Source organism: Methylobacterium tardum (genome assembly GCF_023546765.1).
GTDB classification, from domain to species: domain Bacteria; phylum Pseudomonadota; class Alphaproteobacteria; order Rhizobiales; family Beijerinckiaceae; genus Methylobacterium; species Methylobacterium tardum.
This window is the reverse complement of sequence record NZ_CP097484.1, coordinates 1,571,305-1,686,647: the sequence shown is the minus strand read 5'-3', so window position 1 is coordinate 1,686,647 and position 115,343 is coordinate 1,571,305. Positions and strand designations below refer to the sequence as shown.

Annotated in this window: 95 protein-coding genes, 1 tRNA gene and 7 pseudogenes (1 of these 103 running past the window's edge); 54 read left to right on the top strand and 49 right to left on the bottom strand. The window is 65.9% G+C overall.

Annotated elements, in window-relative coordinates:
• Positions 1 to 854: the 5' portion of a hypothetical protein gene (locus tag M6G65_RS07955; RefSeq protein ID WP_238196414.1), read on the bottom strand. It extends 256 nt beyond the left edge of the window; only the first 854 of its 1,110 coding nucleotides appear in the window; the start codon lies at positions 852 to 854; the stop codon falls past the left edge of the window.
• A gap of 10 nt (positions 855 to 864) precedes the next feature.
• Positions 865 to 1,329, bottom strand: a complete 465-nt coding sequence (locus M6G65_RS07950; protein WP_238196413.1) for a hypothetical protein — start codon at positions 1,327 to 1,329, stop codon at positions 865 to 867.
• A gap of 192 nt (positions 1,330 to 1,521) precedes the next feature.
• Here M6G65_RS07950 and M6G65_RS07945 point away from each other — a divergent pair, with 192 nt between their 5' ends.
• Complete coding sequence (locus M6G65_RS07945; protein ID WP_238196412.1) at positions 1,522 to 1,869, top strand: hypothetical protein; 348 nt, start codon at positions 1,522 to 1,524, stop codon at positions 1,867 to 1,869.
• Between the two features lie 133 nt (positions 1,870 to 2,002).
• On the opposite strand, the gene M6G65_RS07940 is transcribed toward M6G65_RS07945, so the two are convergent.
• On the bottom strand, positions 2,003 to 2,179 hold the full coding sequence (locus M6G65_RS07940; protein ID WP_238196411.1) for a hypothetical protein: 177 nt from the start codon (positions 2,177 to 2,179) through the stop codon (positions 2,003 to 2,005).
• 210 nt (positions 2,180 to 2,389) lie between these two features.
• Between M6G65_RS07940 and M6G65_RS07935 the strand changes: the two genes are divergently transcribed.
• Together M6G65_RS07935 and M6G65_RS07930 are read left to right on the top strand one after the other, a co-directional pair.
• On the top strand, positions 2,390 to 2,746 hold the full coding sequence (locus tag M6G65_RS07935) for a hypothetical protein (RefSeq protein WP_238196410.1): 357 nt from the start codon (positions 2,390 to 2,392) through the stop codon (positions 2,744 to 2,746).
• Between the two features lie 260 nt (positions 2,747 to 3,006).
• The gene (locus M6G65_RS07930; RefSeq protein WP_250103799.1) at positions 3,007 to 3,939 is read left to right on the top strand and encodes a metallophosphoesterase; all 933 of its coding nucleotides are present in this window, start codon (positions 3,007 to 3,009) and stop codon (positions 3,937 to 3,939) included.
• Between the two features lie 13 nt (positions 3,940 to 3,952).
• On the opposite strand, the gene M6G65_RS07925 is transcribed toward M6G65_RS07930, so the two are convergent.
• A complete protein-coding gene (locus M6G65_RS07925; protein WP_238196459.1) occupies positions 3,953 to 4,522 on the bottom strand; it encodes a Ros/MucR family transcriptional regulator in 570 nt (189 codons plus the stop codon).
• A 427-nt stretch (positions 4,523 to 4,949) separates the two neighbouring features.
• Here M6G65_RS07925 and M6G65_RS07920 point away from each other — a divergent pair, with 427 nt between their 5' ends.
• Both M6G65_RS07920 and M6G65_RS07915 read left to right on the top strand, forming a co-directional pair.
• Complete coding sequence (locus tag M6G65_RS07920; protein WP_238196408.1) at positions 4,950 to 5,222, top strand: hypothetical protein; 273 nt, start codon at positions 4,950 to 4,952, stop codon at positions 5,220 to 5,222.
• A gap of 551 nt (positions 5,223 to 5,773) precedes the next feature.
• Positions 5,774 to 6,466, top strand: a complete 693-nt coding sequence (locus M6G65_RS07915; protein ID WP_238196407.1) for a hypothetical protein — start codon at positions 5,774 to 5,776, stop codon at positions 6,464 to 6,466.
• 176 nt (positions 6,467 to 6,642) lie between these two features.
• Here the strand turns inward: M6G65_RS07915 and M6G65_RS07910 are convergent, their stop codons facing one another.
• Together M6G65_RS07910 and M6G65_RS07905 are read right to left on the bottom strand one after the other, a co-directional pair.
• The gene (locus M6G65_RS07910) at positions 6,643 to 8,097 is read right to left on the bottom strand and encodes a hypothetical protein (RefSeq protein ID WP_238196406.1); all 1,455 of its coding nucleotides are present in this window, start codon (positions 8,095 to 8,097) and stop codon (positions 6,643 to 6,645) included.
• Positions 8,098 to 8,212: 115 nt separating this feature from the next.
• Positions 8,213 to 8,665 carry a hypothetical protein gene (locus M6G65_RS07905; RefSeq protein WP_250103798.1) on the bottom strand — a complete coding sequence of 151 codons (453 nt, stop codon included), beginning with the start codon at positions 8,663 to 8,665 and terminating at the stop codon, positions 8,213 to 8,215.
• 182 nt (positions 8,666 to 8,847) lie between these two features.
• Here M6G65_RS07905 and M6G65_RS07900 point away from each other — a divergent pair, with 182 nt between their 5' ends.
• From M6G65_RS07900 to M6G65_RS07890, 4 genes are all read left to right on the top strand, one after another.
• A complete protein-coding gene (locus M6G65_RS07900; RefSeq protein WP_238196404.1) occupies positions 8,848 to 9,120 on the top strand; it encodes a hypothetical protein in 273 nt (90 codons plus the stop codon).
• Positions 9,121 to 9,427: 307 nt separating this feature from the next.
• A complete protein-coding gene (locus M6G65_RS33415) occupies positions 9,428 to 9,556 on the top strand; it encodes a hypothetical protein (protein WP_283214851.1) in 129 nt (42 codons plus the stop codon).
• A 188-nt stretch (positions 9,557 to 9,744) separates the two neighbouring features.
• Positions 9,745 to 9,957, top strand: a complete 213-nt coding sequence (locus tag M6G65_RS07895) for a hypothetical protein (protein ID WP_238196403.1) — start codon at positions 9,745 to 9,747, stop codon at positions 9,955 to 9,957.
• Between the two features lie 1,721 nt (positions 9,958 to 11,678).
• Positions 11,679 to 12,248, top strand: coding sequence for a hypothetical protein (locus M6G65_RS07890; protein WP_238196402.1), 570 nt, complete (start codon positions 11,679 to 11,681; stop codon positions 12,246 to 12,248).
• A 274-nt stretch (positions 12,249 to 12,522) separates the two neighbouring features.
• Here the strand turns inward: M6G65_RS07890 and M6G65_RS07885 are convergent, their stop codons facing one another.
• The gene (locus tag M6G65_RS07885; protein ID WP_238196401.1) at positions 12,523 to 14,064 is read right to left on the bottom strand and encodes a serine/threonine protein kinase; all 1,542 of its coding nucleotides are present in this window, start codon (positions 14,062 to 14,064) and stop codon (positions 12,523 to 12,525) included.
• Positions 14,065 to 14,346: 282 nt separating this feature from the next.
• Here M6G65_RS07885 and M6G65_RS07880 point away from each other — a divergent pair, with 282 nt between their 5' ends.
• Together M6G65_RS07880 and M6G65_RS07875 are read left to right on the top strand one after the other, a co-directional pair.
• Positions 14,347 to 14,724, top strand: coding sequence for a hypothetical protein (locus M6G65_RS07880; RefSeq protein ID WP_250103797.1), 378 nt, complete (start codon positions 14,347 to 14,349; stop codon positions 14,722 to 14,724).
• A gap of 130 nt (positions 14,725 to 14,854) precedes the next feature.
• Positions 14,855 to 15,337, top strand: a complete 483-nt coding sequence (locus M6G65_RS07875; RefSeq protein ID WP_238196399.1) for a hypothetical protein — start codon at positions 14,855 to 14,857, stop codon at positions 15,335 to 15,337.
• 298 nt (positions 15,338 to 15,635) lie between these two features.
• On the opposite strand, the gene M6G65_RS07870 is transcribed toward M6G65_RS07875, so the two are convergent.
• The 13 genes from M6G65_RS07870 to M6G65_RS07815 form a co-directional block, all read right to left on the bottom strand.
• Positions 15,636 to 16,028 (bottom strand): DUF6894 family protein, encoded by a 393-nt coding sequence (locus M6G65_RS07870; protein ID WP_238196398.1) that lies wholly within the window; start codon positions 16,026 to 16,028, stop codon positions 15,636 to 15,638.
• Positions 16,029 to 16,099: 71 nt separating this feature from the next.
• A complete protein-coding gene (locus M6G65_RS07865) occupies positions 16,100 to 16,303 on the bottom strand; it encodes a hypothetical protein (protein ID WP_238196397.1) in 204 nt (67 codons plus the stop codon).
• 63 nt (positions 16,304 to 16,366) lie between these two features.
• Complete coding sequence (locus M6G65_RS07860; RefSeq protein WP_250103796.1) at positions 16,367 to 16,651, bottom strand: hypothetical protein; 285 nt, start codon at positions 16,649 to 16,651, stop codon at positions 16,367 to 16,369.
• Between the two features lie 37 nt (positions 16,652 to 16,688).
• Complete coding sequence (locus tag M6G65_RS07855) at positions 16,689 to 16,868, bottom strand: hypothetical protein (RefSeq protein WP_250103795.1); 180 nt, start codon at positions 16,866 to 16,868, stop codon at positions 16,689 to 16,691.
• A 14-nt stretch (positions 16,869 to 16,882) separates the two neighbouring features.
• Positions 16,883 to 17,149, bottom strand: coding sequence for a hypothetical protein (locus M6G65_RS07850; protein WP_238196394.1), 267 nt, complete (start codon positions 17,147 to 17,149; stop codon positions 16,883 to 16,885).
• 24 nt (positions 17,150 to 17,173) lie between these two features.
• On the bottom strand, positions 17,174 to 17,341 hold the full coding sequence (locus tag M6G65_RS07845; RefSeq protein ID WP_250103794.1) for a hypothetical protein: 168 nt from the start codon (positions 17,339 to 17,341) through the stop codon (positions 17,174 to 17,176).
• A gap of 187 nt (positions 17,342 to 17,528) precedes the next feature.
• Complete coding sequence (locus M6G65_RS07840) at positions 17,529 to 17,894, bottom strand: helix-turn-helix domain-containing protein (protein WP_238196392.1); 366 nt, start codon at positions 17,892 to 17,894, stop codon at positions 17,529 to 17,531.
• A 239-nt stretch (positions 17,895 to 18,133) separates the two neighbouring features.
• Positions 18,134 to 18,643, bottom strand: coding sequence for a PAN domain-containing protein (locus M6G65_RS07835; RefSeq protein WP_238196458.1), 510 nt, complete (start codon positions 18,641 to 18,643; stop codon positions 18,134 to 18,136).
• A 618-nt stretch (positions 18,644 to 19,261) separates the two neighbouring features.
• Positions 19,262 to 19,693 (bottom strand): MerR family transcriptional regulator, encoded by a 432-nt coding sequence (locus tag M6G65_RS07830; RefSeq protein WP_238196391.1) that lies wholly within the window; start codon positions 19,691 to 19,693, stop codon positions 19,262 to 19,264.
• Positions 19,690 to 19,854, bottom strand: coding sequence for a hypothetical protein (locus M6G65_RS07825; RefSeq protein WP_238196390.1), 165 nt, complete (start codon positions 19,852 to 19,854; stop codon positions 19,690 to 19,692). Before M6G65_RS07825 ends, M6G65_RS07830 begins: the two co-directional genes overlap by 4 nt.
• Positions 19,855 to 20,022: 168 nt before the next feature.
• Positions 20,023 to 20,181: a hypothetical protein gene (locus tag M6G65_RS33950; RefSeq protein ID WP_430929555.1), complete on the bottom strand. Its 159-nt coding sequence runs from the start codon at positions 20,179 to 20,181 to the stop codon at positions 20,023 to 20,025.
• A gap of 71 nt (positions 20,182 to 20,252) precedes the next feature.
• Entirely contained in the window at positions 20,253 to 20,678 is a 426-nt protein-coding gene (locus M6G65_RS07820; protein WP_238196389.1) for a type II toxin-antitoxin system HicB family antitoxin, read from the bottom strand.
• Between the two features lie 78 nt (positions 20,679 to 20,756).
• A complete protein-coding gene (locus M6G65_RS07815; RefSeq protein WP_238196388.1) occupies positions 20,757 to 20,966 on the bottom strand; it encodes a type II toxin-antitoxin system HicA family toxin in 210 nt (69 codons plus the stop codon).
• 140 nt (positions 20,967 to 21,106) lie between these two features.
• Between M6G65_RS07815 and M6G65_RS33410 the strand changes: the two genes are divergently transcribed.
• Complete coding sequence (locus tag M6G65_RS33410) at positions 21,107 to 21,241, top strand: hypothetical protein (protein ID WP_283214850.1); 135 nt, start codon at positions 21,107 to 21,109, stop codon at positions 21,239 to 21,241.
• A gap of 263 nt (positions 21,242 to 21,504) precedes the next feature.
• On the opposite strand, the gene M6G65_RS07810 is transcribed toward M6G65_RS33410, so the two are convergent.
• The 3 genes from M6G65_RS07810 to M6G65_RS07800 form a co-directional block, all read right to left on the bottom strand.
• The gene (locus tag M6G65_RS07810; RefSeq protein WP_238196387.1) at positions 21,505 to 21,954 is read right to left on the bottom strand and encodes a hypothetical protein; all 450 of its coding nucleotides are present in this window, start codon (positions 21,952 to 21,954) and stop codon (positions 21,505 to 21,507) included.
• A gap of 474 nt (positions 21,955 to 22,428) precedes the next feature.
• Positions 22,429 to 23,472: a helix-turn-helix transcriptional regulator gene (locus M6G65_RS07805; RefSeq protein WP_238196386.1), complete on the bottom strand. Its 1,044-nt coding sequence runs from the start codon at positions 23,470 to 23,472 to the stop codon at positions 22,429 to 22,431.
• Between the two features lie 55 nt (positions 23,473 to 23,527).
• Positions 23,528 to 23,743, bottom strand: a complete 216-nt coding sequence (locus M6G65_RS07800; RefSeq protein ID WP_238196385.1) for a hypothetical protein — start codon at positions 23,741 to 23,743, stop codon at positions 23,528 to 23,530.
• 617 nt (positions 23,744 to 24,360) lie between these two features.
• Between M6G65_RS07800 and M6G65_RS07795 the strand changes: the two genes are divergently transcribed.
• Entirely contained in the window at positions 24,361 to 24,756 is a 396-nt protein-coding gene (locus M6G65_RS07795; protein ID WP_238196384.1) for a hypothetical protein, read from the top strand.
• Between the two features lie 68 nt (positions 24,757 to 24,824).
• Here M6G65_RS07795 and M6G65_RS07790 read toward each other — a convergent pair whose 3' ends face one another.
• From M6G65_RS07790 to M6G65_RS07775, 4 genes and pseudogenes are all read right to left on the bottom strand, one after another.
• The gene (locus M6G65_RS07790; protein WP_250103793.1) at positions 24,825 to 25,010 is read right to left on the bottom strand and encodes a hypothetical protein; all 186 of its coding nucleotides are present in this window, start codon (positions 25,008 to 25,010) and stop codon (positions 24,825 to 24,827) included.
• Positions 25,011 to 25,326: 316 nt separating this feature from the next.
• Positions 25,327 to 25,983, bottom strand: coding sequence for a hypothetical protein (locus M6G65_RS07785; RefSeq protein WP_250103792.1), 657 nt, complete (start codon positions 25,981 to 25,983; stop codon positions 25,327 to 25,329).
• A 23-nt stretch (positions 25,984 to 26,006) separates the two neighbouring features.
• Positions 26,007 to 27,275 carry a tyrosine-type recombinase/integrase gene (locus tag M6G65_RS07780; protein ID WP_250103791.1) on the bottom strand — a complete coding sequence of 423 codons (1,269 nt, stop codon included), beginning with the start codon at positions 27,273 to 27,275 and terminating at the stop codon, positions 26,007 to 26,009.
• A gap of 466 nt (positions 27,276 to 27,741) precedes the next feature.
• Positions 27,742 to 28,313: pseudogene (locus M6G65_RS07775) on the bottom strand (IS630 family transposase); the annotation flags it as partial.
• A gap of 2 nt (positions 28,314 to 28,315) precedes the next feature.
• On the opposite strand from M6G65_RS07775, the gene M6G65_RS07770 reads away from it, so the two are divergent.
• Genes M6G65_RS07770 through M6G65_RS07760 form a run of 3 tightly spaced genes read left to right on the top strand, consistent with a single transcriptional unit; the run spans position 28,316 to position 29,267 of the window.
• Entirely contained in the window at positions 28,316 to 28,801 is a 486-nt protein-coding gene (locus M6G65_RS07770) for a hypothetical protein (protein ID WP_238196380.1), read from the top strand.
• Between the two features lie 3 nt (positions 28,802 to 28,804).
• Entirely contained in the window at positions 28,805 to 29,011 is a 207-nt protein-coding gene (locus M6G65_RS07765) for a hypothetical protein (protein WP_238196379.1), read from the top strand.
• The gene (locus M6G65_RS07760; RefSeq protein ID WP_238196378.1) at positions 28,986 to 29,267 is read left to right on the top strand and encodes a zinc-binding dehydrogenase; all 282 of its coding nucleotides are present in this window, start codon (positions 28,986 to 28,988) and stop codon (positions 29,265 to 29,267) included. Before M6G65_RS07765 ends, M6G65_RS07760 begins: the two co-directional genes overlap by 26 nt.
• A 286-nt stretch (positions 29,268 to 29,553) precedes the next feature.
• Here the strand turns inward: M6G65_RS07760 and M6G65_RS07755 are convergent, their stop codons facing one another.
• Positions 29,554 to 30,150 (bottom strand): hypothetical protein, encoded by a 597-nt coding sequence (locus M6G65_RS07755; protein ID WP_238196377.1) that lies wholly within the window; start codon positions 30,148 to 30,150, stop codon positions 29,554 to 29,556.
• Positions 30,151 to 30,283: 133 nt separating this feature from the next.
• Between M6G65_RS07755 and M6G65_RS07750 the strand changes: the two genes are divergently transcribed.
• Together M6G65_RS07750 and M6G65_RS07745 are read left to right on the top strand one after the other, a co-directional pair.
• On the top strand, positions 30,284 to 30,754 hold the full coding sequence (locus M6G65_RS07750) for a (2Fe-2S)-binding protein (RefSeq protein WP_238196376.1): 471 nt from the start codon (positions 30,284 to 30,286) through the stop codon (positions 30,752 to 30,754).
• A gap of 67 nt (positions 30,755 to 30,821) precedes the next feature.
• Entirely contained in the window at positions 30,822 to 32,990 is a 2,169-nt protein-coding gene (locus M6G65_RS07745; RefSeq protein ID WP_250103790.1) for a xanthine dehydrogenase family protein molybdopterin-binding subunit, read from the top strand.
• 312 nt (positions 32,991 to 33,302) lie between these two features.
• Here M6G65_RS07745 and M6G65_RS07740 read toward each other — a convergent pair.
• A pseudogene (locus M6G65_RS07740) lies at positions 33,303 to 33,892 on the bottom strand (alpha/beta fold hydrolase); the annotation flags it as partial.
• Between M6G65_RS07740 and M6G65_RS07735 the strand changes: the two are divergent.
• Both M6G65_RS07735 and M6G65_RS07730 read left to right on the top strand, forming a co-directional pair.
• Positions 33,890 to 34,654 (top strand): annotated as a pseudogene (locus tag M6G65_RS07735) (aldehyde dehydrogenase family protein); the annotation flags it as partial. The pseudogenes M6G65_RS07740 and M6G65_RS07735 overlap by 3 nt on opposite strands.
• Positions 34,655 to 34,816: 162 nt before the next feature.
• Complete coding sequence (locus tag M6G65_RS07730; protein ID WP_250103789.1) at positions 34,817 to 35,857, top strand: alpha/beta hydrolase; 1,041 nt, start codon at positions 34,817 to 34,819, stop codon at positions 35,855 to 35,857.
• Between the two features lie 163 nt (positions 35,858 to 36,020).
• Here the strand turns inward: M6G65_RS07730 and M6G65_RS07725 are convergent, their stop codons facing one another.
• Positions 36,021 to 37,340 carry a dihydroorotase gene (locus tag M6G65_RS07725; RefSeq protein ID WP_238196373.1) on the bottom strand — a complete coding sequence of 440 codons (1,320 nt, stop codon included), beginning with the start codon at positions 37,338 to 37,340 and terminating at the stop codon, positions 36,021 to 36,023.
• 13 nt (positions 37,341 to 37,353) lie between these two features.
• The gene (locus M6G65_RS07720) at positions 37,354 to 38,034 is read right to left on the bottom strand and encodes an aspartate/glutamate racemase family protein (RefSeq protein ID WP_238196372.1); all 681 of its coding nucleotides are present in this window, start codon (positions 38,032 to 38,034) and stop codon (positions 37,354 to 37,356) included.
• Between the two features lie 142 nt (positions 38,035 to 38,176).
• Between M6G65_RS07720 and M6G65_RS07715 the strand changes: the two genes are divergently transcribed.
• Entirely contained in the window at positions 38,177 to 39,646 is a 1,470-nt protein-coding gene (locus tag M6G65_RS07715; RefSeq protein WP_250103788.1) for an amidohydrolase family protein, read from the top strand.
• A 13-nt stretch (positions 39,647 to 39,659) separates the two neighbouring features.
• Here the strand turns inward: M6G65_RS07715 and M6G65_RS07710 are convergent.
• Positions 39,660 to 41,251: pseudogene (locus M6G65_RS07710) on the bottom strand (ABC transporter substrate-binding protein).
• A gap of 612 nt (positions 41,252 to 41,863) precedes the next feature.
• On the opposite strand from M6G65_RS07710, the gene M6G65_RS07705 reads away from it, so the two are divergent.
• The 5 genes from M6G65_RS07705 to M6G65_RS07685 all read left to right on the top strand — a co-directional run bounded on the left by M6G65_RS07705 (position 41,864) and on the right by M6G65_RS07685 (position 56,548).
• A complete protein-coding gene (locus M6G65_RS07705) occupies positions 41,864 to 47,677 on the top strand; it encodes a HAMP domain-containing protein (RefSeq protein ID WP_250103787.1) in 5,814 nt (1,937 codons plus the stop codon).
• Entirely contained in the window at positions 47,674 to 49,761 is a 2,088-nt protein-coding gene (locus tag M6G65_RS07700; RefSeq protein ID WP_238196368.1) for a response regulator, read from the top strand. Before M6G65_RS07705 ends, M6G65_RS07700 begins: the two co-directional genes overlap by 4 nt.
• A gap of 426 nt (positions 49,762 to 50,187) precedes the next feature.
• Positions 50,188 to 54,072 carry a PAS domain S-box protein gene (locus M6G65_RS07695; RefSeq protein ID WP_250103786.1) on the top strand — a complete coding sequence of 1,295 codons (3,885 nt, stop codon included), beginning with the start codon at positions 50,188 to 50,190 and terminating at the stop codon, positions 54,070 to 54,072.
• Positions 54,073 to 54,908: 836 nt separating this feature from the next.
• Positions 54,909 to 55,223 (top strand): hypothetical protein, encoded by a 315-nt coding sequence (locus M6G65_RS07690; protein WP_238196366.1) that lies wholly within the window; start codon positions 54,909 to 54,911, stop codon positions 55,221 to 55,223.
• A gap of 413 nt (positions 55,224 to 55,636) precedes the next feature.
• Positions 55,637 to 56,548 carry a glycoside hydrolase family 16 protein gene (locus tag M6G65_RS07685; RefSeq protein WP_238196365.1) on the top strand — a complete coding sequence of 304 codons (912 nt, stop codon included), beginning with the start codon at positions 55,637 to 55,639 and terminating at the stop codon, positions 56,546 to 56,548.
• Here the strand turns inward: M6G65_RS07685 and M6G65_RS07680 are convergent.
• From M6G65_RS07680 to M6G65_RS07660, 5 genes and pseudogenes are all read right to left on the bottom strand, one after another.
• A complete protein-coding gene (locus M6G65_RS07680; protein WP_250103785.1) occupies positions 56,545 to 58,545 on the bottom strand; it encodes a glycosyltransferase family 2 protein in 2,001 nt (666 codons plus the stop codon). The two genes, M6G65_RS07685 and M6G65_RS07680, sit on opposite strands and share 4 nt — an antisense overlap.
• Positions 58,527 to 59,777: an HlyD family secretion protein gene (locus M6G65_RS07675; RefSeq protein ID WP_308445195.1), complete on the bottom strand. Its 1,251-nt coding sequence runs from the start codon at positions 59,775 to 59,777 to the stop codon at positions 58,527 to 58,529. The genes M6G65_RS07680 and M6G65_RS07675 overlap by 19 nt, the downstream gene beginning before the upstream one ends.
• Before the next feature lie 464 nt (positions 59,778 to 60,241).
• Positions 60,242 to 60,944: pseudogene (locus tag M6G65_RS07670) on the bottom strand (IS5 family transposase); the annotation flags it as partial.
• A 168-nt stretch (positions 60,945 to 61,112) separates the two neighbouring features.
• Positions 61,113 to 62,021, bottom strand: coding sequence for a cupin-like domain-containing protein (locus tag M6G65_RS07665; RefSeq protein WP_250103784.1), 909 nt, complete (start codon positions 62,019 to 62,021; stop codon positions 61,113 to 61,115).
• 474 nt (positions 62,022 to 62,495) lie between these two features.
• Positions 62,496 to 63,422 carry a methyltransferase, TIGR04325 family gene (locus M6G65_RS07660; protein ID WP_250103783.1) on the bottom strand — a complete coding sequence of 309 codons (927 nt, stop codon included), beginning with the start codon at positions 63,420 to 63,422 and terminating at the stop codon, positions 62,496 to 62,498.
• A gap of 691 nt (positions 63,423 to 64,113) precedes the next feature.
• Between M6G65_RS07660 and M6G65_RS07655 the strand changes: the two genes are divergently transcribed.
• The 3 genes from M6G65_RS07655 (at position 64,114) to M6G65_RS07645 (ending at position 74,631) form a co-directional block, all read left to right on the top strand.
• On the top strand, positions 64,114 to 66,732 hold the full coding sequence (locus M6G65_RS07655; protein ID WP_250103782.1) for a non-ribosomal peptide synthetase: 2,619 nt from the start codon (positions 64,114 to 64,116) through the stop codon (positions 66,730 to 66,732).
• Positions 66,632 to 73,849 carry a type I polyketide synthase gene (locus tag M6G65_RS07650; RefSeq protein ID WP_250104223.1) on the top strand — a complete coding sequence of 2,406 codons (7,218 nt, stop codon included), beginning with the start codon at positions 66,632 to 66,634 and terminating at the stop codon, positions 73,847 to 73,849. Before M6G65_RS07655 ends, M6G65_RS07650 begins: the two co-directional genes overlap by 101 nt.
• Before the next feature lie 125 nt (positions 73,850 to 73,974).
• Positions 73,975 to 74,631, top strand: coding sequence for a phosphopantetheine-binding protein (locus M6G65_RS07645; protein ID WP_250103781.1), 657 nt, complete (start codon positions 73,975 to 73,977; stop codon positions 74,629 to 74,631).
• On the opposite strand, the gene M6G65_RS07640 is transcribed toward M6G65_RS07645, so the two are convergent.
• Positions 74,604 to 75,356, bottom strand: coding sequence for a hypothetical protein (locus M6G65_RS07640; protein WP_250103780.1), 753 nt, complete (start codon positions 75,354 to 75,356; stop codon positions 74,604 to 74,606). The two genes, M6G65_RS07645 and M6G65_RS07640, sit on opposite strands and share 28 nt — an antisense overlap.
• A 128-nt stretch (positions 75,357 to 75,484) precedes the next feature.
• Here M6G65_RS07640 and M6G65_RS07635 point away from each other — a divergent pair, with 128 nt between their 5' ends.
• The 6 genes and pseudogenes from M6G65_RS07635 (at position 75,485) to M6G65_RS07610 (ending at position 83,648) form a co-directional block, all read left to right on the top strand.
• Positions 75,485 to 75,679, top strand: a complete 195-nt coding sequence (locus M6G65_RS07635) for a hypothetical protein (RefSeq protein WP_250103779.1) — start codon at positions 75,485 to 75,487, stop codon at positions 75,677 to 75,679.
• The gene (locus M6G65_RS07630) at positions 75,676 to 78,099 is read left to right on the top strand and encodes a condensation domain-containing protein (protein ID WP_250103778.1); all 2,424 of its coding nucleotides are present in this window, start codon (positions 75,676 to 75,678) and stop codon (positions 78,097 to 78,099) included. Before M6G65_RS07635 ends, M6G65_RS07630 begins: the two co-directional genes overlap by 4 nt.
• Positions 78,100 to 78,966: 867 nt before the next feature.
• A complete protein-coding gene (locus tag M6G65_RS07625) occupies positions 78,967 to 79,956 on the top strand; it encodes a phytanoyl-CoA dioxygenase family protein (protein ID WP_250103777.1) in 990 nt (329 codons plus the stop codon).
• Between the two features lie 1,131 nt (positions 79,957 to 81,087).
• Positions 81,088 to 81,330 carry a DUF6894 family protein gene (locus M6G65_RS33945; protein ID WP_373323751.1) on the top strand — a complete coding sequence of 81 codons (243 nt, stop codon included), beginning with the start codon at positions 81,088 to 81,090 and terminating at the stop codon, positions 81,328 to 81,330.
• Positions 81,308 to 81,542, top strand: a pseudogene (locus M6G65_RS07615) (IS3 family transposase); the annotation flags it as partial. The gene M6G65_RS33945 and the pseudogene M6G65_RS07615, both read left to right, overlap by 23 nt.
• A 468-nt stretch (positions 81,543 to 82,010) precedes the next feature.
• Complete coding sequence (locus M6G65_RS07610) at positions 82,011 to 83,648, top strand: acyl-CoA synthetase (protein ID WP_250103776.1); 1,638 nt, start codon at positions 82,011 to 82,013, stop codon at positions 83,646 to 83,648.
• Between the two features lie 66 nt (positions 83,649 to 83,714).
• Here M6G65_RS07610 and M6G65_RS07605 read toward each other — a convergent pair whose 3' ends face one another.
• Positions 83,715 to 83,900 carry a hypothetical protein gene (locus M6G65_RS07605; RefSeq protein WP_238196353.1) on the bottom strand — a complete coding sequence of 62 codons (186 nt, stop codon included), beginning with the start codon at positions 83,898 to 83,900 and terminating at the stop codon, positions 83,715 to 83,717.
• Between the two features lie 251 nt (positions 83,901 to 84,151).
• Here M6G65_RS07605 and M6G65_RS07600 point away from each other — a divergent pair, with 251 nt between their 5' ends.
• From M6G65_RS07600 to M6G65_RS07585, 4 genes are all read left to right on the top strand, one after another.
• The gene (locus tag M6G65_RS07600; RefSeq protein ID WP_250103775.1) at positions 84,152 to 85,423 is read left to right on the top strand and encodes an alpha/beta hydrolase; all 1,272 of its coding nucleotides are present in this window, start codon (positions 84,152 to 84,154) and stop codon (positions 85,421 to 85,423) included.
• A 316-nt stretch (positions 85,424 to 85,739) separates the two neighbouring features.
• A complete protein-coding gene (locus M6G65_RS07595; RefSeq protein ID WP_238196351.1) occupies positions 85,740 to 88,022 on the top strand; it encodes a TonB-dependent siderophore receptor in 2,283 nt (760 codons plus the stop codon).
• A gap of 355 nt (positions 88,023 to 88,377) precedes the next feature.
• Positions 88,378 to 91,242: a PAS domain S-box protein gene (locus tag M6G65_RS07590; protein ID WP_250103774.1), complete on the top strand. Its 2,865-nt coding sequence runs from the start codon at positions 88,378 to 88,380 to the stop codon at positions 91,240 to 91,242.
• A 6-nt stretch (positions 91,243 to 91,248) separates the two neighbouring features.
• Positions 91,249 to 92,952, top strand: a complete 1,704-nt coding sequence (locus tag M6G65_RS07585) for a sensor histidine kinase (protein WP_250103773.1) — start codon at positions 91,249 to 91,251, stop codon at positions 92,950 to 92,952.
• A gap of 79 nt (positions 92,953 to 93,031) precedes the next feature.
• Here M6G65_RS07585 and M6G65_RS07580 read toward each other — a convergent pair whose 3' ends face one another.
• The 3 genes from M6G65_RS07580 to M6G65_RS07570 form a co-directional block, all read right to left on the bottom strand.
• Positions 93,032 to 93,424, bottom strand: coding sequence for a phage holin family protein (locus tag M6G65_RS07580; protein ID WP_238196348.1), 393 nt, complete (start codon positions 93,422 to 93,424; stop codon positions 93,032 to 93,034).
• 78 nt (positions 93,425 to 93,502) lie between these two features.
• Positions 93,503 to 93,931, bottom strand: coding sequence for a hypothetical protein (locus tag M6G65_RS07575; RefSeq protein ID WP_250103772.1), 429 nt, complete (start codon positions 93,929 to 93,931; stop codon positions 93,503 to 93,505).
• 68 nt (positions 93,932 to 93,999) lie between these two features.
• A complete protein-coding gene (locus M6G65_RS07570; RefSeq protein WP_238196346.1) occupies positions 94,000 to 95,094 on the bottom strand; it encodes an acyltransferase family protein in 1,095 nt (364 codons plus the stop codon).
• Between the two features lie 174 nt (positions 95,095 to 95,268).
• On the opposite strand from M6G65_RS07570, the gene M6G65_RS07565 reads away from it, so the two are divergent.
• Both M6G65_RS07565 and M6G65_RS07560 read left to right on the top strand, forming a co-directional pair.
• A tRNA-Arg gene (locus tag M6G65_RS07565) sits at positions 95,269 to 95,345 on the top strand.
• An 830-nt stretch (positions 95,346 to 96,175) separates the two neighbouring features.
• Positions 96,176 to 96,589: a response regulator gene (locus M6G65_RS07560; RefSeq protein WP_238196345.1), complete on the top strand. Its 414-nt coding sequence runs from the start codon at positions 96,176 to 96,178 to the stop codon at positions 96,587 to 96,589.
• A 338-nt stretch (positions 96,590 to 96,927) separates the two neighbouring features.
• Here the strand turns inward: M6G65_RS07560 and M6G65_RS07555 are convergent, their stop codons facing one another.
• Both M6G65_RS07555 and M6G65_RS07550 read right to left on the bottom strand, forming a co-directional pair.
• A complete protein-coding gene (locus M6G65_RS07555; RefSeq protein ID WP_238196344.1) occupies positions 96,928 to 97,152 on the bottom strand; it encodes a tautomerase family protein in 225 nt (74 codons plus the stop codon).
• Between the two features lie 54 nt (positions 97,153 to 97,206).
• Complete coding sequence (locus tag M6G65_RS07550) at positions 97,207 to 97,917, bottom strand: SDR family NAD(P)-dependent oxidoreductase (RefSeq protein ID WP_238196343.1); 711 nt, start codon at positions 97,915 to 97,917, stop codon at positions 97,207 to 97,209.
• 48 nt (positions 97,918 to 97,965) lie between these two features.
• Between M6G65_RS07550 and M6G65_RS07545 the strand changes: the two genes are divergently transcribed.
• Entirely contained in the window at positions 97,966 to 98,895 is a 930-nt protein-coding gene (locus M6G65_RS07545; protein ID WP_238196342.1) for a LysR family transcriptional regulator, read from the top strand.
• Positions 98,896 to 99,186: 291 nt separating this feature from the next.
• Here M6G65_RS07545 and M6G65_RS07540 read toward each other — a convergent pair whose 3' ends face one another.
• The 3 genes from M6G65_RS07540 to M6G65_RS07530 all read right to left on the bottom strand — a co-directional run bounded on the left by M6G65_RS07540 (position 99,187) and on the right by M6G65_RS07530 (position 100,439).
• Entirely contained in the window at positions 99,187 to 99,396 is a 210-nt protein-coding gene (locus M6G65_RS07540) for a hypothetical protein (protein ID WP_238196341.1), read from the bottom strand.
• 587 nt (positions 99,397 to 99,983) lie between these two features.
• The gene (locus M6G65_RS07535) at positions 99,984 to 100,175 is read right to left on the bottom strand and encodes a hypothetical protein (RefSeq protein ID WP_192709368.1); all 192 of its coding nucleotides are present in this window, start codon (positions 100,173 to 100,175) and stop codon (positions 99,984 to 99,986) included.
• Positions 100,176 to 100,268: 93 nt separating this feature from the next.
• On the bottom strand, positions 100,269 to 100,439 hold the full coding sequence (locus M6G65_RS07530) for a hypothetical protein (protein ID WP_238196340.1): 171 nt from the start codon (positions 100,437 to 100,439) through the stop codon (positions 100,269 to 100,271).
• A gap of 254 nt (positions 100,440 to 100,693) precedes the next feature.
• Here M6G65_RS07530 and M6G65_RS33940 point away from each other — a divergent pair, with 254 nt between their 5' ends.
• The 6 genes and pseudogenes from M6G65_RS33940 to M6G65_RS07500 all read left to right on the top strand — a co-directional run bounded on the left by M6G65_RS33940 (position 100,694) and on the right by M6G65_RS07500 (position 107,228).
• Positions 100,694 to 100,945 (top strand): DUF6894 family protein, encoded by a 252-nt coding sequence (locus tag M6G65_RS33940; RefSeq protein ID WP_238196339.1) that lies wholly within the window; start codon positions 100,694 to 100,696, stop codon positions 100,943 to 100,945.
• A 111-nt stretch (positions 100,946 to 101,056) separates the two neighbouring features.
• Positions 101,057 to 101,431, top strand: coding sequence for a hypothetical protein (locus M6G65_RS07520; protein WP_238196338.1), 375 nt, complete (start codon positions 101,057 to 101,059; stop codon positions 101,429 to 101,431).
• 588 nt (positions 101,432 to 102,019) lie between these two features.
• Complete coding sequence (locus tag M6G65_RS07515) at positions 102,020 to 102,355, top strand: response regulator (protein WP_347710482.1); 336 nt, start codon at positions 102,020 to 102,022, stop codon at positions 102,353 to 102,355.
• Positions 102,356 to 102,472: 117 nt separating this feature from the next.
• Positions 102,473 to 102,769 (top strand): annotated as a pseudogene (locus M6G65_RS07510) (DUF4113 domain-containing protein); the annotation flags it as partial.
• 672 nt (positions 102,770 to 103,441) lie between these two features.
• Positions 103,442 to 104,782 carry a proton-conducting transporter transmembrane domain-containing protein gene (locus M6G65_RS07505; protein ID WP_430929554.1) on the top strand — a complete coding sequence of 447 codons (1,341 nt, stop codon included), beginning with the start codon at positions 103,442 to 103,444 and terminating at the stop codon, positions 104,780 to 104,782.
• Positions 104,783 to 104,801: 19 nt separating this feature from the next.
• Complete coding sequence (locus tag M6G65_RS07500) at positions 104,802 to 107,228, top strand: YbcC family protein (protein WP_250104222.1); 2,427 nt, start codon at positions 104,802 to 104,804, stop codon at positions 107,226 to 107,228.
• 45 nt (positions 107,229 to 107,273) lie between these two features.
• On the opposite strand, the gene M6G65_RS07495 is transcribed toward M6G65_RS07500, so the two are convergent.
• Positions 107,274 to 108,179: a LysR family transcriptional regulator gene (locus tag M6G65_RS07495; RefSeq protein WP_250103771.1), complete on the bottom strand. Its 906-nt coding sequence runs from the start codon at positions 108,177 to 108,179 to the stop codon at positions 107,274 to 107,276.
• A gap of 148 nt (positions 108,180 to 108,327) precedes the next feature.
• Here M6G65_RS07495 and M6G65_RS07490 point away from each other — a divergent pair, with 148 nt between their 5' ends.
• The 3 genes from M6G65_RS07490 (at position 108,328) to M6G65_RS07480 (ending at position 110,554) form a co-directional block, all read left to right on the top strand.
• Positions 108,328 to 108,585: a hypothetical protein gene (locus tag M6G65_RS07490; RefSeq protein ID WP_238196334.1), complete on the top strand. Its 258-nt coding sequence runs from the start codon at positions 108,328 to 108,330 to the stop codon at positions 108,583 to 108,585.
• A 96-nt stretch (positions 108,586 to 108,681) separates the two neighbouring features.
• Positions 108,682 to 110,214, top strand: a complete 1,533-nt coding sequence (locus tag M6G65_RS07485) for an acyl-CoA carboxylase subunit beta (protein WP_250103770.1) — start codon at positions 108,682 to 108,684, stop codon at positions 110,212 to 110,214.
• A 49-nt stretch (positions 110,215 to 110,263) separates the two neighbouring features.
• Positions 110,264 to 110,554, top strand: coding sequence for a hypothetical protein (locus tag M6G65_RS07480; protein ID WP_238199704.1), 291 nt, complete (start codon positions 110,264 to 110,266; stop codon positions 110,552 to 110,554).
• Positions 110,555 to 110,563: 9 nt separating this feature from the next.
• Here the strand turns inward: M6G65_RS07480 and M6G65_RS07475 are convergent, their stop codons facing one another.
• The gene (locus tag M6G65_RS07475; protein ID WP_250103769.1) at positions 110,564 to 111,436 is read right to left on the bottom strand and encodes a LysR substrate-binding domain-containing protein; all 873 of its coding nucleotides are present in this window, start codon (positions 111,434 to 111,436) and stop codon (positions 110,564 to 110,566) included.
• 352 nt (positions 111,437 to 111,788) lie between these two features.
• Here M6G65_RS07475 and M6G65_RS07470 point away from each other — a divergent pair, with 352 nt between their 5' ends.
• The 3 genes from M6G65_RS07470 (at position 111,789) to M6G65_RS07460 (ending at position 115,102) form a co-directional block, all read left to right on the top strand.
• Entirely contained in the window at positions 111,789 to 112,067 is a 279-nt protein-coding gene (locus tag M6G65_RS07470; protein ID WP_238199702.1) for a hypothetical protein, read from the top strand.
• A 327-nt stretch (positions 112,068 to 112,394) separates the two neighbouring features.
• A complete protein-coding gene (locus M6G65_RS07465) occupies positions 112,395 to 114,095 on the top strand; it encodes an ABC transporter transmembrane domain-containing protein (protein ID WP_250103768.1) in 1,701 nt (566 codons plus the stop codon).
• A gap of 413 nt (positions 114,096 to 114,508) precedes the next feature.
• Positions 114,509 to 115,102 carry an efflux RND transporter periplasmic adaptor subunit gene (locus M6G65_RS07460; RefSeq protein ID WP_250103767.1) on the top strand — a complete coding sequence of 198 codons (594 nt, stop codon included), beginning with the start codon at positions 114,509 to 114,511 and terminating at the stop codon, positions 115,100 to 115,102.
• Positions 115,103 to 115,343: the final 241 nt, after the last annotated feature.

The window sequence follows — 115,343 nt, the reverse complement described above, 5'->3', positions numbered from 1 at the left end:
GAAACAGCCTGCCATTGATCCCTGACTGATGTGTAGGCATCCCAGAGATTGCTCAGCGCCTGGATGTCGAGCTTGCCGAGATCGACCGCGTAGGCCTGCGTCATCGCCCAGGCATTCTCGCCGTCGGCTTCAGGTGCATGGGCGCTGCCTTGCCGCTCAGCGAACCGGTCAGCGGTATCCAACAGGATGGTGAGCGCTTCGCCCTGAAACGTGTTGCCGATCTGGATGTCGCTATGCCGGAGGAACTCTCGCAGGTGCGCGGCCAGGGCGCATAGACCGGCTGCGGTCGTTGGCGTGGTCGCGGCGAGCGCCTTGTAGAGTTGGTCCGCGGTCATGCAAGCCAACTCGGAGAGCTCGTCCGTCGGCTGCGAATTAGCGGCGATGAAGGCTGTGCGATGCGCCGCGATCGCCGGCAGGATCGGATCTGATGGTTCCGACGCTTCGGAAGCCGCGAGCACATCAATCCCATCGCAGATCGCTCGCACAGCGGCATACGGCAGCCCGCTATCGAGCGAATTGACCTCGAGGCTCGTGCGCAGCACCTCGACCTTACAAGCGAGATCACCGATCGAATGCACTGGTGCGTCGATGACGGCCTGCTCCGCGGCCGATGCGATGACACCGAGACGCTCGGCAGCTTCCTCTGTGAGGCCGCTCTGGTTCGCCAAGACGAGCGCCTCGCACCAGCGGTCGCGCAGTTCGGCTACGGTCCTCGAGGCAACTGATCCGGTAGCTGCCTGAGCCGCACGCCCGCGCTTCAGGACGCGAGCCGCCGATGCTTCGACGTCGGCAGCTCGGTCGCGCAGTGACGTACGCTGCGGGATCGGCGTCTTCCTCTGGGCTGACTTCGCCATGACCACCTCCTCAGGCGAACGGCATGAAGCCGTAGGCGAACACGCCTCCGGCGATGATGGCTATGGCGGTCAACATCTCGCCGGCAGCGTCCAGGAAACGGAGCGCGCGGCTATGCGGCGTGTCAGGTCGGACCGGGACGACGGCCTCCCAGGGTTCGATCGCTCCGGGCAACGACTCGTCGGGTAGGCTCCGATAGCGACGCTCGCCTGGCAGCTCCCGAACCGTACCGATGAGAACCGGCCGGCGGATTGGGACAGGCTGGCTGAAGTCGGGAATGGCCGCGTAGAGCCGCGAGGGCGAGCAAGAGCGTTCACCGGCGCTCGCCGGTGCTGTAGAAGGATGGATAGCCATGATCGTCTCCGAGCGACGGGCGTGGTCAGGGCCGAGCAAGAGCACCACCTCTTGTTCGGCCCGAAGGTTTCTGACATTATCAACCTGCGAGAGGTTGTCAATGTCAGAAACCGGCAAAAACAAGGGCGGCCGCCCTCGCGTTGATGCCACTCCGATCACGGTCCGAGTGCCGCCTGTACAGCTCGACACTCTTGATGCCTGGATCGCTGATCAACCGGAGCCCAAGCCATCGCGCCCAGAGGCAATCCGTGAGGCGCTTACCGAGCACCTGAAAGCGAAGGGCTATCCGAAGTGAGGCTGTCAGCGTTGGCTTTGGTGCTGACGCTCGCAGCGCCTGCCGCCCATGCTGATCCGGCGAACACGCTAAACGATCTCTGGCAGGCTCTCAGTGTCTGCGCGCGCCGCGCCCAGGTTGCACCGGAAGCGGCAGGATCTGAGGTCACCGTCCTCTTCACACTCAGACGCGACGGCAGCCTGCAGGGCAAGCCTCGGATCACGCACTCGCGGCTGATCGGTGACAACGTCGACCAGCAAGCATTTGTGGCCGCCTCACTCTCGGCAATGGCCAGTTGTTTTCCGATTCCGATCACAGACGGGCTCGGCGGATCCATAGCCGGCCGTCCAATCCGGTTTCGCCTCGTCAGCGGGGTGCACGGTGCATGAGTAACTCGATACATCTTCTGCATCGTGGAAGAGGCGCTGAACGTTGAACGAGCGAAGCAGGGTCTTGGATAGAACTCCCGCTCAAGCCGTTCCGCTCACCACCATCCGGGCAGCACGACGAAACCGCCAACGATCACGTCCCTTTCGAACACAGCAGGAAGCCCGTTGCTGCCAAGAGCAGCCAGCCTGACACCAGGGCGAGGCGTGCCGACGGGCAAGGCTCCTTCCGCAGGTCATGCGCGGCCTCGGCCAGGATCGCCGAGCACATCGCGGCCTCAAGGCTCAGGACGGCAGCCAACCACGGCGACATGAGCGCGTCTCACGGATGCTGCCCCCAGCAAGCTAAAGAAGATCCCGCCCGAGGGCAGAAGTGTGGCTCGGCCGTTCACGATCAGGCGTTCAGCCGCTGCGGCATGATGCAGGGCAGCCCCCTTGGAGCTGGCCTATCGAATCAGTTGCTTGTGCCGCTTGCAGTCGGCCGATGTCGCGCTGTACGGGTGCTGGTCGCTAGAGAACTGCCGTGCGCTATCGAGCCGTCGTTGCCGTCGCCCTCGCCGCCAGCGTGCCTGCTGCTGCGGTCCGCGCACAGACACAGGAGGAGCAGGCTCTAGCCCTGCTCAGAGCATCCAGCGCGCAATCGGCTATCATCACGTTCTGCGGCAAGCACTACGCGATCGATGGCACAACCGCGCTGCGGATCTCCCAGACCGCAAGAGACGTGGCCACCAAGGTGCTCGGTCGGGAGCGAGCCAACGCCGCCTTCAAGGACGAGCTGGCGCGGTGCTATGCCGAGGTGAAGGAGGCCGGTGAGCAGCAATGGTGCACCGACCAGCGCGATGAGCTTTCAGGGAGCGAGCTTCAGATCTTCAAGGACTGAAGCTCGCCGATCGCCGAGTTCCGGCCGGGAACATGCCCCCCGCCACCGTTTCGGACCTCGGCCTAACCCGCAAGCAGGTGCACGAGGCCCGGCAGATCCGGAACGCCGAGGCGGCCGACCCCGGGTGATCCGGCATATCCTGGATGAGCGCGCCGTTACCGCAGCTCCTGTTGAAAGATGCCACGTGATCGTGACGGGTTCGAAACCCGCCCGATGCTATTTCCCGACTCCCTTGGCCGAGTTCAGGCGCTTCACCTCCGATGCTCACACGGCGCGCGCTGCTCTCCCGCCCTGCTCTGACCGGTGCCCTGGTCACGGCAGGAAGCTTGATGAGCGCTGGGTACGCGACGGCGCTTGAGCCTTATCGCGTGCAGGTCACCAGCTATCGCCTGTCGCCCCAGGGCTGGCCGCACGGCTTGCGCCTGCGCGTAGCCGTCCTGACCGACTTCCATGCTCACCCACGATGTATGGGTGAGGCTGAGATCGTGGCGGTGGTCGCCCGAACCAACGCTCTCGCCCCAGACGTCACCGTGCTCCTGGGCGATTACGGCTCGCAGAGCCCAGGGCCAGTGCCGTTCGAGAGGGTCGCTGCCATCCTGCGCGGGCTGGTGGCGCCGAAAGGCGTCTACGCGATCCAGGGCAATCACGATTGGGGCGACGACCGGGAAGCGCGCCGCCGCGGCTACGGTCCTACACGTGCCGAACGAGCTTTGCGGGGGGCCGGCATACCGTTCATCGAGAACGCGGCAGTGCGGCTCGACCTTGCGGCACCGCTATGGCTCGCCGGTCTGGGGAGCGAGGAGGCACCGGGGCGGCCGCGGTTGCAGCAGCAGTTCGAGCAGTTCCGTCTCGACACCCTCGACCAAACGCTTCGGGATGTGCCGGCGGGAGAGCCCGTGATCCTGCTGGCGCATGAGCCGGACATTTTTGCCCAGGATCTCGATCCTCGGGTGGTTCTGACGTTGTCCGGGCATACACATGGTGGCCAGATCCGCATTCTGGGCTGGTCGCCCTGGATCCCCTCCCGCTACGGTCAGCGCTACGCCTACGGCCACATCGTCGAGCACGGACGCGATCTGGTGGTGTCGGCTGGCCTGGGATCCCACTTTGTAGCCGGACGCCCGGTACGCTTGGGTGCGCCGCCCGAGATCGTCATCATCGATCTCGGGCAGTCTGACGCCGCTACGTCATAGGACCCGAGCGGCCTCACTCGGCAGCAGCGGCCTTCTTTGGCTTGCGGCCCCGGGTTGGCTTCTCGGCCGGCGCAGCAGTCGGCTCGGCAGCCTTCTTCCGGCCGCGGGCCTTCGGCGCCGCGGCGATGGTCTCGGCGACCTCAGCCACCTTCGGCGCCGCGCTTCGGCGCTGGTTGCCGAGACCAAGGGCCAGGGCGAGCTTAGAGCGCTGCTCCGAGTAGCTGGCGGCTACGGAAGGGTAATCACGCGGCAATCCGTAGCGCTCGCGGTACTCATCCATCGTCATGCCGTTGCCGGTGACGTGCCGCTTCAGCGTCTTGTACGGCTTGCCGTCGATGAAGCTGATTAGCGCATCCGGCGTGATCGACTTTCGGATCTGCGCGGGTGTCAGCTTCTCCACCTTCGGCTCGGCGGAAGCAGGTGCGCTGTTGAGCCCGGCGATCGCAGCGTGAACGTCGGCCAGGAGTGCTGGCAGATCAGCCGGACGTACCGAGTTATTCGACACGTACGCCGCGACAATGTCGGCGGTGAGGTCGATGAAATTGACTTGGTTCTGTTCTGACACCGCGACGTCCTCGTCCACCTGCGCCTCCTTGTTATGGGCGTACAACGAACGCGACGAGCTCGATGGATAGTCAAGAGCATGGATGGAAAAGGTTCGATAATCAGGCCGGATATCGACCGAATTCATGCTTCAGATCTGGCGAACATCAGCAGAAGTCGCACGAGAGCGAGATGAGTCCCGGACCGCTCAGGCGGCCGGGGCCCTTCGTTCGGTCCGCCGTGCGGGAGAGGCCGGCGGTCCGGAGATCCTCGTCCATCAGTCGGATCGCGGCGGTGCCTGGGCGTCCTCGTAGGCGGCCAGACGCTAATTGAAGGCAGCAAAAGGCCGACGCTTCCGGGCGCAAGCCGGGGCGGGTTTTCTGCTTTTCGGACCCGGATCGTTAAGGCCTCCGCCGTAGCTCTGAGGCTCCTCAGCTAGGGCGCGTGTCATGCCGATACTGGGCCACGTGATCGTCGACGGGATGGCTTTCGTCCTGGTCGGGGTCGGGCTGACCGCCACCGCCATCGGCTACGAGCGCAACCTTCCAGCGCTGGTTGAGCAGCAGGGCGCCAAAGTCGGATCGGATTGGGGGGACCCGGTCACCACCGGCTCGATCACGCCGAAGGTCAAGGAAGTTGCGGCCGGAAAGGCCGCGTCGCAATCTGAGGCGAAGGTCGAGGTGGCAAAACAGCCCGCGGCTCAAGGCACAAGGGTCTGGAGCGATCCACCGCGCCGGTGATCGGGATCGTGTAGGCCGAAAGCAACCCAGTGCCCGGCAAGGCGGCGGGGTTTTTGCGTTTCCGGATGCGCGCCGGCTACCGCCTTCTGCCGCGTTCATGGTCGCCTATGGGTAGAGCCCTGCCGCCACGCTCACTGGCAACGGCAACTCAACCGGGCACCCTGAGAGGAAACGGCGTGACTAGTGGCACCAGCATATCCGAGAAGCACCCGGAATTCCTCGCGATGACGGCCGCGATTTTCTCACCGTCTGGAGAAGCCGCCGCGGTGGCCGCTGCCTCGGAGGGGCGACCCGCCTTGTTCGGGGTGGATCACATGCTAGCGGATACCTTCGTCCGCTACCGGGACAAGAACCCAAGCAGCTTGCAGAACGCTGGCTTCATCGTCGCCCGGCTCATGCGCGACAAGCTCGGCTACACACAGGGGAAGGTAGTGACGTTTCCCAGGGCTACACGGTTCAGAGCGGCACCATGTTCCATCCACCTGGAAAATGATTCAGGGCGGAGCAGGTAGAGGCACCGCAGTTCTTTCAGTCCTGATGAGAGTGGATCGATGAACCTAGGCGACTTTTGCATCGGTGCCGATTTTGATCACAGCGGTAAACATTATCGCTGCATTGATATCGGCGTTTACCGAGTGATTGGCTGTCTAGTTGATGACATCAAAAAATTCGGCAACTCGGCTCAGCAGCATATTTTTGACGAAGAAACAATGAAGGCGTGTTGCGTTCTGATAACGAACAATTCTTCCGAGCGCGTCTACAAGAACGTACCTGCGATGAAGCTGTCGCCACATTGGGATCTGAGTCAAGAGAGGGTCTTCATCGAAAATCTACTCAACCAAAGATTCAACTTTATGATGGTTTTCTTTTCGCTGGTTATTGCCGGAGCTATCAACGCGAGAAGCATACCATTTGCCTCATCTGGCATTGCAGCGCTAGGTTATTGGATCTGCCGTCTGCTTGCCAAGGCCGTCGCGCGAGCTCAGGAAAAGCTCGACGCAATCCTATTTGAATTGAGCAAGGACTATATGCATCCGGTAGCTTTCACTGATCGAGAGGCGAAGTCGACAGTGAGTCAACGCAAGTTAATAGGCTACAGGATCCCTAAAATAGCTTATAATAACCTACTAGCCGTATCTGCGGTTTTCGCTACGGTTTCTTTTTACCAATTGTGGAACGACAATGATCTCAAGGTGACGATAGAAGGGATAATCAGTTTCATTACCCGTAATTACGTCAAATAGTACCCCGGCACACCTCAACCTTCCTAGCGATATACCATCGTTGGTCGACGGTTAGAGCCGACCGCTCATAACGGTCTGGTTGCAGGTCCGCGTCCTTCCGAGTTTCCCGACTGCTTTATGGATCAGGTAGAGGTTGTCGAAGGGGGCTGAGCGTCCGCGCCGGACGCCGACCTTCGTTAATCTGATTCATCTCGTTTACTTGCCGACGCTTTTTTCAAAGCATCAACTATGACGATCTCAGGAGATGATTGACCCGCGTTCTTTCGCACCTTCTGCCACTGTGTAATGACCTTCAGTTTTTCACCTAGTTTTCCAACATTTATGATTATAAATATAGCTTCATCTGTTCGTGCTGCCCGCTTGTAAATTTCTGTCTGCGTCTTGTAGCCGTGAACGACAGTACCCATCGAACGCTTGATTTCTACAACGATCCGATTTGTGTATCCACTTGAAAATTTAAAATCTACAGGACCGCCTCCAGAATGTGTCTCAGGAGATATGTCAATATTATTCGCTCTGCAAAAGACATCGGCGAGCGCAAAAAAGAGCAACTGCGATGCCCGTTCCCTCTTTGGGACTTCGCCGTGCCAGAGAAGCTCCCACATATTGTTGTTTTCAATTTGGTATTTAAAATTTGCTATAATCTCCCTTACAATTCTCGCCAATTCGTCCTTTGATTTAGTAGCCGCAGGCGTAACCGAGCCCGCAAATTGCGAAAGATTAGAGTTTAAAATTTTTCTGAAGTTATAAAAATTTAATACATCGGCGTTCGGGTCGTAATTATCACTCGACTCCAGCACAACTGAAAATGCATCCTGAAAGTTCTTTAGATTTTCGAGGGTAGCAGCCCTTAGCGCACGTTTTCTATCTCGAACTGTTACCTCTAGCATAGGACCGAGAAACTTGTTGAAGGAGTCACGAATCTCCTCAATTTCCAGAATAACACGAGAAACATCAGACCAATCCACAGCAAGAGGTAATTCGCGCAATATATCTTTTGGTACTAATATTACTGGTGTCCCAGGACGAAGAGGGTTTTCGGGTAAGTTCGCATCATATTTTGGAAAATTTTCTATCGGTACATTCTGCGACCGGCAGAAATCTTCTGTCAAACTGCACAGAACAGGCAATATGGAATTCGTTGTAAGGTCGCTTATGGTATCCGGGCCGATTCCATCCTCAAACATCCCCATCAAGGATATAATTTGGGGATCCGTTTCGCCAAGTTGAGTGATTTCCTTCGCTGTTGCCAGGACTTTCTGTCTGATGTCATCTGGCCTTGAGGCACCACTTGTGCTCGCGCCGCCATATCCAAGTCCGGTTTCAGGTCTTTCATTGAGATCCAGAAGACGCGCCGCGTTTCGCCAAGCAACATCTCCTCTGCGCTGACTTGCAATAACAAGTCGAACTATCTTGTTGAACCTATCCTTCAACGCATCGAAGCCATTTCTGCGCATTGTGTCATTGTTACTTGATGAAAGTAACAAAGGATCTATGAATAGCTTAGTATCGGCGTTTAGGATTGGATCTAGCAGACCTGCAGCGTCGAGGGCGCTCGGGGATATGTTGAACCGTTGCGAAAAGAGGATTGGAGCTACAAGCGAAGCCATCGAAAGCCTGAAGTTGAACACCCCACGCTATGCTGACAACCTAAAATCCATGATGTCACCCATGAAATCAGCCGTTATTGGTTTATCCCCTGAAAATCGCAGGATAAATGACAATAAACACGTGGCCTCTATGTTGTTATGTCGCCGCCTTCGCCAGCCGCCACCCAGCCTTCCGCCGGCAAACCCACAGTCCGATCGCGGCCAGCTTGGGCCGGAAGGCGTCCAGGGCGGCCCTCAGAGCCGCCTCGTCCTGCCAGGGCCCTACGGCCAGCAGGGACGGCACAGGATGCCGTCCCTTGCCCACCAGGACCTCCAGGGTACGCAGGAGAGCACCGCCGCATCCGACGGCTCCCTGAGGCCCAAGGATCAGCATGCCGGCTGCGTCGATGGCCGCGAGCCGCCCGGTAGGGGACTTCACGCTGACGCGGATCTCGGAGCGGATCCGGTCGACCTCTACCGCCATCCGAGCGGCGTCGGCTTCCTTGGCCAGCGCGCGCTCATGAGCGCGCTTGGCCCTGATTACCGCGGCATGGGCGCGATCGCGGGCGGCGTACCCGACGCGGCGGGCGTCGCGCTCCTCGTCCGACATTTTGTAGTGCGGCGGGCCGCCTCGGCGGTAGATGTCATAGCGCTGGCAGTTGGCCGGCGCAGCGTCAGCGCAGGAGCAGCAGTCGAACCCGGTTCAGGCATCAGCAAGCTTCCATCGAACGGAGCACCCTCCGCTGCGTTGCCCTGGCGAGCCCGAACACGGGCCGAACCGAGGAAACGCTCATGACCATCAAGACATTCGGCCTCGCGGCCGCTCTCGCCATTGCCCTGACCGGCACGGCCTATGCCCAGCAGCCAGCCGGTGGCGGCAGCGCGACCGGCAACATGAACAACCCGGGCTCGGTGAAGAGCGAAGGGCAGAAGGCGACTGAAGAGGCGACCGGCACGAGCACCCGTGCACCAGCGGGTGCAGCCGGCGCCGCGACGGTGCCCGGGACGGGTACGGCTCGCCCAGGCGTCGGCGTGGGCGGCGGCACCTCGGCACCAGCTCGATAGCTGCATGACCGGAACCGGGGCGCGACGTCCCGGTTTCTGGCCCATGCGTTGGCTCTTCCCCATCGGTCTCGTCTTAATCCTATTCGGCGTCACGCTCTCCCATTGGGAAAACCGGTCCCATGCATCGGTGGAGGTGACCGGCTCAACGCGATCGCAGGTGAGGGAGGCTGGTCAGAATCCCGTCGGCGATGCTGCAGGTCCTGCCACGCCTCTTCCGCAGACCGGCAAGCGCGGGCAGTGAGGCGCTGTCGAGAGCGAAGGTCCGACTGTTTAGCGTGGCAGACGTGCTTCTTGTGTCGCTCCCGTCATGTCAGCTCGCCACCTGATGCTCTGGACCCATCCTGGCGAGACCATGATGTGGGCCGGGATCGGTCTCATCGTCGGGCTCTTCGTCGGCGGCTGGGTCGCGGATCGACAGCGGCCGCCGCCCGGCTGACCGGAACTTCCGCGCTGCTCCGCGCGTCTACCAGCCTCTGATCCTCAGCAAGACCCACCTCAAACCGCCCGGCTCCGGCCGAGGCGGTTTTTTCATGCGCGCATACCAACGTGTTATTGTAGACCGTGGCTCACCACCATAAGTTATTGCGGTGCAACCCAGCCTTGCTGGCGAGGGGAGTGACCGTGATGAGCGATGAAGCCCTCGCCATTTTGTCGACCCGCTGCTTTTCCCGATCCGAGAGCATCGACGGTGGCGACACGATCGTCCTGCACTTCCGAGCTGCGGATGGGAAAGACGCCGCGGTTATGATCCCGCGGAAAGCGGCTCAGGCGGCCCAACAGGCTTTGGAGGCTGAGTTGGGCAAGCCTTCGCGGAAAGCTGCTGCCCACGCGAATTAGGAGTCGCGGGGCGGTCCATTCGCTGGCTTCGTGACCGCTCGGGTCGCCCGGCTCCGGGTGAGGGAGAATTTCGACGCGGCGCTTGTTGGGCCGCCCTTTGCGATACTCAACCACTCCTCTGCGAATACCTTCAGCCCCGCCGGCACCGCCGCGCGGGGGTTTTCTGTAAACTGATCCGTCCGTGGCAACCGGCTCATGGACATGATGATGCGCCGAGAGCGGGTAATCGGTCCGGCGCTGCGGATATTATGCTTTCATCACGGGTTGTCTGGGCACAAGTGACTTGGAGACCTGCCGTGAAGAAGCTCCTACTCGGTGTATGCGCCTTAGCCCTATCATCCTTCGTGATGACACAGACGACCACGCCCGCTGACGCGCGCTCACGTCATATGAAGTCGGCCAAGCGGACCGGAGCACCTATAACGAACAACACCGGTGGGCACGGTCCGACGAGCTCTGCTGCGGGCGGCAATGCAGGTCAGCCGTCGCGTGGTTCGCGATCGACCGGCAGCGGCGGCGGAAGCAGCAGCGGTGGCGGCGGCTGACCCTCCCTGAAACTCAGCCGTTGGCCCAAGAGAACGCGACGAGCTTCGTCCCATTGTTCTTTGCCCGCCCGGGTCCCGTCTGGGCGGGCTTTTTCGTGCCGCCTAACAGAACGAGACTACGCGTCCGGACACTCCGTAAATGACGAACCATAGTCCCATGGCCAGGATCACGGACGCTATGACAAGGGCCGGATGGGGCTTCTTGCGGGCGGAGACGATACGAGCGGGAGTGATCTGATCCATAAGCGTGGCGGCCGGCGAGAACGCGGTCTCACGACCAAAATCCGCCGCCGCTGTCGGCATCAAATGATGAGTAACGTCTCGCCTTGTCTAGCGGGCGGCGATCAGTCTGAGCCGGCGATGAGTCCAGCCGCCCCCGTTCCGTGGGCAGAGGGCGATGGGGTCAGCATCACCCGTCCTTATGCGCGCGTAACGACCCGTAGCGCTCTTCCAGCTCAGCGAGGCCTGCGTCGGTGATTCTGTACTCTGCGGTCCTGTCCTCAGGGTTCGTTCGCCCTGTGGGGCAGATCATACCGAGCACCTCCAAGCGCCGCGTGAAGGCGTTCACTTGGTAGAAGCGCGGGCCGGCCGCCGCGAGGGATCGGAGGCGATAGATGCTGGTCGGTGGAAGCTTGTGCATCGGCCGACAGCGTACCGGCTGACACCTTGGCTGTCAGTGCTGCCCTTCCGCTAACCCACGGCGGCGGCTCAACCCTCAAGCCGCGTCGCGTATCGGCTCGGCCCATGCTGGTGAGATCGGACGCTCCCCCGCCCCATGAGCAGATCGGGGCGGGGCCAAAACCTTGAATGTCACAGCCAGTTCAGCGCCGGTGCCTTGGACGGCCTCAGTGCCGCCCTGGTGCAGCTATCGCGATCCGCAGCGCCGCCGTCGGCCTCGCATGCCGCCCCAATCGGAAGACTTCGGCTGCCTACCGACGATCTGCGTCACAACCTCGCCTATTCGGCTGCGACCGACGACCGAGGTGCGGCTCTTCCCGTTGAAGGGCGTGGGTCCCATTCACGGATTAGGCGAGCCGCACGCTCCACCGACGCAATGACCTGAGGCTCGCCCGACCACCTCGCACAAGCCTTCTAACAAGGGCCCTATGTGAGGGCCAGTGCAAGCAGTTGGCTTCTCCGGGACTGTCACGCATATTAGGGGCTGAGGAGAGAGCCGTGAGTGCGCTTCGGAAGGTGCTTGAGGACGTGGAGGCAGCTTTGGTGGAAGAGCCGCCTCAGTCTCCCGCAGCTGTCATCGATATCGTCGATCGCCTCGGGGATCGTGCGGCGCTGATGCGCCAGCTCGAGCAGACCTGGCTTGCCGATCAAGAGCAGATCAAGCTTGAGAACGCGCCTCACTGGCAGAGGCTGCGCCGGCTTGAGGCCGTAATTCAGGGCGCCGAACCCACTTCGACGCTTCTAGGCACTCTCAGACGGCTGACCGCAGAGGCCGATCGGAAGGCAAAAGTCATCCGCGCGTCCCACGATGCCGTTGGGGGTATCATCGAAGGCTTGGTTCAGGAGGTTTCTAACTCCGAACGCCCCGAAGATTGGGTGCGGCTTGCTTTATCTTATCTCTTGAAGCCCTACGCCTTGCGTCACGAAGAGGCGGTCGAACAATTTTACCTGTTGCTCGACATACAATCTCAGATCGACCCAGACATGCAGCCGTCAGGAGATGTGCTCTCGCCCGATCAGAGCTTGAAGGATCTATTCAAGGCGCGCGTCGGTGGCAATAACTCTTGAGTTCACAAAGCGTTTCTGGCGCTCTGTAGGCCGCCATTCAGAAATTGATCAGCATTTCATAGAGACGGCTTTAGATCTTTTCAGGCGCGATCCTTCGCATGCTGCGCTCCACTTCAAGAAGCGAAAAAACTCCCGCTTCTACTCCATTCGCGCAAACTTCCGAGTTCGTATTGCTATGATCCAAATCGCACACGAGCATTTCAGCGTTGTGCTGGCCGGCAATCACGACGACATCGATTCCTTGGACCATCAAGGACGATAAACATCTTCGCGCTTATCCGTTATCTGCGAAGCTTTGCTCAATAAATACTGCTATGACCGAGTCTACGTGTTTTATGACATCGGTCTGCTTCTCTGGCCAGTCGGATAATTTGAACTCTAGCATAGCAACATTGATTGGCTGGTTCTGGGAAACGGGTTGTCTCTGCCATCCATAGAGACTTTGTGTATCAACAATAAGATTGTGATTTTGAACAACCATTGGTATCTTTGGATGCTCGAAACCAAAAGCCGCGTATGACTTCTGCGGAGCTCCCTTGTAAGTAACGAGCGATATCGGGATTAGCACCAATTCTTCATCGGCTGGCTCGCTATCGAAAGCGGATCGCCCGGCGCCTTGATTTATCACTACCCGCATCACCCTCTTAGAGCACAACCAAAATTGAAGTTGGCTAATCTTGTGCGGGCGTCTCGCATGCGCAGTAGTGATATTGCAAGATTGAAATGGGTTCATCGTCAACCGGCCGAAAGCGATGTTGAACGCTGCCGACCCAGTCTCCTCAACTGTCGCCGTCAGTTCGCCGCCTTCAGAAATCAAAGAGGCCGCAGCAACCATCGGACTTTTTACAGTGTCTTTTATGCTATCAATTACACGTCTACGCATCCCGTCGTAAAGCTCTCGCCGACGTTGAGCGTCGTCGTGATTTTTATTGGCCTCCTGAACTCTACGCCTAGCGGCAAGGATCGCACCTTGTAGGCCGGCCGATACACCGGAAGTTCTAGCTTCCTCATTCCAAGAGATGACACGCTCTAAACGAGATACGACATCTCCCATATTATCGATGCGATGACCTCTAAGCGCTACCATATTGGATAAAAGCGATCGAAGCAGCTCGCTCTGCTCACCGGCCGGGAATGATGCGTCGTAATTGGTAGAATTGACTTCCTCTCGATGGAAAGTACGTCCGCCGCTTAGCAGATAGAACAATGTCTGTCCTAGGGAGTAAACATCCACGTCGGGAGGCACTTCATCCGCCCTACCGGCCTCAATCTCAGGCGCAGCAAAGCGCCGCGGTCCCATCACATCCCCGAAAGGGGTATCGTTGATTTCTTTCTCAAGGTGACAAATGCCGAAATCACTTAGCCATGCATTAAGCGATTGATCAGGGAATAGTATATTGGCAGGCTTGACGTCGCGGTGGATAACTTTCTGCCCATGAGCGGCGTGCAAAGCCTTCGCGATCTGCAGTCCCACTTTTGCAGTATTTTCAATACTGCCAGTAAATATTGGCAAGCGCCTTTCTGCATCGCGCTCAGCTGCTATTGGCATTACAAGGAAATGTCTCTGGTCATCGCCCTCCGACTGCAAATCGGACGAATGGATCAACTTAATGATATGATCATGATCGAGCCGCTTAAGCGCCTCAACCTCGTTCCTGAAACGGTCCAACCTTCTCAGATCTCTCAAGCGCTTTAATGCATATTCTCCAGCAAACTCGCCAGTCGTATCTGTGACGCGGTAGACATCACCTTGGCCGCCGCCGCCCAAATTATCGAGCACTTTCCAACGATCGCCGTAGAGACCTGATTTGGCCATATTGCACTCGCGTGTCGGCGATTTTGTAAGCGGAACTGACTAGTTTGCGCCTTCAGGATCATCCTGGTTCCGCACGTAGCTCTGACCGGCGAGCCAGTCTGCCGTTCTCACTTCAGATAGCCCTAAGCCTTCGGATGCTCAATCAAAGGTTACTCGAAAAGCGTTGCCACAGAGCGACTTTCCTCAGCCTCACCCCCGATCCCTCGCAGTGTGTCTGGATGAAGATGACGCCGGCGGTCCGCGGTGACACCCCATTAAGGCAGCAGGCCTACGCCGCCAGCCATGCCCGACCTCCCGCCCGCCGTCGCCTCCTGGCGCGACCAGATCGAGCGCTTGTCCGAGCACGCCTCGCCGTGCCGGTATCTCCTGCCGGCGAAGTGGAAGGCGATGCGCGAGAACGCGCTGGCGTTCCTCGGCGAGCACGGCTCCGAGGCACACCGGCTCGGCTGGACCGCCCCGCAGCTGTTCGGTGTCCATCCGGAGCACGGCTTCCTGCGCGTGGAATATGCCGGCGCGCTGATGGTCAACGATAGCCCCGCAACCGCCGTCGAGCCCGACCGGATCGTGTTCGAACGGTTCAGCGGCTACCGGACGAAGCCGGGTCAGACCTGGGGGGTGCCTGTCTGGGAGTTCGCGGCGCGGGTCAGTCGAAGCGCCTGACGCATCTGATCTTTCCGAACATCATCCACACCGCTCCACCGTGATCTCGGCGAGCCCCGCCGATGCAGGTTGAAGCGTCTCGCCGGGTCGGGTCTGTTCCGTGTTCGTTCGCGGGCGGAGGGGCACCAGAATGGGGCGTCTGGGCGATGTGCAGTCTGGCCGGGTCTACGTCGATTGCAGCTCCTGCAAGCGCTCGGGGCGCTACACCGTCGCCAGCCTGATCGGCCGCTATGGGGCGGATATCTCGACGGTCGACGTGCTGCGGCACCTGACGGCCTCGTGCCCCTATCAGCGGCCGCCCGGGGCGCCGCCCACGCGGAAGTACGAGCACCTCTGCCTCGCCGCGATCACGCTGCCGCCACCGGCGAAACAGATCCCGCCGGTGCCGCCCGGCGTGCCCTACACGATCGAGGTTTGGCGCGAGACAGGCGGCAATATCGAGCTGCACCTCGCGACGATCTATCCGCTGGCGGTGGCCAAGGCCGCCTTTGATGCCGCGTGCAGGGAATGGCCGACGCACGAGGTGACTCTACGGGACCGGGCGCGGATCATTGAGCGGCGGGAGCGGCCGCTGCAGAGCGCCAGCGCGTCCGATTCCGGCGGGTCTGGCTGAGCGCAAGGCCGTCAGCCTCCAGGCGCACCAGTGCGCGGGTGGCGTGCATGGTCCGCTCTCGGCCCGGCAGCCCCGCGCGCTCGGCGATCTCGGTGGCGGTGGACGGTTCGGGAGTGAGCGCCGCTAGGACCCGCGGGCGGACGTCCAGACGCGGGCGGGCACCGCAGGGCGATGGGGCCTTCGGAATGGCGCCGGGCTACCGCGCCGGCCGTTCCCGACCAACCCGCGGCTCACGGCGAGGACCCACAGGATCAATGAACGCCCTATGCCGTTTGTGAGGCCTTGGTGGCCTTGCGCCTTAACAGCGGCGTGCCCTGCCGGTTCGCAAATTTGCGAGAAGCATCTGCGTCTCGGCGAGTTTGTCCAGAACGGCTGCATGCTCCTTGCGGATCGCTTTGATGAGGTCGGATGTGCGTCCTCTCTCGTGTGATGGCGATCTCGGCGCAACTGGCTTGCACCCTCGGTTCAGAACTTCCGTGAACGGCACCTCCATCAGGAGCCTGCCAGCCGGGTCCGTGATCTCGAAGACGTACCGGGCAGGGTCCATCCTCTGCGCGGCCAAGTCAGCGCCCAGCCCCGGGACAGTGCGGTACGCTTCCAGGTAGGCAGCCTCGATGCTGGCGAACTCCAGTCCCGTATAGTCACGTTCCAGCCCATTCGGGCCGCGCAAATGGAAGTAGAACCGCGGCATCTGATGCTCTGGTCGAAAGGTCCCCCACCTATCGGACAACCCAACAGGGCGGCTTTGGGTCTGTGCGCCCACTATGCGGCCGCCACGATCATCCGGGCCCGCGCCTCCATCAGCCGCTCGTCGTCCGTGCGCATCGGCATGTCGGCGAGCACCCCCTCGACAATATGGCGCGTGGCTGCCTCGTCCAAGCCGAGCCCGCGCGCGAACCCATCCAGCCGCCGCATCATGTGTTGGATTGCAGCGCGCTCGTGTGCGGCTTCCGGATCGTCGCTCATGGCATCGTCGTTCGGCGCCGCGGTCGTGGCGGATGTCGGGGAAGATGCAGTGCCACGCGAAAGTCACTCGCCAGCCAAGGCCGGTCTGGGCTGAGCAGGCCGACCCGGCCAGCGCACTTTCACGCCGTTGATTTCAGCCTGCTCCCGCCGCCCAGACAATTCCGGAGCAAGACCGGTCTGCCGCGAGATAATGACCTCGATCGGCAGATCGCGCGTGATGATGGCCGCCAGCCGAGAGCCTGCGGCCGACTCATCGAACTCGATGGCGAAAGGCGCATCGATCCCTGCCCGCGCGAGTGCGCGTTTGAGAGTAGCGATTGCGTCGGCGATCCTCTGCGCTTCTCTCACCGAGCTACCTCCATCACCGGCTGCACCACCCGGGTTGCTACGCTAGCGCAATCAGCATCCAGGCGCGCGCCTTCGCCTCGATGTCATACTCGGGCGCCGACGGATCCTCAGCGACGGCGCGGCTCACGATCTGCCGCGCGTCCTGGGCACTCATGGCGATGCTCTGGATGAAGCCGCTCAGGCGCTCCATCACGCGGTTGACGACGATCTCGTGCACGGCAGCATCGTCGCTCATCCCTGGAGCGGGAAGCCCAGGATCACGGCGGTCATCACCATCGTGCGGCGCAGGCCGGGCGTGGTGGCCTTGTCCGCGAGGAGCTTCTTGGCCTGCGGGTGCATCTCGATCGCCTTGGCCACGTCGATGGTGTGGCCTGAGTTGAAGGCGAACGGCTTGGCCGATTCGTCTGCCAGATAGGCCGCGATCGCCGCCTCTATCTCGTCGTCCGTCACCTCGGACTTCCGGCGCAGGTCGCCGACGCTGGGGATCTCTTTGGCCATGACGGAGAGCTATCGCAGGCGGTCTCAGCCGTCCATGAGGCCCATTCGCGTTGCCTCGTCGAGCAACTCAGCGCCGGTCATCACCTCGCCGTTCACGCGCCACAGGCAAGGATCTTCGGCGAACGGCTCGACCATGTAGCCAGCCGCGATCAGGGATGCCACGGCTTCGGGGATAGGATCGTCTTCGCTCATGATATTACCGATTGCAGCTGGGCCTGGATCCGGACGGCTCGCCCTTCGACGCTTTTAAAGGGTCCAAAGCCGATTTTTTTCGACGCGCTTCTCGGAAAAGGCTTCCCATTCGGTTGCTGCTCCCTCGATCCGGTTCCTTAATCGAGGCCCCCTATCCCTTCTGGCATTCGGGTCATCGGCGATGGCTTCACGCGGCATGGGCGTGGCCTCCTGTCGTGGATGACGTCACCGGGATGCTGATGCGCTGGACAAGTTCATCGAGATCGGCACGCACCTCAGGATGACGACGAGCGATGGCGGCGAGACCGGTCGTCACCTCGCGCCACCGGGCATCATCCAGGTCGGCCGCTTCCGCGAAGAGGGCGTTGCGATGCTCGGCCGGCAGGCTGTGCCAATACCGGTAGAGCGCCATGCGGGGCAGGCCGAACCGGTGAGCGACCTTCCGTAGGCTGATGCCGGCAGCGCAGGCGGCCTCGATCGCGTCGCGCTGTGGGTGTGCAGCGACGATGCTCTTGCGGCCGGGCTTCCGTCTAATCGGGTTCTCGGGCGACATGCGAGCGGGCCTCCGGGGATCCGGTGAAGCGCCCGCGGCCAACCCTGTCTCAGGCGGCCCTATGGCATGTCGCGGCTACGGCTTATGCCGAAGGCGACACGAGAACGTATCGTGAAACTGTGTCTCGGATCAAGTAGCGGTAATCGTGCCAAGCACGCGGTGCACAGCCCCATCGCCGTCATGGGACGCACAGAAATGGCGCCCATGCTGTGCTACTGATTTGCATATACCGGCGGGGCTCAGTGCAGCCGAGGCGCTGGAATACCCGAGGTGCAGCAGTTGTTGTTGTTTGCGTCTGGTATCTTGTTTTTCAACCAGCATCTTGCAGAAGCGGCTTGGATGCCCGGCTTGACATAGGTCCATGCCGCGCAAGCGGAATCCCTTTGACAAGCATCTGCACACCCGCTCGCGGCAGCTTGGATATCAAACGATTTATAGTCCGATCCAGGTCTATCGACGTCAGTCAGGGAGTAGGCTGATGACACGCCTGACGTGCAGCATCCATTTCTGACGGCCGATGGGATCACAGTTTTCAGCCAGCACCTAGGCCGCGGACCTTGAACCCCCGCATTGACGTACGTCCAAGCCTTGCAGGTCTGGTCTCGGTTACAATTCAGCTCACAAATATCCGGCCCATCAGAGCCTAATGTCCCTGGCTGCGGCGGCGGGATGTCGAAATTTTTGTAATCATTTCCTGGACGATCAATTCCAGGTTCAGAAAACTGATTTGCGAGACCGATACTATTCATAAAGGAGATTGCAACCGTAAGCACACAAAGTCGCACAAGCAACTTAATCATGCTCTTCTCCTATGATTTATTCGCTGGAACTATTCAAGACACCAAATCATGATGTGATGGGCAATGGTGATATATTGACGATTTGGGAATGTCAAATAGTTTTGCCGCTCTATCGACCTCGTTGAAGGCTCCAATGAAGTTATATATTTAGATCAATACTGATATCACTGTGGCACCGTGGGTAGCGCTGTGCCGAGATGGACGGCAGACTAGATTTGAAAAATTCGATTTTGGCGTACAATTTGTGGGAGGCACATCATGTGGCTCTGCGGCCTTCCGAGCTGCGGCTCAGGTGCCAGCGCCTATTTTAGGCAAAACTAGCCTTGGCCGCACATGTGAGGACGTCAGCCATCGAGCTGGCTGGCGAGGCGCTGCGCTTCGCGAAGGGCATCGATCAACTCGCCTATCCGCCCGAGTGGGATGCGCAAGCCTTTCTGGGTCTCGCGTATTGATCCTTGGCCGGCGGTGCTAGCGATGCGGAGATCGGCGCCAAGTTGTCCGCCCTTCTCACGCAAGATCACACGGACGGACTCCCGCGCGGACTTCCGGATCTCGGCAACGATGCGATCAGGCCGACCGGGCATGGGCCGCCTCTGCGCGATGGGTCTGCCCAAGACACTGGTCGGCCAATGCTCGGCATGTGGCTGGATCGGCGAGCGCCTCAATCAGAGCGTGCTGGCGGTCCGGAGGGAGCTGAGCGAGAGCAAGACCCATGGCTACCATGTCGAGCGGATCACTCGCGATCTCGCCGCGGCCAACCGCGCGGACGAAAGTCGGCCCCCGCTCCTGGAACACACGGCGCAGTCCGTCCAGCGTCAACCCTCGGTCATGCAGCAGCGTGCGGACGCCCTGCAGGATCTCGACGTCTTCGGCGCGATAGTACCGCCGGCGATTTCGTCGCATGGGCCGTAGATGGCCAAACTCCTTCTCCCAGAAGCGGAGGACGTGCTGCGGCAGGTCGAGCTGCTCAGCGATGGCGGCAATGCCCTGAAGCCTCATGCTGCCACCGGCATGCGACGGAGCAGGGCGGCAGCTGCGGCGTCCATATCGCCGAATGCGCCGATGGCGTCACCGTGCGGGCCATAGGCGTACACGTGATGAGGTCCGCCCCGCTCCACCGAGCCGATCAGGACCCCGCTGCTGAATAGGTCGAGCCGCATCGCCGCCACCCCATTGATGCACGTTCTCTATCATAATCCTCGAATTGATAGATAGAGCGCATCAATTGCGACGCGATGGTTCGGGTCGGCGTACGCATTGAGGTGCGGTGCCGCTCCGCCAACCTGTGATGGGATCAGGCGACGGAGCGGCACTGCCATTCGTGCTTATTAGAAGCTGACGCCGATCGCGCGACGCGCGCCACTCACCAAGACATCAGGATGGTACTCGCGCTCTGTCTGCACGAAGCCTTTCCCTTTTGTCTCTTGCCAAACGCAAAACACCGATGGCCTACCATCGGCATTCTTCCCGATCCGGCTGACTGTCATGCGAGCTCCCCCTGAGGCGAGCATCACGACCTCTCCGACCCTCCACTCTTTCGTCATGTGCTGATCAAGCTCTACTCAGCTGGAGGGGTAGTGCCGGAATGGGTGCTTAGACGTGCCTTTGCGGCCTGAGCTAAGAAGCCGGAACGGCTCTCACCACTTGCCTCAGCCGCGCGGTCGACACGCTTCAATAGGCTCTCCTCCATGGAGATGTTGACGCGTACAGACCTGCCGGGAAGATCGACGCGAACGAGGCCGATCAACGCCCCTTCGCTGTCTTCCTGAAAGGCGGGATCAGCTCGCAACTGATCCAGCGTACGAGGAGAGGCGATGTCATCGCCATCCTCGGCCATACCGCCGACGTGGAAGACGAGCATTTCTGCCGCCTTGCGATAGAGTGTGTCGAGGTCGCCAGCGACCGTCGTTGCACCCGGGAAGTCCGGGAAGGACGCACCGTAGCTGCCGTTCTCCTCGTGTATGAACATTACAACATTTGTCATGATCTCATCCTCTGCCGGCGCATGGCGCGGTCGTCGAGGGAAAGAGGCGCGGGTCTCCCATGAGACCCGCTACCTTGATCACCACTCCCATCCAGCTGCGCGATAAATCGAACGTAGCGTACCGGTTGGTATTTCCGGCTCACCGTTGTCTATCGAGATCCGACCAGGTTTGATTGGGTGCTTAAACTGTATGTGATCTCCGGGCCCATTTCGGATGACATTCCAGCCATCCTTATGAAGCGCCGCGATTACATCACGGGTCTTGCGACTGTGTGATTTCGCAGACATTGCCAACCCTTCTGCATACGGTGTGCCGCCATTTCCGCCTCTCTCGTTTCGACTTGTGTATAGGTACACAAGAAACTTGCGGCGTCAAGATGGTTGTGTAACGATGCGCAACGCTCGAATGATCGAGCGCGATGGAGGCCATGATGGCGACCAAGGGACCGACGAAGACGGTGAGCCGCAGCTCTGTGAGCGGGCGGTTCGTCACCGGTGGGTACGCGAAGACCCACAAGTCCACGACCGAGACCCAGCGCATCCACACCAGCAAGAAGAAGTGACGTCGGACTATGCCCCGGGCACTTCGGTGTCCGGGGTTGAGAAACCCGAGACGGATCCAACTGCCCGGAAATCCGGGGGAGTTGGCCGCTGTCGAACCCTTTCTGAGATGGAATGAATTGCCTGACCAGACTGAGGATACGGCCCGCGTTCGAAATCCGGGCCGCTGGCGGGCGTTAGGCTCAGCCCGCCACCTCACACCGCCCAGACACCCGTCGCCGCTCAACGGCCTCCGGTTCGCACGGAGGGGGCCTTCGGCTGTATATCACGCTGGTGATGCCCCGCGCGCTTCGGCCCATTCGCGATCCCGCTTGGCCTGCTCCTCACGGAGCAAGGCGTTGGCCGCATCCTGTGCCGCGTAGACCTTCCGCAGGCGCTTCTCCTCCCGCGCTGCGCGCCGTTTCAGGCGTTCATCGCGCTGGGCCTTTTCGGCGATCGCATCCTCGACCGTCTTCGGTGCAGGCTTCAGCTTCGCCTTGGTTCGAGGAGGCGAGGCCGGCCGCGTCGGCATGGGTGGGGACGATGCAGGTGCTGAAACACCATCACCACGCCGCAGGGCCTCCTTCAGGGTGAGGCCGGCCGCCGCTGCTATTCGTTCCGCCGCGGCCTCGCCTGCAGCGCGCTCGCCTGGAGTTGCGCCACGCCGCATCAACTCGCGGCATTTCCGAAGCCGGTCCAGATCGAGGGGCTGGCTATTTATCGCTGAAGCCCTCACGACCTGGCCATCCTATTCAGGACCACCCACGCCTTCTCGACGACGCGCGGGCTCCAGCGGTCTGAATGCTCGGGGCGGATCCCATTCGAGACCTGCGCCCGCAATAAGCTGATCTCCTGCGCGATCGGGAACGGCTCGGGGCGGCCGCCAGCTCATCCCGAATTCAGGCCGAGCATCGGCTTGCGATACGGCCGGACCTTGTGCGTTGAGTTGAGACAGCTCCTCAATAAGCGCCAGCATTCCGAGGCCCACCGCAACTGAGGCCAGAAGGGTTGTGGCTCGGTCGGCGTGTCGGTCTGCCCGCGCAATCGCGAAGGCACCGAGCGTGAACGCGATCGCAACGCTGAATGCCACGATATGAGGGCCAAGCATCGGCGAAGCTCCCATGGTGCATTCCGACCGATGCCGCTCAGTGCGATACGGGACGCACAGGCTGGCATTCTTTTCAGTTGGCTGTCCAGCACCGGCGCGAGCTCATCGGCCGTTCTGAGCGTTCCGGATCGAACCTACGGTGGTGGGCGATACGCCGGCACGTCTGGCGATCTCCCGATCCGTGAGCCCCTGTCCGAGCAGTGCCAGCACATCACGGCGCTTGTCAGCGTTGGTTCTATAGGGGCGTCCAGAACGGACATCGGCAGCTGGATGCTGTGAGGCATGATCCTCGTGTCCACTTTGGACAGCAGCTGAGGTCATTTCCTGCCGGCTGACACGCTCGACCATACCAGCGAGCGCGGTGACGACGCCGGCCATACTCGCCACATCGGCAGCCAAGCGATCGATCAGAGCATTGTCCTCGTGCACGTCTCGGGACCATCCGAGATTGTTCACGTGGCGCATCCATTCCACGCGCCTCTGAAGATCCTCAATTCCCCTGGAGGGTAGCGTATCGCACAGCTCCTCAACGACCTGGATTCGAGCCCGAATCCAATGCCAGGGCTCGTAATCACGCTCGAAGGCGCAGCGGTGGTCGAGCAACTGCTCCCAGAACTGCGTCTCGTCCCAGGCCTCAGTGACTGTCCGAGGCAACCGGTAAGCGCTTGAGACGGCTATCCGGACTTTCGCTGGTATCCTACTGCCGACCCCATCCCAGCCGTCCAACGTCGTGTAGCCATGCACGGCGTGCCTTCCGAGCAAAGGCTGACAGGACTCACGGAGACGGCGCTCCCAAGGGTTCTCGTCGAACAGGGCTTCCTGTGTCCCGTGCTCCCTCAGCGCCTCCTGTCGCTGCTTCTCGCGCTCGGCCGCACGCTTCTCCTCAAACGCGCGCTGCTCTGGCGTATTCATCAAATCAGCCCACGCCTTGGCGAATGAGCTTCCTACAAATGCGTCGTGAACAGGCTTGGGTGCAGCAGCGTCCAATTTGGACGCCACCTGCTCGACGGTCATTCCCGCCGTCTCAGCAATGACCTTCATCCGCGTGGCCGCGGCCGCCTTCTCGCCGGCGTTGGTGGTGCTGTCGTGCAGCCGACGGATCTTCGCGAACCGGTCGAGATCGAGCGTCCCAGTTTCCACAAGCATCCCCCTGTCGCAATTGATTGGATCTGCCCGCACCGAAACAGCACGGGCAGGCAATTCAGGATCCGCGAATGACGCAGATCGCCTGGATGAGCCGGCGTTCGGCGCGCTCCAAATGGGCGACCGCCGCATCGCTGTCGCCACGCGCCTCCGCATGGCCGGCCGCGCGCCGATCCCAGCGTGCGAGCGCCTCTAGCCACCAAGGCCATAGACGACGCTGGATCCACAGCACGGGCAGCGCGATGGTCAGCAGGAATGAGAGCCGCCACATCATGGGCCTCCGTTCAGTGAGGGGGTCTGAACTGGTGCCATCAGGAATCGCGGTACGTGCTCGCGGATTACGCCCGAACTGGAAGGCGCAATCGGCCGCCTGGGCGATGCACTCCCGCCTTTCCCATCACCACCCGAAAGCGGCAGCGGATCGGTTTTCACAGCCCTGGTGCTGCTCGTCTTGCCCCCGTGCGAATGCACGTCAGCGCCAACTCCTCGATTGGCTCCGCCGAGTCTCGCTGGACCCTGTTCGGATTGGGTTTTTTGAGGAGCCACACCCTGTCGCAAGTGTGTCCCATCACCCTGTGAGAATAGAACATGGGTGGACACACTTGCGTCACGGGCCCGACGCCGTTCCCAGGTACGTCGGCTGATGCCCTCTTCCGCCCAAGGTTTCTGCTTCGACAGCGAGCGGTTCTCGTAGATTGGCCGAGCCAGTCGTCCACGTTGGACACGCTTTCGCTCGCGGTCGCGCTTACGCCGGGCCTCCTTCTGCCGTGCGATCCGATCTGACCGAGGTTCGTCAACAGCCTCGATTTGCGTGAGCTTGAACTCCGCTCGTTCGGCCGATGTCACCGCGAGGAGTTGCCCCGTTGCGGTCGCGCTCATGAGCTTCTGCCCGTGAGCCGCGCTGTACCGAATGACGCTCTGGATGATCGTCTCGAGCTCGGCATCGCTGAAGTTCCCAAGCCACGCGCGTTCGATCGTTATCCGCAAGGCTTCGAGATCCAAGCCGAACCACCGCAAAAAGCGCTGGCGGCCCGGGATTCCGTATGGGCCAGCCGGCACAGATCCGAGGGTCGAAGCCAGCGCGAAGGCAAAGTTGCCTGGGTCGACCGACAGACCACGATGCCGGCGATCTCTGGCCAGCTTGATGATATCCGCCAGCCTGAACGCCGCCCGAGCTCGCCGAGTTTTCCAATCAAGCGGGAAAGCTTCGACGTTGCTTATTGGCGAAGGCGTGTCGGGGCTGTATGTAGAGGGGGCTTTCCCAAGCAATCCCAATCCGGATTTTGAGGGGCGGTCGTTCCCAGCGACCGCCTTTCTCCGTTCAGGATGCCTTTCGCCCCGGAGCGGGGCGCAATTCATGTCGTGGGCACTCCCCCTGCTTCACCGCCGATCGAGAGCGCGCTGATCGCGTTCATAGCGGCTTTGCGGGACGGGTAGCTGCCGAGCACGGTGCCATCGGCGCGGAAGGCGGTCACGCCACCAGCGGAGCTGCGCGTGTGACCGATGAGGCGTTGTCCGGCGTAAACCGCCTGATCGCCCACGAGGGTCCCAGGCCGCCTCATGCCGCCCTCCCCCAGCCGGCAGGCTGCGCAAGAAGGCGAGCCCGTCCTCGCGCAGGATCAGCGTGCGGCGACCTGATTTTCTGGTGGCCAGATTGCCGGCGCGGATGTGTTCGTAGACGAGAGTACGCCCCTGCCCCGAGACGTTTCCGAACTCCTCCGGTGACCATGCGAGCCGATCCGCCAGAGGAACGACAGTGCTTTGATCTCCTTGCATTTTTACCTCCGACACCCGCCGATATGCGGCTTGGTGCGGAGACGGTCGCAGAGATGTGCCGATCTGTATCCGGGGGTGAAATCAGCCCAACGCTGGATTACTCTCCCTCAATGCCGCCAGGACGCGGTTTCCGATCGTGCTGCGAACGGAGAGGCGCATTTTTTCCGGCAGAATTTCTTGAGCACATTCAATTACGTCGACGAAGGACCCTTCAGCTCCGTTGGAAGTTTTGTAGTATCCGACAGCGTTAGCGGATGTTCGAAATACTTCATAAAAATCTCGGACAAAAGCGTAGTATGCGATCAGAGGCGGCTGTCCCTTTTTGTGGACCAATCCAACGCGGAGAGCCTCTTCTGCTCTCATCGCGATCGTCAACACGTTGGCCGCCATTTCGTCAGCATCTGACGTATATTGAAGCATATTGAGGCACGTGTTTATCTTCGAATTCGCATCGGAATCCTCATCGGTGTCGCCGATTTTGCTGTGATGACGCGCTTCGCTTAAGGCCGTGTATAAATTCATTGCTGCATTTGAAACGGCTTTTGTTAGCCTATGTGCTTCGGTATCTTGGAATAAGAATTCGTCAGAGATCCACCAACCCCAACGGGATAGCCAACCCACCGCCTCCTCGTGAGGGTTGATATCAGCTTTTGAAAAAGCTGATATAATAGTTTTCTTGATGTCTGACCGCCGATTCATGAAGTTAATCATGTCTGCGCGTTGCATCAATTGCTTCACATCGATCTTTGAGCAAGCCTTATTCATCGAATAGATACCGCCGAAACTGGATCTGTGGTTGAGCGCTCTTCGTCCAGCGATGGAAATTGGGCTCTGATTGCCTGCGCCTTCGCATCAGGGGCGACATGACCGTAATGCCGGGTGGTCATCCTGAGATCGGCATGGCCGAGCTGATCCGCCACGAACGCCATCGGTACGCCGCGCGAGACCAGCATCGTGGCATGCGAGTGCCGCAGGATATGAAAACCGACGGGTGGTTGGATGCTAGCGCCTCTGCAGGCTTCGCGCATGGGCCGGAGCTGCTCTGATGCGCGCCACTCCCGCCCTCCCCTCTGAAACACGAGGGCATCGCGCGCCCGGCCGGCAACCATCTGCCGGAGGAAGGTGACAGCCTCGGCCGTCAAAACCACGTGCCTGGGCTTGCCCGATTTCGCGACCTTGATGGCAAGCGTACCGTTTTCCAGGTCGAGATCGGCGACCTGCATGCGGGCAAGCTCTCCATAGCGGGCCCCCGTGTAGATCGCCCCTCTTACCAGGGCGCGAAAATCCGGATCGGCGCCAGCGGCATTGATGAGGCGTTTCACCTCTGCTTCGACCAAGTAGCGCTCCAAAGGCTTGTCCACGCCCTTGAAAGGCCGGACACGTCGCCACGCGCGATCGTCCGAAGCCGCCTCTTCCTTGAACGCGTGATTCAGTGCGGCTTTCAGGATTGTGAGGTGCCGGTTCGCCGTTGCCCTACGCGATCTGAGAGCATCTTCGTCGACCGCACTGTCACGCGATGATCGGCGACGCCTTGATCGCGTGACCAGTGCAGCGTGCCAGTCCTTGAGCCGCTTCGTCGTCAGATCAGCCACCTGCAGCGTGCCGAGTTCTGTTCGGATGCTGCTGGCTGCTGCTGAGCGGATCTTGCCCAGGCTCTTCGCGCCGCGCTGCTCGCATTCTGAGAAATAGTCGCCGAGCGCATCGTTCACCGTCAGGGGGCTGGTTCGGCAGTCCCCCAGCTTTTCGCGCCGTATGGCCTCCTGCCACCATGAGCGAGCAGCCTCTATCGCCTGACGATAGGAACGCACAGCCAATCCATCAGGATCTGCCTTGTCGTCTGAGGCACCGAGCACGGTCTCGACGTAGCGGCCGCCGGTGTGACGCCGCGCAAGCCATGCGCCTCCGCGAGGGCCTCGTCGGTAGCCGATGTGCAGGCCGCCTTCGATCAGGCGCCAGTGCTTGCGCTCAGGTGGCAGCCGCAGCCGCGCCGAGCGAGTATCGAGACTGGCATCGCGAACGGTTCGTGCCATCGCTCTTGTCCCAACTTCTGTCGAGAATACGAGCCCGAACGTTGGCGTATGCTCGCGAACAGCAACACACTAAACCGTTGTAAAGGCTCGGTCTATCGATGTTCGCAGGCGTTCGCGAAAGTTTCAAGAGGCAGGCTTTCACGGCGAAAACACGGGTTCGATTCCCGTAGGGCGCGCCAGGGTTCTCAGGCACTTAGCCGAGTTCGTTGTCTTTCGTGTCCAGTTTGTGTCCTGCCGATGAGGGTGGATCGCAGGGACAGGAGCGGACGAAGATGGCCAACAAGCTTCGCGCCCGCGAAGCGCGCTTGAAGGCTGGAAAATCCCGAATCAGTTCCATGGCGGCTGCACGGTGTATGCCGACGAGCGGCGCGTCGAGACAAGTGATGTGACAGTCGCCCCACAGCGTCTTCCCGTGTCAGCATCCATGGCATCGGGCCTTTTTTGGGCGAGCTAGAGCTGTTCCCGGTCAGGTAGCGACGGCCAAGTCGCTCTCGTAGCCGGCTGCGGCGAGGTAGTTGCGGCACTCCTGCGGAGTGAAGCGCGTGAAGGCCTGACGGATCGCCGCCCAGAGATCCGGGACCGTGCGGGCTGCCGCGCTGCGTAGCAGAGCCTTCAGCTTCGCGAAGACCTGCTCAATCGGGTTGAAATCAGGGCTGTAGGACGGAAGGTAGAGCAGCCGCGCTCCTGCAGCCTCGATCGCGTCCTGCACGCCCGCAACCTTGTGGGCTGGCAGGTTATCCGTGACGACGATATCGCCCGGCTGCAGCACCGGGATCAGGGTCTCGGTGACGTAGCTGCAAAAGCGGCTGCCGTTCATGGGATCGTCCAATAGCGCGGTGGCGCACAGCCCACCGGTGCGCAGGGGGCGGTGATGGTGGTGGTTTTGTAGTGTCCCTGCGGGGCTGCGAGCCGGCAGCGCTCACCGCGCGGAGCCCAACCATGGCGGCGCGCCATGTTGGTGGCCGCCGTCTCGTCCAGGAACACCAGCCGATCCGGATCGAGCTCGGGCTGCGCCTCGAACCAAGCCTCGCGGGCCGCTCATGATCGATCCGACGGCGCCGTCCGCGGCCCGCGTCGTATACCGGCATTTCGGCGCCGCAGCCTTCCCGCGGATCAGCGCCGAACTGATGACCGCCGTGGATAAGGCCGACTCGGCGCAGTTCACCCGCGCGGAGATCCTCGATCCGCAGGGTTGGGTGCTGCTGAACTTCCTCATGGATTCGCGCACCGGGCTCGGACGCTTTCGCGATTTCCGGATCTCGAACTACGACCTCATGATGCAGCTCATCGAGCATTGCCGCGACCACAGCATCGCGGAAGTCCTGGCGCTCCCGGACGTCAAGGAGCGCGTCGACCTCTACAACGCGCATCGCGAGTCGTTCGTGGACCAGCTCCGCCGCTGCACCTCTGTCCACGGCAAGCTGGCGCTCATCGACCTGCGCGACGAGGAGGTCATCTACGCGGGCAACCGCTTCACCGTGTACGCTCTCTTTCCCGACTGCGACGTCTCGGCCCACGTGATGTGAGGCTTGAAGAAACAGAACACCGTCTTCGCGATCGGAAAATCGACCCTGGATCGCGGCTCACAGGTCGATGTCGGTGCGCTATGCCTTGACTATGGTGGCGGCGGCCACCGAGCTGCCGGGACCTGCCAGATCGCCAACGCACGCGCCGAAGCCGTCAAGGCCGAGCTCATCGCCGCGCTCTCGGGTGACTCTCGCAAGGCTGCATACTGAGACGACCTGGAGCCGCAGCGAGTTCGACCGACACGCCACGAAGCGCATCAGCTACATCGGCGCTATCAGCCGAACTCGATCAATCGAGGTTCAGAGCGCGATCACCGCGTGCGTCCCAGCCGACCTGTGGCCGGCGATCGTAGCCGGGAGCTTCCATCTGCCGATCGACAGCCGCTACGCGCTGGCTGAGGCGCCGGCCGCGCTCGCCCGCTTGAGGAAGCACGAGCATTTCGGAAAGATCGTTCTGGGCGTTTGACGCCCAGTCCCGAGCGGCGGCCACAAACAAGCCGGCCCGGCGCGGGCCGGCCGCTTCTCGACCGGATCGCGGCGTTTCGCCGGGAGATCCCAAGTGCCCCGATGCCTCGACGTCAGGATGCGGCGGCCGCCGCGCGCTGATTGGAACAGGGCGCGGCGGCCTTCACGGGCGTATTGTGCGAACGGGATCGAGCGTCGAACAGCGCGCCGCGTGAGGATCCACAATCCCGGCCGGCGGGCGCGCGTGGATCAACGCGTTGCCAAAACAGAGGGCCGCATCTTCCGGGTTATCGCGTTCGGCTGGGCGGCAGGATCATCGCGGTGTCCGGGTCGGACACGTCGCCCTCCTGCTGCTGGTCGAGGGTGAGCTTGGCCGCCAGATCCGGCACCTGTCCGTTCGCCAGCTGCTGCGCGGCCGCGACCTCCTTGTCCCGCGCCTGCTCGGCCGTGAGTTCGCCGCGCACCACCGCGCGGGCCAGGTTCAGGCTCAGGACGTTCTCGGCCTCGCTGGCCCCGTAGGCGGTGAGCGTGCCGCGCGTCCGGTCCGGGATGACGCTGCCGTTAAAAGTCGCGACCGCGCTGAAGAGGTTCAGCGGGACCTTGTAGGGCAGGCTCTGCTCCAGCACGTCGCTGTGCTTGGCCGGGAAGTCGTGCTCGGCCCCGACCTTGTGCACCACCGTCCGGATCCACGGCCCGTTGCGGTGCCAGATCAGCAGCGTCGCCGTCTGCTCCTGCGGTGCGCCGTACTTGTCAGCCACGGCCTCAGCGGCCTTGCGGGACGCCTCGGGCCAGTCCTGCGCGAGGCGCTCGGCGGCTCCTGCGGGGCCGGCGGACAGCGCGAGAACGAGGGCGAGGGTGCATCGGCTGCGGTTCTGCGAAGGCATGCGCTTCCCTGACGGCGCCGGGGCCGGCGCGGCCCCGTGCAGCGAATGGGGATCGCTGTCACGGCGCCGCGTTGCTCCGGATCTACGTCGGGTATAGGCCGAGCACCCCAGAATGGTTCCAGGGAGACGCCCGATGGCGCAGCCGATGTCGCTGGACGTGAACGGGCGCGCGGCGCCCGTGAGCGTGGACGACCCCGATACGCCGCTCCTCTACGTGCTGCGCGATGATCTGGGCCTGCACGGGCCGCGCTTCGGCTGCGGGCTGGGCCAGTGCGGCGCCTGCACGGTGCATGTCGATGGGCAGGCGGTGCGCTCCTGCATCACTCCGGTCTCGAGTCTGAAGGCGGGGGCCAAGATCGTGACGCTCGAAGGGCTCGGCAGCCTGGACAAGCCGCACCCGGTGCAGGCGGCCTTCATCGCCGAGCAGGCGGCGCAATGCGGCTACTGCATCAACGGCATGATCATGCAGTCGGCCGCCCTGCTCAGCGAGACACCGAAGCCGGACGAGACTGCGATCCGGCAGGCGCTCGCCCAGAATCTCTGCCGGTGCGGCACCCATCAGCGGATCGTGCGCGCTGTCCAGCGCGCGGCCGGCACGCTCTGACGGAGGCTGTTGCCATGAACGCCCCCTCCTCTCCCGCCGCAGCCTGCTCCTCCAGGGCGGCGCCCTCGTGGTCGGCTTCTCGCTGTCCGGCCGCGGCGCCGCCGCCCAGACCTTCGCGCCGGTCGCCACCAACGGCTTCGCGAAGCCGGTCGCCCCGGACCAAGTCGACAGCTTCCTGGCGCTCGGCGCCGACGGCCGCGCCACGATCTTCTCCGGCAAGGTCGATCTCGGCACCGGGGTGGAGACCGCCCTGACGCAGATCGCGGCCGAGGAGCTCGACCTGCCGCTCGACCGCGTGACCGTCGTCCAGGGCGACACGGCGCTGACGCCGGATCAGGGGCCGACCTACGGCAGCCTCTCGATCCAGAAGGGCGGCGTCGAGATCCGGCAGGCGGCGGCGACCGCCCGCGCCCGCCTCGTGCAGCTCGCGAGCGCGCGCCTCGGCGTACCGGCCGACGCGCTGGTGAGCGAGAACGGCACCGTCCGCCCGAAGGCTGGTGGCCAGGGCCTCACCTACGCCGACCTCGTGAAGGACGGGCGACTCGACCTCAAGGTCGATCCGGCGGTCAAGACCAAGGACCCGGCGCAGTTCGCCCTCGTCGGCAAGCCGGTGGCGCGGATCGACATCCCCGAGAAGATGACCGGCCGCTTCACCTACATGCAGGATTACCGCGTGCCCGGCATGGTGCATGCCCGCGTGGTCCGCCCCCCGACCATCGGGGCGGATCTGCAGGGCGTGGACGAGGCCTCGGTTGCCGACATCCCGGGACTGATCAAGGTCGTGCGCCAGGGGAACTTCCTGGCCGTCGTCACCGAGAAGGAATGGGCGGCTATCAAGGCGGCGCGCCAGCTCAAGGCGACGTGGTCCAAATGGGAGGGCCTGCCCGAGCAGGACAAGCTCTGGCAGCACGTGCGCGCCACGAAGGTGACGAAGGACGACGTCACGAGCAGCACGGGGGATGCCGAGGCGGCCCTCGGCCAGGCGGCGCGGAAGCTCGAAGCCACCTACGACTTCGCCATCCACACCCACGGCTCGATCGGGCCCTCCTGCGCGATCGCGGAGCTCAAGGACGGGCTCCTGACCTGCTGGACGGCCTCGCAGATGACGCACGCCCTGCGCAAGCAGCTCGCCGCGATGACCGGCCTCGCGCCGGAGGCGGTGCGCTGCATCTACGTCGAGGGCTCCGGCTGCTACGGCCGCAACGGCCACGAGGACGCGGCGGGCGATGCGGCCCTCCTCGCCCGTGCAACCGGCCGGCCGGTGCGGGTCCAGTGGTCGCGCGCGGACGAGCATGGCTGGGATCCGAAAGGACCGCCGACCCTGATCGATTTGAAGGCCGGCCTTGATCCGCAGGGCAACGTCATCGCCTGGTCCTCCCAGTTCCATATTCCGGAAGGGGCGGCCGGCAACGTGCCGCTGGTGGCAGCCTCACTGGCCGACCTGCCGCACGAGACCACGATGGCGCCCGGCAACATCATCGGTAACTCGGCCCTGCCCTACGCCTTCCCGAACGTGCACACGGTCTGTCATCGTCTGGCCTCGACGCCGTTCCGGCCCTCCTGGATCCGCACCCCCGGGCGGATGCAGAACACCTACGCCAACGAGGCCTTCCTCGATGAGTGCGCGGCGGCAGCCGGCGCCGACCCGCTGGAGTACCGCCTGCGCGCGCTGAAGGATCCGCGCGGCATCGAGGTGCTGAAGCGGGTTGCCGATCTCGCCAAGTGGCAGGCGCGCCCCTCGCCGGTGAAGGACGTCGCGGGCGACGTGCTGCGCGGCCGTGGGATCTCCTACGTGAAGTACGAGCTCAACCGCACCTACGTGGCCGGCGTGGCCGAGGTCGAGGTCAATCGCAACACAGGGCAGGTGCGGGTGCCGCGCTTCTTCGTGGTCCAGGATTGCGGGCAGATCATCAACCCGGACGGCGTGCGCAACCAGCTCGACGGCAACGTCATCCAGACCGTCAGCCGGGTGCTGCTGGAGGAGGTCACCTTCGATCGCGGCGCCGTGACGAGCCTCGACTGGTCGAGCTACCCGATCCTCACCTTCCCAGACGTGCCCGAGGTCGTGATCGACCTGATTGATCGCCCGAGCGAGAAGCCATGGGGGGCCGGTGAGCCCTCCGCCGCCATCGTGCCGGCGGCGGTCTCGAACGCGATCTTCGACGCAACCGGCGTGCGCGTGCGGTCCGTGCCGTTCACCCCGGCCAAGGTGAAGGCAGCCCTGCAGGGGGCCTGAAGCGCGAACTGGCAGGATCGTCGCTCCGGTCGCGCGGCGCGGGCTCGGATCGTTGGCCCGCGGGGCCGCGCCGCGGACATTACGCGGTGCGTCGGCCGCCGGGATCGAGGCAGCTTGATCGAGGCGGCCGGCATGGGCGGATCCGTGCAAAGGTTCGGTCCGGCATTTTCCGACCGCACCGCGGCGGCGCTCGAGCCGCTGCTGCTCCGCGCTCGTCCCGTGAGCAAGGCATATATCCGATGCTCTCGGATTTCGACGCGCTCACGTTCGACGGGTGCCCAGGCCGGACAGGCCCAACGCGCGCTGGTCAGGTCACCGCTGAAGGAAATCCAAGGTCTCGCGGGCGAACATCTCCGGGGCTTGAAGCTGCGGGACGTGCGCGCAGTCCGGCAGCATCACGAACCGGGCATCCGCCAGCCCGGCCGCGAGCTCACGCGCCATGGCCGGCGACGTCGCCTCGTCGTGCTCGCCGAGGAGCACCAGGGCGGACGCGCGCACCTCGGCCAGCCGGGGGCGCAGATCGAGGCCCGCGAGGGCCGCGCAGGCATTCTGAAACACGCCGATGTCGGTTTGCAGGAAGGCGGCCCGCCGCTCGGCCATCAAGGCCGGATGGGCGGCCTAGAACGCGGGTGAGAACAGCCGGCGCATCGCCGTCTCGGCCAGGGCCGAAAGCCCCTTCTCGGCCGCCACGCGCGCCATGCCGCGAAAGGCCTCGCGGCCCGGCTCGGAGAAGCAGGCGCCGCAATCCGCGAAGACGAGGCGGTCGAACAATTCCGGGTGGCGCAGGGCGCAGAGCAGCAGCACGAAGCCGCCGTAGCCGTTGCCAAGCCCGGCCGCCCGCCTGTCGCCGCGCGCACCGCCTCGCCGACCCGGTCAGCGACCGCCTCGAGGCCGCCCGGGACGTGCGCAATCCCACGACCGGCGCGGTGATCACTCGGATTCCCAATTCAGGTCCCGCCGATGTCGACAGGGCGATGCGCGCGGCCCGGGCCGCCTTCGAGGGCAGGGAATGGGGCGGGATGGATCTCCGGGCGCGCGCCCGGCTGGTCAATCGCCTGGCCGATGCGTTCGAGGCCAACCTCGACACGCTGTACCGGCTGGAGACCACCAACAACGGCCGGCCGGTCAACGAGACCCGGGCCCAGCTCTCCCGGCTGCCGGACTTCCTCCGCTACTTCGCGGGCGTGGCGCTGGCGCGCCGCGACGGCGTGATCCCGGTGTAGGGCAACTACCTCAACTACACCCGCAGGACGGCGATCGGGGTGGTGGCCAACTGCACACCGTTCAACCACCCGCTGATGATCCTGTGCAAGTCGCTGGCGGTCGTGCTCGCCACCGGCTGCACCACGGTGGTCAAGCCGTCCGAGTACACCCCGCTCACGACGCTCAAGCTCGCGCAGATCTTCACCGAGGCCGGCCTGCCGCCGGGGGTGTTCAACATCGTGCTGGGCCTCGGCGCCTCCACCGGCAAGGCGCTCGCCGAGCACCGCGACATCAACAAGCTCGTGCTCACCGGCGGCACCGAGGCCGGCCGGATCGCCGGATCCGCCGCCGCCAAGGTCTTCGCCCACCAGACCATGGAGCTCGGCGGCAAGACGCCCGTGACGGTGTTCGAGGATTTCGACGTCGAGCGGGCAGTGAACTACGCGGCCTTCGGCGTCTTCAGGCGAGCGTCATCGCGGTTCCGTCCGTGCAGGGCCACACGACGGCCACGGCAACCAAGGCCGCGGACGTGGATTTCATGAACCGAACCGTCCGGGATTTCCTGGACGCGGCCGCGCCGCGCGGCCGCTGAGACAGCGAGAGGTCAGGCGATGATCGGGAAGATGTCGATCGCGATCGGCGCGGCTCTGGCGGCGCTCGCCGCCGGCTTCGCCGCGGCGCAGCAGCAGGGCGCCCCGCTGCAGGTGCCGGCCAAGTCCGTGCCGGTGCCCGCCGACGTCAGCCCGCAGATGGGCAAGATCATCGGCCTGCCGCTGCGGGCGAACTGGGACATCCACCCGAAGGACGGCGCGGCCTGGAAGCCCGTCGCCGAGGCGGGCGCGGAGGCGCTCAGGAAGCTCGTGCCCGGCATGATCGAGCGCCTGCACGTGAAGGTCGAGCGCACGACCATCGACGGCGTGCGGGCCTTCATCGTGACCCCGGACGTCGTTACGCCGGAGAACCGCGACCGGGTCCTCGTCCACGTTCACGGCGGCTGCTACGTGCTCAACCCCGGCGAGGCCGGCCTACCGGAGGCGCTGTTCATGGCCGGGTTCGGCCACTTCAAGGTGATCTCGGTCGACTACCGCATGCCGCCGGAAGCCGTCTATCCGGCGGCCCACGACGACGCCATGACGGTCTGGAAGGCCGTGACGCGAACAACAGATCCGCGCAAGACCGCGATCTTCGGCACCTCGGCCGGCGGCGCGCTGACCCTCGCCATGGTGCTGCGGGCGAAGCAGGAGGGGCTGCCCTTGCCGGCCGCCATCGCGCCCGGCACGCCGATGTCGGATACCACCAAGGTCGGCGACAGCTTCGTGACCAACGCCATGCTCGACAACGTGCTGGTCTCGCCGGACGGCTTCTGCGACGACGGTGCAAAGGTCTACGCGGACGGTCACGACCTCAAGGATCCGATGCTCTCGCCCGTCTACGGTGACTTCACGGGTTTCCCGCCCACCATCCTCACCACCGGCACGCGAGACCTGCTGCTCTCGAACACGGTGCGTGTGCATCGCAAGCTGCGCGAGGCCGGCGTGGAAGCCTTCCTCCAAGTCGGTGAAGGCCAGTCTCACGCCCAATACATCAGGGACGACACCGCGCCGGAAACCCGGGCGGTGTTCGAGGAGATCGCGCATTTCTTCGACACGCATCTAACTCATTAGGGCCAAGCCAGGAGCAGCTGGCAGCGTCCGCTTACGAGACGGTTCAACAAGCGGCTCAAAGGCCGGGATGGGCGCGAAGCAGTAGGTCTGCTTCAAGCAACGATGCAGACCTGTAGCAAAGAATTTCTCCGCTTAGCTGGTGGCGGCTGATGGCGGATGCCCGTCAGCTGGCGAAGCGCGCGAGGTTGCCGATGGGCGCACCAAGGATTGTGTCGTCGTGCATGACCAAGTGGCCGCGCACGATGGTGGCGATCGGCCAACCGACGACGTCGGTGCCGGCGAACGGCGTCCAGCCGCAGGGCGAGACAATCCAGGACTCCTCGATCCTGCGGCGGGTCTTCAGGTCCACGAGGGTGAAGTCGGCGTCGTACCCGGCGGCGATCCGACCTTTGCCGGCGAGGCCGTAGACGCGGGCCGGCCCGGTCGCCATCAGGTCGACCAAGCGCGCCAGCGACAGCCGCCCGGCCGCCACGTGGTCGAGCATGATCGGCACCAGGGTCTGGACCCCGGTGAGGCCTGCCGGACAGTCCGGCCAGGGCCGCTCTTTCGCCGCCCGCGCGTGGGGCGCGTGATCGCTGCCGATCGTGTCGACGGTCCCGTCACGCACGGCCGCCCAGGCTGCCGCCCGGTGCCGCTCGTCGCGGATCGGCGGGTTCATCACGCCGAAGCCGCCCAGCGTGTCGTAGCAGTCCGGGGCCACCTGCGTGAGGTGATTGACCAGCACCTCCACGGTGGCGACGTCGCGGAAGTCGCACAGGTAGGCGAGTTCCTCCGCGGTGGAGACGTGGAGGATATGAGTCGCCCGGGAAGTCTTCCGGGCCAGCCCCATGAGGCGCCGCGTGCCTAGGAAGGCACATTCCTCGTCACGCCATTCCATGTGGGTCCGATAGGGCTGGCCCCGGCTGAACAGCGACTTGCGGGCCTGGAGCCGATCCTCGTCCTCGCTGTGGAAGGCCATACGCCGGTGGCCAGCGCGCATGGCGAGCTCGAGATGCGCGTCGTCCTCGATCATCAGCGCCGCCGTGGAGCTGCCCGCGAAGACCTTGACGGCACAGACGCCCGGCTCGCGCTCCAGGGCCGCAAGTGCGTCGATATTGGCCTTCGTGCCGGCCACGTAGAGGCCGATGTCGCACCAGCTCCGGCCTGCCACGTAGTCGCGCTTCCAGGCGAGGCGCTCGATATCGGCGATCGGCGGGACGGTGTTGGGCATGTCGAACAGGGTGGCGATTCCGCCCAGCACCGCGGCCCGCGTACCGGTCTCGACCGTCTCCACCGCTGGGTCGCCAGGATCGCGCAGGTGGACGTGGCTGTCGATCAGGCCGGGCAGGACGTGCAGGCCCGCCGCGTCGATCACCGTCTCTGCGGTGGCGTGGGCCGGCGTCGCGAGGTCGGCGATGCGCCCGTCGCGGATGCCGAGATCGATCGCCTCGGTGCCCCAGGGCGTCACGCAGGTGCCGCCGCGGATCAGCAGGTCGTAATGCATCGCCGGGTCCTTCCTAAGTGGCCGTGCGGAGCAGAACCGCACCGAGAGCGGCCGCCACCGCCTGCTGGCAGGGCTCGACGACCGGGCACCTGATCGCCTGCTCGATCGCGGCCCTGTGTGGCGCCATGCCGGCGCAGCCGAGTACGATGGCGTCGGCGCCGTCTCGCTCGACCAAGATCCGCGCCGCTGTGATCAGACGATCGCGGATGGCCGCGCCCGCGGTCTCGTCCGCCCGCGCCTCCACGGGCCGGCTGCCAGCGTAGCGTTCGCCGACGCCTATCTGGCGGACCATCCGGCGCTGGCGCCTCACGCTGCCTTCCGACAGAGCGACGATGCCGAAACGCTCGCCGAGGGTGAGCGATCGGAGGATGCCCCACTCGGCGATGCCCATCACGGGCCGGCCCCCGGCGACCTCGCGGGCGGTGTGCAGACCCGGGTCGCTGAAGCAGGCGATGACGAAGGCGTCCGCCGCATCGGACGCGATGCGGCGGGCGAGCGGTATCACTACAGAATCGGCGTCCTGCTGGGACGCGATGCTTGCCGGCCCCTCGGGCAGGTCCGTCACCACGATGGCGGGGCCGCCGGCCAGACGCAGCGGATCCAGCGCCGTGTCGATGGCGGCGGTCACGCTTGGAGAGGAGTTCGGGTTGATGACCAGGATGCGCGCGGACCTGACGGCGCCGGGATCTTGCATGCCGCCTCCTGCGGAGCCAACGCGATAGCCTGCCGCTCACGACAGAGGATTCCGCGAAGCGAAACCCGGGCCGCGCAACCGTCGGTGCAACTCAGGAGGCACCGATCTTGCCCACCCACTCGACCCAAGGAAGAGGTGATCGATGCACGGCGAAGCTGCGGACGGGACGACGAGCGTCACGCGGGTGACGGGGGCCCGGTGGGTCGTCGCCTGGGACCCCGAGAACGGCGGACACGTCTACCAGACCGGCGCGGAGGTGGTGTTCGCTGACGGCGTTCTCACCCATGTCGGTCCGGGCTACGCGGGGCCGCCGCCCGCCCGGACCATCGACGCCGCCGGCTGCCTGATCATGCCGGGGCTCGCCGACATCCACACCCATCTGTTCTCGGAACCGATGAACAAGGGCATGTGGGACGAGGTCGGCAGCCCGCGCCTCTACAACACCTCGCTCTACGAGTATCTGCCGATCCTGCGGCCCGACGCGGAGGGCACTCGCGCCGCATACGGGGTGGCGCTCGCCGAGCTGGCGCTCTCGGGCGTCACCACCGTCTGCGATCTCGCGTTGCCGAGCGAAGGCTGGCTTGACCTCCTCGGCGCCTCGGGCCTGCGGGTCTGCATCGCCCCGATGTTCCGTTCCGGGCGCTGGCTGACCCGGAACGGCCACAGCGTCGAGTACGAGTGGGACGTGGCGGCGGGCCAGCGCGGCCTGGAGCAGGCGCTCGCCGAGATCGAGGCGGCGCAGCGCCATCCGAGCGGGCGCCTGTTCGGCATGCTGTGCCCGGCGCAGGTCGACACCTGCACGGCGGAGCTGCTGCAGGACGCTCACGCCGAGGCGGTCGCGCGCGACCTGCGCTTCCACACCCATGCGGCGTTGCAGTCCCTGTCAGAATTCCACGAGATCACCCGCCGCACCGGAATGACGCCGATCGAGTGGCTCGACGATCTCGGCGTGCTGACCGAGCGCACAATCGTGGGCCACGGGATCTTCCTCGACGACCATCCCTGGACCCACTGGCACAGCCCAGGCTCGGACATGCGCCGCCTAGCCGAGCGCGGCGCGACGGTCGCCCATTGCCCGACGGTCTTCGCCCGCCGCGGCATCGCGCTCAACCATTTCGGCCGCTACGTCCAGGCGGGGGTCAACATGGGCATCGGCACCGATGTCTACCCGCACAACATGCTCGACGAGATGCGCCTCGTCTCATACCTCGCCCGGGTCGTGGCCGAGAATCCCCGCGACACCCGCGCGGCGGACGTGTTCCAAGCTGCCACGGTGGGCGGTGCCAAGGCGCTCGGGCGCACCGACATCGGCCGGCTCGCTCCGGGCTGCAAGGCCGACTTCGTCCTCGTGGACTGTGCGCATCCGGCCATGCGCCCCTGTCGCGATCCCGTGCAGTCGCTGATCTACTCGGCGGGCGACCGCGCAGTCCGGCAGGTCTTCGTCGGCGGCCGCGAGATCGTGCGCGACGGCCGGGCCCTGACGATCGACTATGCCGCCGCCGCGGCGGCGCTGGAGGAGGCGCAGGGCCGCGCGCTCGCGCAGATCCGGCAGCTCGACTGGGCCGGGCGCGGCCCCGAGGCCATCGCGCCGCCGACCTTCCCGGGTCTGTGACGCCCCCGGGCGCTCAGGCGGGCCGCACGTTCCAGAAGGTCGGAAACCCATCGAGAATCCCGGTGAGGCCGGAGCGGTAGGCGGTCGGCTGCAGGTACTGCCCGAGGGGATAGTAGGGCACGTCCTGCATCGCCTGAAGCTGGATGTCCCGGCAGAGGGAGGCGCGGGCCGCCTCGTCGGGGGCCGTGAACCACGCGTCGCGCAGGGCCTCGATCCGCGGGGTCGTGGCCCAGCCGGCATAGCCGCTCTCGCCGGTGCCGCGCAGGGCGATGTAGCCGGCGGGGTTGAGCCAATCCATGCCGGACCAGTTGGTGACGAAGGCGCTCCAGCCGCCCTCGGAGACCGGCCCCTTGCGGTTGCGCCGCTGCAGCATCGCGTTGAACTCGACCGCGTAGACCTCGACGTTCATGCCGACGCGCTGGAGCAGGTCGGCCGCGACCTGGCCGAGCGCCAAGAGGGGGGTGAGTTCGACGGTACCATCAGCAACACGGTCTCGCCGGCATAGCCGGCCGCCTTCAGGTCGGCCCGCACCTTGGCCGGATCGCGCGGACCGTCGAGCGGCCCGAGCCCGTCCGTTGAGGCCATCGGCGTGTCCGGACAGAAGAAGCCAAGGGGCACGTGGAACAGGCTGGGATCGTCGGCGCCCACCACGCCCTGCATGCAGGACGTCTGGTCGATTGCGCCCCAGAGCGCCCGCCGGATCGCCGGGTTGTTGAAGGGCGGCTGCAGGTGATTGACCCGCAGCATCGTCACGAAGCCGGTCGCGTCGAGCACGCGGGTGGTCACGCCCTTGGCGGCCTTCAGCAGACCCAGCTGGTCGTGCGAGGCGTATTCCTGCCAGTCCGCCTCGCCGGCGACCAGCGCCGAGGTGGCCGTCGAGGTGTCGCTGATGACGCGCCACTCGACCCGGTCGTAGTGGACGACCTTCGGCCCCGAGGTCCAGGTGGGTGTGCCGTCCTTGCGGGGCACGTAGCCTTCGAAGCGTGTGTAGACCGTGCGGTCGCCGGGCACGCGCTCGTCCGCCTTGAAGCGGAACGGCCCCGAACCGATGAGTTCCGGCACCTGCTGGAACGGGTCCGTAACGGCGAGGCGCTCCGGCATCATGGCGCAGACTGGCACCGAGGCCTTGCCCAGCGCGATCGGCAGGAGCGGGAACGGGCGCTTAAGGCGGAACCGGATCGTCCGATCGTCGGGCGCCGACAACTCGTCCGTTGCCTCCATCAAGGAGCCGCCGAACGGGTCGCGCTTGGCCCAGCGGCGCAGGGAGGCGACGCAGTCGCGGGCGAGGACGGGAGCGCCATCGTGGAAGCGCAGGCCTTCGCGCAGGGTCAGGTCCCAGCGGCGCCCGTCCTCCTCGATCCGGTGGCCCTCGACCATCTGCGGCGTGGCGCGGAAGGCGCCGTCCATGCCGTAGAGGGTGTCGAAGACCATGTAGCCATGGTTGCGGGTGATGTACGCGAAGGTCGTCACCGGATCGAGCGTGACGAGATCCTGCTGCGGGATGAAGCGCAAGGTTGCGGCAGCCTCCGCGCGGACCAGGGATGGTGCCGCGACAGCGCTGGCCATAAAGGCCCCGGCTCCCTGCAACAGTGTACGCCGCTTCATCAGACAACTCCCGCTCTGCTCGGGCGGCTACCGTACATGCGCTCGCAGTAATCCGGTCCGATCACCAAACCCGGCGATCCGCAGGCTTGCAGGAACGAGGCCGCGACCCAGCCCGAGAGAGATCGCCCTCGCATTCCGGTTGGTCCGGATGCATCGAAGGCTAGGGACCCAGTGCGGACTGACCAAACATCTAGCACGGCCGTTCAGACGTTGCCGCCGTGATCGTCTCCAGCATGCTCATCGTCTGGGTCAGTCCGACGCCGCCGCTGAGGAGTACCATCAATGCCGCAATCACGAGCCGTGATGATCTCACTCCCGCGAGCGGTCGGGAGGCGCTCCGAACCAAAGCTGAACGCTGCTAACATGCATTAAGTCCAATGCGCGCAGTGAAAGCTAAACAGCAATATCCGGTGACCTGCGCTCCATTTTCGGTCCAATCGCTGCCCGTCAAGAAGTGCAACGTGCTGGCCCACTCCGCGGCTCGAACGATTGGGCAACCATCCCCGTTGGGCCCTATTGCTGTTCTTCGTCGTCGGTGCTTTTTCGCTGCCACCTGCGTTCCAGACGACCGCCTCGCCTGGCCGTAAGCAGCTACCCTGGGGTTGTATCCGAATGACGCCGACCACGTCGCAGTTGGAGCCGAAGCTCCTCCTGAAGAGCCTCCGCGCGTTTCGGAAGGGCGACTTCTCGGCCCGCCTGCCGCTGGACCTGACAGGCATCGATGGCGAGATCGCGGAAGCGTTCAACGACATCGCCGAGTTCAACCAGGGGCTCGCGCGGGAACTCGACAGGGTCGCGCGCGCGGTCGGCAAGGACGGGCGCATCAATGAGCGCGGCAAGCTGCCGGCGGCGACCGGCGGCTGGAACGACTGCGTGGACTCGGTCAACACGATGATCGGCGACCTCGTTCAACCGACCACCGAGGTCGCGCGGGTCATCGGGGCGGTGGCCAAGGGCGATCTCGGTCAGACCATGCAGCTCGAGATCGAGGGCCGCCCGCTGAGGGGCGAGTTCCTGCGCATCGGCAAAGTGGTCAATACGATGGTCGACCAGCTGAACTCCTTCGCGTCCGAGGTGACGCGCGTGGCGCGCGAGGTCGGCTCGGAAGGCAAGCTCGGCGGTCAAGCCCAGGTCAAGGGCGTCGGCGGGACCTGGAAGGATCTCACGGATAACGTGAACCTGATGGCGGCCAATCTGACGGGTCAGGTGCGCAACATCGCCGAGGTCACGACAGCCGTGGCTAACGGCGATCTGTCCAAGAAGATCACCGTCGACGTCAAAGGCGAGATCCTCGATCTGAAATCGACCATCAACACGATGGTGGATCAGCTGAACTCCTTCGCCTCCGAGGTGACCCGCGTCGCCAAGGAAGTGGGATCCGAGGGCAAGCTCGGCGGGCAGGCTCAGGTGAAGGGCGTCGGCGGCGTCTGGAAGGACCTGACCGACAACGTGAACATGATGGCCGAGAACCTGACAGGCCAGGTCCGCAACATCGCCGAGGTCACCACCGCGGTGGCGCGAGGCGATCTGTCCAAGAAGATCACCGTCGACGTCAAAGGCGAGATCCTGGCCCTGAAGCTGACCATCAACACGATGGTGGATCAGCTGAACTCTTTCGCCTCCGAGGTGACCCGCGTCGCGCGCGAGGTCGGCACGGAGGGTAAGCTCGGTGGTCAAGCCCAGGTCGAAGGTGTCGGCGGAACCTGGAAGGACCTCACCGACAACGTCAACATGATGGCGGCCAACCTCACCGGTCAGGTGCGCAACATCGCCGACGTGACCACCGCGGTGGCCAACGGCGACCTGTCCAAGAAGATCACCGTCGACGTGCGCGGCGAGATCCTAGAGCTCAAGAACACCATCAACACGATGGTGGATCAGCTGAACTCCTTCGCCTCCGAGGTGACACGCGTCGCCCGCGAGGTCGGCTCCGAGGGCAAGCTCGGCGGACAGGCCCAGGTGCGCGGCGTCGCCGGCACCTGGGCCGACCTGACCGACAACGTCAACCTCATGGCGGCCAACCTGACCGGTCAGGTCCGCAACATCGCCGACGTGACCACCGCGGTGGCCAACGGCGACCTGTCGAAAAAAATCACCGTCGACGTGAAGGGCGAGATCCTGGAGCTCAAGAACACCATCAACACGATGGTGGACCAGCTCAATTCCTTCGCCTCCGAGGTGACCCGCGTCGCCCGCGAGGTCGGCTCGGAGGGCAAGCTCGGTGGACAGGCGCGCGTCGAAGGCGTGGCGGGCACCTGGGCCGACCTGACCGACAACGTCAACCTGATGGCGGCCAATCTGACGGGTCAGGTGCGCAACATCGCCGACGTGACTACCGCGGTGGCCAACGGCGACCTGTCCAAGAAGATCACCGTCGACGTGAAGGGCGAGATCCTGGAGCTCAAGTCGACCATCAACACGATGGTGGATCAGCTGAACTCCTTCGCCTCCGAGGTGACCCGCGTCGCCCGCGAGGTCGGCACCGAGGGCAAGCTCGGCGGTCAGGCGCAGGTCAAGGGCGTCGGCGGCGTGTGGAAGGGCCTGACCGACAACGTCAATATGATGGCGGCCAATCTGACGGGTCAGGTGCGCAACATCGCCGAGGTCACCACCGCGGTGGCCAACGGCGACCTGTCCAAGAAGATCACCGTCGCCGTCGAGGGCGAGATCTTGGAACTCAAGTCGACCATCAACACGATGGTGGACCAGCTGAACTCCTTCGCCTCCGAGGTGGTCCGCGTTGCCCGCGAAGTCGGCATCGAAGGCAAGCTCGGCGGACAGGCCCAGGTGCGCGGCGTCGGCGGAACCTGGAAGGACCTCACCGACAACGTCAACATGATGGCGGCTAACCTCACCGGGCAGGTGCGTAACATCGCCGACGTGACCACCGCGGTGGCCAACGGCGATCTGTCCAAAAAGATCACCGTCGATGTGAAAGGCGAGATCCTGGAGCTCAAGTCGACCATCAACACGATGGTGGACCAGCTGAACTCCTTCGCCTCGGAGGTGACCCGCGTCGCCCGCGAGGTCGGCTCGGAAGGTAAGCTCGGCGGACAGGCTCAGGTGCGCGGCGTCGGCGGAACCTGGAAGGACCTCACCGACAACGTCAACATGATGGCCGCCAACCTCACCGGGCAGGTCCGCGGCATCGCCGACGTCGTCACCGCGGTGGCGCAGGGCGACCTCAAGCGGAAACTCTCGGTCGACGCCAAGGGCGAGATCGCCGCCCTGGCCGACACCGTCAACGAGATGATCGAGACGCTCGCCACCTTCGCCGATCAGGTCACCAACGTGGCCCGCGAGGTGGGTGTCGAGGGCAAGCTCGGCGGTCAGGCCCGGGTGCCGGGTGCCGCGGGCCTGTGGCGCGATCTGACGGACAACGTGAACCAGCTCGCGGCAAACCTGACGACCCAGGTGCGCGCCATCGCCGAAGTGGCCACCGCGGTGACGAAGGGCGACCTCGCGCGCTCGATCTCGGTCGAGGCCTCCGGCGAGGTCGCCTCGCTGAAGGACAACATCAACGAGATGATCCGCAACTTGCGGGACACGACCCTCAAGAACGCCGAGCAGGATTGGCTGAAGACGAACCTCGCCAAGTTCACGCGCATGCTGCAAGGGGAGCGCGACCTCGCCACCGTCTCGAACCTGATCCTGTCCGAGATCGCGTCGCTCGTGAACGCCCAGCGCGGCGTGTTCTACATGGTGGAGGATGAGGGCGGAGAACCGGTCCTTGACCTGATGGCGAGTTACGCCTTCACGGAGCGCAAGAACCTCTCGAACCGGTACCGCCTCCGTCAGGGTCTCGTGGGTCAATGCGCCTTCGAGAAGAAGCGCATCCTCCTCACCCACGTGCCCGGCGACTACATCACCATCGGCTCGGCTCTCGGCGAGGCGCCGCCCCTCAACATCATCGTGCTGCCGGTCCTATTCGAGCAGGAGGTCCGGGCGGTGATCGAGCTGGCCTCGTTCAACCGGTTCAGCGAGACGCATCAATCCTTCCTCGACCAGCTGACCGAGTCGATCGGCATCGTGCTCAACACGATCGCCGCCAACATGCGAACCGAGGGGCTCCTCAAGCAGTCGCAGCTCCTGACCGGCGAATTGCAGAGTCGGCAAGAGGAGCTCAAGAAGACGAACGATCGCCTGGAGCTGCAGGCTGCCTCGCTGCAGCAATCCGAGGACCTGCTCAAGAACCAGCGCGAGCGGCTGCAGCAGACCAACGAAGAGCTGGAGGAAAAGGCCCGGCTCCTCGAGATCCAGAAGCGCGAGGTCGAAGGCAAGAACCGCGAGGTCTCCATCGCCAAGACGGCCCTGGAGGAGAAGGCCGAGCAGCTGAGCCTGACCTCGCGCTACAAGTCACAGTTCCTGGCCAATATGAGCCACGAGTTGCGCACGCCGCTCAACAGCCTGCTGATCCTCTCGAAGCTTCTCTCCGAGAACCGGGACGGGAATCTGACCGACAAGCAGCGGGAATTCGCCAAGACCATCAACGCGGCCGGGACCGACCTCCTGTCGCTCATCAACGACATCCTCGATCTCTCCAAGATCGAGTCTGGGACGGTGTCGCTCGAAATCGGCGACGTGACGCTGCAGGACCTTGTCGAAAACCTCAACAGAACCTTCCGGCAGCTCGCGGAGGAGCGCCACCTCGCCTTCGTGATCGATGTCGAGCCGGGCCTGCCGCGCGCGGTGCGCACGGATTCGAAGCGCCTGCAGCAGGTTCTCCGGAACCTTCTCTCCAACGCCTTCAAGTTCACCGAGAAGGGCAGCGTCGCCCTCAAGATCGGCTCCGCGGAGGGGTCACCGCTGCGCGCCGGGAGCCAGTGGATGGCCCTGTCCGTCACCGATACCGGGATCGGCATCGCCGAGGACAAGCAGCGCATCATCTTCGAGGCCTTCCAGCAGGCCGACGGGACCACCAGCCGCAAATACGGCGGCACCGGCCTCGGCCTCGCGATTAGCCGCGAGATTGCCCGCCTGCTGGGCGGTGAGATCGTGGTGGAAAGCCGGATCGGTTCGGGCAGCACCTTCACCCTGTTCCTGCCCTTCGAACCGCCCGTTCAAACGGGAACGGGCCGCGCAGTGGAAATATCCGAGGGGAACGGGACCTCGGCGCTGATGGGCCGGCAGCCAAATGCCGCGATGGCGCTCTCGGCCTCGGCGGATGACCGTCATGCCATCCATCCGGGTGATCATATTGTGCTCATCGTGGAGGACGACGCGATGTTCGCCTCGGTGCTGCTGGAACTCGCGCGCGAGCGCGGGTTCAAGGGTTTGATCGCGCAGGATGGCGCCGGCGCGCTGAGCCTCGCCCACCGCTTCAAGCCGCACGCCATCACCCTCGATATCGGCCTGCCCGACATGGACGGCTGGGCCCTGCTCGACCTCCTGAAGAACGATCCGCGCACCCGGCACATCCCGATCCACGTCATCTCGGTCAACGACGAGAAGAAGCGCGGTCTGCGCGCGGGCGCCTTCGGCTTCCTGGAGAAGCCCGTGGAGCGGGAGGGCTTGCTGCGGGCGCTGGAGCGCTCGAAGGAGTTTATCACACGGCCGGTGCGCAACCTCCTGCTCGTCGAGGACGACGAGAACCAGCGCGCCAGCATCACGGCGCTCATGAGCGAGGAAGATGTCAAGATCTTCGGGGTTGGCACGGCCTCCGCTGCGCTGGAAGCGTTGACTGGCGGTCGGTTCGACTGCGCGATCATCGATCTCGGCCTGCCCGATATCGGCGGTTCCGAGCTGATCGAGCGGATCCGGGCCTCGCAGGAGGGCGAGGAGCTGCCGATCATCGTCTATACGGGCCGGGAGCTTACGGCCACCGAGGAGCAGCAGCTCAAGCAGACCGCCTCGGCGATCATTCTCAAGGATACGCGCTCGTCTGAGCGGCTCCTCGGCGAGACCGCTCTGTTCCTGCATCGCGCTATCGCCAGCGTTCCGGTCGACGAGCAGATCCGCGTCGAGCGGAAGGAGGTGGCGTCTCTCCAGGGGTGTCGCGTCATCCTGGTCGGCGACGACCTGCGCAACATCTTCTCGCTCACGAGCGCCCTTGAGCAGCATGGGCTGGAGGTCCTGTTCGCGGAGAACGGGCATGACGGCATCGAGCTGCTCAAGATTAACCCAAACATCGACGCGATGTTGATCGACATCATGATGCCCGGGATGGACGGCTACGAGACGATGCGGGCGATCCGAGCCCAGTCCAGCTTCCGGAGCTTGCCGCTCATCGCGGTGACCGCGAAGGCCATGAAGGGTGACCGCGAGAAGTGCCTTGAAGCGGGCGCGTCCGATTATGTCTCGAAGCCGATCGACATGGATCAGCTTCTCGCCGTGCTGCGCGTGCAACTGGCAAGGCGTGGGGAGGTCATGAACGGCGCCGCGCCGGTCCGCGGCGGCGCACATGACCTTGAACGGCAAACACAATGACGGACCGACTGGATTTCCATCCGACTGGTACGGGTGCTGCCGCCGAACAGCTCGCTGCGCTCGCCGGCCCGGATGCTATCCGAGCGAAAATCCTGATCGTCGATGATGATCAGCGCAATCTGCTCGCCGCCTCGGAGATTCTCGCTGATCCGGCGATCGACCTCGTCCTGGCAAACTCCCCGGAGGAAGCCCTGCGCCGGGCACTCCGGGAGGATTTCGCCGTGATCCTGCTCGACGTGCAGATGCCGCGCATGGACGGCTACGAGGTGGCCGCACTCATCCGCAGCCGCTCGCGCACGTCCCGTGTCCCGATCCTGTTCCTCACGGCGCACAACAAAGACGACATGCACATCTTCCGCGGCTACTCGGCGGGAGCAGTGGACTATGTGTTCAAGCCCATCCAACCTCTCGTGTTGAAATCGAAGGTCGACGTCTTCGTCGACCTGTATCGCAAGACCGAAGAGATCAAGCGCAAGGCGGCGGCTGAGAAGCAGCTGCTCCTTGAGAACCTGCGCGTGCGCGGTGAGAAGCTTGAGGCCGAGCAGGCGCTGCGCAGGCAGGCGGAGCATCAGGCCGCCGTGCTGCGCGGCCTTCCGATCGCGCTCTATACCTCACCGCTCGGCGTGGAAGACCGGCGGCTCCACTTCACGAACGACAGCATCGAGCGCATCACCGGCTTCTCGCGCGAGGCTTTCGCCAAATCCAGCCTCTGGGAGTCCCGCCTCGAAGCGGAAGACAGAAACCGCATTTTGGCCGCTCTGCGCACCGTCTCGGAGGTTGGCGCAGTAGCTCTGGAATATCGCTGGCGCAACGCGGACGGCACGGAGCGGCACATCCTCGACCAGATCGCGGTCAATTGCGACGAGAGCGGCACGGCGGTCGAGCACTTCGGGATGTGGTTCGACGTGACTGAGCGCAAGGAGCTTGAGCTCAGTTTGCAGCACGCCTCGAAGCTCGAGGCCGTCGGCCGTCTGACTGGCGGGATCGCCCACGACTTCAACAACATGTTGAGCATCGTGATCGGCAATCTCGACCTGATGAAGGGCTCGCTCCAGGGGAATGAGAAGGCGCTCCGTCGCGTCGAGAGTGCCATCGAGGGGGCGCATCGCTGCGCAGAACTCACCAGCCGTCTGCTGGCCTTCTCCCGGCGCTCTCCTCTCCAGCCAAGAGAGCTGGACTTCACGAGCTTCATCCCTGGCCTGATCAAGCTCCTCGAGCGCACGCTCGGCGAGCGGATCACGATCTCTGCGAACGTGGAGCCGAACCTGCCGGAAGTCTGCGTCGATCACGCCCAGCTCGAAGCCGCTCTCATCAACCTCGCTGTCAATGCGCGGGACGCGATGCCGGACGGAGGCACGTTGAGCATTTGCATCCAGCGTCGCGACGCACCTGCGGCCGGATGCGTGGAAGACTCAAGCTCCGTAGAAATTGCGGTCGCCGACTCGGGCACCGGGATGTCGCCCGCTATCCTCGCCCGTGTCTTCGAACCCTTCTTCACAACGAAGGAGGCTGGGAAGGGAACCGGCCTCGGTCTCAGCATGGTCTACGGCTTCGTACAGCAGAGTGGTGGAACTATCTCGGTCGACAGCAGCCCTGACCAGGGCACCCGATTTATTATCACGTTGCCCGCGCTGGTTAGCAGGACTTCTACGTCTCAGGACATCGATCCGGGGATGACTGCCGGAACGCCGAACCCGATCAACGGTGCCGGCAAGGCCGTGCTCGTCGTTGAGGATGACGCTGATGTTCGATCCACCGTTGTCTCAACCCTTGAGACGCTCGCGTTCAGGGTGCTCAGTGCGCAGGATGGGAGCGAGGCTTTGCGTCTCCTGCAGATGGAGGCGAACATCGCCCTCGTCTTTAGCGACGTGAACATGCCTGGTGCAACGAACGGCATCGAGCTTGGACACGCCATCCGTCAGCGATGGCCGCAAATGCCAATCCTGCTGACCTCTGGCTATCTCCGAGAAGATCAGGACACCAATGGCTTCGAGTTGCTGCAGAAGCCGTATCGCGCGAGCGATTTGGTTGAAATGTTACGGAGTTTGCTCAGCGACTCTCGCGAGGATACGACTCTCGACTGACCAATGGACAGCTATCGGGTGCAGACGGAGCGCCGCTTAGATCGCGATGTCCGTATCGGAGATGTTGTCCTCCGGCTTTGAATGACCGGGATGGCCGCAAAGTCGAACGTCCGGTCCTGCAGAATCTGGCGATTCAGCATGGCGTAGTCTGGCCGAAACCGGCGCGGCAGCTTAGGTTCTAAAATCGAAGAAAGCAGACGCCGAATTCGGCCTTCGGGACAATTGGGTGAACTTCTGGCCGCGATGGATCCGTCAAGAGCCTCTCTCTGCTCCTCGGCTCAACACGTTGACAGCCGCTGCCCACTTCCTCTGACACCTGGCTTCTGGCAGAGCCGGGCTCGCCAATGACTCCGCTGGAGAACCGGCCTACTTTTTGGCGTTGAAGCTGGTAGCCGAGCGGAAGGGTGCCGCCCGGGAAGGGGAAGCATGGCCGTTATCCAATCATCCCCGGCAAGCATCTTTTTCGTCGCCGACGGCAGTGAGATGGCTGAGCGCATTCGCGCGCATGATTGGGCCTCGACGTCGCTTGGGCCGATCGAAGCCTGGCCGCAGAACCTCAGAACCGTGGTCGACCTTATGCTGACGTCTCCGGGTCCGACGTCGGTGATGTGGGGACCCGAACGTGTCCAGCTCTACAACGACGCCTATGTGCCGATTGCCGGGGAGCGCCACCCGGAAGCGCTGGGTAGGCGTACTGCCGAGAACTGGAGCGACGCCTACGACAGCTTCCTCGGACCCGTCCTGGACCGTGTTTTCGCCGGCGAGGCAGTCCGCGTCGGCGAGCACCCGGTGCCGCTGTGCGCCTCGTGCGGCGGCCTGAAGGAACGCGTCTTCACCGGCAGCTTCCAGCCGGTGCGCGACGAGGTCGGCCAAGTGGTGGGCGTGTTTCATCCGCTCGCCGAAGAGGCCGCGGAGCAGACCTGGGCGATACTCGAGCGCGCCAGAACCGAGGAGGCGCTGCGCGGAAGCGAGGCGCGCCTCGCCGCGATCTTCGCCGGCGCGACTGTCGGATTGTCCGAGGTCGATCTGGGCGGACGTTTTCTGCGGGTGAACGAGGAGCTGTGCCGCATTGTCGGGCGCGGACGAGATGAACTGCTCGGACTGAGAATCGTCGATGTGACCCACCCTGACTCCGTGCGGCCGAGCATGGACGCGATCGCCGAAGCATTGAAGACCGGTCAGGCCGCATCCCTCGACAAGCGCTATGTACGGCCGGACGGGAGCTCCGTCTGGGCGAGCAGCCGGGTTTCGCACCTGAACGACGACGGGCAGTCCGGCAATCTCCTTGTCGTAACAGTTGACTTGACGGAGCGGTTGGCAGCGGAAGAGCGTGTACGCGAAAGCGAGGGGCGCTATCGGCAGATCGTCGAGGGGGCCGAAGACTTCGCGATTGCCACGATCGGCGAGCACGGCAGGATTACGAGCTGGAACACGGGCGCCGCACGCATCACGGGCTTCGAGGAAGGTGACATCGTCGGACGGTCAGGCGAGATCATCTTCACGCCCGAAGACCGCGTAGCCGGTGCCCCCGATCACGAGCTGGACCGAGCAAAGGCCGACGGCCGCTCGCTCAACGAGCGCTGGCACATCAGAAAGGACGGCACCCGCTTTTGGGGCTCGGGTGTCACCATGCGGCTCGACCAGCCCGGCGGGGGCTACCTCAAGATCTTCCGCGATCGCACCCCCGAACACGAGGCTGAGGCGGCGCTGCGGCAGGCGCAGGCGGCGCTCGCGGCCGAGGTGGAGGCGCTGGGACAGCTGCAGGAGGTCAGCACGCGCCTGATCGGCGACGAGGCTCCGCAGTCAGTGTACGACGCGATCTTGACCGCTGCGACCGACCTGATGGGATCGGAATGCGCCAGCATTCAGATGCTGAACGCGTCCGGCGACCTCGAGCTGCTTGCACATCGGGGCTACGACCCGCGCTCGGCGGTTTATTGGCAGACGGTTCGCGCAACCTCTGAAAGCACCTGCGGCGTCGCGCTGACGACAGGCGAGCGGGTGGTCGTGCCCGACGTGGAAGACAGCGGCCTGACGGTCGGAAGCGGCGACCTTCAGTCCTATCGCTGGACGGGCATGCGCGCTGTCCAGACCACGCCACTCCTGTCGCGCTCGGGCAAGCCGATCGGCATGATCTCGACGCATTGGAAGCGCCCGCTCAGGCCCCCGGAACGCGATCTCAAGCTGTTCGACGTGCTCGCCCGGCAGGCCGCCGACGCGATTGAGCGGACGACAGCGCAGGCCGAGTTGCGCGAGAGCGAGGCGCGGCAAGCCTTCCTGCTCTCGCTGGCCGACACACTGCGCTCACTCAGGACGTCGGCGGAGATCGCCTCAACGGCCGCCGAGCTTCTCGGCGAGCGCTTTGGCCTGAGCCGGGTGTTCTATGCGGAGTATTTCGGCAGCCTGATGAGGGTTGAGCGCGACTACACGAATGGGGTCGCCTCGATCGCCGGCGAACACGATCTGACGGCATTCGGACCAGAGCTGCTGCGCGCCTATCGCGAATGCCCGATCGTCAAGGTCGACGATGTTCGCACAGATCCACGCTTCAGCGAAGAAGCGCGAGCCGGGCTCCAGGCGAGGCAAGTCGGCGCCTACTTCGACGTGGTCCTGTTCGAGGAGGACCAGTGGGTCAGCCTGCTCGCCTTGCAGAGCGCGGCACCTCGGGCGTGGACAGCGTCTGAGGAGGGCTTATTCCAAGAGGTCGGCGAGCGCGTGAAGGTCGCGATCGAACGCGCCCGTGCCGAGGACCGGCTTCGGGAACTGAACGAGACGCTTGAGGCGCAAGTCGCCGCGCGCACCGCTGCACTCCGGCGCTACCACGACATCGCCGATGCGACCGTGGCGCCGATCTGCGCCTTCGATACTGACTACCGCGTGATCGCGTTCAATCGAGCGCACAATGCCGAGTTCCGGCGGGTGAACGGCTTCGACACCAAGGTCGGCGACATATTCCCCGATCTGTTCATCCCCGAACAAGGGGCGAAGATGCGCGCGCTGATGACACGTGCTCTGGCGGGCGAGCGCTTCACGGTGCTGGAGGAGTTCGGCAGGCCAGAGCTCGGCACGCCATGCTGGGAGATCACCTACACGCCCCTTCTAGAGGAGGACGGCCGGGTCGTTGGTACATTTTACCACGCGGTCGACATCTCCGATCGGCTTACGACGCAAGCGGAGCTCGAAGCCGCTCAGGAGGCTCTGCGCCAGAGCCAGAAGATGGAGGCGATGGGCCAGCTCACCGGCGGCGTCGCGCACGACTTCAACAACCTGCTTACACCCATCGTAGGGGCCCTGGACATGCTCCAGCGCAAGGGATTCGGCGGCGAGCGCGAACAGCGCCTCATCACAGGAGCCGCTCAGTCGGCCGAGCGCGCCAAGACGCTGGTGCAACGACTGCTCGCCTTCGCCAGGCGCCAGCCACTCCAAGCGGTGCCGGTCGACATCGTGAAGCTGGTGCATGGGATGGGTGACCTCGTATCGAGCACGACGGGGCCACAGATCAGGGTGCTGGTCGAGGCGCCCGACGACTTGCCGCCCGCCAAGGCCGATCCGAACCAGCTCGAGATGGCGCTCCTGAACCTCAGCGTGAACGCGCGCGATGCGATGCCGGACAACGGCACGCTCCGCATTTCGGCGAGCGCAGAGGCCGTTGGCCCAGGCCACCGCTCAAAGCTCCGTACTGGGGCATACATTTGTCTGTCAGTCGCCGACACCGGCTCCGGGATGGATGAGGCCACACTTGCACGTGCGGTCGAGCCGTTCTTCTCCACCAAGGGTGTGGGCAAAGGGACGGGCCTGGGCCTCAGCATGGTGCATGGCCTTGCCTCGCAGCTTGGGGGCGCGCTGACCATCCAGAGCCGCCCCGGCCTCGGCACCAATGTCGAGCTCTGGCTACCTGTTAGCGCGGCCAGGCCCGAGTTGCCGGAAGCAGTTCCCGACAACGCACCTCCGCCCGCGGCGCGCGGGACGGCGTTGCTCGTGGACGACGAAGAGCTCGTCCGCACGAGCACGGCCGACATGCTGAGCGACCTTGGTTACAGCATCATCGAAGCGGCTTCGGCCGAGGAGGCGATCAGGTTCGTCGACCAAGGTGGTCCCTTCGATCTACTCGTCACCGATCACCTTATGCCGGGGATGAACGGCACTGACTTGGCCCGCGCAATCCGGACCGCCCGGCCCGGCGTGGCCGTGCTCCTAGTTTCGGGCTACGCCGAGCGGGAGGGAATCGCCCCCGATCTTCCCAGACTGACCAAGCCGTTCCGAAAGGATGAGCTCGCGGCAAGCCTTGCCCAACTCCCGAGCAGCAACTGAGAGGCAGGGCGTCGCGGGGCGGCGAGACTCGCAGGAGGCGCGGGCGGACACCTCGGCTCGGCCGCAGGGAGGGACTTTTACACCGGATCGCGGCGCGCGGCAGCATACCGAGGCTGAGCAAGGCAGCTTGATCGAATGGGACCGCGGCCCGGTTTCGGCCCGGACGCGCAGAAGGAGGGCTGACGTCCCGAGAGGGCGGCCCTGTGTGGAAGGCTCCGGACGACCGCCGAGCCCGTTCCGAACGCGGGCACAACATCCCGGAACGCCACGGCCTCCGAGACCCCGGACCCCATCGGAGCAGCCAAGCTCACCGATGTCGGTTTCAAGGCCTGCGCCGTCCGGAAGCGGACAGGCAGAGAGCCACCCGCCCCAGCCTTCACGGGCTCCTGCCGACGGGACCGGATCGGAGCGATCGCGGCCTGACGGCGTCCGGCCTTCGCGTTGGCGTCGCAGGCCTCAGCACGACGACCGCTTGCAACGCCCGCCCCACGGGTTTGCCAACCCTCCACGGTGGACGCGGCCGGCCCGCTTCTGGCCGAGACAGTCCCGGGGCTGTCGATGAGCTCTCGAGGGGCGCCGCCTGCGCGCCCTTTCGATCAACGTCTTGGCGCGCCGACGGGCGTCCCGATCGCATTCTGGATCACGTTACCAGGGGGCACCATTTATCAACCGCTAACGCCGCGCACTTTAAATTCTGCCGCCGGCCAACAGGGTGCCGAACTTTCACGCTCCGGATATTTGTCGCGCAGTATAGGCTGTCCGTTCCAAGGTTTCGCCTTGGCATCATCGACGGGAGAGTCTCTGTGGCGTTCGCATATGTATCGGGTGGTCTCTTGATGCTCGGCGCGCTGACGGGCGTAGCCGATGGAGCCTTCGCAGCTTGCAATGTCCAACTCCATATTGCGAATACATGTCTCGGGAATTTCAAGTCAGCCACGGGGCGCGGCGGCGATCTTCTGAAAACGACGGAAGAACGTATCAGCGCTGATGTGACCATCGGGACGTGTTCATCCCGTGAACGGGCCGAAATTGCCCGCGCCTCGTGGGATGCCGGGGAGAAAGCGCTTCAGCTCTCCAAGAGCGGCCAATTGAAATCGACGGGTGAAGCCCAGAATGTTTGCCTGACGTCTGCTCGCAACTATCCCAATTAGAACGTTTTCATCAATCGCCGGGGGTTGGCACGACGTTTCCGGGTGCAGGTCCGGGATGCGAGCCGAGATCGTGCCGCCAATCCCACGGGCCGCTCATGGTCCTCGGGTCCGTCTTCACCGAGCTGGAGCGCCGGCCCGAAGGTGACGTCAAGGGCTGGCCGTGCGAGGCGTGCTGATCGTCCGGACGGCCTCCCGGCCTCCGCTTCAGCCGTTCAGCGATCGGGATATCGCGGCGCTGGTCCGGGTGCGGGTCTGGACGTGGGCTGCTCCGCGCCCAATCGCGGGATCCTCCCCCACGCCCTCACCATCCAGCGCTGGCCGTGCGGCTTCCGCATCTTGCGGTGCGCATCGCGATGAGGACCTTACGTGCGCGGACATTGATCGATGTCCGGGCAAGCGCGGGAGGGAAAAGGATGTCATCGGCCCTTTGCAAGTCCGCCCTCCCCCACCGCGCGGCTTTGACGGCCCGGGCCGCGTGGATCGTCGTCGCGCTTGCGTGTCTGGATGTGCAAACACCTGCCTTGGGAGACGACACGATCAGCATCGATCCCTCCGATCTGGCCCATACAGCAAAATTAACCTTCTCGGATGAGTTCGATACGCTCAGCCTCTGGGACGGCAGCGGCGGCACATGGGACACGACCTACTGGTGGTCTCAGGGCAAGAATGGCGTCACCCTCGCGTCGAACCATGAGCAGCAATGGTACATCGACTCCCGCTACGCGCCGACGGCTTCCGTGAGGCCCTGGTCCGTCTCGAACGGGATCTTGAGCCTGATCGCCGCCCCCGCCGATCCGAAGTTCCGCCCCCTGATCAACGGCTACGGCTACACCTCGGGCATGCTCACGACCTATCGCGCCTTCATGCAGCAGGGCGGCTACTTCGAGATGCGTGCGAAACTGCCCGCGGGTCAGGGCATCTGGCCGGCCTTCTGGATGCTGCCGGCCGATGGCTCCTGGCCGCCTGAGCTCGACGCGATGGAGATGCTGGGTCACGACCCTGCGACCATCTTCATGACCGTGCACTCGCAGGCCACAGGCACGCATACGCAGGCGCAAGGATCGGCCAAGGTTCCCGAAACCTCGGCAGCCTTTCACACCTACGGCGTGCTGTGGGAAGCCTCCAAGATAACGTGGTCCTTCGACGGCCAGCCCGTCTACACGACGACACCGCCGAGCGACCTCAACAAGCCGCTCTACATCCTGGTCAACCTGGCGATCGGCGGGGACTGGCCGGGGAGCCCGGACGCCACCACGCCGTTCCCGGCGGTCTACCAGATCGACTACGTCCGCGCCTACGCGCCGCTCTGCACGAGGACGCGCTAGGCGGCCTGCGCGCTCCGACCGAACATCCGCGACCAGACCCCGCCCGCGATGGCGGACTTGTCGAGGTCATGGATGTCCTGGCTGTAGCGGCCCGTGTAGAGCTTGACGATCATGCGGTCGCGGCACGCGCCGTCGAGCGTGTAGCTGAATTTCACGCAGACAGGCTTGCCCGCCTCCGACTGCACGACCTTCTCGACCTTGCAGCGCAGGTGCGGGAACGCGTCCATCTCGATCCACATATGCTCGCCGCTGCGCAGGTCCGGGGGCGTGGCGAACTCCGCGATGCCTCCCTCCAGCGAGAGGCTGACGATGCGTGCCTCACGGTACGTCTCGCTCACCCCGAGCACGAGCGCGCGCTCGTTGGTGGAGAACGACTCCACGAGGGGGCGCGGCTTCTCGAAGCAGATCAGCGATGCGATCATCAAGACCACGATGTTGACCACGGCCCAGTAGGCCGAGACCACTGAGAACTCGCCCTCACCGATGCGCGACCATTCGGGTACGATGTTGACGATGAGACCCAGCGACGTGACCGCGATCCAGAAGGCGATCGAGAAGAACGTGTAGGCGTCGAACGCGGATTCCTCGTTGCCCGAGCCCTTGGGCGTGACCTTGAACGGCACACCGAAGGGCTTGATCAGGCTGGAGAGCACGACGGGCAACATGCGGAAGGTCGCGAAGGTGCCGACGGCCGAGGAGATCAGGGGCAGGTAGCGCGTCGGCGTGAGCCAGCCCATCAGCAGGAAATAGCCGACCAGCACGGGAAGCTGGTAGCGCACGATGTCCGCCGTGCCGGTGAAGTAGAGCGGAGCCGCCCCGGTCCACAGGTAGATTGCGGGCACGATCAGGATGACGAAGCGGACGGTGTACTGCACCAACCAGGACAGGGGGATGAACATCACCCGCTGGAAGAGGTTGAGGCCGGGGCCGCGCAGCGGGCCGTTATGCAGGTAGATCGTCTGGATGCCGCCCCGGCACCAGCGCCCGCGCTGCACGAAGTAGCCCTTCAGGTTCTCGGCCGCGAGACCCATCGACAGCCGCTCATTGAGGTAACGGGTCTTGTAGCCCTTGTTGAGCATCGCGAGGGTGGTGAGCAGATCCTCGGTGATCGAATCGTGCGGGAAGCCGCCGATCGCGTCGATGGCGCTTCGCCGCGCGATCGAGCAGGAGCCGCAGCAGAAGCTCACGTCCCAGGCGTCGCGCGATGTGGCCATCTCATCGAAGAACAGCCGCTGCTCGTCGGGCCAGACCTTCTCGAGGCTGAGGTTCGACTGCACCGGGTCCTTGTTGAAGAAGTGCTGCGGCGTCTGCACGATGCCGATGGTCGGATCCTCGAAGAAGGGCAGCGTGCGGCGCAGGAAGTTGCGGTAGGGAACGAAATCCGCATCGAAGATCGCGACGAACTCACCCGACGAGACCGTCAGGCCGTTGTTCATGTTGCCCGCTTTGGCGTGGCTGTTGTCCGGGCGCGTGACGTGGATTGCGCCCTTCGACTCGCAATACTCCCGCAGCCAGTCGCGGCGCTTGTCGCCGAGGACATAGACGTTCAGCTTGTCCCGCGGGAAGTCGAGCGCGAGAGCCCCGACGATGGTCCGTTCCAGGACGTCCAGAGGCTCGTTGTAGGTCGGGATGAACACGTCGACGGTGGGCAGGCCGTCGGAGGGGCGGGCGAAGAAATCGCGCTCCAGGCGGTCGGCCTCGGCGTGCCGATCCACGTAGCGGCTCATCGCCACGAGGAAGAGCAGGATGTCGGCGAAGGCGCCGATCTCGACGCAGAACACGAACCACGTCCAGAAGAAGCCGAAGCTTCGGTCCGCCGGGTAGGGCAGCACGGTGTGGAAGAAGCGCCACCCGAGATAGCGCACGGCGACAAGCAGCACGAAGGTGCAGGTGATCGCGCGCGTCCACGTGCGGTCCCGAGGCCAGTTCAGGGTGAAGAGGAAGAAGAAGGCCGCGACGAACAGCGTCGGCCCGAGGTTTACGAGATGCTGAACCACAGGCCCTTCACCCAGTTCACGACGGGATCGAGCGCGGTTTGCAGGGACGATCCGGCACGCGCGAACCGGACCTGGACCGTGCGGCCGACCTGACAGAAATTGGCGTAGTCGGTCTGCATATCGCTCGGGTCGAGCGCGACCCGGATGCGCGCGTTCTTGCCCCGGCTCTGCGGCGGGATGGCTGCCAGCACCGTCTCCTCGACGGCGGCGGCCGACCCGCGCACCGACACGACCCGGCCTCCGATCACCTGGGACGTTCCGAGCAGCCGCACATCGGCTCTGTCGCCCGGCTTGATCTCATCGTAGTTCACCTCATCCACGAGGATGTCCACGAACAGGTCGCGGCAGTCGAGCAGGCGCATCAACTCGTTGCCGACCAGCACGTTCGAGCCCGCCACGACATTGTTGCGCCAGATCACCCCCTTGAAGGGAATCTGCACCGCGACGAAGGAGAGCCGGTCGTTGCGGGAGCGCTCCAAGGAGAGCTGGACGCTCAACTGCTGGGTGCGCGCCTTCTCGATCCGGATCTGCGCCTCGACGTTGGCAAGCTGGATCGTGACCTCGTCGGTGCGCTGCTGCGAGTAGGGCACGTCATTGCGGCCCTCGCCCACGAAGGTGCCGCGCTTGAGCGCGTCCAGCTGGCGCTGGAGCCGCTCCAGTTCGGCCTTGGCGATGTTCTGCTCGCTGCTGGCGCCGACCGAGGCGGCGCGGGCCTGCTCGACCGAACTGCCGGCCACCACGCCGGTCGCGCCCAGCGTCTGCTTGCGCGCGAGGTCCGCCTCGGCTGACGTCTTGTTCGCCTGCGCTGTTGCGATGCGCTGCTGACGGATGACGATCTCTTGCTGGATGCTCGTTATGCTCGCCTGCTGGTATTCCTTGAGGCGGCCCACGAGATCGGTTTTCAGCGCGGAGAGATCCTTCGCCTGCATCTCCAGAGCGCGCAGCTTTTCCTTCGCTGCGCCCAGGTCCGCATCAAGCTGTGCCTCCGCGGTCCGTGCGATGCGGTCGTTGTTGATGAAGAACACCGAGGTATCCTCGGGCAGCGCCGTGCCGACCTTCGGTGGCGTATCGGAGACGACGCCCTCGATGGGCGCCGAGACGACGGCGAAGCGGGCGTTCACTGTGCCGTCGAGGCTGGTGTAGCCCGTGAAGCTTGGTAGGACAGCAAGGATGGCAGCACTGAGGAGGAGCACGCCGACCAGCACGCGCATCCAGCGACTGTTCCAGGGCATTCGTAGCCTCAGCTCTGTATGATTGTTTGCAAAGCTGGTACCGATTCTATCCGCCTTGGGCACAACTATCTGACCGCAGTGAGGGTTCCACCTCGGGCTGGAATTGGTAATATTGACTAATCAATCGATATATCTCGCGATTACTTTGGTAAATAGACGGTTAATCTTGGATCCTGTCTGAAATCTTGTGCCTTCGAGCGGCAGGGCCCACGGCCAGGTCTGCTCAGCCAGGTCTGCTCAGCCAGATCTGCCTGGCCGCGTCGCTCCCGTGACGGCCGTCGCGCCGGCCGCGGGTCAATGCGCCGGTGAGCGGACGTGATGCGCGGTCCGGGTGAGCGGCAGAAGGCAGCCGATTGCGGAACCTTGCAGGGCCGCTTTCACCGTGTTGGCAAGCCGGAGACCTGCAACCGGAACGGATGGGAGGCGGACCTGCCGCTCAGCTCGCCAGGGGCCCTCATCCAGGCCCATGCGATGGCACAGGAGACGCGCGCGACGGCGGCGCGGTCGTTGCACGACAAGCGGTCATAACGGCTCGCGACGCACCGCCAGTTCATGAGGCGGCCAAACACAGGCGCACGATCCGGTTGCGCCGCCGGTCGCGGCTCGGCTGTGCTTGCAGGGTACCGTTCGGGTGGCCGTGGACGGGAGGGTGGTCAACCCGGTGGTTCTTCCGGCAATTCCTCAGGCGCTCGGGCGACACCAAGGCCCGCAACAGAGACAGTGCCATGTGATGTCGGCCCCGTTGTGGGTGTCAGGGCGAACGCAACCGGTCGGCCACGACCATCGGCCAAGCACTGAATGTTGCTCGTGACGCCGCCGCGCGAGCGCCCGATGGCTCGGCTCCAAGCTCCCTTTTTCCGCCTGCGGTCGAACGGTGGGCTTTCACGGGGAGCGCGTCGAGCATCGACGCGTCCGGGACGGGGCCTGCAACTGCGATCCTGGCAAACAGAGGCTACCACGCCGCGCTGAGACCACCTGTTGGAGTGGCTGTCGATCGTCGTGTGTGGGCCGTCGGCGGAGGGCGTGACCTGGCAGCGGCAGCCGACCTTCGGCACATGCAGGATGCCGGTGATCACCGGCCTATTATCGACCGGCGGTTTGCCCGGCTGCCCGTGCGGCTCGCGCCGCGCCCGAGGCTCCATCCGAGAGCCAGAACAGCCGTGCCATCGCGAACCTGCTGCGCGGGAAACGACAAACACGGGAAGAAGACGCGAGCCGCGGCAAGGAGGTGTCCGCGTCCCTACCGGGGCTCAGACCCTGATCGGATCGCACGTGCCCCGTCACCGAACATCGCCCGCGACGACGATCCGTGCAGATCGTCCTGCCGGGCACCGCTCAGGCCCGCGCACCCGAGACCAGGCGTCTCCGCGCATCCCGCGTCAGGCGGATCGCCGCCCCCGTGGCCGCTTTGGCGCGATCGCTCAGGACGGAGCAGCCGGGCCCGCGTGGCGTGACGCCGAGGCGCCGGAGATAGTGATTGGCCCGGTAGATGTCGGCGCGATACCAGGCCGGGAATTCAAAATTGAGGCTCAGGGAGATCGAGATATTGTTGTGGTTCTTGACCCAGTGGGCACCATGGGTCGGGATATGAACCGCATCGCCGGGATCGAGCTGAAAATGCTGCGCCTCGACATCGACCCTCGGCTTGTAGTGGCCCGCCGCGATGTCGCCCGCATAATAAATCTCAAGCTCTTCCTCGGTCGTGACGGTGCGATCATTCGGATCGCAGACCCACAGATCCTTGGATCCGGCGATCTGCACCAGGAAATTGACCTCGGCGTCGAAATGGAACGGCGTGACCCGATTGGGCGAGGTGATGAAGACCAGCATCTCGGGCTTGCGGAGCAGGTGAGCCCCCGAAGGTCCTGCCACGTCGCGTACGAAGGCGGCCCAGTCCGCGAGAACCGCAGCGTAGGCCGGGTTCAACTCGACATGCTTCATGACGATCCAGGCGCCTGCGCTCTCGATCCGCTCGATGACGTCGGTCACCGGTCGGTCCGGTACAGGGATCTTTCCCCATTTGTCGCCGATGCTGACGTCGCCCGCGTCGAAGTAGAGATCGCCCTTGCGCTTACTCACCTCACGCGCGAGGCGCATCAAGGCGTCGATCGTGAAGAGCGGATGTGCGGCCAACGGGTGGGTTGCCCGGAACGGCTCATGGTGAAGGGCCCGCCGACAGACCTCGGCAGGCTCGCGCGTCGCCCAGTGAACAGTGGCGGCCTCTCCCTTTTGCACCGTCGTCATCGGTATTCTCCTTCTCACGGGCTGATATTGTTGTACAAGTCGGTGCCGAGAAAATGATATTTATCAATACAATGGGCGCGCACCAGAAGGATCGGATCTTGTTTCGTCAGATCTCACACAAAAATCCGCTCACCGACTCTTCGAATGCGTGATACAGATGTGGTGTAATGTCAGTATTTGCTCACTTTCAAAAAAAGCCGTGTTACGCCGCGCGCTATTCGATGGTCGCGGAACGCCTGTGGATGATTGATCGCCGGCAAAACGCGACGTGACGCGTTCACATCAGCTTTGGACCGGCAGCGTGGACGTAGGGCGCCGTGTTTCTTACCGTTGCCCGATCCGTTATCGCAGGCGGCACGCTCGATCGCTTGGGGCCTCACATCTGTCGCACCGGCTCGAGCCGGTGACGACAGTGGGGCAAGCCAGATGCACTGTCAGAAAAGGTCTTGGCCGTTTGGCCGAGCAGGAGACACGTCAGTCTTCGGCGCGGATCTCCTGTCCGGACTGCGTCGCGGCGGAAGCTGGGTTATGTTCCAGCAGAAACCCGGAATAGAAAGGAACCGTATGATCGTGATCACCCGGAATTTGGAGGGCCAGCTCCGCGGCATGCCAAGTGTCTAGCAAGCGATAACCGGCGCCTTCAAGGTCCTTCAGGAGCGCCTGTCGGTTCCTGACCAGGCAGGCCACCCGAAAGGGCCCACTATCCTGCACCGCCGCGAACGATGGACCATTCGTTACCGGCGTCCGGTTGATGAGAATGTATCTTGGAAGGGTTTCCAGCGTCGCAAGCATGCCCGCGAGCGGCTGCTTCAGGTAGTGCAAGGCGCCTGAAATCAGGAGAAGATCCACACCGCTGGCTTCGCGCCACGTATCCGCGAATGAGAGCCGATCTGCGCCGCGCCGTTGCGCCAGCGCTCGCCCGCGAGCGACGTTCTCCGGGAGGTCGTGGACGGTCCAGATCAGATCTTTTTCTGGGAAAAACTCTGAGTAGCAATAATATAGATTGCCGACGTTGCCTCCCAGATCGAAGATCGATCGGATGTTGGGAAGCAGGCGCTGCAAGTGGAAGAGCGCAGCATAGTCACTGGGGCGCGCGCGCTTGTTCAGAGTGAGATGAAGGTCGGCATTTGCAGGGTTTTGGTGACCATGCTGCGCATAGGCTGAAACCGCAGCCTCGGCCTCCTCCAATGTCCGGTAAGATCTTTGATAGCCGAGAGCCATTCGATACAGGAAGCGGAATCCAGGTGCGACCCGCGTGAAGTTGATCACGCGCCGAGCCGGAGCCAGCCGACTCATCCAGTTCAGCGCGGCTCCGGTGAGCCGGACTTGGCGGACGCGCAGGGGGGCTTTATGGCTTCGACATTCATTGATGCTGGCTCCTGCGGATTTGATGTTGTCCATGACCTCATGAATCGTCAGAGCAGAGCCGACTGGCCGGCAAAGACCGATGACGTGAGTAATGTCTTTCCAAAATAGAGGATGCATTTGATTAAGTGTTGCCGTATATCGATATCGCGATGGGATCGATCCTCAGGGAAGCGATACGGAGTGAATTTGCCGGTCGTTCCCGAGCCAAGTTTCGTCCAGCTTGCAGAACACGCATGCACCTTCCGCCCGCGGGCCCCGGATCGAGCGAGGCATCCTCGCAGCGTCGCGACCAAGATGGTCCATTATACGCAACAGGATAGCTCTTCCCGCATCCCGGATGTGAGCCAATCAGCGTCGATGTTCGTCAGAACAAGAAAGTTAAAACTCTTTTACTGGTTTGCATGATACATTGCGGCTTTCGTGGATGTAATCGGGGATGTAGAAATTAGCGAAACTGATGGCGTCACTTTGAATTGCCTTATTGACATATTTTTTGCGGCGCACAAATAAGCAGTCGTACGAGCATCTAAATCCCGTCTTAGAAGCGTAAAACATCTCTCAAAATTTGAAACTTGAGCCGGATTCATTCTGTTTGCGCAGTTATCATGCGGAACGATGGCGTCAAGTTGATTAAAATCAAATGCCAATCGAATTATAACGTTAGGAGGGTCGCCCGTTGGGCTTTGGCCTCACATTATAGATCCGTAATCTCAAGGCCGAGAGCATGCAGTCTTCGATGGCCGCTGAAGGTGCGCTGCGCGTCGCCGAGGCTTCTCAGGACGGATTTACGGCAAGGCCCGGATCGGCGGCATGTGTGCTGCCTGAGCGGCTTCTCACGGCGCCGGATCTGCGGGGTTCGTCCTCCGCCGCGGTGCTGGCGTCGCTCTGCGCCGCGGCGAGCGCCGTCTTCCATCGCTACACCGGGGCATCGCGGGTGCGTCTCCGCATCTGCGGGAGCGACACGGAGCAAGGCGTCGAGCTGGAGACGGAGATCTCGGACGATCCGACCTGGAGCGCTTTCCGCGACGCGGTTCAGGCGCAAATCGAGGCCGCAAGACCTGTCTCGCGTGCTCGGCAAGGCATCCTGATCGAGCTGGCGGGCGATGGGTGGACGGCGGACAGCCTGAATCTCCGCGTGGAACGGGGAACGGCGGAGTACCGGGTCACGGCGTCCGGGGCGGCCGGAATCCTCGATGCGGAAGGTCTTGCGGGCTGGCTCGCTGCGCTGCGGTGGCTTCTGGAGGCCGCTTGCACCGCGCCCGACACGCCAGTCGCTCGCCTGCCTCTCTTGAGCCCCGAAGATCGCGACGCGCGGATCGCCAGCGGCATGGGCGCACGACGGCCGTATCCGCGCGACGCGACGGTTCCGGACCTGTTCGCGGCCCAGGTCCGGCTTCGTCCGGACGCGGCGGCGATCCGGGAGGGCACGCGCACGTGGACGTACCGTGAGCTCGATGCCGAGGCCGACGCCCTGGCACGGTGCCTGATCGGCCTGGGCGCGAAACCGGGCGCGCGCGTTGGCCTGCTCCTGAACCGGTCCGGGTCCGCCATCGTGGCCCATCTCGCCGCGCTCAAGGCCGGTGCCGCTTACGTCCCCCTCGATCCGGCTCACCCTGACGAACTTCTCGCGCTGCAGATCGCCGATAGCGACCCAGCCGTCGTCGTCTCGAGGCGCGGTCTCGCCGCGGGGCGGGCGCACGGGGGTTTATGGAACTGCCCGACGCTCTGGCTCGACGATCCCGCCCCCCTCCCCGCGTCGCGCGCGGCGCTCCCGGGACCGGGCGCGGCGGAGGATCTTGCCTACGTCATGTATACCTCGGGCACGACCGGACGCCCCAAGGGCGTGATGGTCCCGCATCGCGGTATCGCGCGACTCGTGATCAACACCGATTTCGCGGCGCTTGGTCCGGACGAGATCGTCCTTCAGCTCGCCCCGCTGGCCTTCGATGCGGCCACCCTCGAGATCTGGGGGGCCTTGCTCAACGGTGGCCAGCTCGTCGTCATGCCGGCGGGCCCGACCACCGTCGACGCCATCGCCCGCGCCGTCAGGGACCACGGCGTCACCACGCTCTGGCTCACGGCCGGACTCTTCCACCTGATGGCCGATGGCCCGCTCGGAGACCTCGCCTCCCTGCGTCAGCTGCTCGCCGGCGGGGACGTGCTGTCACCGCGCCACGTCAGACAGACCCTCGACGCACTTCCGCATTGTCGACTGATCAACGGCTACGGACCGACGGAGAACACGACCTTCACGTGTTGCTACACGGTACCGCGCGGGTTCCCGCCGGCCGAGACGGTCCCGATCGGCAGGCCGATCGCGAATACCTGCGCCCACATCCTCGACCACCGGCTCGAGCCGCTGCCGCGCGGCGCCGTCGGCCAACTCTGCGCCGGCGGAGACGGCTTGGCACGCGGCTATCTCGGCCGGCCGGATCTCACGGCCGAGCGCTTCGTGAGCGATCCGTTCTCCCGCGAACCCGGGGCGCGGCTCTACCTGACGGGCGATCTGGTCCGCGAGCGTCCCGACGGAACGCTCGCGTTCCTGGGGCGCGTCGACGGCCAGGTGAAGATCAACGGCCACAGAATCGAGCTCGAGGGCCTGGACGCCACCCTGCGCCGCCTGCCGGGCGTCCGGGACGCCGCCGCGGTCGTCCAGGCCGACACGGGCGGCGGCAAGAGCCTCGTCGCCTATGTGGTGCTGGAGTCGCCGGAAACCGCGCCCGAACGCCTGCGCACAGCGCTCGCGCAGCGTGTGCCGGCCGCGATGATCCCGAGTGCCGTCATCGCGTTGCCGACGCTGCCGCTCGGACCGAATGGCAAGGTCGACCGCCGCGCGCTCCAGCAGCCGGCGCGGACCCGCCCCAACCTCGGACGCCCCTATGTTCCGCCGCGGGGGCCGGACGAGGAACGCGTCGCCCGAGAGTGGCGCCGCGTACTCGGGATCGACGCCGTCGGTGTCGAGGACAACTTCTTCGATCTCGGCGGCACGTCCCTTCAGCTGATGGCGATCCACCAAGCGCTTCGCGGGGTTCTGGCGCCGGATCTCACCATCATCGACCTGTTCGCGCGACCGACCATCCGGTCGCTCGTCGCCTCCCCCGCGCGCCCGAATCCGAGGACGGCCCGAATGCGCGGGCGCGCGCGACCCGGCAGAGCGACGCTCTCCGTCGTTTCCGGCAACACGCGAGGTCATGACGATGGACGATTCAGGCATGCTGCTCGAGGGCATTGCCGTCATCGGCATGTCCGGCCGGTTTCCGGGTGCGCGGACTGTCGACCAGCTCTGGTCGAATCTGACAACCGGCGTCGACTCGATCACCCGGTTCGGCGAGGCGGACCTTGAGGACAGCTTCCCGCCCGAAACCCGCGCCCAGCCGAACTTCGTCCGGGCCCGTGCCATCATCGACGATGTCGATCAGTTCGATGCGGGCTTCTTCGGGATGTACCCGCGGGAGGCCCAGCTCACCGATCCGCAGCACCGTGTCTTCCTCGAATGCGCCTGGGAAGCCCTGGAGGACGGCGGCTACGACCCGGCCGCCTGTTCCGGCTCCATTGGCGTCTTCGCCGGGTGCAGCGTCCCGACCTACTTCCTCAACAACGTCTGCACCGAGCGAAGCGTCATCGACGACTTCACCAATCAATACCAAGTCGGCGGCTATCCAACGCTCGTCGGCGCCGCGCAGGATTTCCTCGCGACCAAGACGTCCTACAAGCTTGATCTGCGCGGTCCGAGCATCACGTCGCTGTCGGCGTGCTCGACCTCGCTCCTGTGCGTCACGCAGGCGTGCCAGAGCCTGCTGCTCTACCAGGCCGACATGGCGCTGGCCGGCGGCGTCTCGATCAGCCTGCCGCAGAAGCGCGGCTACCTGCATCAGGACGGCGGGATGGTGTCGGCGGACGGCACCTGCCGGCCCTTCGATGCCGAGGCGACCGGCACGGTGTTCGGCAGCGGCGCGGCCGTGGTCCTGCTCAAGCGGCTGGACGACGCCGTTCGGGACGGGGACTCGATCTACGCGGTGATCCGCGGCTTCGGCGTCAACAATGACGGCGCCACCAAGGTCGGGTACACGGCGCCGAGCGTCGACGGCCAGGCGGCCTGCATCATGGCCGCCCACGCCATGGCCGGCGTAGACGCGAACACCATCGGCTACGTCGAGTGCCACGGCACCGCCACACCGCTCGGCGATCCGATCGAACTGGCGGGTCTGGAGAAGGCCTTCCGCGCCTCGACCGGCGACCGGCAGTTCTGCGCCCTCGGCTCCGTCAAGGCCAATATCGGGCACCTCGACGTCGCGGCGGGAACCGCCGGGCTGATCAAGACCTGCCTGGCCCTCAAACACCGGCGCCTGCCGCCGATGGCGCATTTCCGGACGCCGAATCCGCGCTTCGACTTCGCGGCGAGCCCCTTCTTCGTGAACACCGCCCTCGGCGACTGGCCGGCGCGGGACGGCGTGCGGCGGGCCGGGGTCAGCGCGTTCGGCGTCGGGGGCACCAACGTCCATCTGGTGCTCGAGGAAGCGCCCGCTCAAGAGGTGGTCGAGGACGCGGCCGGTCCGCAGGTGTTGCTGGTCTCGGCCCGCAGCGCCGAAGCGCTCGCCGCGGCGCGGGGCCGTCTGGCCGATCGGCTCACGGCACCCGATGCGCCGACGCTCGCCGACACCGCCTTCACGCTGCAGGTCGGGCGCCGCGCCTTCCCCTACCGCACCGCCATCGTCGCCGACGACCGCGCGACGGCGATCCGCGCGTTGCGGGAGGCGCCGTCGCCCGGCGCGGCGTCGCCCGCCGACCCGGCCGACATCGCCTTCATGTTCCCCGGCCAGGGCTCGCAGCATCCCGGCATGGCGCGGGGTCTCTACGAGGGCGTGGCGAGCGTCCGCGCCGACATCGATCGCTGCGCCGCGTTCCTCGAACGCCACGAGGGCATCGATCTCCGCCGCGTCCTCTACGACATGCCGCCGGACGCGGCCGCGGAGGCCCTGCGCTCGACCGCGATGGCGCAGCCCGCGCTCTTCAGCGTCTCCTACGCCCTCGCCCGGCTCTGGCAGACCCTCGGGCTCGCGCCGCGCGCCACGATCGGACACAGCGTCGGCGAGTTCGTCAGCGCCCACCTCGCCGGCGTGCTGACCCTGGAGGACGCCCTGCGGGTCGTCGCGGCCCGCGGACGGCTGATGAACGACCTGCCCGGCGGTGCGATGCTCGCCGTCCGGCTGCCGGAGGCGGACACGGCGCCGCGCCTGCCCGACGGGGTCGCCGTCGCGGCGGTCAACGGGCCGGCCCTGTCGGTGGCGTCCGGCCCATACGAGGGGATCGCCGCGCTCGAAGCGGCCCTGGCCGCCGACGGCGTGATGGCGCGCCGCCTGCACACCTCGCACGCCTTCCATTCGCCGATGATGGAGCCGATGGTCGATCGGCTGCACGATCTCCTCCGAACGGTCGAGCTGCGGCCGCCCTGCGCGCCGTACATCTCCTGCGTCACCGGCACCTGGATCACCGCGGAGCTGGCGACGTCGGCCGAATACTGGGCGCGGCACGCGCGCGAGACCGTGCGCTTCCACGAAGGCGTCCTGACCCTGGTCGGCGAGACGCCCGCGATCCTGATCGAGGCCGGTGCCGGACAGGCGCTCACGACGCTCGCCATGCAGGCCTGCGTGCGGCGCCCGGACGTGACCGTCGTGCCGTCCCTGATGGCGGCCGGGGGCGACGGCGACGACCGCGCGGCGTTCCTCGGCGCGCTCGGGCGGGCCTGGGTCGCGGGCGCCAAGCCGGACTGGCGGAGGCTCCACGGGGACGGACCGCGGCGGGTCTCGCTGCCGACCTATCCGTTCGAGCGCCAGAGCCACTGGATCGAGGCCAGGCCCTGGTCCGGCGCCGCGACGGCCGGGACCCCGCTGACCGGGCCGGCTTCGCCGCCGGCCGCGGAAACGAAACCGATGCCGGTGTCGACCGAGAGGGAGGAGGAGCGGATGCAGGACGGGCGTGAAGCGAAGGTCCGAGAGGCGGTCGCCGCGATCTTCACCGACTTGTCGGGTGAGGATATCGCGCAAGCCCCGAAAAAGAGCTTCCTCGAACTCGGGTTCGACTCGCTGTTTCTCACCCAGGCGGCCAGCAAGATCCAGGCGCGCTTCGGCCTGAAGGTGGCGTTCCGCCAGCTGCTCGGCGACCTCTCGACCCTCGACGCGCTGACGCAGCACGTTCTCGCCGCGCTGCCGCCGACCGCCTTCCGAGACGCGGCGCCTGCAGTCCCGCAGCCGAGCCCCGCGCAAGTCCCGGCGCCCGCGGTGCCCGCGGCGCCCGCCGCGTCGGCGGAGGCCGCCGCGTCGCCGGTCGGCACGCCGGGTCTCGAAGGGCTGATGCGCGAACAGCTGCGCGTCATGAGCGAACTCGTCGCGCAGCAGCTCAAGGTGCTCAACGGTGCACCGCACGCCTCCGCGCCCGTGCAGGCCCTCGTCCCGGCCGTCCCGGCAATCGCGGACGCGCCCGCGAAGGCCGGCGGCGCTCCCCGGGCCGACAAGCCCGCCGAGGCGCCGAACCGGTTCGAGATCTTCAAAGGCGGCGGTCAGGCGCGCGGCGATCTCGCGCTGACGCCCGCGCAGCAGCGCCACATCGCCGATCTGGTGGCGCGCTACACCCGCAAGACCGCCGGCTCGAAAGCCTTCACCGAACGGCATCGCAAGGTGCTGGCCGATCCCCGCGCCGTGTCGGGGTTCCGCGCCGAGTGGAAGGAGATGATCTACCCGATCGTCACCGACCGTTCGGGCGGCTCGCGCCTGTGGGATATCGACGGCAACACGTATATCGACTTCCTCAACGGCTTCGGCCCGACCTTCCTCGGGCACAGGTCCGATCTCGTCGTCGAGGCGGTGCGCGCGCAGCTCGACAAGGGCTTCGAGATCGGCCCCCAGACCGCGCTCGCCGGCGAAGTGGCCGACCTCGTCTGCGAGCTGACCGGCAACGAGCGGGCGACCTTCTGCAACACGGGTTCGGAAGCCGTGATGGCGGCGATGCGGATCGCGCGCTGCGTCACCGGGCGCGACCGGATCGTGATGTTCTCCGGCTCCTACCACGGCCAGTTCGACGAGGTTCTGGTCAAGCGCGGCGGCCGTTCCGGCGCGGAGCGCGCGCTGCCGGCGGCGCCCGGGATCCCGAGCCCGAATGTCGGGTCCATGATGGTCCTCGAATACGCGGATCCCGCCGCGCTCGACTGGATCCGTGCCCACGGCGATGAGATCGCCGCGGTGATCGTGGAGCCGGTGCAGAGCCGGCATCCCGGCCTCTGCCCGACCGACTTCCTGCGATCGCTTCGCGCGCTGACCGAAGCCGCCGAGATCGCCCTCATCTTCGATGAGGTCGTCACCGGCTTCCGCATGCACCCGGGCGGGATGCAGACGGTGCTGGGCATCCGCGCCGACATGGCGACCTACGGCAAAGTGGTCGGCGGTGGCATGCCGATCGGCATCCTCGCCGGCAAGGCCCGCTTCATGGATGCGCTCGACGGCGGCGACTGGCGCTTCGGCGACGAGTCCGCCCCCGAGGTCGGCGTCACGTTCTTTGCCGGGACCTTCGTGCGCCACCCGCTGGCCCTGGCCTCCGCCCGCGCGGTGCTCCGTCACCTCAAGGCGGTCGGGCCTGCCCTCCAGGAGGAGCTCGGGCGGCGCGCGCGCGGCTTCGTCGGCCGTCTCAACACCCTGCTCGAGGAGCGCGGGATCGCGAGCCGCATCGAGACGTTCGGCAGCCTCTTCTACTTCTCCTTCGCGGCGGAGGACCGGCTCGCGAGCCTCCTCTACTACCACCTGCGGCTGCGCGACATTTACATCCAGGAAGGCTTCCCGTGCTTCCTGACGACGGCCCATTCCGACGCGGATCTCGACGCGTTCGTCACGGCCTTCCGCGAGTCGCTGGACGCCCTGCGGGCAGTCGGGATCCTGGCCAGCCGGGCGGCGGCCGACGCACCGGACTTCACGACGCCGGCAGAGCTCCCGGTGCCGGCCGCGGCGCGGGCCGAGATTCCCGCCTCGCTGGAGCAAGCCCCGCTCACCGAGCCTCAGCTGGAGGTCTGGCTCGCGGCCCAACTCGGCGACGCGACCTCATGCGCCTTCAACGAATCGGTCAGCGTCCGCCTGCGCGGTCCGCTCGACGCGGCCGCCTTCACGGAGGCCTTCGCCGAGGTGATGGCCCGGCACGACGCGCTGCGGTGCCGGTTCAGCCCGGTCGGCGACGCGCTGCTCGTCTCCGAGGTCGCCCCGTCTCTGGTGGCGTTGGACTTCTCGGGCCAGCCGCTCCAGGCCGCCAGCGAGGCCCTGCGCGGCCTCATCGAGGCCGAGGCGGCGTTGCCCTTCGACCTCGTGGCGGGATTGCCCTGCCGCGCAAGCCTCGTGCGTCTCGCGCCGGATGAGCACGTCCTCGTGCTGACGGCGCACCACATCGTCTGCGACGGCTGGTCGATCAACGTCATCGTGGAGGAGCTCGCCGCGCTCTACGCCGAGGCAATCGGCCGAGCCCCGGCGGAACTCGGCCCGGTTCTGCCGTTCAGCCGCTACGCCGCCGCGCAGGCCGAGGCGCGCGCCACGCCGGAACTCTCCGAGGCCACGCGCTACTGGTGCGAGGTCCTGCGCGACCTGCCGCCCGCCATGGAACTGCCCGGTGACCGGCCGCGCCCGGCGATAAGGACGTTCTCCGGTTCCATGACCTGCGGCCAGCTCGACGGGGCTCTGGTGAGCGCCCTCCGGTCGGTCGGAGCCGAACGGGGCTGCACGCTGTTCGCAACCCTCCTCGCGGGCTTCCAGACTCTGCTGGGCCGCCTCCTCGACGAGCGGGACGTCGTCGTCGCGGTGCCGTTCGCCGGTCAGTCCCTCGTCGAGGATCAGGTCCTCGTCGGCCACTGCGTCAATCTTCTGCCCCTTCGGGCCCGGTGGGACGCCGAGACCGCCTTCGCCACGCTGGTGGTGGAGGCGCGGCGCGCGCTGCTCGAGGCCCAAGATCAGCAGAACTGCACCCTCGGCACGATCGTGCGCGCCCTCGGCCTGCCCCGGGACGTGAACCGTCTGCCGCTGACGACGGTGCAGTTCAATCTCGAGCGCGTCGCGTCCGACCTCGCCTTCGAGGATCTGGGGGTCCAAGTCGAAGCCAACCCGAAGCGCTTCGTCAATTTCGACCTGTTCTTCAATCTCGTGGAGACCAGGGACGGCATCCGCATCGAGGTGGATTACAGCCGGGACCTCTTCGACGAGGAGACGGTCCAGCGCTGGATCGGTCACTACCGGACGCTCCTCGAAGCGGCCGTGGCGAACCCGGTCGAGCGTGTCGACACCTTGCCGATCCTGTCCACGCGCGAGCGGGCGGAGTTGCTGCGTGTCGCCGCGGGTCCGGTCCGCGCCGTTCCCGGCCTGTCCGTGCCGGCCCTGGTCGCGGCCGGGTCGCGGGATCCGGATCGCCCGGCCCTCGTCTACGACGGCACCACGCGCACCCACGGTGAGATCGACCGCCGGTCGAGCCAAGTCGCCCACCACCTCAGGCGCAGGCTGGACGGGCGACCGGGCGGCCGCATCGCGGTCTTGGTCGAGCGCTCGCCCGACATGCTCATCGCGCTCCTCGCGGTGATGAAGGCGGGCTACGCCTACGTGCCGCTCGACCCGAGCCATCCCGCGTCGCGCATCGGGCACATCCTCACCGATGCCGACGTGGCCGGTCTCCTCGTGGCGGGCGGCGCCTCCGAGCTCCCGCACGACCTCGCCTTGCCCGACGGTGCCGTCTTGATCGATCTGGCGGCCGATGCGCCGACGATCGACCAGGAGGACACGGCGGCTCCGCAGGTCGACCTCGACCCGGCCCAGCCGGCCTACGTGATCTACACATCCGGCTCGACCGGCCAGCCCAAGGGCGTCGAGATCTCCCACGGAGCGGTGGTCAATTTCCTGATCTCGATGCTGCGCGAGCCCGGCCTCGGTGCGGATGACGCTCTGCTCGCGGTGACCACGGTGTCCTTCGACATCGCCGTGCTCGAGCTGTTCGCGCCGCTCTGCGCCGGCGGTCGGGTGATCCTCGCCACGAGCCGGACCTTGTCCGACACCTTCGCGCTGCTGGACCTCGTACGCGCGAGCGGCGCCACCGTGATGCAGGCGACGCCGAGCCGCTGGCAGATGCTTGTGGAGGCGGGCTTCCAGTCCAGGCCCGGCTTCCGGATGTTCTGCGGCGGCGAGCCGCTGACCCGGAACCTGGCCGACGCCCTGCTGGCGGGTGGCGGCGAACTCTGGAACCTGTACGGGCCGACCGAGACCACCGTCTGGTCCTCGGTGGGCCGGGTGGAGGCCGGCGAGGCGCCGATCACGATCGGCGGCCCGGTCGACAACACGCAGCTGCACGTTCTGGACGGCGCCGGCGCGTTGCTGCCGGTGGGGGTCCGGGGCCAGCTCCATATCGGGGGGCCGGGCTCGCGCGCGGCTACCTCCATCGCGACGAGCTGACCGCCGAGAAGTTCATCGCCGATCCGTTCTCCGCGGCGGCCGGGGCGCGGCTCTACCGGACGGGCGACCTCGCCTGCCGGAAGGCCGACGGCAGCATCCGGCTCCTCGGTCGCGCGGACCATCAGGTGAAGCTGCGCGGCTTCCGGATCGAGCCCGAGGAGATCGAGGCGGTCCTGGCGCGGCATGCGGGACTGGGCGCCTGTGCCGTGGTGCTGCGCGAAGACGTCACGGGCGAGCCGCGGCTTGTCTGCTACTTCGCCGAGGCGAACCGGCCCGTCACGACGGCGGCGTTGCGCGAGGCCCTCGGCCGGCACCTGCCCGATTACATGATCCCGAGCCTGTTCGTGCCGCTAGCGGCGCTCCCGCTCTCGCCGGCCGGCAAGGTCGACCGCAAACGCCTCCCCGGGCTCGACGCGGTGCCCGCGGTGGACGCGGCGCCGCTCTCCACGGGCGGGCGGGCGCCCGGCACGCCGACCGAGCGGACGCTGACCGCGATCGTGACGGAGGTCCTCGGCATCGAGGCCATCGGGATCGACGACGACATGTTCGCCTTCGGCCTCGACTCGCTTCAGGTCTTCCGGATCGTGGCGCGCGCGCATCAGGCGGGCATTCGGACCACCGCGAAGGACCTGTTTCTCCATCGTTGCGTGTCGGCCATCGCCGCCGAGAGCGACGTGGCGCCGGTTCAGGTGCGCAGCAGGCCGACGCTCGTCGGCGTCGCCCGCGCGGCGCGCCGCGCGGGGGCGAACGGCGGTCACCTACGGTCCGAGGAACTCCTGTGAGCATCGGCTGGCCCAGGCGCTATCGCTGGCGCCGGTCGTTGCTGCTGGCGACCTTGGCGCTGCTCTTGGAAGGCACGCTGATCGGACGCGTCACCCGTGCGGGGGCTGAACCGGATCTCGCCGCGCACGTCGTGCGTGCGCGGCTCCCGAACGAGCAGCCCGGTCCGGCCCGCAGGCTCGGGATCCATGTCTGGCTGCCGTCCGGCCCGGTGACGGGCCCCTTGCCGCCGCTCGTCTATGCCCACGGCTGGGGCGGTCGCGCACGCGAGAACGCGGATCTTCTCCGCACCCTCGCCGATCAGGGCTTCGTCGTGATCGGCATCGACTTCCCTGCGCCGGGCTTCGCCGGCCTGGATTTCCGCTCGGAACTGGCCGGCCAGCGCACCCGCCTGCTCGCGGAGGGCGAGGTCCGCCTGCAAGCCGGCGACATCCAGGCTGCCCTGGACTGGCTGGCCGATACCGGACGCGCGCTGCTGCCCGGCGACCGCGCGGATCGCCTGGACCCGCATCTCGCGGGCGTGCTCGGCTATTCCTTCGGCGCCGCCGCGGCGGCGGAGGCGGCCAGCGCGGACCGGCGAATCCGCGCGGTTCTGAACCTCGATGGCTGGCTGTTCGGGAATCCGGCCGCCCCGGTCTTCTCCGCCCCCTACATGGTCATCACCGATTCCCTGGATCCGCCGTCGGCCGAGGCGCTCGCCGCGGACGATCCGGGCCGTCGTGCCCACGCGATCCAGGACGCGCAGGACAGCGACCGGCAGCTTCGGCAGCTGCGATCGGGCGGGTTCGCGATCGAGATCCCGCACGCCACCCACGGGAGCTTCTCGGGCGCGGGGGCGATCCCGAGATCCGGAGCGTGGTCTCGGCCTACGCGGCAGCCTTCTTCGCCCGGTCCCTGCGCGGCAGCGGCGCCGAAGTCTCGGAGGCGACGCACCCCTCGCCCCGGATCCGTTTCCGCGCATGGCCGCATTCCGCGGAGGACGCGACGCTGTTCGCGCGTCCGCTCGCGACCTCCGCCATCATGGCTTCATCCCGCAGGATCTCGCGATGACACAGCTGCAATCTGCGCAGCGCACCTGCTGCGAATTTCCCTGCACACCGGTGCAGGAACGCTTCTTCGTGGCCGAGCTCCTCGCGCCCGGCAACGCCGGCCTCAACATCGCGCTCCGCTGGTCGCTGGTCGGACCCGTGAGCGGAACCATCGTGGGTCTTGCGCTCCGTCAGCTCGTGGCCCGGCACGAGATCCTGCGCACAGCCTTCGTGGAAGGCGAGAACGGCCCTGTCCAGCGCGTCTATCCCACGGCGGATCTGCACGTGCCCGAACTCGACCTGCGGCTTCTGGGGACGGTGGAGCGGGAATTCGACCGGATCTCCGCGGAGGAAGCCCGGCGGCCCTTCGACCTGTCGCGTGCGCCCCTGATGCGCGCGCAGCTGCTCCGGTTCTCCGAGCAGGAAAGCTTCCTCCTGATCACGGCCCACCACATCGTCGCCGACGGCTGGTCGATGGGGATCCTCGCCCGTGAATTCGCCACGCTGTGCGACGGCCTCATCGGCGGGACGCCGGCAGCGCTGCCCGAGCTTCCGGTTCAGTACTCGGATTATGCCTTATGGCAGCAGGCCCTCTCCGATTTCGGCGAGGGGGCGGCCGCGGACGCTTACTGGCGCGCGCGCCTGGCGGGCTTCCGTCGCTTCGAGATTGCCACCGACTTCCCGCGACCGCCGGCCCTGACGCGCGACAGCGCCATCACGTCGATCCTGATGCGCCCCGCCCTGACCGCCGCGGCAGACCGCGTGGCGCGGGCCAGCGGCGCGACGTGGTTCACCACGATGCTGACGGGGCTGCTGCTCGTGCTGCGCGCCCGTGCGGGCAGGGACGACGTGATCGTCGGCACCCAGGTCGCAGGCCGTTACGAGGTCGAGCTCGAGAACGTCGTCGGACCCTTCATCAACACGCTGGCGCTGCGGACCGACTTCGCCGGCGTGCAGAACTTCGCGGAGGCGCTGGCGCGCGTCGCCGACACCCTGCAGGGCGCCCTCGAGAACGGCACCACGGCGCTCGAGACGATCATCGAGATCGTCAAGCCGGAACGGGACCCGAGCCGGCATCCGCTGTTCTCGATCAACGTCATACAGCAGCGGGCCTTCGACGAGGTCCGGTGCGAGAACCTCCTGCTGCGCGGCGTGCCCTCGCAGTCGGCCGGGGCCCTGTTCGACCTGAACTTCTTCTTCGCCGAGCGGACGGAGGGCTGGCGCTTCTCCTGCGAGTACAACACCGCCCTCTACCGGCCGGAGACCGTGGTCGCGATGCTGGAGGACACGCTGTCGCTCCTGACGGGGGTGCTCGGCGACCCCCGGCGGCCGATCCCACAGCTTGCCGCGCGGGCCGCCGCCGCGGAGGCCGTGGCGGCACCGTCTTCCGTCGCACGCCCGGTCGACCAGGCGGACGACGTCGTTCGGCGCCTGCTCCCCTTGTGGCGGGCGACCCTCGGCGCGGGCAGCGACGAGGCGGGCTTCCTCGACGCCGGAGGTCATTCCCTGAGCGCGTTCCGGCTCATCGCCCGCATCCAGCAGACCTTCGAGGTGCGGCTCGAGATCGATCGGTTCCTCGGCAACCCGACCGTGCGTGCGCTCGCCGACGTGATCCGGAAAGCCACGGCCCCGCGCGACGCGCTCGCCTCCGTGGTCGCCCTGCAGCCGCACGGCGCCGCGACCCCGATCATCGCCTTCGACAATCCCTTCCTGTTCCAGGACCTGGCGAAGCGGATCGGCGCCGACCGGCCCTTCCTCTGCGTCATGCCGGCCGCCCATATCAACGGCGATCCCGCGCTCTCGTTTGCCGCGGTGGCGGCCCATTACGTCGAGGGCATCCGCCGGGCCCAGCCTCAGGGTCCCTACATCCTTCTCGGCCACTGCTTCGGCAGTCATCTCGCCTACGAGGCGGCGCAGCAACTGGTCCGGGACCGCGCGGACGTCGCCTGCGTCATCGCGGTCGACGGCTGGGCGCCGGGCCACCTCGCCCGCCGCACCCGGCGCGAGGCCTTCCTGATCAACACGTCCTACCGCCTGATCCGCTGGCAAATGGCGCTCGCCAAGCTCCTGCGCGGGCAGCTGCCCCTGACACGGCTCCTCGAGAAGCTCCGGCTTCGGCTCGGCCGGCCCAACCCGTCGGCGGTCCCGGACGCGGAACTCGAGCGTGTCCTCTGGCTGAAGGACCGGCTGTCCCAGCACCCGATCGCACCCTACAGCGGGACCATCCTCGTGGTGCGCGCCCTCGGAGAGCCCACGGGACTGTTCTTGGACCCGACCCTCGGATGGCGCGAGCTCGCAACGGGGCGCCTCGAGATCCGGGATGCACCTGGAAACCACTTCACCATCTTCGAGGGCGAGTCGGTCCAACACGTCGCCGCGGCGGTGCGCCAGACACTCGCCCGGCTCGAGGACGCCGGCGCCCCAGAACCTGCGACCGCGTGAGGCGCAGACGATCATGGCCGGCCGCCGCGCGGAGCCTCTGCGCCGTGTATGTCGCTTCCCCGGGGAGCCGTGCCAAGGTCAGACGCTCATGAGACGGGCCTCGTAATGCGGCGGCGCGCAGGGTCACCGGCGCGCTCCGAGGCACCTCCGGACGCGTCGTCCACACGTCGAACTTCGTTGCCCCCGAGTCGACCTTCGATGGTCCGGTGGACGGGGCGCGCTCACCGCACGGCGGTTCCCGCGTGTGCCGTCGCGGAGGTCCGAACGATCGCGTTTTGGCCGCTCTGCGCGACAACGTCGATTCGCCCCTTGTCCGGCGAATCTAGCCCGCGGCCGCTGCGGAGACCCAGCGATCATGCTCTCTGATTCGGGCAGGGAAGACGGTGTGACCTGCCATGCTGGCGCTGGGCAGGGCCGCTGCACGACGGAGTCCGTCGACAGCCCGGCTTGGAATACGCGCTCACGTGCCAAGGCGTGGCGTTCAGGAAACGCGCTGGATCGATCCGGTCCCGCAGCCGAACCCGACTTGATGGGCAGAGGACATTCTGTCGAAAGAAGAACTGTTTCATCCGCAAGTTCATGTTTCGGTAAAATACATATGGGATCGGAGATTTTTTCTCAGAAAAGAGAAGGTTTCTGAAGTGTATGGTGTGTATACCATTGTTTTAGCTTACTGGCGCGAAGAATTAAGCACATCGAGCAATTTTGGACTTAATCTAAAGTGGAAAATCGGGTCAATCCAGCTTGACCTTTGGCCAAAACTTGACTTTTGTCAATCGGCTTCGTCGACGAATCGACATAATCACGTTTAGGACGAAGCGATAATCCCGAAGCGGATCCGAACTCGATCTCGCGATGACGTGCTTCATGGGGCGGATCGTGAATGGCGCTGCCATTACTGGCCCCCCAGCTCAGCTCAAACAATCCCGAAGCTTGGTCATTCGATCTGCAGGAGAGCACATGTCGGCGACATTGGCTGCGGTTCTGCCCCCATCCTCGGGCCGTCAGCGCTTCGCACCGCTCTCGGCCTTCAACACGTTGGGTTATGCCGGACCGTTCACGCTGCGTGACACGGCCCAGGTCGAGACCTTGCGCCGCTTCATCGAAGGTCATCGAGACCCCGGTATCCTCGGCCGTATCCTGTCCAAGGCACGGTTGATCGGCGATCGCCGCCTTCAACAGGTCGACGGCCACCTGGCATTTCGCCCGCTCTACGACTTCGCCGTGCAGCCTCAGCTGCTCGGCGACGTCGAGGCCATCCTCGGTCCCGATATCCTCCTCTGGAAAGGCCGGATCATCGTTCGGCAGCCCGGCAGTTCGGGGCAGGATTGGCACGTGGACTTCGACAACAAGATGGTCGGTGGCGTCCACATCACCTTTGCGATCGCGCCGATGACGAGCGACAACGGGGCGCTGCAGCTGATCCCGGGGACGCATCGCTACGAGGTCTCGCTGCACGAGAGTCAGCGCAACGGCGCCTGCGATCTGCGCGACGCCGCGAGCATGCTCGCGCTCGCCGACGCGACGCATCCCGAGAACGCGCCGCACGAACTCGTCACGATGGAGCTCGAGCCGGGAGAATACTTCCTGACGAAGGGCGGCCTCTGGCACGGCGTGCCGCCGAACCACACCGTCTCGCCCCGTCCCGCCGTGCTGTCGCGCTACATGGCGCCGGACGTCGAGAGCCACATCTGGAGCCACGATGACTCGGCGCCCGTCGTCATGAGCAAGCGGAGTCTGCCCTGCATCCTTGTGCGGGGCGAGGACAGCTTCCGGCTCAATCGCCTGCATGCGCCGCCGCGGCCGGTGGCGGGGATGGACCCGAACCATCGAAACGCGGCGCGGCGGGCTGTCTAGACCCGTCGGGATACAGCCCGGCCATTGGAGCGCCAGAGCGGGCACGTCCGCAGCAGCCGGCTGTCGGTTCTTGATGGGCGCGCCCAAGCATCGTCAATCGCGGCTGAAAACCAGAGGCCGTGAGAACTGGCGGGATGATTGGCTCCCGTCTCATCCGGCCGTGCATCTGCTCGGTGATCGACCGATCCGACAGAACATGTCCGGGTTTCGGGCGATCGGATGATGGCCGCAGCACTTGTCTGTGCGCATGTTCCGCACTCATCCAGGCTTGAAGAGCCGCGTGCTCCAGCCCAGGTGGAGCGATCTCTTCGTTCAGCCCCCTCGGTTCTACGGCGCGCATGTCCGGCCGCCCACGCGGTTAGGCCCGCCGCTTCGGCCACCGGTTTGATCGAGAGCGATGCCGTGTCGCCGGCAGCGTGCACAGGCTCTTGGCGCGCCACGAACTAAGCTGCCGCCACACGGCGAGGGCCGCGCCCCGTCAGCAGAGCAGCGCGGATCAGGGCCGGGAGGCATCAGCGGCATTGGGGGGCACACCCCTGAGCACGCGGACGAACGTTCTGCCGCCGCATCGCAGTCACGGCGATCTGCGGGTTCCGGGCGCGTCATGGCGGGCATTCAGAGCGTTTCCCGTTGGGTCTGGTGCGGGATCGCGGCGGTCACCGCGCGGTGACGCCGATTCGCCGGATGGCTTCGAGACAGGGGCGATGCAGGGCCCAGCCGTCCGTGAGCGGCCCGGCCCGCTTGGCGGCGATGCCGTTCCGAGATGGATTCGGATCGAATAACGGGGTGCCGCTTCGACAGAAGCTGCGTGATGGCGCCCCGGGGCGATCGCTCAAGGGCACAGATCGAGAACGATGGTCTCGGCCCGCTTCTGATTTGATTGGCCTATCGCGTCCAACAGAATCTTACGTATATGAGCGCGAACCTTGCTGATGCTTGCGGAATCGCGGGCGTCATCATCTCTTGTCTTGAAAAGGATTGTCATGTCAGCACCTAAAAGCTATTGACAAACCTTAATCCTGCATCATCTTGCCGAAAGGCTTCTGCAGAGTAGGTGACCTTGTATCTTGGTGCAGGTTCGCGGGCCTTGATAAAAGTCGCCTTCTGCACGTGCGATGGTCGGGGGCAGGGATGTTCAGGCGTTTCTACTTCGACGTCGATAATGGACGGGAAACGGTTCGCGACGACGAGGGCGTCGAGGCTGAGGACCTGGAGCAAGCGTTGTCCGATGCGCGAGCCGTCATCGGCGAAATAGCCGATGAACTGCAGGCTCTCGATGTGGATAGTCTGTGGACGCTCGTCGTGCGCGACGAAACAGGATTGACGGTCGCGCATCTGCCACTCGGACTGTTCTCTCGTTCACAGCGGAAGTAATTCTCTCGCCGAGACGATGACCGGACCGTTCAGGGCGGAGGTCATCCACCGACGCGGACCATGGCGCTCGTTCGAGGCGGTCGCGTTCGCCACCTTCGAGGGGGTGGACGGGTTCAACGCGTCGACGGCTCGGACCGGTCGGCCGCGTGCCTCCCGCCGAAGCGGACGCGCGCTCCGATACCCGAGCCAAAGCCTCAGCCTTGGCCAGCTGAGCGAGCGTCGGCAGCGGCGCGACGGGTGTTCGCCAGACGTCTCGGTAAGGTCTTGTTAACCATACGGGCCCAGACGGATCTCACCAGCCAAGCGCTGGCCTTCCACGCCCACGCGATCCTCCGCTCAACACGCGTGGGCGTGGAAGCAAACCGGCTTGACGGCCTTGGCCGGCTCTGGCCCGAGCCGGACAGGGAGCTGACAAAGCGGCGGATCGCGGTGCAGGGCGTGCAAGGCACGCGCTGGGTGTCCGCCAGCCAGCGCGCGATCTCCGGCAGCGGTCGACGCCACCCGATGTTTCGACGCGCTGCGATCAGCAGGTCCCGGTGCGTGCAGCCCATCTCCCGGCCGCCCGAAACAACGCCGGCTTGTCACGGCAAAAACGCGGACCGGGTTCCCGGCAGGCGCCCGATTGATCGCATCCGCGCCGGCAAGCTACTGTCCCGGCAACATTTTGCCGGGAGGACGGGATGGCCCGCGACACGATCTACGACCGCGATCTCGACCGCGTGCCGGCCAACCACCAGCCGCTGACCCCCCTGCTCTATCTCGACCGGGCCGCGCGGGTCTTCCCCGATCAGGTCGCCGTCATCCACGGCGCCCTGCGGCGGCCCTACCGGGACCTCTATGCCCGCGCGCGCCGTCTCGCCTCGGCGCTGGCGGCGCGCGGGATCGGCCGCGGCGACACGGTGGCGGCGCTGCTCGCCAACACTCCCGAGATGATCGAGTGCCATTACGGCGTGCCGATGACCGGGGCCGTGCTCAACACCCTCAACACACGCCTCGACGCCGACGCGATCCGCTTCTGCCTGGAGCATGGCGAGGCCAAGGTGCTGATCACCGACCGCGAATTCGCCAAGACAGCCGCCGCAGCCCTCGACGGACTCGCGACGAAGCCCTTCGTCATCGACGTCGACGACCCCGAATACGACGGTCCCGGCGCGCGCCTCGGCGAGACCGACTTCGAGGCCTTCCTGGCCGGCGGAGACCCGGAGCACGACTGGCATCTGCCGGACGACGAGTGGGACGCGATCACGCTGAACTACACGTCGGGCACCACGGGCGACCCGAAGGGCGTAGTCTATCACCACCGCGGCGCGGCCCTGCTGGCGCTCGGCAACGTCATCACGGGCGGGCTCGGCCAGCACCCGGTCTATCTCTGGACCCTGCCGATGTTCCACTGCAACGGCTGGTGCTTCCCCTGGACCCTGTCGATCGTGGCCGGCACCCATGTCTGCCTGCGCCAGGTCCGGGCCGAGGCGATGTACCGGCTGATGGATGAGCACGCGGTCACCCATCTCTGCGGGGCGCCGATCGTCATGCAGATGCTGATCAACGCTCCCGATGCCGAGCGGCGCGACCTGCCCCGGCGGGTCGCCTTCTTCACCGCCGCCGCGCCGCCGCCGGAGGCGGTGCTGGCCGGCATGTCGGAGGCCGGGTTCGACGTCACCCACCTCTACGGCCTGACCGAGAGCTACGGCCCGGCGGTGGTCAATGCCTGGCACGCCGACTGGGACGCGCTCGCGGCCGACCAGCGGGCGGCCCGGAAGGCCCGCCAGGGCGTGCGCTATCCGGTCCTGGAAGCGCTCGATGTCCGCGATCCGGAAACGCTGGAGCCGGTGCCCGCCGACGGGGCCACGATCGGGGAGGTGATGATGCGCGGCAACGTGGTGATGCGCGGCTATCTCAAGAATCCCGCCGCCACCCAGGCCGCCTTCAAGGGCGGCTGGTTCCGCACCGGCGACCTCGGGGTGAAGCACCCGGACGGCTACGTCCAGCTCAAGGACCGCTCGAAGGACATCATCATCTCAGGGGGCGAGAACATCTCGCCGATCGAGGTCGAGGACGCGCTGTTCAAGCATCCGGCGGTCGCCGCCGCCGCGGTGGTGGCCAAGCCCGATCCGAAATGGGGCGAGACGCCCTGCGCGTTCGCCGAGCTGAAGCCGGGCGCGACGCCCAGCGCCGACGAGTTGATCCAGTGGTGCCGGGGGCGGCTGGCCTCCTACAAGCTGCCGCGCCACGTCGTGTTCGGGGAGTTGCCCAAGACCTCCACCGGCAAGGTTCAGAAGTTCATCCTGCGCGAGCGGGCCCGGCAGGACGGGGCCTGATCCGGACGCCGTCCGCCCGCGCTGCGCGCCGGGACGGCTGCCGGCCTGGGCAGGCCGGCGGGCCGCTCAGGCCTGCGGCGGGGTCCGGCGGTCGGCGCGGACCGGCACGGGCACGGGCTTCGGCGCGGACCGGGCGTCGCGGAGGTCGGCCAGGATCTGGGCGAAGAACGCCTGGAACGACATCAGGCTGAACAGGGCGATGGAGGCGACCAGGGCGGCGGAGACCAGGGTCTTGGCGGTTGCGGGGTCCACGGCGGGAGTCCTTGCTGGGTCTCGTCCGGGCGATCCGGGCGAGAGGCGCCGCGCACGGCGCCGGTGCCCTCCCAAGGTGGGCGCGCCGCGACGGCGGCGCCAGCGTCGCCGCGGTCGCGCCTGGCATGCGCGTGGGTTCGGGCTCGTGCGGCGCGTCACGTCGCGTGACGGTGCAGCTTTCGAGGCTGGCCGCGCGTTCCGTTTCCCGCAATAAGCGCCCGCGCGGCGCAGGGCGCATCGGGAGAGACGGCATGGCCGGCAACGGCATCGCGAACGGCGCCCTGGCAGCGCTGCTCGCCGTTCAGGGGGCGGTCCTGGCCGTGGGACCGTCCCGGGCGCAGGGAACGGTCCCGGTCCAAGTCCCGGCCCCAATCCGGGCCGCGTCGCAGGCCGCGCCTCCGGGAACCGTCCCGGCCCCGGCGCGGGAACCGGCCCCGCCGTCCGGCCCGGCGCCGGACGAGCCGGTGACCCGGGCCGGCTACTTCTACATCGGTGGCCGCTACCAGAAGCTCGGCGACAAGACCGTGATGGTCGGCCAGATGTTCGTGCAGTCGCGCACGCCGGCGCGGGTCACGCAGCCCTACCCGCTGGTGATGGTCCACGGCCTCGCCCAGACCGGCGTGAACTACCTCGCCACGGCGGACGGTCGCCCGGGCTGGGTGCAGCATTTCGCCGAGAAGGGCTATCAGGTCTACGTGGTCGATCAGGTCGGACGCGGGCGCTCGGGCACCAACCCGGAAGTCTACGGCCCCTACGACCGGCTCGGCAGCCGCAGCCTCGAGCGGACCCACACGGCGCCGGAGATCTACGACCTCTACCCGCAGGCCAAGCTCCACACCCGGTGGCCGGGCGGGCCCGGCGTGCAGGGCAATGCCGGCTTCGACCAGTTCTTCGCCAGCCAGGTCCCGTTCCTCGCCAACAGCCAGCAGACCGAGGAGCTGGTCGATCCCGCCCTCCTGGCGCTGCTGGACAAGGTCGGGCCGGCGATCCTGCTGACCCATGGCCAGGCGGCGTTGTTCGGCTGGGCGGTCTCGGATGCCCGCCCCGACCTCGTGAAGGCGCATGTCTCGGTCGAGCCGAGCGGGCCGCCCTTCTTCGACGTGCAGTTCCGCGGCGGCAAGGATTTCTGGGAGAAGGCCGGCGACGGCCGCGCCCGCGCCTACGGGCTGACCCGCATGCCGCTGACCTTCGACCCGCCCGTGAAGGCGCCGGAGGACCTGATCGTGGCCCAGCAGGCCAAGGCAGCCGACGGGCATGTGCGCTGCTGGCTGCAGGGCGAGCCCGTCCGGACCCTGCCGAACCTCGCGAAGGTTCCGACCGTGCTGGTCACCGCGGAGGCCTCCTTCCACGCCCCCTACGACACGTGCACGGAGGCCTTTCTGACCCAGGCCGGCGCCAAGCCCGACGTGATCCGCCTCGCCGACCGGGATCTGCACGGCAACGGCCACATGATGATGCTGGAGACCAACAGCGACGCCGTGGCCGACATGCTGGCCGGCTGGCTTGCCGGCCGGGTGAAGTAACGCCGGGCGTCCAATAGGGGCCCGGCCCGCGATCCGGCCCCCTACCCCGAGGGCGGCACCCGACTGTCCGGGCGCCCCGGTGCCGGCGGAGAGCGCCGGGCCGGCCGCGCGCCACCGAGGCGTGTCGCAGCAGCAACAGCCGTCGCCTTCCGCGCGAAGGCCGCTTGCGGCCGCGCTTGGCTGGCCGTAGTCCGGGTGGCGGAAACGCCAATAAAAACAGTAGTTTATCACAGTTCTAAACAGCACGGCAACCGCGTCGGCCCCGGATCCGGCGAACGCGACCGGCTGCCCGCGGCGTCGCACACGGCTAGGTACAATGAGAGTCGCTCACCCCCGTCCCGGCGCCAGGCGCCCTACCCTGCGCCCCACCCTGCGCGCTCTTCTGGCCGGCGCCTCGCTCGCCGTCCTGGCGCAGGCTGCCGTGAGCCCGGCGCTGGCGCAGGACGCCACGCCGCCGCGCCGCGGCGTCTCGAGCCCGCCGGCCGGGAGCAGCGTGCAGCTTGAGGAACTCAGCGTCGAGAGTCAGGGCGGCGGCGCACCGGTCTCGGCGGCCCGGGCCGGAGCGGCCGCGCGCGCGGTGGAGAGCCCGACCGGACCGATCGACGGCTTCGTGGCGAAGCGCTCAGCCACCGCGACCAAGACCAACACGCCGCTGATCGAGACGCCGCAATCGATCACCGTGGTGGGCCGCCAGCAGCTCGACACCCAGAACGCCCAGACCCTGACCCAGGCGACGCAGTACGTCGCCGGCACCTATGCGGGCACCTTCGGCGCCGACACGCGCCTCGACTTCTTCCAGCTGCGCGGCTTCGTGGTCAGCGATTACGGCCTCTACCTCAACGGCCTGCAGCTCCTGAACTTCGGCTTCGCCTACAGCCGGGTGGACACGTTCGGGCTGGAGCGCGTCGAGGTGCTGCGCGGCCCCTCCGCGGTGCTGTTCGGCGCCGGCAATCCCGGCGGCCTGATCAACCAGATCAGCAAGCGCCCGACCGAGAACCCGTTCGGCTATATCGAGGTCGGCGGCGGCTCCTTCGACCAGCGCTACGCCGCCTTCGACGTCGGCGGGCCGGCCGACCGGGAGGGCCACTGGTTCACCCGCCTGACCGGCTACGCCCGCAACGGCGGCACGCAGGTCCAGGGCGCCCCGGACGACAGCTACTACATCGCCCCGGCCTTCACCTATAAGCCGGACGGGTCGACCAAGTTCACGGTGCTGTCGAGCTTCCAGCACGACAACACGGCGGTGACCTCGAACTTCCTGCCCTATTACGGCACGGCGCGGCCCACGGTGCTCGGCCTGCGCATCCCGCGCTCGCTCAACGTGGGGGATGCCGGCTTCAACACCTACCAGCGCGACCAGGCCTTCATCGGCTACGAGTTCGAGCACGTCTTCGACGACACCTGGGCGGTGCGCCAGAACGCCCGCTACGCGTTCACGCAGAGCTACCAGAACTCGTATATCGGCCAGCTCGGCTATGCCGACCCGCTGCAGACCCAGCTCGCCCGCTACCTGTTCCGGGATCACGCCAAGATCGCGCAGCTCGACGTCGACACCCAGGCCGAGGCCAAGTTCTCCGACGGCTTCTTCCAGCACGACTTCCTGATGGGCGTGGAGTACCGGAACTTCCAGATCCACGACAACCAGGCCTCGGGCTTCCCCGGCCCGAACCTGAACATCTTCGCGCCGATCTACGGCCCGCAGACGGTCTCGGCCTCGCCCTACCTGATCAACGCCGACTCGTTCCAGCAGGTCGGCCTCTACTTCCAGGACCAGATCAAGCTCACGCCGGAGCTGACCCTGATCCTCGGCGGCCGGCAGGACTTCGTCCAGAACACCGTCTACGACCGCCTGACGCCGGCCAACACCAACGGCCGCAACGACAGCGCCTTCACCTATCGGGCGGCGGCGATCTACAATTTCGACTTCGGGCTCGCGCCCTACATCATGTACGCGACCTCGTTCCAGCCCGAGATCGGCACCGACATCAACAACCGGGCCTTCAGGCCCGATACCGGCGATCAGGTCGAGGGCGGCGTCAAGTTCGAGCCGCCCGGCCAGGGCTACTTCCTGACGCTGGCGGGCTTCGATATCCACCGCAACAACGTGCTCACCCCCAACCCGGTGAACACGCTGTTCCAGACGCAGGTCGGCGCGGTGCGCTCCACCGGCTTCGAGGCGCAGCTGGTGGCCAACGTCGCCGACGGCCTCAACCTCGTGGCATCCTTCACCAAGTTCGATTTCACCACGCTGAAGGATCCCGATCCGGTGCGGGTCGGCAAGACGCCGGTCAACATCCCCCAGACCCTCGCGTCGCTGTTTGCCGACTACACCATCCCGACCGGGCCGTGGCGCGGCTTCGGCTTCGGCGGCGGCGTGCGCTACGTCGGGAGCTCGTTCGCGGACGTCGCCAACACCCTGCGGGTGCCCGACTACGTGCTGTTCGACGCCCAGGTCCACTACGATTACGAGAACTGGCGCTTCCAGGTGAACGCCACCAACCTCGCCGACCGGCGCTTCGTCGCTTCCTGCCAGTCGGACGTGTCGTGCTTCTACGGCGATGCCCGCCGGGTGCTGGCGAAGGTCAGCTACAAGTGGTGAGCCGAGGCGTCGCGGCGTCGCGCCGGGGCGGGGCTCCGGGCGTCGCCCGCTGACGGTTGTCCAATCCAGGCCCTCGTCCTGAAGGGCCGTCGCGCAGCGCGGGCCTCAAGGGTGATCGCCTGCGCGGCGCGCCACGCGGGCGCCCGGGATGAGGCCTGGCGTGGCAGAACCGACGTCCAGCGGTTCCTGAGACGATCGGTCCCGCCGGGCCGCGAAGCGGGCTTGCCTGTGCACTGGCAAGGGCCGGCCGGTTCTGCAACAAGGCCGGGATGAGACGGCGTCCCGCCTTCGATCCCGCAACCTCCGATCGGCCGGCCGCGTCCGGCGCCCCACGATCGGGCGCCGACCGCGACCGATGAGTGCGGACGAGTCGGCAGACCTCCGGCAGCGCAACCGCCTGCTGGAGGAGGAGGTCGCCCGCCTGCGCGCCGCGCTCGCGGCGCAGCCGGCGGACAGCGGGCGCGTGGCCGGGAAGCCGAACGAGACCGCCTTCGGCCGGGCCTTCTGGCACCGGCCCGCCCGGATCGACGCTCCGCTGCCGGAGCCCGATCCGGACCGGATCGCCGATGCCGAGTTCCGCCTGCTCGCCGACCACCTGCCGATCCTGTGCTGGCTCGCCCGCAGCGACGGGTACCTGTTCTGGTACAACCGCCGCTGGCTCGACTATTGCGGCAGCACCCAGGAGGCCATGGCGGGCTGGGGTTGGCAGAGCGTCCACGACCCCGCCGAGCTGCCGCGGGTCATGGCGGTCTGGACCGCCTCGATCGCTACCGGCGCGCCGTTCGAGATGGTCTTCCCCCTGCGCGGGGCCGATGGCGTGTTCCGGCCGTTCCTCACGCGGATCGTGCCCCTGCGAGACGCCTCAGGGCGGGTCGTGCGCTGGTTCGGCGTCAATGCCGAGATCGGCGCGCAGGCCCGGGCCGAGGCGGCGCTGCGCGATTCCGAGACCCGCCTGCGCCGGGCGCAAGAGGCCGGCGGGGTCGGCGTCTTCTCGGTCGACATCGCCACCGACATGGTCCACGCCACGCCGCACTTCTTCCGCCTCTACGGGCTGCCGGAGGTGGAGCAGCTCCCCCTCGACGCGATCACCCGCCTCGTCGTCCCGTCGGATGCCGGGGCGATCTCCCAGAGGGCCGAGCGCGACGCGGGCTTCGCCGAGCGGGACGTCGCCTACCGGATCCGCCGGGCCGATACCGGGGCGGAACGCTGGATCGCCCGCCGCGGCGAGTTCGAGCGCGACGCGCGCGGGCGCCCCCTCCGCTTCGTCGGGGCGGTGCGCGACATCACCGACCACAAGGAGGCCGAGCGGCGGGCCGAGGCCAACGAGCGCGAGCTGCGCCTCGTCACCGACGCGCTGCCGGTGCTCATCGCCTTCATCGGCCGGGACTACGTCTACCGCTTCGCCAACGCGGCCTACCAGGACTGGTTCTACCGCCCGGCCTCGGAGATCGTCGGCCGGGACGTGCGCGACCTGCTGACCCCGGCCAACGCGGAGGTCCGGCGGGCCTATATCGAGCGCGCCCTGGCGGGCGAGGCGGTCCGGTTCGAGGCGGCCTGGCCCCACGCGGACGGCCGCCACCGGGATGCCGAGATCCGCTACCTCCCGCGCCGCGGGACCGGCGGGGCGGTCGACGGCTTCCACGTGTTCGTCCAGGACATCACCGACCGCAAGCGGGTCGAGACCGTCCTCCTCTCCGAGGTCACGCAGCGCACGCGCGAGCGCGACCGCCTGTGGGAGGCCACCAACGACTTGATGGGCATCGCGGGCCTCGACGGATTCCTCAAATCCGTGAACCCGGCCTGGACGCAGATGCTCGGCTGGAGCGAGGCCGAGCTGCTGGCGCGCCCCTTCGCGGATTTCGCCGATCCGGCCGACCACGCCGAGACGCAAGCGGTCGTGGGGCGCCTCGCGGCCGGCGAGACCGTGATGGGCTTCGTCAACCGCGTGCTGACGGAGCGCGGCGAGCAAAGGGTGGTGATGTGGACGGCGGTGCCCGAGCCCGGCACCGGCCTGTTCTACATCGTCGGCCGCGACCTCACCGAGCAGCGCTGGGCCGAGGAGCAGCTGCGCCAGGCGCAGAAGATGGAGGCGATCGGCCAGCTCACCGGCGGCATCGCCCACGACTTCAACAACCTGCTCACCGGCATCATCGGCTCCCTCGACCTGATGCAGACCCGCATCCAGCAGGGACGCACCGACGCGGTGGCGCGCTACGCCCGCGCCGCCACCTCCTCGGCCAACCGCGCCGCGGCGCTGACCCACCGGCTGCTGGCCTTCGCCCGGCGCCAGCCCCTGGAGCCGCAGCCCACCGCCGCCAACCCGCTGATCACCGGGATGGAGGATCTCCTGCGGCGCACCCTCGGCGAGCGGGTCCAGCTGGAACTCGTCACCGCGGGAGGGCTGTGGCTCACCCTCTGCGACCCCCACCAGCTCGAGAACGCCCTCCTCAACCTCGCCATCAACGCCCGGGACGCGATGCCCGAGGGCGGCCGCCTCGTGATCGAGACCGGCAACACGCATCTCGACCGCGCCTATGCCCGCCAGCATGCGGGGGTGAACGAGGGCCAGTATATCTGCGTCAGCGTCAGCGATACCGGGACCGGCATGAGCCCGGAGGTTGCCGCCCGGGCCTTCGACCCGTTCTTCACCACCAAGCCCCTGGGCCAGGGGACGGGGCTGGGCCTGTCGATGATCTACGGCTTCGCCAAGCAGTCGGAGGGGCACGTCCGGATCGACTCGGAGCCGGGGCGCGGCACGCGTGTGAAGCTGTACCTGCCCCGCCATCACGGTGCCGTGCCGCCCGAGACGATGGCCTCCGGACTGACCGAGCAGCACCGGGCCGCGCGCGGCGACACCGTGCTGGTGGTCGAGGACGAGCCGGTGGTGCGCGACCTGATCGTCGAGGTCCTGGAGGATCTCGGCTACACCGCGCTCCAGGCTGCGGACGCGCAGGCCGGCCTGGCCCTGCTGAGCGAGACGGGCCGGATCGACCTGCTGATCAGCGATGTCGGCCTGCCCGGCGGCCTGAACGGCCGGCAGATGGTCGACGCCGCCCGCCTGCACCGGCCCGACCTGAAGGTCCTGTTCATCACCGGCTATGCCGAGAACGCGACCTTCGGCAACGGCCATCTCGAGCCGGGCATGCGCATGATCACCAAGCCTTTCCCGGTGGAGGCCTTGGCCGCGCGGGTGCGCGCGATGATCGCCGGCCTCGACTGACCGCCGATGTCGCTCACCACGCGGATCCTGCTGCTGGTCCTGCTGGCGCTCACCCCGGCCCTGGCGATCCAGGGCTACAACGAGGTCGCCCTGCGGGCGAGCCGCAACGCCGCCCTGCGCGCCGACGCCCTCGCCAGCGCCCGGGCCGTCGCGGAGGATTTCGCGCAGATCGCCGAGCGGATGCGGCAGGCCCTCGACCTGATCGCGGGTGATCCGTCGGTGCAGGCGCGCGATCCGTCCGCCTGCGGCGCCTACCTGAAACGGTCCGCCGCGCGGCTCCCGCATATCCTCCAACTCGCGTTGACCGACCCCGACGGCACCCTCGTCTGCGACAGCGCCGGCTCGGGCCCGGGCGCCTCCGCGAGCGGCGTACGCGCCGACCACCGCCGCGCCCTGGAGGCGGGCGGATTCGCGGTCGGCGGCTACACGATGCGCCACGTCTCGGATCGTCCCGGGATCGACTTCGCCCGGGCCGTGGGACACGACGCGCAGGCGGACGGCGGCCCCCGGGGCGTCCTGCTGGCCGTCGCCGACCTCGACTGGCTCTCCGGCCACTTGGAGCAGGCCCTGCATCAGGACGAGACGGCGATCACCGTCACGGATCGCGACGGCCTGATCATCGCCCGGCGCCCGGATGAGGCCGCCTGGATCGGCAAGCCGATCCCGTCCGAGCGCGTCGCCATGCTGGAAGCCCAGGGTGCGGATGTGCGCGTCGCCGCGGGCCTCGACGGCCGGAAGCGGATCATCGCCACCGTCACGCCGGGCGGACCGCTCGCGGGCGTGCGCGTGGCGGTGGGCCGCGACTGCGCGACGGCCTTCGCGGATATCGACGCCGCCACCCGGCGGGGACTGGTGCTGATCGCGCTGGGCGCCGTGCTGGCCCTGGCGGCCGCGCTGATGGCCGGGCGGATGTTCATCCGCCGCCCGATCGAGCGCCTGCTGCGCACGGCGGCCGCGTGGCAGGCCGGCGACCTCGCGGCCCGCACCGGCCTGCACGGCAGCACGGAATTCGGCCGGCTCGGGAGCAAGCTCGACGCCATGGCCGGCACGCTCCAGCGCAGCACCGACGACCTCCATGCGGAGATCCGCCGCGGGCACGCCCTGCAGGACTTGCAGGTGACGATGCTCCACGAGTTGAACCACCGGGTGAAGAACACCCTCGCCACCGTGCAGGCCCTCGCCCGCCAGTCACGCGGCTCCGAGAAGGCCCTCGAGGCGCGGATCCTGGCCCTGTCGAAGACCCACGATCTCCTGACCCGCGAGGCCTGGACCGGCGCGCCCTTGCGCGAGGTGCTGGAGAACGAGCTCAGCCCCTACCGGTCCGGCGGCGACCAGATCGGCCTCGACGGACCCGCCGTGTCGCTGTCGCCCCGGGAGGTCCTGGCGCTCGGCATGACCATCCACGAGCTGACGACCAACGCCGCCAAGTACGGCGCGCTCTCGGTGCCGGAGGGGCGCGTCCGGGTCGGATGGTCGCTCGTCGCCTCCGAGGCCGGGGCGCAGCGCCTGCGGCTCACCTGGCAGGAGAGCGGCGGGCCCCCGGTCCAGGCCCCGACCCGGAGCGGCTTCGGGACGCGCCTGATCGCCGGCGGCGTCCGGCGCGAGCTCGACGGCACCGTCGAACTCAATTTTGAGACCAAGGGCTTGCGCTGCGATCTTGAGGTGCCGCTGGAACCGGCTCTCAGCGCGATGTTGGTCCCGACGCGCTAGGCGCCGCGCCGCTCGCGCGGGGTGGCCGGGACCGCCTGCCGCCCGGTGCCGGGCAACAGGACGACGCGCGGCGGGTGCGTTACGCCCCGGTGGTCCGCGCGACCTCCCGGACGTCCCGCTTCACCTGCCGCCATGTCCGCCAGGGTTCCAGGTTCGAGAGCGCCATCCGGCGCGCCCCGAGCCAGCCGAGCAGGAGGGCCACGATGAGGAACGGCGCGGCGACGATCAGCGCTGCCGGCGCCTCGGAGCCGAGCGGGACCGCCAGCAATTTCACCACAGCGTCGAGGCCGAGGAAGAAGATGACGATCAGCAGGATCGGGATGGTCCCGGCGATGCCGATGAGCGACACGATCGCCCGGATGTTGCCGTCGGTCTCGGTCCGCGCCAGCTCCAGCAGCGCCTCGATATGGGCCGCTCCCGCGCGCAGGGCCGCGACCAGCAGGGCCAGGGTTCCGTCGGGGTGTTGGCGCATCGTGCGGGCTCTTCCTCTCAGCCGCTGGGTGGCTCCGGGCCAACGGAGCCGCCGGCCGAAGCGTTCCGCCGCGGTGTCTCACAGCATCAGCAGCACGGCGCCCAGGATCAGCAGCGTCGCGAGGCCTGCCAGCACGACGGCCCGGGTGGCGCCGTCAGCCTCGTCCGGAGCCCGGGCCGGTCCGGCGGCCTGAACCGGCGCCGGGTCCCGCGCCCCGGACGAAGCGGTGCCGGCCCCGTCCGTCCGCCGGACCGGGGATGGCGCCCCGGGATCCCGCGCCGGGAGGGTCAGCGCGGTCGAGACCGGCCTGTCCGTCGGCGGCCCGAAGGCCTCGGGCTCGACGCTGATTCCGGCCGCCTCGAGTTCCAGCATCACCAGGACGAGGTCGCCGACCTCCATGCGCTCCACCGGCAGCACGGCCCGCAGGTCGTCCGCCGCGAGCGCCCCGGTGGCCTGCCCCCGGGCGATCAGCCGGTCGAGCGTCCCGCGATCGATGGTCTCCGACATCCCCGGCCCCCGTCGTGCCGCCCCGCCCCCCCCGGAAACCCGCGAACGGCCCGGGGGTTACCGGGGCCTCAGCGGCCGAGGGCGGGCGCCGCCGGCACGGCCTCGCCGGCGCCCAGCCGGATCGCGCCGCCCGAGCCCGGCCGATCCCGCAGCATCGGCCGCTCGACCAGGTACCAGCTCAGGATCCCGAGGGGGATGGCGGCCGCCAGCGCCAGGCCCGCCACCGTCCAGGGGGAGATCCCGGGGATGCGGGCGATCAGCAGGTTCTGCAGCGGCCAGGCGTAGAGGTAGAGCCCGTAGGAGGGGTCGACCTGCGCGGTGGCGCGGCTGAGGGCGTTGGGGCGCACCGCGAAGGCGAACCAGAAGATCAGGTAGCCTCCGAGGATCGCGAAGGCCGGCTCGGCCAGCGGCCGGCTGAACATCAGCGGCAGGAGCAGCAGGGCGGCCACGGCCGCGCCGCGCCCGGTATAGGCGATCCGGTCGGCGAACAGCCGGAAGGCGCCGCCGCAGGCGAACACGAAGGTGAGGCGGATCATCTCCGACAGGGAGCCGAGCGCGTCGCCCGGATGCCCGATGGGCAGGTAGAGCCAGCGCAGGGCCAGCAGCGTGCCGAGGCCCGCCATCAGGGCGAGGTAGCGCCCGCGCCGCTGCAGGGCGCGGGCCGTGCCGACGAGCCCGAGGAGCAGGTAGCACCCGAACTCGCAGGGAATGGTCCACATGGAGCCGTTGAGCAGCGGATAGGGCAGCTCCGCAAAGGCGCCCGGCACGACCGGCATCAGCAGCAGCGACAGCCGGAGCAGGGTCTGCAGGGGCGAGGCCGCCGCGAGATCGCCGCCGCTCAACGGGGCGACGACGGCGATGCAGAGGAGCGAGGCCACCACGAAGGCCGGATAGATCCGCCGCACCCGCCGCAGTACGAAGTCGCCGAAGGAGCGCTTGGCGCGGTAGCTCGCGGTGATCAGGTAGCCGCTCACCAGGAAGAAGCCGTCGACCGCCACCTCGCCGAGCGACAGGGTGCCGAAGACCTGCGTGAGCAGCTCGCGCGAGCGGTCGCCGTCCACGAGTTCGGGGGCGTGGGCGAGGATCACCAGGACCGCGAACAGGAGGCGCAGCGACCCGAAATTGTTCGCCCTCCGCTCCTGGCCGCCTGCCGCCTCCGCCACCTGTATCCGCTCCGCGATCCGTCTGACGGCGTCCAGGGGCCTGGAAACAGGGCGCGAAAGCAAGGGCTCGGGGGCAACACCGAGGCGGGATCTGCGCCGACCCATCGGCGAAGCGCGATCGCATTGCCGCCGTTGCGCTGGCGCCGCCGTTGGGCTAGGGAATGGCCACGGCCTGCACCCGTAGCTCAGCTGGATAGAGCGTTGCCCTCCGAAGGCAAAGGTCACACGTTCGAATCGTGTCGGGTGCGCCAATCTTCTCAATGACTTAGCTGTCCAGGCACAGCGGCTGGCAGCCTTCTGCGGAAGCGCTGCGGAAGCAAGTGACTAACTAGCTGCATAGACTGAGCGTGGCGGTGTGCCGCATGGTGGCGGGGCCTCAATCGGGGGTGTCCGGGGCTGTCTATCGTGTCCAAGAGTGCTGTGTCTCTCGTAGGGGCTGTTCTCATCGCCTTCGCCCTCAGCGGCGTTTCGGCATCAGCTCAGGTCCAGCAAGAGGCCTTCAGCTATCCTGTCGGCCTCGACCCCTACGGCGAGAATCTCCTGGCGTTGCGCAGTCTGCCGAGTGGCACCCAAGGTGTCCGCCTCGCACGCGAGGATCCTGAGAGGGCGAACTGATCCCGACCACGAACCTGGTCCTGCTCGTTCTCGTTTGCGCGCCGCCCAGTCGTACGAACCTGAGGCTTGGTACCCGCTCGCGAGGTCGGCTTAGGGTGGAGAGCGGCCCCTCACCCTTCGCCCTGAAGCAGACGTTCTGCCTCCGACCCACTCTGGCCGTACAGATCTGCCATGACGCTTCCCGAAAGCCGCCATTCGTCGGCGGCCCGGCGACCTCAGTTCGGGGTGGAAAGCTGCCGTACCAGGGTGCGTCCTTGGGTGACGAGCCGCCACAACCCAGGGTAATCGCGCTCGGCCGATAATTGGTGCATAAGGGTTGATCACTGGCTTCGGACCCGGCCGTCAGTGCCTGAGAGCAGCGAGCGCTCCCGCCGTGATCACGCGGAGCACGTCTGTGTCTGACAGCAGGCCTCTAGCCATCCTTATCGCGGAGGCTGACGAGCTTGTCCGTATGGTTACGGCTGACATGCTGGAGGATGTTGGCTTTCAGACCATAGAGGTCCGCACAGCCGCCGAGGCGCTGGCGGTGCTCGAAGGCTCGATCCCGGTGAGCATTCTGATTACGGGGCGCGGCATCGTAGGGGATGGTGTTGCCCTTGCCCACCTCGTTCATCACCGTTGGCCCGCTGTCGGCATCATTGTCACCTCGGGAGCCGGATCAGATCTTCAGGAGGCGTTGCCACCGGGCACACGCCTGCTCAGCAAGCCCTACGACTTCGCAGACCTCATCCATGAGGTGGAAGCTGGCCTCGCACAAGTTCAGGACGAGCCTTCAGGCGCTCCCGTGCTCCCGAGCGGTGTACCGCCCCATACGGGAACCGAGATGGGCAACGGGATGGGAGCTGTTGCGGCACCCACGACAGAGCCGGATAAAACGTAACCCCTGCTGTCATGACGACCAGATCTGAACCTGGTCAGCTTGGCTGTGGCGATGTCCGCAACGGGCCGCGAGTGGGCGGGACGGCGATATCCGCTTCGATGCCTCTCGGCTCCTAAGCGGACTGACTGAAATTTACCCGGAGCGGTCCTCCCGCTTCCGACCCGACGCAGTCATTCACGCTCAGCCGTACGCATCCCGGAAGCGGACGCATGTTCCGCCGCGACTCAGGCAATGCTGCACCCGTTTTGGCTTTTCAGGCCGCCCTTCGGCATCGTGCCCGATGAGGGCGTTTCGAGCCGCTCGGGAAGTCGCATGACCGTTCCCGCCGGGTTTGGCGGTCATGCCCTCGACGCGCGGTAGTCGCGCAGGGGCAGGCCGCCTTGTCCCAGGTCCGCGATCCCGTGCTCGTGGAAGACGACGGTCGTCTCCTCGCGAGGCTTGCCCATCACATCGAAGAGTAGATCGGCAATGCCCTTGTAGACCGCGGCCTTCTGCTCGTCGGTGGTGCGGTCCGCGCCCGGAGTGGTGCCTTCACGGGTCACGAGAATGTTCACGATCGGCATGTGGCTCTCCGAGAAGAACAGGAGGGCGCCCGATGCGCTCACCCCCCGTATGGGTCAGCGACCGGCGATCAAACCGCCATCGACGTGGAGAATTTCGCCTGTGGTGAAGGCAGCGTCCTCAAGGTAGAGCACGGCACGGACAATGTCCTCGATGTCGCCGACCTTGTTCATGGGATGGAAGGTGGCCAGAGCGTCGTAGTTCTCCGGCGAATGCATCGGCGTCTTGATGACGCCAGGGGCCACGGCGTTCACGCGGATGCCACGCTTGACGTACTCGATGGCCAGACTCTTGGTGGCTGCGTTCATCCCGCCCTTCGTCAGCATGGCTATGAAGGCGGGAGACAGTGAACTGGCGAACTCCGCCGTGGACGCCGTGATCTGCACGACATGGCCGCTGCCCTGCTTGAGCATCACGGGAATGACCTGCTGGGTCGTGAAGAAGAAGCCGTCGAGGTTGGTCCTCAGCTTCAGCCGGTAGTCCTCCTCGGTATACTCGGTGAACGGCTTGCCGATGAAAATGCCGGCATTGTTCACCAGGGTGTCCACGCGGCCGAACTTCTCCACTGCGGCTGTGACCAACCGCTTGCCCGTGTCCGGATCGCCGATGTCGCCGGCGACCGTTATCAGATCCGGGTCGGTCGAGGGCCGGATCGAGCGAGAGGTGGCAATGACGCCATAACCCCGGGCACGAAACCCTTGAACGATGCCCTCACCGAGCCCCTGCGAGGCACCGGTGACGATGGCAACCTTCTTGGTGTCCGACATCGCTGGATTTCCTTGATGGCCACGTGCGGGGCCGCTCCGCCGGCTCGCATGTACAGCGGTTCCTCCAGCGAGAAAATTCGCTATCTTCGATCAATGGCTGATAGAAAACGCACAGAGCTCGACTGGCAGGATGTGCGGATCTTCCTGGCGCTCGCGCGGCATGGCAGCTTGTCCGCGGCCGCTCGGACGCTCTCCGTGAACCACGGGACTGTCTCTCGAAGGCTTCGCTCTCTGGAGGAGAGCCTCGGAGACAAGCTCGTTGAGCGGCGGCCTGAAGGCTATGTCCTGACGCCGGCGGGGACGCACGCGCTCGAAGCGGCGAGCGACATGGAACAGGCGGCCGAGATCCTCGGTCGAGGCGCCGTGGATGAAGGCCCAAGCGGTCTGGTGCGGATCAACGCTTCACCAGCGATGTCGAACGGCTTCCTCGCCTTGCGCCTCGCGACGGTGGCGTCGCGGTATCCGAGGCTCAACATCGACCTGGCAGCCAATCATCGCTCCATAAGCCTGGAGCGCCATCAGGCGGACATCGCGGTCCGCTTCGGGCGACCTGCCGATGGCGACGTGGTCGCACGTCCGCTCACGACAGTCGGGTACGGGTTCTATGGTACGGACGAGGCCTGCCGTTCGGTCGAGGCGGGCTCGGATCCGGTGTTCATCGGGTTCGACGAGGCGGATGCCTACTTGCCCGAAGCGGCGTGGATGACGCGGCATTTCCCACGCGCGCGCTTAGCCTTCCGGGCGCATGACCAGTTCGCGCAGTCAATCGCCGCGCGGTCCGGCGCCGGGCTTGTGCTTCTTCCCCACTATATCGGGCGTAGCGACCCGTCGTTGCGGATCGCCGATCTCCGCCCCGTGCCGCCGAGCAAGGAAGTTTTCCTGCTTACTCGCAGTCGCGACAAGAAGGACCCGTCGATCCGCGCCGTTGCCGATGAAGTGGCCGGCATGTTCGAACAGGCTCGTGCTCTGTTCCTATAAGTCGATGTCAGCATATCAACATGCTTGCATAGACCGGTGTCTGAAGGTCGACATTCGCGGTCGATCTGTTCCGGAGCAGCCACTCCGCTTCTGGCCAGAAGTTGCCGAACCTATCGGATTGCCTGGAAGCGGACCTTCCTGCCTTCCGCAATGGGTCGAAAGCAGCCCCTGACTACGGGTGCCACGGATCGGATTCCGACCACAAAGTGCCCGCTGCTCGCGACGGCCCTGCTTCCTCTCAAGGGTTACTCAGCCCCGCCGGCACCGCCGCGCGGGCCCTTTTGTGCGTGATTACTCCTCAGCCTCAGCGAGATCGGCGTCGGTGATCACGCCACCGGTGCCCCCCACCTCTTCGTTCTTGCGGTTCTGAATGGCCTGAAGCGTTTCCGACGGCATACTGGCCGCTTTCCGAGCCGCGTGTTCGGTCGCGTAGAACCCTGGCAGCCACCCATCACAGTCAGCCACTACAAAGCCGCCATCGCGCTGGTGGACCTTGATCATCTGCCGTCCTCCGATCCCGCCGGCACCGCCGCGCAGACCTATTTCGTGCCGTTGTCATGCCCGCTTGAAACTTGTCCGACTGCGCAACCGTAGCGCGCGGCATGAGCGATGAATCTCACGGACGCGAAGCCCTTCTCATGAACCTGCGGAATTACGCTCACGCTGCCCGCCTACGCCTGGCTTTGCATCCGAGCGACGCCGAGCGCCTAGCCGACTTGCCGCCAGGAGCACTTGCCGCGATCGAGGAGGGGTCAAGCGTTGACCTGCCGGCGGCGGATCTGAGGCGACTTGCGGAGACCTTAGGGCTGACCGATCAAGGCACGCCGGTCGTACGGCGACCGCCCGACTCTCGAACCTGAGCGGCACATTCAATCGGTGCTGCCGCGCGGGGCTTTTTCGTCTCTGCGCCGTGGCGGCTCGGCTCAGGCAAGAGGGCGTTAACTCCGTCGCATCACAGGTCTGGCCGCGATCAGTTGAACGGGCTGAGCGCCGGCAGAGCAGCACCGTCGCGGTACACCGGTGCGGTCTCGCCGCAGTCGCATAGAGCCCGCCCAAGTCCCATCTGGGCGGGCTTTCTTGTTTCGGCCCTACGCCTTCATCTCGGCGAGCATCTTGGCGCCCTCGGTCAGAAAGAAGGCCTTGATCTTTGGATTCCTGACCCGCAGGGCGCAATGCCTCGCGATCTCGGTCATGGACCGGTTCTTTGGTTTTTTGAGGAGATCGACCAGATACGTCTCGGCCCCGGCCTCGGTATCAATGTTGAACGGTTGAGGGTCCATGGCGCGCCTCCGCTTTGACCTGCCCGATCCGCTGTTACGGGCTTTTCGTTTCCCGAGGCGCAACCAGCCACGGCCTGCAAGCTTGTTGTGACTCTAGCGGATCACCTCGAGGTCGATCACGAATCCGCCGACATTGAAGATGCCAACGTCGTCCACCACGCCTAACTCGATATTTCCACGCCGCCGCCTGGGCGACACAAGGGCGGATAGCATCCCAAGACTCACCGCCCCAGCAATCGAAGCGACCACAATCGCGAGAGACATGACTGGCACCAGGAAGCAGTACTATCTTCGCAAGGTAGACCAGTAATCTTAAATCATCGTTCCGCGATGTGTGGCTTCGCGGACGGTCATTGTCGGCCATCCTGTCCCCGAGCCAAGTTGCGTATCGGCTCGGCTGACAAGACTACGCAGGACACCGCGCCGCTCACGATTTTTTGCATTTCTGCATCGTCGTGCTGGTGGCGAAGCTGAGCCGTTACCGCTATTGGCTAACCGTCTGTTAAAAGGCGGCTCAAGTGCCTCGATACTATTTTGACATCCATGACGGCGAGCTACTCGTAGATGATGAGGGCACCGAGTGTGCCGATCTCGAAGCCGCTCGCGAGAAGGTCGTAGTCAGCTTTCAAGATGTCGGGGGATGGATCACCCCGGCTGATGGCGACAATCAAAGGGTGTCGGTGACGGTCCGGGATGAGGCTGGTCGCAAGGTTTACACCGGGACGCTGACCTTCACCGGATCTAGGTTGGACGAGTCGGCCTCGTCGTAGCTGCTCGGCTCACGGGGTGAGATCGGACGCTCTCCCACCCCGTGAGCAGATCGGAGCGGGGCTGCGCGGACGATTGGCGGGTCGGCAACCATTCGGCCCTACCCCGCCGGCATGTCCGACCTCCCGCCCGCCGTCGCCTCCGAGCGCGACCAGATCGAGTGTCTGTCCGAGCACGCCTCGACGTGCCGGTATCTCCTGCCGGCGAAGTGGGCCGCGATGCGGCAGAGCGCGCTGGCCTTCCGCGACGAGCATGGCACTGAGGCGCACCGGCTCGGCTGGACCGCCCCGCAGCTGTTCGGCGTGCATCCGAAGCACGGCTTCTTGCGCGTCGAATATGCCGGCGTGCTGCTGGTCAACGACAGCCCGGCCGTCGCGGTCGAGCCCGACCGGATCGTCTTCGACCGCTTCTCCGGCTACCGGACGAAGCCGGGTCAGACCTGGGGCATTCCGGTCTGGGAGTTCGCGGCGCGAGGCATAGGCCGGTGAGCTACGGGCTTCGAGCGCGCATCGGTGGCACAAAATCGCTCCTCGACCTCACGCTGCTGGTGACGATCCCAGCGGCGTGTGCGCCGGCGGGATTGATGCCCAGGTAGGCACCACCGGTTCCGGGATGGGCCTGATGCTTGGTTTGCTCCAGCAATTTGCGTGAGCGCTGGATCGCCTGCTGGGCGTTCTGGATGGTCCTGTCGACGAATTCGAGAGGCGTAGCGCACCGGGGGGCCTCGGAGACAGCCCTGTCGTGCTCAGCACGAGCGAGAAGCTCGTATTGGAGCGATATCATGGCAGCGCTCTCAGTGATGGAGGCGTGAGCACGTGTCGCATTGCTAGCGCCGTGCCTATGCGATCAGGAATAGGCTAACGGTTCGCCATCCTGTACTCGACCGCACCGAAAGTCTAATTCAGGTTAGCTCCGCCGACACATCGACAAACGGTCTACTAACAGACGAATGCGATGATTCTGCTCTGCTTAAGTGCGGTGCGACGTAGTTCGTTTAGCTGGCCACGCTCCGATCAATCCTGCCCGGTGGGTAGATGTCCCGTCATGCGACCCCTCTGTCCGGCCGCCGCATCCTCGTGGTCGAGGACGAGTACCTGATCGCCATGGAGCTGAAGGGATGGCTGCAAGAGGCAGGCATCGAGGTCCTTGGCCCGGTGCCGAGCGTGGATCAGGCGCTCGATCTGATCGATAATCACCGCCTTGACGCCGCGGTTCTCGACATCAACCTCGGCGACGGGTCCTCCAGCTATCTGGTCGCCGACAGGCTGGAGGTGCTCAAGGTCCCGTACCTATTCGCCACGGGCGAGCCGCACAGCGCGAAGGCAGGCGGCTACAACGATCCACCATGGCTGGAGAAGCCATGCTCAAAGACAGATCTGCTGCGCACGCTCGGCGACCTCATCGCCGCCTGAGCGGTGTCGGAACGGCAGGATGCGGATGTCCTTATGGCCGATCACGCACGCCCTGCTACATCATCTTAAGTGCACCGCGTGCTGTCTGATCAATCCTCGACCTGTCGGGATCGGCCGAGCCAGACCTGGAGGGTGCCGGGCGAGCGGTCCTGGCGCTACTCCAAAGCGGGGATCGTCACCAACGACCTCGTGCCGCTGTCGCACAGCCTGCGGGCTCTGATCGGCGCGCTGGACCGCGAGCGATCGGGGCCGCTGATGGCGGCTATGGACGCCTGCAACGCGCGCTGGGGCCGCGGCGCGGTGGTTCCGGCCCGGGCGGGGCTGGTCAGCCGGCGCGACTGGAACACCAAGTTCGAGATGCGCACGCCCCGCTACACGACGCAGGTGAGCGAGTTGCCGGTGGCCTACGCGTGACCGCCCTCCTTCGCGAGCGACTGCAAGCTGCAGGGTCCGCTATGGGTGGTGAGCAGTCATTGGGTTGCTGCCCGGAAGCCGACGTTCAGCTTTGCGCCCAGCGCGGTCATTCAGATGGCCCTGATGACATCCCGTAAGCAGACACTACGGGTTGCGATCGGTCATTCGCACGAAGGTCGGATACGGGATGTCACTCGCCTGCCAACTTGGGCTGTGCTCGGGATGCCGTGCAGGCACATGGCGTCGGCCAGCGCCTCGATCACACCCACGCCATTGATGCGCTGCGCCACCTTTACGCAGAGCTAACCTGCACTTTGTCCCGACCACCCCGATCCTGCTCGCCCGGCTTACCATGCATTTTATAGAACGTTTTGTAGCAAACAATATATTTTTCTGAAGTCTTTTGCTTCAGTACGACTCCTCGCAGTCAAAGCAGTTCTCGAGGAGGACCTCGTGCTCGTGTTCGACCTGCCGCTGCTCGCGCCCGCAGCGCTGCTCGCAGGCGCGGCCGCCTGTTTCTCAAAATCCGGGCTGCGCCCCCGAGGCGTACTCTTCCTCGCTGAGATGTCAGCCCTTGCCGCGCTCGTGACCGCAGTCGTCTGTGTCGGCATGTTAGCGGCGACAGGATCGGGCACTGGACCCCTGGTCGGTCTTTTCGGCGCAGGTCTCTCCATGCGCGTGGACGCGGTCAGCATCACCATGCTGGTCCTCGTCACGTTGATCGGCTGGATCGTGCTGCGCTACGCGTCGATCTACCTCGACGGCGAGGACTGGCAGGGCGCCTTCACCGGCTGGCTCTGTCTCACGCTCGCGGCGGTGTTGCTCCTCGTCACAGCCGGCAATCTCATCCAACTCGTCGCCTCCTGGATTGCGACCAGCCTGTTTCTCCACCGATTGCTGGTGTTCTACCGAGAGCGTCCAGGCGCACGGCGCGCCGCGCGCAAGAAGTTCATCACCGCGCGGCTTGGCGACATTAGCTTGATCATCGCCGCCGTGCTGCTGAGCATGGCCTACGGCACGAGCGATATCAGTCAGATCCTGAGGGCGGCGCGGTCCGGCGAAGGCGGGAGCCTCGCCGTCACGGCCGCCGGTCTGCTCGCGGTCTCCGCCCTGCTCAAGTCCGCTCAGTTCCCGACCCATGGCTGGTTGACCGAAGTCATGGAGACGCCGACGCCGGTCTCCGCCCTGCTCCATGCAGGCGTGATCAACGCGGGCGGGTTCCTGCTTATCCGATTCGCCGACGTCCTTCTCCTCGCCCCCGGCGTGCTCGCGGTTCTCGTCGCCATCGGCGGCTTCACGGCCCTGTTCGGCAGCATGGTCATGCTGACCCAATCCTCCGTGAAGACCTCGCTGGCTTGGTCGACCGTGGCTCAGATGGGCTTCATGATCTTCGAGTGTGGGCTGGCCCTATTCCCGCTCGCGCTGCTGCACATCGTGGCGCACTCGCTCTACAAGGCCCACGCCTTCCTGGCCTCGGGCGGTACCGTCGAGGCGGTCGCGGCGATCCGCCGTCCGGGGCCGGTTGCCATCCCCGGAGTGGCGGCAGTCGCGCGCGCCTTCCTCTCCGCCCTGCTCATCTTCGCCGTGGTCGGCTTCGCCTTCGGGCTGCCGCACAAGTCGCCCCAGGCTTTCGCCCTCAGCGCTATCCTGATCTTCGGCGTCGCCTACATGCTCGCCCAAGGCTTCGCCGACACCGCCCCTCGCGCGCTGACCCGGCGCACCGCGGCCTACGCGGTCGCAACCTCGGTTGGCTACTTCGCCCTGCAAGCGGTCGCGACTCATCTCACGGCGGGCGTGCTGCCGCCTGCACCTGCGCCGGGAGCGCTGGAATGGGCCTTGATCATCCTCGCCCTGCTCAGCTTCGGCCTCGTTGCAATCCTGCAGGCGACGTTCCCGCTCTGGGCCTATCACCCCGCCGCGACCGGGCTTCGGGTCCACCTCGCCAACGGCCTCTACGCCAACGCGGCCTTCGACCGGCTGATCGGTGGCTGGTCCCTGCGCAGCGCTTCCTGACCGGTTCGGAGATCCCATGATGATCGAGATCGTCCATTCCCTCCCTCTGTCCCACGAGCGCGTGAGAGCCGCGTCCGATGCCGCGGGCCGACGCATCCCGCCCCTGTGGCCGCTGGCCTCGAGCGTCGCGGTCAACCCTTTCCTCGGGCACACCGGCGGACCGCTCTGGGTCGCCGCAGCGCAGCTGGCACGGGCGACCGGCGCAGCGGTGACCATGCCGCGGAACTGGTACCGCGACAGGATCTCGTTCGGGTCGATCACGGACGAAGATCTTCGGGAAGCTCTGGCGGACGCGCCCGCGGAACTGCGCCCGGCTGATCTCGCGGCGCTCAAGGCCGCGTCGGGTTCGGAGGGGCTGCCGGTCAGAGCTGTGCCGACAGTGGCCTCGCTCTGCGCGGACGTCTCCGGAACCGATTGGCCAAGCCTGATCGCCGACCGGTTCACCGCCTGGGCGGCCGGCTACTTCGATGAGGGGCAAGCCCATTGGGCCGCTCCGTCCGGCGGAAGCGCCCTCGCGCTCTGGCGGTCCTGGGCCATCCACGACTTGACCCCGGAGATCGCCGGTTTGAGCGGTTTCGCGCGCCACGTCTCGGACGTGCCCGACGGAACGCTGTCCGCCCTGGCCCGGGCAACGGCCAAGCTCGGTCTCAGCCCGGACGCGCTCGAGAGCTACTTCCACCAGATGCTGCTGTCACTCGGCGGGTGGGCTCAGTATGCCCGCTACAGGCAGTGGCAATCGGAGCTCGCCGGCGGATCTGATGGAACGGTGAGAGACCTGCTCGCCATCCGGGTGATCTGGGAGGAGGCGCTGTTCACCCGGTACGAGGAGCGGATCGGTGGCGCCTGGGCGGCCGTCGCGGCCGAGCATGCGACTCCCGCTCAGCCGACGCGTGACCAAGTCATCGACAGCATTCTGCAGGACGCTGCAGAGCGTGGCCAGCAACGCACACTCGCCGCGACACTCGCCGATGCTCCGCCGGCTGTCGCAGACGGACGCCCGGTCCTGCAGGCGGCGTTCTGCATCGACGTACGGTCGGAGGTCTTCCGCCGTGCCCTGGAGAGCCTGGATCCCGGCATCCGCACCCTGGGCTTCGCGGGCTTCTTCGGTTTGCCGGCCGCGCATCGCCCGTTCGCATCGGACATCGAGGAACGGCGGTTGCCGGTCCTCCTGAACCCGAGCCTGCATACCTCCTCTGGCGGCCCTGGCGTCGCGCGTGCAGATCAGACGGTTCGGGTCGCAGCCCGTTCGCGCCGCGCCTGGGGCCGCTTCCGGCAAGCGGCAGTCTCCTCCTTCGCCTTCGCCGAGGCAGCCGGGCCCCTCTATCTCGGCAAGCTCGTGAGCGCCTCACTGGGCCTGACCCGGACGCCGACGCTCGGTGAGCCCGCGCCGCGTCTCGATCCTGCGCTCGACCTCTCATCCCGGGTCGCGATCGCATCAAACGTTCTGCGCGCGATGTCTCTGACAAGGGATTTCGCCCCAATCGTGCTGCTCGTCGGCCATGGGGCAAATGTCGTCAACAATCCGCACGCGAGCGCACTGCATTGCGGGGCGTGCGGAGGATATTCGGGCGAGGTGAACGCGCGGCTGCTGGCGCGACTTCTCAACGAAGCGGAAGTGCGGATTGCGCTCAGAGAACGCAGTCTCGACGTACCGCTCGATACGGTCTTCGTTGCATCACTCCACGACACGACGACGGATGAGGTCACGCTCTACATTGAGGACCTCCCGCAGAAGGCAGAGCCGCAGGACCTGGAGCGTGTTAGGGCCTGGCTTGCGGCGGCAGGCACGCTCGCTCGCTGCGAACGGGCCCTGCGCCTGCCGCGTGCCTCGGACGGCCGTTCTGTGGTGCGCCGGAGCCGTGACTGGGCTGAGACGCGCCCTGAGTGGGGGCTGGCCGGCTGCAGCGCCTTCATCGCCGCGCCGCGTCACCGCACGGCAGGCAGGCCGCTCGGTGGCCGCGCCTTCCTGCACGAGTACGAGTGGCGGCAGGACACCGGCTTCGGCGTGCTTGAGCTGATCCTCACCGCGCCCGTGGTCGTGGCGAGCTGGATCAGCCTTCAGTATTACGGCTCGACCGTCGCGCCTGAGCTGTTCGGCTGCGGCAACAAGCTCCTGCACAACGTCACAGGTGGCATCGGGGTCTTAGAGGGTAACAGCGGCCCTCTGCGCGGGGGCCTCGCTCGACAATCCGTGCACGATGGCGAGCGGTACGCCCACGAGCCCCTGCGGTTGGCGGTGTGCATCGAGGCGCCACTCGAGGCGATCACCGATATCCTGAAGCGACACGCTGAGGTGCGTGCCCTGTTCGACAATCGCTGGCTGCACCTGTTCGCGCTCGACCAAGACGGCCGGATGGCATGGCGCTATGCGGGTGACCTGCGATGGACCAGCGCGGCCGGTGCACCCGCTGCCGCTCCTGGTGCAACGTTCAGGGCCGCCGTATGACAGGTCCGGCGCACGTCGACCGGACGATTTCGGCTCGCTCCCAGCTCACCCGGCGTCGGACGCGACAGGCAGCGATCCGTTCACGGTGACCAGTTCGCGCAGCAGCGGGTTGGGGAAGCGTCTGGTTTGGACAATCGCGTAGAAGCGTTCCGTCACGTCCGGAATGCGGCAGTGCTCGATCAGCAAGCCCGCGTTCAGCTCATCTTGCACGACGATGGGGGGCACGACCGCGACCCCCTCGCCCTCACGCGCCAGCAGCCGGAGCATGGCCATGTCGCCGACCTCGGCCTGGATGATCGGATGGATGCCCGCCAAGGACAGCACCCGGTCGAGCGCCACCCGAATCTCGCTGTCGAGGCTGGGCAGCATAACAGGGACGGTGCGGAGAGCGTCCGGGAAGCGGAGGGGCTTCCCGTCCGGGCTGGGCCGCCCCACCAAGCTGACCGGCTGCTCGGCGATGAGATGGCTGTGCAGGTCAGTGGCCGCATCTCGCCGGACCGCGATGGTCGCCAGGACGACATCCAGGCTGTGCATTTCGAGCTGTGCCAGAAGCTCGTGCATCGTGCCCGAGCGGAGCACGAGCTCAACATCCGGCCGTCCGATCAGGGGCCGCAAGAACGCGAGCTGGAAGTTGCGCGACAGCGTCGTGAGCGCGCCGACACGCAGCACGTGCTGGGCCGTGCGGGGCCGTCCCTGCAGAACCTTGATCAGCTCATCGCCCGTCTCGAAGACCGTATCGGCATAGTCGAGCGCAATGCGGCCAGCCTCGGTCAGGATCAGCTTCTTGCCGCGACGCTCGAACAGCTCGTGTCCGAGCATCTGCTCGAGTCTCTGCAACTGAACGGACAGGGCGGATTGCGACAGGTTCAGGAATTCTGCGGCCCGGGTGAGGCTACCCTCGTGCGCGATGCGGTGGAACAGGCGCAGGTGATGGTAGTTCAGGACCGTCATCCCTCATATTTACAGAAGCGAACGATTCGCGGCAATATTTGAATTTGTTATCAGGCACGCATCCGCATAGAAAATCCTCCTGAGCGCGAATCAACAAATGTGCAAAAATCGTGCAAGGCCGGCTCGCCGAAGTGTTTAGGAGGCCGACGTGGCCTTACCCTACGACGAACTTGGTGGAGCGAAGCGCCTGAAGGCGACAGTGCGCTTCATTGTTGGCGACGTTGAGGTTCACACTTGTGCCGGCAACCGCCGGCAAATTTGCATTCTGGCGGAGCAATTTCTCCGATACATGCATGCACGAGGTCTTAGGGCAGAAATCGTTGTTCAATGCAGAGACAATATGATCCGCCTGGAGATTGAGAGTTATCTTCAGGAGGTCTCACGCGAGCTCGATATGCGCCTCTGATGCGCCTCCAGGCCGATCAACTGGCCGGCGGTGATCGCGACGCGAGGCGCGAATTAATCGACCCGAACGGGCTTCTCGAGATGCGAGCAATAAGACATGCGTGAGATTGTGGAACTCCTCGAAGAGCGGCGGGCACAGGCCCGGCTCGGCGGTGGCGAGAAGCGCGTCGAGGCCCAGCACAAGCGCGGCAAGCTGACGGCGCGGGAACGCATCGAACTTCTCCTCGACCACGGGTCGTTCGAGGAATTCGACATGTTCGTGCAGCATCGCTCCACCGATTTCGGCATGGAGAAGCAGAAGATCCCCGGCGACGGCGTCGTCACCGGCTGGGGCACGATCAACGGCCGGACCGTCTTCCTGTTCTCGAAGGACTTCACGGTGTTCGGTGGCTCCCTCTCGGAGGCGCACGCCCAGAAGATCGTGAAGGTCCAGGACATGGCGCTGAAGATGCGCGCCCCGATCATCGGCATCTTCGATGCCGGCGGCGCGCGCATCCAGGAGGGCGTGGCGGCGCTCGGCGGCTATGGCGAGGTGTTCCGCCGCAACGTCATGGCCTCGGGCGTGATCCCGCAGATCTCGGTGATCATGGGCCCCTGCGCGGGCGGCGACGTCTACTCGCCTGCCATGACCGACTTCATCTTCATGGTCCGCGACACGAGCTACATGTTCGTCACCGGCCCCGACGTGGTGAAGACCGTGACCAACGAGGTCGTCACCGCCGAGGAACTCGGCGGCGCCAAGGTGCACACGACCAAGTCGTCCATCGCCGACGGCTCCTTCGAGAACGACGTCGAGGCGATCCTCCAGATCCGCCGCCTGCTCGACTTCCTCCCCGCCAACAACATCGACGGCGTTCCGGAACTCGAGAGCTTCGACGATGTCGACCGCCTCGACATGTCGCTCGACACGCTGATCCCCGACAACCCGAACAAGCCCTACGACATGGGCGAGGTGATCCGCCGCGTGGCGGACGAGGGCGACTTCTTCGAGATCCAGGCGGCTTACGCGCGCAACATCATCACCGGCTTCGGCCGCATCGAGGGCCGGACCGTCGGCTTCGTGGCCAACCAGCCGCTGGTGCTGGCCGGCGTGCTCGATTCGGATGCGTCGCGGAAGGCCGCGCGCTTCGTGCGCTACTGCGACGCGTTCGGCATCCCGATCGTGACCTTCGTGGACGTGCCGGGCTTCCTGCCGGGCACGGCGCAGGAATATGGCGGCCTGATCAAGCACGGCGCCAAGCTTCTCTTCGCCTATTCGCAGGCGACCGTGCCGCTGGTGACGATCATCACCCGCAAGGCCTTCGGCGGGGCCTACGACGTCATGGCGTCGAAGCATGTCGGCGCCGACGTGAACTACGCGTGGCCGACGGCGCAGATCGCCGTGATGGGCGCCAAGGGCGCGGTGGAGATCATCTTCCGCAGCGAGCTCGGCGACCCGGAGAAGATCGCGGCGCGCACGGGCGAGTACGAGGATCGGTTCCTGTCGCCGTTCGTGGCGGCCGAGCGCGGCTACATCGACGAGGTGATCATGCCGCACTCGACCCGGCGCCGGATTGCCCGGGCGCTCGGCATGCTCCGGACCAAGGAGATGGAGCAGCCCTGGAAGAAGCACGACAACATCCCGCTCTGAGGCCGAACCATCAAAGCGTGGCCATACTGGGAAGCGGAGTTCGGAACCCGTGAGCCGATGGCAGCAGGAATACCGTGGCTGGCGCATCTGGCAGGATCAATCGGCTTTCTACGCCCGCGAGCCGGCTTGCCGCCATCCAGCCTTCACCCTCACCGCGACCAGCCTTCGCCGTCTATGCGCCGGCGTGGATGCGGTCGAGCGCTCGTATGCCGGGCAGCCTGCGCCGATTTGGTATTTGTTCGCACGGACCTTTCCCGAACTTATTCCGGTTGACCTCAGCACCGTAGATGATGAGGATCTTGGCACGCTCTACCAACCTCAGATTATCTCCTCAGATTGAATGTATAGATCAAATCGATGTGGACATCCGGGCCTGCTCTAGGGCGGCGATGATCGCCGAAGTCAGCAACTCGGCAGCCGGCGAGACATGGCCAGGAGCTCGGTAAAGGACGATCTCGGTGTCTGGCAGCTTCGGAAGCTGAAGCCGGGCAGACACCGAGATCATGTTCGCAGGGATCATCTCCGTCGGCAGAACCGTCACGCCGAGCCCGGCTTGGACGGCGGCCTGAAGTCCGGCCAAACTCGGACTGGTGTAGACGATGCGCCAATCGCGTCCGGCAGCGTCGAGGGCTGACAGCGCACGTTTGCGATAGACATCGGGGGCAGGTGCCAGGATGAGGGGGATCGGGCTCCCGGCTTCCATGACGAGGCGCGGTGATGCGACCCAATCGAGCACCTCCCGCCAGACCTTGGTCCCGCCGCTCGGCCCCTGTGGCTCGCGCTTGAACAAGATCAGGTCGTAGCGGCCCTTGGCGAAATCATCGAGGAGGTTGACGGTGAAGTCGCAATGCACCTGAAGCGCGACCTGCGGATGGGTCCTTGCGAAACACGCCAGCACCTCCGACAAGTGCGTCGTCGCAAAATCCTCGGGCGTTCCAAGCCTGACGACGCCCGACACATCCGACTCGCCCAGTCGCGAGAGCGCCTCGGCTCCGAGCCGTAAGATCTGCCGCGCATAGGTGAGCAGGATCTCGCCTTCAGGCGTCAGCTTCAACTCCCGACCGTCACGGTCGAACAGGCGACGTGTGAGGCCGTCCTCCAGCCGTTTGATCTGCAGTGACACGGTCGATTGCGTCAGGCTCAGCCTGCTGGCCGCGCGCGTGAAGCTCCCGTTGTCGACGATGGCGACGAAGGTGCGCAGCAGGTCGAGGTCGAAAGGCAAGGACGGTCCGGGCATCCACCTCACGTCAGGTCACATGGGCCGGATCTCAAGCTTCCGGATTAAGACTCCACCAAGCCGGGATGGATTGTGATGGCGCAATGTGTCGAAACACACATCGTCTATTGCGCAGACGTCGCGCATAAGGATTAAAACAATCAGCTTCATGTCCGCGGAATTAAGCGGCATTTATTTTCGCAATGATCTCCATTAAAGACCGAAAATTGTAAAGCGAGGCTCATTACTCCAAATCAGTTACGTGGATGAGGCGAACGAAAGCCGCAGATGCGGGTCCGCTCCAGCCTTTTGCCCACGGACAGGTCCTCACGACCGCAAACTTGATTGGAGACAAGCGATGAAGGCGTCGAAGAAGTTATCCGTCCTGACCGCCGCGGCCGCGCTCAGCGTCGCGCCGCTCTCCGCCGCGTTCGCCGATCTACGCGTAGGTCCAGGATCGCGGCCTCTTCCGCAGACGACCTGGGACGGGCTCTCGACCGGTTCGATCCTCCCGGGTGAGATCCTGACGCCCACTGTCGGTGGCTGCCGCCGGAGTTCGGCCCAGGAGGGCAACGCCGATCAGCAGCACTTCCCGGTGCAGCAGTACGGCCAGACGTCGGGCGGCTACCGCTGCTGAAGCGGGTGCCCTGCCTCGACCCGACATTCGTCCGGATATCTGGCATTCGCCATCGCCAACGTGGTCCGCCGTGCCACCCAACCTAGCGGACCACACCTGGATGCCTGCTTTCGGGACATCCGCAGCTCGACCGGCGACGTCCGCCCGTCGCTTTGATCCGGCACCATGAGGATCGAGCCCCGCCTGAGCCGGTCATTCCGGGCCGGCTCCCCGTTCCTGCGCCACACGCGCCACCACGGCGTTCATCTTTCCCCGAGACCGCGCCTTGCACCTGGCCGGAATCGTCGTCCTCGCACGCCCTTGTTCAGGTCCGAAGGTCCCCGCCCCATGGAAGCGACGAAACATATGCCGCTGACGCTCGCGGAAGCCTGCAGGCTCATCGGCCGCTTCCTCAAGCCGGAGACCGGCTTCATCTGGACGGCGGTCGTCTATGGGATTGCCGTGGCGCTCCTGGGCCTCGCCGTGCCGGTGTCGGTGCAGCTCCTGATCAATTCGGTGGCCAACACGGCCCTGCCGGCGCCCCTGTTCGTTCTGTCCGGGCTACTCCTCGGCCTGCTGCTCGCCGCCGCCCTGCTGAGCGCGGCGCGGATCTATGTCCTGGCGCTGTTCGAGCGGCGCGTGTTCGCGAGGACCGTCGCGGACATAAGTCTACGTGCCCTCCATGCCAAAAACCCGCATTTCGACGATGCACGCCGCGGCGACCTGTTCAACCGCTTCTTCGATCTCATGACGGTCCAGAAGGCGGTCCCGCATCTTCTGGTCGGTGGCTTCGCGATCCTCCTGCAGTCCGGGATCGGCCTCGTCCTGACGAGCTTCTATCACCCGTTCTTCCTCGCCTTCAATGTGGTGGTGGCCGCCGTGCTCATCGGCATCGCGTTCCTCTGGGCGGGACCGGCGGTCCGATCCGGCGCGGCGCTGAGCCACGCAAAGCATGAGACGGCGCGCTGGCTTGAGAGTCTCGGCGTCTCGAACGGTTTCTACGGGCACGGTGGACGGCTCACGACCGCGCTGGCGCGTTCCGAGGCGCTGACCGCCACCTACGCGAAGATGCATCGCCGCCACTTCCACCACACCTTCGCACAGACCATCGGATTCCTGATGGTCTATGCGGTCGCGAGCGCCGGCCTCTTGGCGATGGGCGGGTGGCTGATCCTGCAAGGGCAGTTATCGCTCGGACAGCTCGTGGCGGCGGAACTCGTCCTGTCGAGCGCCTTCTACGGGATCTCGCAACTGGGCTCCCATGCGAGGACCTTCTACGACCTCGTCGCAGCGCTCCACGAGCTGTCGCTGTTCGAGAGGATCGAGCAGGCTGACGGCGATGGGTGGAACGGCCCGGGCCCCGCCAACGGGAACCTGCGCCTGCGCGACGTCGAGCTCGACGGTCTCCGTTTCAACATCGCGGTCGAGGGCGGCGAGATCCTCGCCGTGGCCGCCGACGAAGGTGTCGAGCGTGCGCTTGCGGCCCTCATCGAGCGGCGGGCCCGGCCCGAGCGCGGGTCGGTGATGGTCGGCGGAGCCGACATCGCGGCCTTCGGTCCGGAGGGGCTGCGCTCGGAGATCCTCGTCCTGGATCGGCCGACGCTCGCCGAGACGACCATCCGCGAGCACCTGTCGGGCGGCGACGTGTCCTCCCCTGCGAGGATCCACGAGTGCCTGGAGCGTGTCGGGCTGGCGGAGCGCGTCCGGAGCCTGCCCTCCGGCCTCGACACCCCCTTGTTCGCGTCTGGATCGCCGCTCTCCACGGGCGAGGCCGTCGCCCTAAAGCTGGCCGCCGCGCTCCTGCGACCGCCGAAGCTCGTCGTCCTCTCGACGCTCGCCGACCTGTTGCCACCGGACCGTGTCACGGCAGCGCTCGTGGGGTTCCGGGAGGAGGGCACCACGGTGCTGCATGTCACCCAGCGCCCCCCGCTTCCGGTCCACGACGACCAGATCAAGCTGGGTTCGGACGGCTACGAGCGCATCGCCGACCGTGACGACCAGCTCGGTCCGTCCGTGCTGAGGGAGAGGACCCATGCTGTCGCGGCCTGAACACCTCCACCGCTTCCCCACTCTGACCGCGATCCGGCCTCCGCGTGCGGCGGTCGTCCTCGGCTGGATCATCGGGATCGGAACCGTCGTCGCAGTTCTGATCCTCCTGTACGTGCCCTGGGTTCAGACCTCGGCCGGGACAGGGCGCGTCATCGCCCCGAACCCCGCCGACCGGGTCCAGACGGTCACGGCCCTGGTCCAGGGCCGGGTGGAGCATTGGTATGTCGAGGATGGCCAGCGGGTCCGTGCCGGGGACCCAATCGCGCGTCTCGCCGACAACGACCCGTTCCTGCTCAAACGCCTTGCCGCCGAGCGGGAGCAGATCGAGGCCGAGATCGCGGCGGCCGATCAGGCGGTGAAGGTGGCGGAGGGCCGAGGTCAGCCAGACGCGCGAGGCCGCAGAGAAGGGTTTCGTGACCCGGCGCAACTTCGAGGCCGCGCAGATCCGTGTGGCGGAACAGCGCGCAAAACTGGCCGAGGCCAAGGCCAAGCTCAGCCGCCTCGAAGTGACCATGAACCGCCAATCGGCGCAACTCGTGCGCGCGCCGAGGGACGGGCGCATCCTGCACATCAACGCAGCCGCCGCGGGCACGCTGGTCAACGCAAGGGACACCTTGGCCACCCTCGTGCCGCACGCGCCAGAACGCGTCGCCGAACTGATGATCGACGGGCGAGACGTCGCTCTGATCCGGCCCGGTCAGAGCGTGCGCCTGGCCTTCGAGGGCTGGCCAGCGATCCAGTTCAGCGGCTGGCCGTCGGTGGCCCATGGCATGTTCGATGGTCGGGTGCGAACTGTCGACCCCTCGGCCCAGCCGGGCGGCCTGTTCCGCGTGCTGGTCGAGCAAGACCCCGGCGGGTCTGCGTGGCCCAACACCAATTTCATCCCATTAGGGGCAAAGGTGCGTGGCTGGATCCGAATGGAGACCGTCTCGCTCGGCTACGAGCTATGGCGCGTGCTCAACAACTTCCCGCTGGAGTTTCCGAAGACGCGATCAAATCCAATTTAAAGGATTAAATTTAGATCGGCGATCAAGAGTGACATGTCTGCTTTTTGGGGATCTCTTCGCGGAAGCGGACCGACGGCTTACGGCCACCTTCGCTCATTCGGGGTCGGTCAGATCACCGGCAAGCGGACCTTCTGTAGGTCTGAGAAGGGTCGAAAGCGGAAGCTTGCTCCGCGCCGTCAGGCGTCATTTTCCTGGCCTCGGCCGGCTGAAGCCGGAGCGGCGACGGCGGAGCGCGATCGCG

What these genes read in the sequence shown, in the direction of transcription:
- M6G65_RS07940 (WP_238196411.1), bottom strand. Translation starts at nt 2,179, where the DNA reads ATGTCGCCGTGGTTGGCTGCCGTCCTGAGCCTTGAGGCCGCGATGTGC.
- M6G65_RS07930 (WP_250103799.1), top strand. Translation starts at nt 3,007, where the DNA reads ATGCTCACACGGCGCGCGCTGCTCTCCCGCCCTGCTCTGACCGGTGCC.
- M6G65_RS07915 (WP_238196407.1), top strand. Translation starts at nt 5,774, where the DNA reads ATGAACCTAGGCGACTTTTGCATCGGTGCCGATTTTGATCACAGCGGT.
- M6G65_RS07905 (WP_250103798.1), bottom strand. Translation starts at nt 8,665, where the DNA reads ATGTCGGACGAGGAGCGCGACGCCCGCCGCGTCGGGTACGCCGCCCGC.
- M6G65_RS07900 (WP_238196404.1), top strand. Translation starts at nt 8,848, where the DNA reads ATGACCATCAAGACATTCGGCCTCGCGGCCGCTCTCGCCATTGCCCTG.
- M6G65_RS33415 (WP_283214851.1), top strand. Translation starts at nt 9,428, where the DNA reads ATGTCAGCTCGCCACCTGATGCTCTGGACCCATCCTGGCGAGACCATG.
- M6G65_RS07895 (WP_238196403.1), top strand. Translation starts at nt 9,745, where the DNA reads ATGAGCGATGAAGCCCTCGCCATTTTGTCGACCCGCTGCTTTTCCCGA.
- M6G65_RS07885 (WP_238196401.1), bottom strand. Translation starts at nt 14,064, where the DNA reads ATGGCCAAATCAGGTCTCTACGGCGATCGTTGGAAAGTGCTCGATAAT.
- M6G65_RS07880 (WP_250103797.1), top strand. Translation starts at nt 14,347, where the DNA reads ATGCCCGACCTCCCGCCCGCCGTCGCCTCCTGGCGCGACCAGATCGAG.
- M6G65_RS07875 (WP_238196399.1), top strand. Translation starts at nt 14,855, where the DNA reads ATGGGGCGTCTGGGCGATGTGCAGTCTGGCCGGGTCTACGTCGATTGC.
- M6G65_RS07870 (WP_238196398.1), bottom strand. Translation starts at nt 16,028, where the DNA reads ATGCCGCGGTTCTACTTCCATTTGCGCGGCCCGAATGGGCTGGAACGT.
- M6G65_RS07865 (WP_238196397.1), bottom strand. Translation starts at nt 16,303, where the DNA reads ATGAGCGACGATCCGGAAGCCGCACACGAGCGCGCTGCAATCCAACAC.
- M6G65_RS07850 (WP_238196394.1), bottom strand. Translation starts at nt 17,149, where the DNA reads ATGGCCAAAGAGATCCCCAGCGTCGGCGACCTGCGCCGGAAGTCCGAG.
- M6G65_RS07845 (WP_250103794.1), bottom strand. Translation starts at nt 17,341, where the DNA reads ATGAGCGAAGACGATCCTATCCCCGAAGCCGTGGCATCCCTGATCGCG.
- M6G65_RS07840 (WP_238196392.1), bottom strand. Translation starts at nt 17,894, where the DNA reads ATGTCGCCCGAGAACCCGATTAGACGGAAGCCCGGCCGCAAGAGCATC.
- M6G65_RS07835 (WP_238196458.1), bottom strand. Translation starts at nt 18,643, where the DNA reads ATGAATAGTATCGGTCTCGCAAATCAGTTTTCTGAACCTGGAATTGAT.
- M6G65_RS07830 (WP_238196391.1), bottom strand. Translation starts at nt 19,693, where the DNA reads ATGAGGCTTCAGGGCATTGCCGCCATCGCTGAGCAGCTCGACCTGCCG.
- M6G65_RS07825 (WP_238196390.1), bottom strand. Translation starts at nt 19,854, where the DNA reads ATGCGGCTCGACCTATTCAGCAGCGGGGTCCTGATCGGCTCGGTGGAG.
- M6G65_RS33950 (WP_430929555.1), bottom strand. Translation starts at nt 20,181, where the DNA reads ATGACAGTCAGCCGGATCGGGAAGAATGCCGATGGTAGGCCATCGGTG.
- M6G65_RS07820 (WP_238196389.1), bottom strand. Translation starts at nt 20,678, where the DNA reads ATGACAAATGTTGTAATGTTCATACACGAGGAGAACGGCAGCTACGGT.
- M6G65_RS07815 (WP_238196388.1), bottom strand. Translation starts at nt 20,966, where the DNA reads ATGTCTGCGAAATCACACAGTCGCAAGACCCGTGATGTAATCGCGGCG.
- M6G65_RS33410 (WP_283214850.1), top strand. Translation starts at nt 21,107, where the DNA reads ATGATGGCGACCAAGGGACCGACGAAGACGGTGAGCCGCAGCTCTGTG.
- M6G65_RS07805 (WP_238196386.1), bottom strand. Translation starts at nt 23,472, where the DNA reads ATGCTTGTGGAAACTGGGACGCTCGATCTCGACCGGTTCGCGAAGATC.
- M6G65_RS07800 (WP_238196385.1), bottom strand. Translation starts at nt 23,743, where the DNA reads ATGATGTGGCGGCTCTCATTCCTGCTGACCATCGCGCTGCCCGTGCTG.
- M6G65_RS07780 (WP_250103791.1), bottom strand. Translation starts at nt 27,275, where the DNA reads ATGGCACGAACCGTTCGCGATGCCAGTCTCGATACTCGCTCGGCGCGG.
- M6G65_RS07770 (WP_238196380.1), top strand. Translation starts at nt 28,316, where the DNA reads ATGATCGATCCGACGGCGCCGTCCGCGGCCCGCGTCGTATACCGGCAT.
- M6G65_RS07755 (WP_238196377.1), bottom strand. Translation starts at nt 30,150, where the DNA reads ATGCCTTCGCAGAACCGCAGCCGATGCACCCTCGCCCTCGTTCTCGCG.
- M6G65_RS07750 (WP_238196376.1), top strand. Translation starts at nt 30,284, where the DNA reads ATGGCGCAGCCGATGTCGCTGGACGTGAACGGGCGCGCGGCGCCCGTG.
- M6G65_RS07730 (WP_250103789.1), top strand. Translation starts at nt 34,817, where the DNA reads ATGTCGATCGCGATCGGCGCGGCTCTGGCGGCGCTCGCCGCCGGCTTC.
- M6G65_RS07725 (WP_238196373.1), bottom strand. Translation starts at nt 37,340, where the DNA reads ATGCATTACGACCTGCTGATCCGCGGCGGCACCTGCGTGACGCCCTGG.
- M6G65_RS07720 (WP_238196372.1), bottom strand. Translation starts at nt 38,034, where the DNA reads ATGCAAGATCCCGGCGCCGTCAGGTCCGCGCGCATCCTGGTCATCAAC.
- M6G65_RS07715 (WP_250103788.1), top strand. Translation starts at nt 38,177, where the DNA reads ATGCACGGCGAAGCTGCGGACGGGACGACGAGCGTCACGCGGGTGACG.
- M6G65_RS07705 (WP_250103787.1), top strand. Translation starts at nt 41,864, where the DNA reads ATGACGCCGACCACGTCGCAGTTGGAGCCGAAGCTCCTCCTGAAGAGC.
- M6G65_RS07700 (WP_238196368.1), top strand. Translation starts at nt 47,674, where the DNA reads ATGACGGACCGACTGGATTTCCATCCGACTGGTACGGGTGCTGCCGCC.
- M6G65_RS07695 (WP_250103786.1), top strand. Translation starts at nt 50,188, where the DNA reads ATGGCCGTTATCCAATCATCCCCGGCAAGCATCTTTTTCGTCGCCGAC.
- M6G65_RS07690 (WP_238196366.1), top strand. Translation starts at nt 54,909, where the DNA reads ATGCTCGGCGCGCTGACGGGCGTAGCCGATGGAGCCTTCGCAGCTTGC.
- M6G65_RS07685 (WP_238196365.1), top strand. Translation starts at nt 55,637, where the DNA reads ATGTCATCGGCCCTTTGCAAGTCCGCCCTCCCCCACCGCGCGGCTTTG.
- M6G65_RS07675 (WP_308445195.1), bottom strand. Translation starts at nt 59,777, where the DNA reads ATGCCCTGGAACAGTCGCTGGATGCGCGTGCTGGTCGGCGTGCTCCTC.
- M6G65_RS07665 (WP_250103784.1), bottom strand. Translation starts at nt 62,021, where the DNA reads ATGACGACGGTGCAAAAGGGAGAGGCCGCCACTGTTCACTGGGCGACG.
- M6G65_RS07660 (WP_250103783.1), bottom strand. Translation starts at nt 63,422, where the DNA reads ATGGACAACATCAAATCCGCAGGAGCCAGCATCAATGAATGTCGAAGC.
- M6G65_RS07655 (WP_250103782.1), top strand. Translation starts at nt 64,114, where the DNA reads ATGCAGTCTTCGATGGCCGCTGAAGGTGCGCTGCGCGTCGCCGAGGCT.
- M6G65_RS07650 (WP_250104223.1), top strand. Translation starts at nt 66,632, where the DNA reads ATGTCCGGCCGGTTTCCGGGTGCGCGGACTGTCGACCAGCTCTGGTCG.
- M6G65_RS07630 (WP_250103778.1), top strand. Translation starts at nt 75,676, where the DNA reads ATGACACAGCTGCAATCTGCGCAGCGCACCTGCTGCGAATTTCCCTGC.
- M6G65_RS07625 (WP_250103777.1), top strand. Translation starts at nt 78,967, where the DNA reads ATGGGGCGGATCGTGAATGGCGCTGCCATTACTGGCCCCCCAGCTCAG.
- M6G65_RS33945 (WP_373323751.1), top strand. Translation starts at nt 81,088, where the DNA reads ATGTTCAGGCGTTTCTACTTCGACGTCGATAATGGACGGGAAACGGTT.
- M6G65_RS07610 (WP_250103776.1), top strand. Translation starts at nt 82,011, where the DNA reads ATGGCCCGCGACACGATCTACGACCGCGATCTCGACCGCGTGCCGGCC.
- M6G65_RS07600 (WP_250103775.1), top strand. Translation starts at nt 84,152, where the DNA reads ATGGCCGGCAACGGCATCGCGAACGGCGCCCTGGCAGCGCTGCTCGCC.
- M6G65_RS07595 (WP_238196351.1), top strand. Translation starts at nt 85,740, where the DNA reads ATGAGAGTCGCTCACCCCCGTCCCGGCGCCAGGCGCCCTACCCTGCGC.
- M6G65_RS07590 (WP_250103774.1), top strand. Translation starts at nt 88,378, where the DNA reads ATGAGTGCGGACGAGTCGGCAGACCTCCGGCAGCGCAACCGCCTGCTG.
- M6G65_RS07585 (WP_250103773.1), top strand. Translation starts at nt 91,249, where the DNA reads ATGTCGCTCACCACGCGGATCCTGCTGCTGGTCCTGCTGGCGCTCACC.
- M6G65_RS07580 (WP_238196348.1), bottom strand. Translation starts at nt 93,424, where the DNA reads ATGCGCCAACACCCCGACGGAACCCTGGCCCTGCTGGTCGCGGCCCTG.
- M6G65_RS07575 (WP_250103772.1), bottom strand. Translation starts at nt 93,931, where the DNA reads ATGTCGGAGACCATCGATCGCGGGACGCTCGACCGGCTGATCGCCCGG.
- M6G65_RS07560 (WP_238196345.1), top strand. Translation starts at nt 96,176, where the DNA reads ATGCTGGAGGATGTTGGCTTTCAGACCATAGAGGTCCGCACAGCCGCC.
- M6G65_RS07555 (WP_238196344.1), bottom strand. Translation starts at nt 97,152, where the DNA reads ATGCCGATCGTGAACATTCTCGTGACCCGTGAAGGCACCACTCCGGGC.
- M6G65_RS07550 (WP_238196343.1), bottom strand. Translation starts at nt 97,917, where the DNA reads ATGTCGGACACCAAGAAGGTTGCCATCGTCACCGGTGCCTCGCAGGGG.
- M6G65_RS07545 (WP_238196342.1), top strand. Translation starts at nt 97,966, where the DNA reads ATGTACAGCGGTTCCTCCAGCGAGAAAATTCGCTATCTTCGATCAATG.
- M6G65_RS07540 (WP_238196341.1), bottom strand. Translation starts at nt 99,396, where the DNA reads ATGATCAAGGTCCACCAGCGCGATGGCGGCTTTGTAGTGGCTGACTGT.
- M6G65_RS07535 (WP_192709368.1), bottom strand. Translation starts at nt 100,175, where the DNA reads ATGGACCCTCAACCGTTCAACATTGATACCGAGGCCGGGGCCGAGACG.
- M6G65_RS07530 (WP_238196340.1), bottom strand. Translation starts at nt 100,439, where the DNA reads ATGTCTCTCGCGATTGTGGTCGCTTCGATTGCTGGGGCGGTGAGTCTT.
- M6G65_RS07520 (WP_238196338.1), top strand. Translation starts at nt 101,057, where the DNA reads ATGTCCGACCTCCCGCCCGCCGTCGCCTCCGAGCGCGACCAGATCGAG.
- M6G65_RS07505 (WP_430929554.1), top strand. Translation starts at nt 103,442, where the DNA reads ATGCGCGTGGACGCGGTCAGCATCACCATGCTGGTCCTCGTCACGTTG.
- M6G65_RS07500 (WP_250104222.1), top strand. Translation starts at nt 104,802, where the DNA reads ATGATCGAGATCGTCCATTCCCTCCCTCTGTCCCACGAGCGCGTGAGA.
- M6G65_RS07495 (WP_250103771.1), bottom strand. Translation starts at nt 108,179, where the DNA reads ATGACGGTCCTGAACTACCATCACCTGCGCCTGTTCCACCGCATCGCG.
- M6G65_RS07485 (WP_250103770.1), top strand. Translation starts at nt 108,682, where the DNA reads ATGCGTGAGATTGTGGAACTCCTCGAAGAGCGGCGGGCACAGGCCCGG.
- M6G65_RS07470 (WP_238199702.1), top strand. Translation starts at nt 111,789, where the DNA reads ATGAAGGCGTCGAAGAAGTTATCCGTCCTGACCGCCGCGGCCGCGCTC.
- M6G65_RS07465 (WP_250103768.1), top strand. Translation starts at nt 112,395, where the DNA reads ATGGAAGCGACGAAACATATGCCGCTGACGCTCGCGGAAGCCTGCAGG.